The 115,343-nt window shown below is 41.9% G+C and carries 103 protein-coding genes (2 of these 103 running past the window's edge); 58 read left to right on the top strand and 45 right to left on the bottom strand.

The features are described 5' to 3' along the window. From FG28_RS19510 to FG28_RS19410, 20 genes are all read left to right on the top strand, one after another. Positions 1-3,242, top strand: partial view of a PVC-type heme-binding CxxCH protein gene (locus FG28_RS19510; protein ID WP_036385774.1) — the 3' portion only. The gene continues 280 nt to the left of window position 1, outside the view; the window shows 3,242 of its 3,522 coding nt (coding positions 281-3,522); its start codon lies off the left edge, out of view; its stop codon occupies positions 3,240-3,242. Between the two features lie 23 nt (positions 3,243-3,265). Continuing rightward, on the top strand, positions 3,266-4,786 hold the full coding sequence (locus FG28_RS19505; protein WP_036385771.1) for a sugar MFS transporter: 1,521 nt from the start codon (positions 3,266-3,268) through the stop codon (positions 4,784-4,786). Positions 4,787-4,799: 13 nt separating this feature from the next. Then, entirely contained in the window at positions 4,800-5,666 is an 867-nt protein-coding gene (locus tag FG28_RS19500; RefSeq protein WP_036385769.1) for a sugar phosphate isomerase/epimerase, read from the top strand. Between the two features lie 36 nt (positions 5,667-5,702). Further along, a complete protein-coding gene (locus FG28_RS19495) occupies positions 5,703-6,833 on the top strand; it encodes a Gfo/Idh/MocA family protein (RefSeq protein ID WP_036385767.1) in 1,131 nt (376 codons plus the stop codon). 326 nt (positions 6,834-7,159) lie between these two features. Further along, positions 7,160-7,534 (top strand): Dabb family protein, encoded by a 375-nt coding sequence (locus tag FG28_RS19490; RefSeq protein ID WP_036385766.1) that lies wholly within the window; start codon positions 7,160-7,162, stop codon positions 7,532-7,534. A 5-nt stretch (positions 7,535-7,539) separates the two neighbouring features. Continuing rightward, positions 7,540-8,667 carry an acyltransferase gene (locus tag FG28_RS19485; RefSeq protein WP_036385764.1) on the top strand — a complete coding sequence of 376 codons (1,128 nt, stop codon included), beginning with the start codon at positions 7,540-7,542 and terminating at the stop codon, positions 8,665-8,667. Between the two features lie 171 nt (positions 8,668-8,838). After that, complete coding sequence (locus tag FG28_RS19480) at positions 8,839-9,282, top strand: DUF3237 family protein (RefSeq protein WP_036385762.1); 444 nt, start codon at positions 8,839-8,841, stop codon at positions 9,280-9,282. Positions 9,283-9,293: 11 nt separating this feature from the next. Beyond that, positions 9,294-9,716: a cupin domain-containing protein gene (locus FG28_RS19475; RefSeq protein ID WP_051947508.1), complete on the top strand. Its 423-nt coding sequence runs from the start codon at positions 9,294-9,296 to the stop codon at positions 9,714-9,716. A 73-nt stretch (positions 9,717-9,789) separates the two neighbouring features. Next, positions 9,790-10,614, top strand: coding sequence for a helix-turn-helix domain-containing protein (locus FG28_RS19470; protein ID WP_036385760.1), 825 nt, complete (start codon positions 9,790-9,792; stop codon positions 10,612-10,614). Positions 10,615-10,671: 57 nt separating this feature from the next. Beyond that, the gene (locus tag FG28_RS19465; RefSeq protein ID WP_036385759.1) at positions 10,672-12,078 is read left to right on the top strand and encodes a pyridoxal-dependent decarboxylase; all 1,407 of its coding nucleotides are present in this window, start codon (positions 10,672-10,674) and stop codon (positions 12,076-12,078) included. Positions 12,079-12,302: 224 nt separating this feature from the next. Beyond that, complete coding sequence (locus FG28_RS19460) at positions 12,303-13,148, top strand: EboA domain-containing protein (protein ID WP_036385757.1); 846 nt, start codon at positions 12,303-12,305, stop codon at positions 13,146-13,148. 4 nt (positions 13,149-13,152) lie between these two features. Continuing rightward, positions 13,153-14,061: a TatD family hydrolase gene (locus FG28_RS19455; protein WP_036385755.1), complete on the top strand. Its 909-nt coding sequence runs from the start codon at positions 13,153-13,155 to the stop codon at positions 14,059-14,061. Then, positions 14,061-14,960 (top strand): UbiA-like protein EboC, encoded by a 900-nt coding sequence (eboC, locus tag FG28_RS19450; RefSeq protein WP_036385753.1) that lies wholly within the window; start codon positions 14,061-14,063, stop codon positions 14,958-14,960. The genes FG28_RS19455 and eboC overlap by 1 nt, the downstream gene beginning before the upstream one ends. Positions 14,961-14,963: 3 nt before the next feature. Further along, complete coding sequence (locus FG28_RS19445; RefSeq protein WP_036385752.1) at positions 14,964-16,133, top strand: 3-dehydroquinate synthase; 1,170 nt, start codon at positions 14,964-14,966, stop codon at positions 16,131-16,133. Further along, complete coding sequence (eboE, locus tag FG28_RS19440; protein WP_036385750.1) at positions 16,130-17,320, top strand: metabolite traffic protein EboE; 1,191 nt, start codon at positions 16,130-16,132, stop codon at positions 17,318-17,320. The genes FG28_RS19445 and eboE overlap by 4 nt, the downstream gene beginning before the upstream one ends. Further along, the gene (locus FG28_RS19435) at positions 17,317-18,690 is read left to right on the top strand and encodes an alkaline phosphatase family protein (protein ID WP_036385749.1); all 1,374 of its coding nucleotides are present in this window, start codon (positions 17,317-17,319) and stop codon (positions 18,688-18,690) included. The genes eboE and FG28_RS19435 overlap by 4 nt, the downstream gene beginning before the upstream one ends. Positions 18,691-18,692: 2 nt before the next feature. Further along, on the top strand, positions 18,693-19,055 hold the full coding sequence (locus tag FG28_RS19430; protein WP_036385748.1) for a transmembrane 220 family protein: 363 nt from the start codon (positions 18,693-18,695) through the stop codon (positions 19,053-19,055). Between the two features lie 124 nt (positions 19,056-19,179). Continuing rightward, positions 19,180-21,339, top strand: coding sequence for a TonB-dependent receptor (locus FG28_RS19425; protein WP_036385746.1), 2,160 nt, complete (start codon positions 19,180-19,182; stop codon positions 21,337-21,339). 116 nt (positions 21,340-21,455) lie between these two features. After that, positions 21,456-22,082 (top strand): hypothetical protein, encoded by a 627-nt coding sequence (locus FG28_RS19420; RefSeq protein ID WP_036385745.1) that lies wholly within the window; start codon positions 21,456-21,458, stop codon positions 22,080-22,082. Between the two features lie 409 nt (positions 22,083-22,491). Next, complete coding sequence (locus tag FG28_RS19410; RefSeq protein ID WP_051947507.1) at positions 22,492-24,900, top strand: 7TM diverse intracellular signaling domain-containing protein; 2,409 nt, start codon at positions 22,492-22,494, stop codon at positions 24,898-24,900. 17 nt (positions 24,901-24,917) lie between these two features. On the opposite strand, the gene FG28_RS19405 is transcribed toward FG28_RS19410, so the two are convergent. From FG28_RS19405 to FG28_RS19365, 9 genes are all read right to left on the bottom strand, one after another. Beyond that, positions 24,918-25,124, bottom strand: a complete 207-nt coding sequence (locus FG28_RS19405; RefSeq protein ID WP_036385743.1) for a hypothetical protein — start codon at positions 25,122-25,124, stop codon at positions 24,918-24,920. After that, a complete protein-coding gene (locus tag FG28_RS19400) occupies positions 25,117-25,473 on the bottom strand; it encodes a hypothetical protein (RefSeq protein WP_036385742.1) in 357 nt (118 codons plus the stop codon). Before FG28_RS19400 ends, FG28_RS19405 begins: the two co-directional genes overlap by 8 nt. Next, complete coding sequence (locus tag FG28_RS19395) at positions 25,474-25,809, bottom strand: YtxH domain-containing protein (protein WP_036385740.1); 336 nt, start codon at positions 25,807-25,809, stop codon at positions 25,474-25,476. It lies immediately after the preceding gene. Between the two features lie 133 nt (positions 25,810-25,942). Beyond that, on the bottom strand, positions 25,943-27,484 hold the full coding sequence (locus FG28_RS19390; protein WP_036385739.1) for a phosphatase PAP2 family protein: 1,542 nt from the start codon (positions 27,482-27,484) through the stop codon (positions 25,943-25,945). After that, positions 27,474-28,487 (bottom strand): transporter, encoded by a 1,014-nt coding sequence (locus FG28_RS19385; protein WP_197062637.1) that lies wholly within the window; start codon positions 28,485-28,487, stop codon positions 27,474-27,476. The genes FG28_RS19390 and FG28_RS19385 overlap by 11 nt, the downstream gene beginning before the upstream one ends. 225 nt (positions 28,488-28,712) lie before the next feature. Beyond that, entirely contained in the window at positions 28,713-29,324 is a 612-nt protein-coding gene (locus tag FG28_RS19380) for an alpha-ketoglutarate-dependent dioxygenase AlkB (RefSeq protein WP_036385738.1), read from the bottom strand. Beyond that, positions 29,308-29,556, bottom strand: coding sequence for an Ada metal-binding domain-containing protein (locus tag FG28_RS19375; protein ID WP_036385737.1), 249 nt, complete (start codon positions 29,554-29,556; stop codon positions 29,308-29,310). The genes FG28_RS19380 and FG28_RS19375 overlap by 17 nt, the downstream gene beginning before the upstream one ends. Before the next feature lies 1 nt (position 29,557). Continuing rightward, on the bottom strand, positions 29,558-30,280 hold the full coding sequence (locus tag FG28_RS19370) for a 2OG-Fe(II) oxygenase (protein ID WP_036385736.1): 723 nt from the start codon (positions 30,278-30,280) through the stop codon (positions 29,558-29,560). Positions 30,281-30,295: 15 nt separating this feature from the next. Further along, entirely contained in the window at positions 30,296-31,144 is an 849-nt protein-coding gene (locus FG28_RS19365) for a methylated-DNA--[protein]-cysteine S-methyltransferase (RefSeq protein WP_036385735.1), read from the bottom strand. Positions 31,145-31,347: 203 nt separating this feature from the next. Between FG28_RS19365 and FG28_RS19360 the strand changes: the two genes are divergently transcribed. After that, a complete protein-coding gene (locus FG28_RS19360) occupies positions 31,348-31,803 on the top strand; it encodes a (2Fe-2S)-binding protein (protein ID WP_036385733.1) in 456 nt (151 codons plus the stop codon). A 23-nt stretch (positions 31,804-31,826) separates the two neighbouring features. Further along, positions 31,827-34,031 carry a xanthine dehydrogenase family protein molybdopterin-binding subunit gene (locus FG28_RS19355; protein WP_036385731.1) on the top strand — a complete coding sequence of 735 codons (2,205 nt, stop codon included), beginning with the start codon at positions 31,827-31,829 and terminating at the stop codon, positions 34,029-34,031. Between the two features lie 35 nt (positions 34,032-34,066). Here the strand turns inward: FG28_RS19355 and FG28_RS19350 are convergent, their stop codons facing one another. Continuing rightward, on the bottom strand, positions 34,067-35,116 hold the full coding sequence (locus FG28_RS19350; protein WP_197062636.1) for a PQQ-dependent sugar dehydrogenase: 1,050 nt from the start codon (positions 35,114-35,116) through the stop codon (positions 34,067-34,069). Positions 35,117-35,821: 705 nt separating this feature from the next. On the opposite strand from FG28_RS19350, the gene FG28_RS19340 reads away from it, so the two are divergent. The 13 genes from FG28_RS19340 (at position 35,822) to FG28_RS19280 (ending at position 48,736) form a co-directional block, all read left to right on the top strand. Continuing rightward, positions 35,822-37,276 (top strand): arginine decarboxylase, encoded by a 1,455-nt coding sequence (locus FG28_RS19340; RefSeq protein WP_036385725.1) that lies wholly within the window; start codon positions 35,822-35,824, stop codon positions 37,274-37,276. Between the two features lie 19 nt (positions 37,277-37,295). After that, positions 37,296-38,234: an agmatinase gene (gene speB / locus FG28_RS19335; protein ID WP_036385723.1), complete on the top strand. Its 939-nt coding sequence runs from the start codon at positions 37,296-37,298 to the stop codon at positions 38,232-38,234. After that, positions 38,227-39,201 carry a deoxyhypusine synthase family protein gene (locus FG28_RS19330; RefSeq protein ID WP_036385721.1) on the top strand — a complete coding sequence of 325 codons (975 nt, stop codon included), beginning with the start codon at positions 38,227-38,229 and terminating at the stop codon, positions 39,199-39,201. The genes speB and FG28_RS19330 overlap by 8 nt, the downstream gene beginning before the upstream one ends. 2 nt (positions 39,202-39,203) lie before the next feature. Further along, positions 39,204-39,524 carry a hypothetical protein gene (locus tag FG28_RS19325; protein WP_036386912.1) on the top strand — a complete coding sequence of 107 codons (321 nt, stop codon included), beginning with the start codon at positions 39,204-39,206 and terminating at the stop codon, positions 39,522-39,524. A gap of 78 nt (positions 39,525-39,602) precedes the next feature. After that, positions 39,603-40,055, top strand: a complete 453-nt coding sequence (locus FG28_RS19320) for an NUDIX hydrolase (protein ID WP_036385719.1) — start codon at positions 39,603-39,605, stop codon at positions 40,053-40,055. Then, positions 40,021-40,437 (top strand): VOC family protein, encoded by a 417-nt coding sequence (locus FG28_RS19315; protein WP_036385716.1) that lies wholly within the window; start codon positions 40,021-40,023, stop codon positions 40,435-40,437. The genes FG28_RS19320 and FG28_RS19315 overlap by 35 nt, the downstream gene beginning before the upstream one ends. After that, on the top strand, positions 40,437-41,222 hold the full coding sequence (locus tag FG28_RS19310) for an RMD1 family protein (RefSeq protein WP_036385713.1): 786 nt from the start codon (positions 40,437-40,439) through the stop codon (positions 41,220-41,222). The genes FG28_RS19315 and FG28_RS19310 overlap by 1 nt, the downstream gene beginning before the upstream one ends. An 11-nt stretch (positions 41,223-41,233) precedes the next feature. Then, complete coding sequence (gene rimK / locus FG28_RS19305; RefSeq protein ID WP_197062671.1) at positions 41,234-42,607, top strand: 30S ribosomal protein S6--L-glutamate ligase; 1,374 nt, start codon at positions 41,234-41,236, stop codon at positions 42,605-42,607. Between the two features lie 66 nt (positions 42,608-42,673). After that, positions 42,674-43,048 (top strand): hypothetical protein, encoded by a 375-nt coding sequence (locus tag FG28_RS19300; protein WP_036385709.1) that lies wholly within the window; start codon positions 42,674-42,676, stop codon positions 43,046-43,048. 633 nt (positions 43,049-43,681) lie between these two features. Continuing rightward, a complete protein-coding gene (trxB, locus tag FG28_RS19295; protein ID WP_036386911.1) occupies positions 43,682-44,650 on the top strand; it encodes a thioredoxin-disulfide reductase in 969 nt (322 codons plus the stop codon). A 236-nt stretch (positions 44,651-44,886) separates the two neighbouring features. Beyond that, positions 44,887-46,218 carry a DUF1080 domain-containing protein gene (locus FG28_RS19290; protein WP_051947505.1) on the top strand — a complete coding sequence of 444 codons (1,332 nt, stop codon included), beginning with the start codon at positions 44,887-44,889 and terminating at the stop codon, positions 46,216-46,218. A gap of 12 nt (positions 46,219-46,230) precedes the next feature. Further along, positions 46,231-47,553: a Gfo/Idh/MocA family protein gene (locus tag FG28_RS19285; RefSeq protein ID WP_036385704.1), complete on the top strand. Its 1,323-nt coding sequence runs from the start codon at positions 46,231-46,233 to the stop codon at positions 47,551-47,553. A gap of 4 nt (positions 47,554-47,557) precedes the next feature. Next, positions 47,558-48,736, top strand: a complete 1,179-nt coding sequence (locus FG28_RS19280; RefSeq protein ID WP_036385702.1) for a Gfo/Idh/MocA family protein — start codon at positions 47,558-47,560, stop codon at positions 48,734-48,736. A gap of 58 nt (positions 48,737-48,794) precedes the next feature. On the opposite strand, the gene FG28_RS19275 is transcribed toward FG28_RS19280, so the two are convergent. The 5 genes from FG28_RS19275 to FG28_RS19255 form a co-directional block, all read right to left on the bottom strand. Continuing rightward, on the bottom strand, positions 48,795-49,244 hold the full coding sequence (locus tag FG28_RS19275; RefSeq protein WP_036385700.1) for a hypothetical protein: 450 nt from the start codon (positions 49,242-49,244) through the stop codon (positions 48,795-48,797). Positions 49,245-49,424: 180 nt separating this feature from the next. After that, positions 49,425-50,147, bottom strand: coding sequence for a head GIN domain-containing protein (locus tag FG28_RS19270; protein ID WP_036385698.1), 723 nt, complete (start codon positions 50,145-50,147; stop codon positions 49,425-49,427). A gap of 86 nt (positions 50,148-50,233) precedes the next feature. Further along, positions 50,234-51,967 carry a PspC domain-containing protein gene (locus tag FG28_RS19265; RefSeq protein WP_036385696.1) on the bottom strand — a complete coding sequence of 578 codons (1,734 nt, stop codon included), beginning with the start codon at positions 51,965-51,967 and terminating at the stop codon, positions 50,234-50,236. Between the two features lie 9 nt (positions 51,968-51,976). Next, positions 51,977-52,306, bottom strand: coding sequence for a PadR family transcriptional regulator (locus FG28_RS19260; RefSeq protein ID WP_036385693.1), 330 nt, complete (start codon positions 52,304-52,306; stop codon positions 51,977-51,979). Positions 52,307-52,477: 171 nt separating this feature from the next. After that, positions 52,478-52,960 (bottom strand): DUF4870 domain-containing protein, encoded by a 483-nt coding sequence (locus FG28_RS19255; RefSeq protein ID WP_036385691.1) that lies wholly within the window; start codon positions 52,958-52,960, stop codon positions 52,478-52,480. A gap of 167 nt (positions 52,961-53,127) precedes the next feature. Between FG28_RS19255 and FG28_RS19250 the strand changes: the two genes are divergently transcribed. The 5 genes from FG28_RS19250 to nudK all read left to right on the top strand — a co-directional run bounded on the left by FG28_RS19250 (position 53,128) and on the right by nudK (position 57,626). Beyond that, positions 53,128-53,583 (top strand): DUF4442 domain-containing protein, encoded by a 456-nt coding sequence (locus tag FG28_RS19250; protein WP_036385688.1) that lies wholly within the window; start codon positions 53,128-53,130, stop codon positions 53,581-53,583. Positions 53,584-53,720: 137 nt separating this feature from the next. Then, a complete protein-coding gene (locus FG28_RS19245; protein ID WP_036385686.1) occupies positions 53,721-54,521 on the top strand; it encodes a TIGR00266 family protein in 801 nt (266 codons plus the stop codon). Positions 54,522-54,655: 134 nt separating this feature from the next. Further along, positions 54,656-56,356 (top strand): GMC oxidoreductase, encoded by a 1,701-nt coding sequence (locus FG28_RS19240; RefSeq protein ID WP_036385684.1) that lies wholly within the window; start codon positions 54,656-54,658, stop codon positions 56,354-56,356. A 2-nt stretch (positions 56,357-56,358) separates the two neighbouring features. Continuing rightward, complete coding sequence (locus tag FG28_RS19235) at positions 56,359-56,952, top strand: gluconate 2-dehydrogenase subunit 3 family protein (RefSeq protein ID WP_036385682.1); 594 nt, start codon at positions 56,359-56,361, stop codon at positions 56,950-56,952. Between the two features lie 86 nt (positions 56,953-57,038). Further along, positions 57,039-57,626, top strand: coding sequence for a GDP-mannose pyrophosphatase NudK (nudK, locus tag FG28_RS19230; RefSeq protein ID WP_036385680.1), 588 nt, complete (start codon positions 57,039-57,041; stop codon positions 57,624-57,626). On the opposite strand, the gene FG28_RS19225 is transcribed toward nudK, so the two are convergent. Together FG28_RS19225 and FG28_RS19215 are read right to left on the bottom strand one after the other, a co-directional pair. Beyond that, positions 57,620-58,861, bottom strand: coding sequence for a D-alanyl-D-alanine carboxypeptidase/D-alanyl-D-alanine-endopeptidase (locus tag FG28_RS19225; protein WP_036385678.1), 1,242 nt, complete (start codon positions 58,859-58,861; stop codon positions 57,620-57,622). The genes nudK and FG28_RS19225 overlap by 7 nt on opposite strands. 388 nt (positions 58,862-59,249) lie before the next feature. Beyond that, complete coding sequence (locus FG28_RS19215) at positions 59,250-60,191, bottom strand: LysR substrate-binding domain-containing protein (protein WP_036385674.1); 942 nt, start codon at positions 60,189-60,191, stop codon at positions 59,250-59,252. A 127-nt stretch (positions 60,192-60,318) separates the two neighbouring features. Between FG28_RS19215 and FG28_RS20330 the strand changes: the two genes are divergently transcribed. The 3 genes from FG28_RS20330 to FG28_RS19200 all read left to right on the top strand — a co-directional run bounded on the left by FG28_RS20330 (position 60,319) and on the right by FG28_RS19200 (position 66,412). Then, positions 60,319-62,172, top strand: coding sequence for a sigma 54-interacting transcriptional regulator (locus tag FG28_RS20330; protein WP_051947501.1), 1,854 nt, complete (start codon positions 60,319-60,321; stop codon positions 62,170-62,172). A gap of 178 nt (positions 62,173-62,350) precedes the next feature. Further along, positions 62,351-62,902: an OsmC family protein gene (locus tag FG28_RS19205; RefSeq protein ID WP_036385672.1), complete on the top strand. Its 552-nt coding sequence runs from the start codon at positions 62,351-62,353 to the stop codon at positions 62,900-62,902. Between the two features lie 81 nt (positions 62,903-62,983). Next, complete coding sequence (locus FG28_RS19200) at positions 62,984-66,412, top strand: 4Fe-4S binding protein (RefSeq protein ID WP_051947499.1); 3,429 nt, start codon at positions 62,984-62,986, stop codon at positions 66,410-66,412. Positions 66,413-66,416: 4 nt separating this feature from the next. Here FG28_RS19200 and FG28_RS20325 read toward each other — a convergent pair whose 3' ends face one another. Together FG28_RS20325 and FG28_RS19190 are read right to left on the bottom strand one after the other, a co-directional pair. After that, positions 66,417-69,800: a tetratricopeptide repeat protein gene (locus FG28_RS20325; protein ID WP_197062635.1), complete on the bottom strand. Its 3,384-nt coding sequence runs from the start codon at positions 69,798-69,800 to the stop codon at positions 66,417-66,419. 179 nt (positions 69,801-69,979) lie between these two features. Then, the gene (locus FG28_RS19190; RefSeq protein ID WP_036385670.1) at positions 69,980-70,402 is read right to left on the bottom strand and encodes a DoxX family protein; all 423 of its coding nucleotides are present in this window, start codon (positions 70,400-70,402) and stop codon (positions 69,980-69,982) included. Between the two features lie 105 nt (positions 70,403-70,507). Between FG28_RS19190 and FG28_RS19185 the strand changes: the two genes are divergently transcribed. Next, entirely contained in the window at positions 70,508-71,629 is a 1,122-nt protein-coding gene (locus FG28_RS19185; protein ID WP_197062634.1) for an adenylate/guanylate cyclase domain-containing protein, read from the top strand. On the opposite strand, the gene FG28_RS19180 is transcribed toward FG28_RS19185, so the two are convergent. Further along, positions 71,608-72,078 carry a GNAT family N-acetyltransferase gene (locus FG28_RS19180; protein ID WP_036385668.1) on the bottom strand — a complete coding sequence of 157 codons (471 nt, stop codon included), beginning with the start codon at positions 72,076-72,078 and terminating at the stop codon, positions 71,608-71,610. The genes FG28_RS19185 and FG28_RS19180 overlap by 22 nt on opposite strands. Positions 72,079-72,373: 295 nt before the next feature. Between FG28_RS19180 and FG28_RS19175 the strand changes: the two genes are divergently transcribed. Beyond that, positions 72,374-74,146, top strand: coding sequence for a PorP/SprF family type IX secretion system membrane protein (locus tag FG28_RS19175; RefSeq protein WP_051947492.1), 1,773 nt, complete (start codon positions 72,374-72,376; stop codon positions 74,144-74,146). Between the two features lie 6 nt (positions 74,147-74,152). Here the strand turns inward: FG28_RS19175 and FG28_RS19170 are convergent, their stop codons facing one another. From FG28_RS19170 to FG28_RS19140, 7 genes are all read right to left on the bottom strand, one after another. Then, positions 74,153-74,761, bottom strand: coding sequence for an FMN-binding negative transcriptional regulator (locus tag FG28_RS19170; RefSeq protein WP_036385666.1), 609 nt, complete (start codon positions 74,759-74,761; stop codon positions 74,153-74,155). A 21-nt stretch (positions 74,762-74,782) separates the two neighbouring features. After that, entirely contained in the window at positions 74,783-75,784 is a 1,002-nt protein-coding gene (locus tag FG28_RS19165) for a DUF3500 domain-containing protein (RefSeq protein ID WP_051947490.1), read from the bottom strand. 156 nt (positions 75,785-75,940) lie between these two features. Beyond that, positions 75,941-76,834 (bottom strand): DUF4382 domain-containing protein, encoded by an 894-nt coding sequence (locus tag FG28_RS19160; protein WP_036385664.1) that lies wholly within the window; start codon positions 76,832-76,834, stop codon positions 75,941-75,943. A gap of 131 nt (positions 76,835-76,965) precedes the next feature. Next, positions 76,966-77,727 carry a hypothetical protein gene (locus FG28_RS19155; RefSeq protein ID WP_036385662.1) on the bottom strand — a complete coding sequence of 254 codons (762 nt, stop codon included), beginning with the start codon at positions 77,725-77,727 and terminating at the stop codon, positions 76,966-76,968. Between the two features lie 21 nt (positions 77,728-77,748). Then, entirely contained in the window at positions 77,749-78,276 is a 528-nt protein-coding gene (locus tag FG28_RS19150; RefSeq protein WP_197062633.1) for a nuclear transport factor 2 family protein, read from the bottom strand. Positions 78,277-78,761: 485 nt separating this feature from the next. Further along, positions 78,762-79,604: a DUF4249 domain-containing protein gene (locus tag FG28_RS19145; RefSeq protein ID WP_036385660.1), complete on the bottom strand. Its 843-nt coding sequence runs from the start codon at positions 79,602-79,604 to the stop codon at positions 78,762-78,764. Positions 79,605-79,608: 4 nt separating this feature from the next. After that, the gene (locus FG28_RS19140; protein WP_051947488.1) at positions 79,609-82,008 is read right to left on the bottom strand and encodes a TonB-dependent receptor; all 2,400 of its coding nucleotides are present in this window, start codon (positions 82,006-82,008) and stop codon (positions 79,609-79,611) included. 209 nt (positions 82,009-82,217) lie between these two features. Here FG28_RS19140 and FG28_RS19135 point away from each other — a divergent pair, with 209 nt between their 5' ends. From FG28_RS19135 to FG28_RS19105, 7 genes are all read left to right on the top strand, one after another. Further along, entirely contained in the window at positions 82,218-83,327 is a 1,110-nt protein-coding gene (locus FG28_RS19135; protein WP_036385658.1) for a hypothetical protein, read from the top strand. Between the two features lie 251 nt (positions 83,328-83,578). Beyond that, on the top strand, positions 83,579-84,922 hold the full coding sequence (locus FG28_RS19130) for a 2TM domain-containing protein (protein WP_081894456.1): 1,344 nt from the start codon (positions 83,579-83,581) through the stop codon (positions 84,920-84,922). Positions 84,923-85,186: 264 nt separating this feature from the next. Continuing rightward, a complete protein-coding gene (locus FG28_RS19125; RefSeq protein ID WP_036385656.1) occupies positions 85,187-85,465 on the top strand; it encodes a 2TM domain-containing protein in 279 nt (92 codons plus the stop codon). 38 nt (positions 85,466-85,503) lie between these two features. Next, on the top strand, positions 85,504-85,806 hold the full coding sequence (locus FG28_RS19120) for a 2TM domain-containing protein (protein ID WP_036385653.1): 303 nt from the start codon (positions 85,504-85,506) through the stop codon (positions 85,804-85,806). 2 nt (positions 85,807-85,808) lie between these two features. Beyond that, entirely contained in the window at positions 85,809-86,114 is a 306-nt protein-coding gene (locus tag FG28_RS19115) for a 2TM domain-containing protein (protein ID WP_036386896.1), read from the top strand. Positions 86,115-86,123: 9 nt separating this feature from the next. Then, on the top strand, positions 86,124-86,459 hold the full coding sequence (locus FG28_RS19110) for a 2TM domain-containing protein (protein ID WP_036385652.1): 336 nt from the start codon (positions 86,124-86,126) through the stop codon (positions 86,457-86,459). A gap of 12 nt (positions 86,460-86,471) precedes the next feature. Beyond that, entirely contained in the window at positions 86,472-87,227 is a 756-nt protein-coding gene (locus FG28_RS19105) for a LytTR family DNA-binding domain-containing protein (protein WP_036385650.1), read from the top strand. 90 nt (positions 87,228-87,317) lie between these two features. On the opposite strand, the gene FG28_RS19100 is transcribed toward FG28_RS19105, so the two are convergent. Continuing rightward, positions 87,318-88,508, bottom strand: coding sequence for an LETM1-related biofilm-associated protein (locus FG28_RS19100; RefSeq protein WP_036385648.1), 1,191 nt, complete (start codon positions 88,506-88,508; stop codon positions 87,318-87,320). A gap of 166 nt (positions 88,509-88,674) precedes the next feature. Between FG28_RS19100 and FG28_RS19095 the strand changes: the two genes are divergently transcribed. The 3 genes from FG28_RS19095 to FG28_RS19085 all read left to right on the top strand — a co-directional run bounded on the left by FG28_RS19095 (position 88,675) and on the right by FG28_RS19085 (position 91,478). After that, the gene (locus tag FG28_RS19095; protein ID WP_036385646.1) at positions 88,675-89,367 is read left to right on the top strand and encodes a DUF4331 family protein; all 693 of its coding nucleotides are present in this window, start codon (positions 88,675-88,677) and stop codon (positions 89,365-89,367) included. A 19-nt stretch (positions 89,368-89,386) separates the two neighbouring features. Next, a complete protein-coding gene (locus FG28_RS19090; RefSeq protein WP_036385644.1) occupies positions 89,387-90,130 on the top strand; it encodes a DUF4331 family protein in 744 nt (247 codons plus the stop codon). Between the two features lie 61 nt (positions 90,131-90,191). Beyond that, positions 90,192-91,478, top strand: coding sequence for a tetratricopeptide repeat protein (locus FG28_RS19085; protein WP_036385642.1), 1,287 nt, complete (start codon positions 90,192-90,194; stop codon positions 91,476-91,478). Between the two features lie 96 nt (positions 91,479-91,574). Here the strand turns inward: FG28_RS19085 and FG28_RS19080 are convergent, their stop codons facing one another. After that, on the bottom strand, positions 91,575-92,126 hold the full coding sequence (locus tag FG28_RS19080; protein ID WP_231562658.1) for a mechanosensitive ion channel family protein: 552 nt from the start codon (positions 92,124-92,126) through the stop codon (positions 91,575-91,577). A gap of 63 nt (positions 92,127-92,189) precedes the next feature. Between FG28_RS19080 and FG28_RS19075 the strand changes: the two genes are divergently transcribed. Both FG28_RS19075 and FG28_RS19070 read left to right on the top strand, forming a co-directional pair. Further along, positions 92,190-93,170 (top strand): CorA family divalent cation transporter, encoded by a 981-nt coding sequence (locus FG28_RS19075; RefSeq protein ID WP_036385638.1) that lies wholly within the window; start codon positions 92,190-92,192, stop codon positions 93,168-93,170. A 133-nt stretch (positions 93,171-93,303) separates the two neighbouring features. After that, a complete protein-coding gene (locus FG28_RS19070; RefSeq protein WP_036385637.1) occupies positions 93,304-93,954 on the top strand; it encodes an OmpW family protein in 651 nt (216 codons plus the stop codon). A gap of 91 nt (positions 93,955-94,045) precedes the next feature. Here the strand turns inward: FG28_RS19070 and FG28_RS20520 are convergent, their stop codons facing one another. The 11 genes from FG28_RS20520 to FG28_RS19010 form a co-directional block, all read right to left on the bottom strand. Then, the gene (locus FG28_RS20520; protein ID WP_197062632.1) at positions 94,046-95,005 is read right to left on the bottom strand and encodes a bifunctional helix-turn-helix transcriptional regulator/GNAT family N-acetyltransferase; all 960 of its coding nucleotides are present in this window, start codon (positions 95,003-95,005) and stop codon (positions 94,046-94,048) included. A 105-nt stretch (positions 95,006-95,110) separates the two neighbouring features. Further along, complete coding sequence (locus FG28_RS19055) at positions 95,111-95,905, bottom strand: anti-sigma factor domain-containing protein (protein WP_036385635.1); 795 nt, start codon at positions 95,903-95,905, stop codon at positions 95,111-95,113. Between the two features lie 3 nt (positions 95,906-95,908). Continuing rightward, positions 95,909-96,436, bottom strand: coding sequence for an RNA polymerase sigma factor (locus FG28_RS19050; RefSeq protein WP_036385634.1), 528 nt, complete (start codon positions 96,434-96,436; stop codon positions 95,909-95,911). A 93-nt stretch (positions 96,437-96,529) separates the two neighbouring features. Beyond that, the gene (locus tag FG28_RS19045; RefSeq protein WP_036385632.1) at positions 96,530-97,837 is read right to left on the bottom strand and encodes a nitrate/nitrite transporter; all 1,308 of its coding nucleotides are present in this window, start codon (positions 97,835-97,837) and stop codon (positions 96,530-96,532) included. Between the two features lie 62 nt (positions 97,838-97,899). Then, a complete protein-coding gene (locus tag FG28_RS19040) occupies positions 97,900-98,199 on the bottom strand; it encodes a GNAT family N-acetyltransferase (protein WP_036385630.1) in 300 nt (99 codons plus the stop codon). Between the two features lie 4 nt (positions 98,200-98,203). Beyond that, positions 98,204-98,419 (bottom strand): (4Fe-4S)-binding protein, encoded by a 216-nt coding sequence (locus tag FG28_RS19035; RefSeq protein ID WP_036385628.1) that lies wholly within the window; start codon positions 98,417-98,419, stop codon positions 98,204-98,206. Positions 98,420-98,489: 70 nt separating this feature from the next. Continuing rightward, positions 98,490-99,077 carry a superoxide dismutase family protein gene (locus FG28_RS19030; RefSeq protein WP_036385626.1) on the bottom strand — a complete coding sequence of 196 codons (588 nt, stop codon included), beginning with the start codon at positions 99,075-99,077 and terminating at the stop codon, positions 98,490-98,492. A gap of 375 nt (positions 99,078-99,452) precedes the next feature. After that, a complete protein-coding gene (locus FG28_RS19025) occupies positions 99,453-100,166 on the bottom strand; it encodes a DUF2490 domain-containing protein (RefSeq protein WP_036385625.1) in 714 nt (237 codons plus the stop codon). Then, positions 100,166-103,372, bottom strand: coding sequence for a hypothetical protein (locus tag FG28_RS19020; RefSeq protein WP_036385623.1), 3,207 nt, complete (start codon positions 103,370-103,372; stop codon positions 100,166-100,168). The genes FG28_RS19025 and FG28_RS19020 overlap by 1 nt, the downstream gene beginning before the upstream one ends. Positions 103,373-103,445: 73 nt before the next feature. After that, positions 103,446-104,732 (bottom strand): amidohydrolase family protein, encoded by a 1,287-nt coding sequence (locus FG28_RS19015; RefSeq protein WP_051947486.1) that lies wholly within the window; start codon positions 104,730-104,732, stop codon positions 103,446-103,448. 10 nt (positions 104,733-104,742) lie between these two features. After that, positions 104,743-106,164 carry an amidohydrolase family protein gene (locus FG28_RS19010; protein WP_036385622.1) on the bottom strand — a complete coding sequence of 474 codons (1,422 nt, stop codon included), beginning with the start codon at positions 106,162-106,164 and terminating at the stop codon, positions 104,743-104,745. Between the two features lie 261 nt (positions 106,165-106,425). Between FG28_RS19010 and FG28_RS19005 the strand changes: the two genes are divergently transcribed. Continuing rightward, the gene (locus tag FG28_RS19005; protein WP_036385621.1) at positions 106,426-109,815 is read left to right on the top strand and encodes a ThuA domain-containing protein; all 3,390 of its coding nucleotides are present in this window, start codon (positions 106,426-106,428) and stop codon (positions 109,813-109,815) included. Positions 109,816-110,071: 256 nt separating this feature from the next. Here the strand turns inward: FG28_RS19005 and FG28_RS19000 are convergent, their stop codons facing one another. The 5 genes from FG28_RS19000 to FG28_RS18980 all read right to left on the bottom strand — a co-directional run. After that, positions 110,072-110,647, bottom strand: coding sequence for a YdeI family protein (locus FG28_RS19000; RefSeq protein ID WP_036385620.1), 576 nt, complete (start codon positions 110,645-110,647; stop codon positions 110,072-110,074). Positions 110,648-110,650: 3 nt separating this feature from the next. Continuing rightward, complete coding sequence (locus FG28_RS18995) at positions 110,651-112,264, bottom strand: M1 family metallopeptidase (RefSeq protein WP_036385618.1); 1,614 nt, start codon at positions 112,262-112,264, stop codon at positions 110,651-110,653. Between the two features lie 42 nt (positions 112,265-112,306). Further along, positions 112,307-113,641 (bottom strand): M28 family metallopeptidase, encoded by a 1,335-nt coding sequence (locus FG28_RS18990; RefSeq protein WP_036385617.1) that lies wholly within the window; start codon positions 113,639-113,641, stop codon positions 112,307-112,309. Positions 113,642-113,650: 9 nt separating this feature from the next. Then, the gene (locus tag FG28_RS18985; RefSeq protein ID WP_036386889.1) at positions 113,651-114,154 is read right to left on the bottom strand and encodes a VOC family protein; all 504 of its coding nucleotides are present in this window, start codon (positions 114,152-114,154) and stop codon (positions 113,651-113,653) included. An 85-nt stretch (positions 114,155-114,239) separates the two neighbouring features. Then, positions 114,240-115,343: the 3' portion of a nuclear transport factor 2 family protein gene (locus FG28_RS18980; protein ID WP_036385615.1), read on the bottom strand. It continues 81 nt past the right edge of the window; only the last 1,104 of its 1,185 coding nucleotides appear in the window; the start codon falls outside the window, past its right edge; its stop codon occupies positions 114,240-114,242.

Below are 115,343 nucleotides of genomic sequence, written 5' to 3'. Positions count from 1 at the left end.
ATGCAAATCATGACTCAATTACCGATCCCCAGGCAGAAGCTTTGTTGGGTTATGTTAGGGGTGGCAAAGGTTTGATTGCACTGCATTGCGCCTCTTTTTGTTTTAGAAATAGCGATGAGGTCGTTGAGATGATAGGTGGTCAGTTCAAAAGTCATGAGTACGATACCATTCAAAACGTTGTCCTAAAGCCAGAGCATGAGGTGATGCAAGGAATTACAGACTTTAAAACGTATGATGAAACCTATGTTCACGATAAAATTTCACCCAATATTGAGGTGTTGACAGAACGTGTTGAAGGTGACCACCATGAACCTTATACTTGGATTAGGCCTTATGGAGAAGGTCGAGTGTTTTATACCGCTTATGGCCATGATGAGGTAACATTCAATACGCAAGGCTTTTTAGACTTGGTAAAAAATGGGATTATGTGGTCCGTTGGGGAGGAAGCCAAAGCAAACCTTGAAAAGGTAGCTATAGCTGATCCTGAATACACCGATGGACTTGTGCCGAACTACGAAAAAAGAGACCCTGCACCGCGGGTACAACAACCTTTGACTCCAGAAGAGTCGATGTCCTTGATGCAAGTTCCCGTTGGGTTTGAGCTCAAGCTATTTGCATCAGAACCTATGCTTTATAACCCAATGTATATGAATTGGGATGAGAAAGGAAGACTCTGGGTCATTGAAACGGTTGATTATCCCAACGAAGTAAAGGATGATGACCTAGGGGATGACCGTATTAAAATATTGGAAGATACCGATGGTGACGGTAAAGCAGATAAAGTGACCACCTTCGCCGAAAAATTGAACATTCCTACCAGTTTTGTATTCTCCAATGGCGGTATCATTGTTAGCCAGTCCCCATCATTTCTGTTTCTTAAGGACACAGATGGCGACGATGTGGCTGATGTACGGGAATATATTTTACCTGGGTGGGGAAAACATGATACCCATGCCCAATCTTCAAATTTACGATATGGTTTGGACAACGATATTTGGGGTATGGTAGGCTATTCCGGATTTGAAGGCGTGTCCCAGCAAGGTAGCGCGGATTCTTTGAAGTTTGACAATGCCATGTACAAATTTGACCCAAATACGAGGGACATTGAGCATTTAGGAGATGCTTCAAATAACACATGGGGACTAGGTTTCTCTGAAGAATTTGATGTCTTCATTTCCACAGCGAATAATACGCACACCGCATTTTTTGGGATTCCAAAAAGATATTTCGAAAAAGCGGACATCGACGAAAACGGTGTTACCAAATTAGACGCCCATTACGATATGCGCTATGCTATCAAGGCCCTTCGACAGGTAGATGTCATGGGAGGGTTTACCGCAGCAGCGGGTCATAGTTTATATACAGCAAGGGACTTTCCCAAATCGTATTGGAACAGTGTGGCATTCGTTACCGAACCGACAGGTAGATTGGTGCACAGAGTACGTTTAAAGCAAGAAGGAGCTGGCTTTATAGAAGATGGCGATGGTTGGAACTTATTGACAAGTGGTGATGAATGGGCAGGGCCCATTCAAGCTGAAGTAGGACCTGATGGAGCTGTTTGGATAGCCGATTGGTACAATTTTATTATTCAGCATAATCCAACACCTTCTCCTAGTTCTGCCGGGGTAGAGGCCATGAATGGGTACGGAAATGCGTATGTGAACCCCTTGAGAGACCGTTCTCGAGGACGAATTTATCGCGTAGTTTACAAAGGGCATGACAAGCATAATACCCTTGAATTGGACAAAGACGATAAACAAGGTCTTGTAAAAGCCTTGTCCAACAACAATATGCTTTGGAGAACGCATGCACAACGATTGTTGGTGGAAAATGGGGATACCTCTGTATTTCCAGAATTGTATACGTTGGTACAAGATGAATCCGTTGACGAAGTAGGAATCAATGCTCCAGCTATTCATGCCTTGTGGACACTCCATGGATTAGGGGCCTTTGATGGTTCTAACCAAGAGGCATTGGATGTGGCTACAAAAGCATTGTCTCATCCTACTGCGGGGGTTAGACGTGCAGCCATTCAGGTGTTGCCTAAAACCGTGGAAACCTTTGAAGCCATTGAGAAAGCTGGACTATTTGCAGATGAGGATTACCGGGTACGATTGGCAGCTGCACTATTCACAACCGAATTGCCTCCATCCGATTCTATTGGAAAGGTGCTTGTAGATATGGCCGAGAAGGAAGAAAACTTCAGCGATATGTGGCTGAAACATGCCTTGACCATTTCAGGCAAATTAAATGCAAACGGATTTAAAGCTGAGTTTGCCAAAAGGGGGTACAAGCAGAATCCTTCTCTAATGGAAGCCTCCCTAGCCCAGAAATTGGCCTATGGTTCCCAACTAAATATGGTGCAACTTCGTAGAACATGGAGACGTGCAGTGCCATTAACTCCGGAAGTAGCCAATAGAGAATGGATTGTTTCTGGTGACATAGAAAATAATTCAGACGAAGAGCATTCAGGGCTTATTATGGTGCAAGGAAACCGAAGAAATGGGTATGGACTGTTTTTTATGGATGGACAATTAAATTTTGTCATCAACCAAAATGGCAGAACGTACAAAGTGGTGAATTCCGAGCGCCTTCCCAAGAACTTCAAGTTTGTGGCAGGATTACAGGAAGACGGTGTAATGAAGTTGGTAATTGATGGAGAGGAAGTTGGTTCGACCCAGACGGCGGGTCTTTTCAAAAATGATTTAGAAAAAGAACGTGGTGTAAGGGTTGGTTTTGAAAGAAGTACCGGCGGCGATAAAGTGGCCGATTACCCTGATTTATTCTATTCCAGAACAACCTCATTCAGAAATGGAAAGCTGGAAATTTTAGATACTTCTGCAGTGACTGAAGTTGTTGAGGATGTGGATCAGGTAATTGTCCTGAACACCTTGAAGGACGTCATGAAATATGACAAAGAGTTAATTACCGCCAAGGCAGGCACAACCATTCAGATTGTGCTAAACAATCCAGATTTTATGCAGCACAATTTGGTGCTGGTTCAACCTGGAACCAAGGATAAAGTTGGGGCAGAGGCCGATAAATTGGCAATGGCCAGTAATGGGCAAGAATTGGAATATATACCCCAAATGCCAGAAGTCATCGCCGCAACGCCTTTAATTAATTCAGGAGGCAGTTATACATTGACCATAAAATTGCCGAATAAGGCAGGAGATTATCCTTATATATGCACATTCCCAGGTCACTGGCGAATTATGCAGGGAGTATTGCGTGTAAATTAATCAACCATTAAGTATTTAAAAGTATGAATAATCAAACTGCTTCCGCGCCAGATAGGCTGTTGTTTTTAACGTGTTTTGTTGCATTGGTAACCACAGCTTTTGGATTTATCCTTCGGGCTATCGTTTTACCGCAATGGGGTATAGATTTTAATTTGACCCAGACCCAATTAGGGGAAATTTCAGGAGTTGGTCTCTGGCCCTTTGCCATTAGTATTGTCCTTTTTAGTCTTGTGGTCGATAAGATAGGCTATAAAACTTCCTTAGGTTTTGCATTTGTATGCCATGTTGCCTCGGTAATTCTTACCGTTACCGCTACGGGCTATAGCTCGTTGTATCTGGCCACTTTTATAGGGGCCATAGGCAATGGCGTTGTAGAGGCTGTTGTAAATCCAGTGGTAGCAACCATGTTTGCCAAAGAAAAAACCAAGTGGTTAAATATGCTGCATGCCGGTTGGCCGGGAGGTTTGGTATTAGGAGGTGTTTTTGCCTTAATAATGGGTGCAGAAATGGATTGGGAGTATAAAATTGCCCTTACATTGATACCGACCTTGATCTATGGTGTGATGATGTTGCGTCGCAAGTTCCCTGTGAATGAACGTGTCCAGGCAGGTGTTTCCTATAAAGAAATGTTGCAGGAAGTTGGAGCCGCTGGTGCGCTTATTATTGTATCCATAGTGGTGTTTCAATTAGGGGAAGTATTTGGCTGGACCCTTTGGTTGAATGTGATCATTATCTTGCTGATTACCGTGTTATTTGGACTCTATACACGAAGTTTCGGCCAGCCATTGTTTGTGATACTTTTGTTGATCATGATACCGTTGGCGGTAACCGAACTCGGTACGGATAGCTGGATTACGGATTTAATGACGCCGGCAATGACCAAAATAGGGCTACAAGCTGGATGGGTGCTGGTGTATACCTCTGCAATTATGTTTGTGCTGCGTTTGTTTGCCGGGCCCATTATCCATAAGGTGTCACCACTCGGATTATTGGCCATTTGTTCATTGGTGGCTGCGGTAGGGCTATTTTTCCTTTCCCAATCAGTTGGTGTAATGATATTGGTTGCTGCTACCATTTACGGATTCGGTAAAGCCTTTTTCTGGCCCACCATGCTTGGTGTGGTCGCAGAACGTTTTCCAAAGGGTGGAGCTTTGACCCTCAATATTATTGGTGGATTGGGCATGATTGCCGCAGGCGTAATTGGAGCGGGAATTATTGGATTTATTCAAGATAGCTCTATTGAAAAAGGAATCAAAGAATATGACAATGTCCAAAATACCGAATTGAGCCAGAAATTTATTACCGATGAAAAAACTAGTGTTTTTGGTAATTATCGGGCCTTGGACAAACAAAAGTTGGAGAATGCATCCGATGCTGAAATTGAAACCATAACAGAGGTTCAGCATCAGTCTAAAAAGGAAGCGTTGCAGTACATTGTTATTTTCCCGATTTTAATGTTTATCAGCTATATGGCGCTTATCCTGTATTTCAAAAAGAAAGGGGGCTATGCTGCCGTAGCACTGACGACGCATGATGATAATTGACAAGTAAGAATACATGACTTTAAAAAATATAAAGTTTGGTGCAAGTACGTGGTTATGGGCCTCCCCTTTTACAACGGAAACCATCGAAGCACTTTTTCCAAAAATTTCCAAATTAGGATTTGATGTCGTAGAAATTGCAGTTGAAGATCCTACGTTGATAGATGTACAAAAAGTAAAGGAGGGTTTAGACAAATATGGACTTGATGTAACCATTTGCGGTGCCTTTGGAAGCTCCCGCGATTTGACCAATGAATCCGTGGAAGTTCAAAAAAATGGACTTTCTTATATTGAAGCGTGTCTGGATATCTGTGAGGAATTGGGTGTTTCCTTTTTTGCGGGACCTATGTACTCCGCTGTTGGAAAGGCAAGAATGTTGCCCCCTGAACAACGAAAGGCGGAATGGGATTTGGCTGTGAAAAACTTGCGAAACGTTTGTGAGATGGCTGAAAATAGAGGGTTAAAAATCGCTTTGGAGCCATTAAACAGGTTCGAATCAGATTTGGTGAACACCACGGATGATGCCCTTCGAATGGTAAAGGACATCAATCATTCGTCAGCTAAAGTAATGATTGACAGCTTTCACATGAGTATTGAAGAGCGCGATGTGGAAAGTGCCATCAAGGCAGCTGGCGATAAATTGATTCACGTTCAGGTATCCGAAAATTACAGAGGAGCTCCTGGAAGTGGTCAAACCCCATGGGATGCCTATAAAAGAGGACTTGAAGCCATTGGCTATGAAGGTGTGGTTTCCATTGAAAGTTTTACCACCCAAAATGTGGAGTTGGCGGGAGCGGTTTGTTTTTGGACTCCCAAGGCAGATACGCAGGACGATTTCGCCAAAGACGGACTTCAATTTTTAAAAAAATGGGCTTCAAACTAAGAAGCTCGTTTCATCAGAATTATTAAAATATAAAACATGAGTAAAAAAATTAATGTGGCCATTATAGGTCTTGGTTTCGGAGCAGAATTCATTCCAATCTATCAAAAGCACCCAAACGCGGAAATGTATGCCATTTGTCAGCGTAACGAGGAGAAAATGAACGCTATTGGTGACGAATTTGGAATTGAGGTACGTTACACAGATTATGATGAACTCTTAAAAGACCCAAATATTGATGCGGTTCATATCAACACCCCCATTCCCAATCACGGGGAACAATCCATTAAGGCTTTAAAAGCAGGGAAGCATGTAGCATGTACCGTACCTATGGCAACAACCGTAGAAGAATGCAAACAAATTGTGGAATTGGTCAAGGAAACGGGTTTGACCTATATGATGATGGAAACTGTGGTGTATGCACGGGAGTTTTTGTTCATGAAAGAGTTGTATGACAAAGGAGAACTGGGAAAAATTCAATATTTAAAAGCCAGTCACCAACAAGATATGGACGGATGGCCCAATTATTGGCCGGGACTGCCTCCAATGCATTATGCGACCCACTGCGTGGGACCCGTGTTGGCATTGACAAAAGGTGAGGCCGAATATGTATCTTGTTTTGGTTCGGGAACTATTCGAGAAGAACTTATCCCTATTTACAATTCTCCATTTGCGGTAGAAAGTACCCATATAAAATTCAGAAATTCAGATTTGAGCGCGCATGTGTACCGTTCACTTTTTGATGTGGCACGTCAGTACCGTGAAAGTTTTGAAGTATATGGCTCCAAAAAATCAGTGGAATGGCCCCTAATAGAAGGGCATCCTCTGGTGGTGCATACGGCTAAAAAGCCGGAACCCGAAATACCTGAAGAAGTGGAATCACCAGATTACGCCAGGTATTTGCCGGAAGAAATCCAACGTTTTACCACCAAAGGGGTTTACGATACGGACGATAATCAACACTTATCCTTTACGCAAGGTGCCGGTCATGGAGGTTCACATCCGCATTTGGTGCATGAGTTCGTTAATGCACTAATAAAAGGGGAAGAACCGTATCCAAACGCTAAACAATCTGCCAATATCACCTGTGTGGGTATTTTGGCGCACGAGTCGGCCCTGGAGGGGGGTAAGCAAATTAGTTTACCGGACTTCACCTTAAGTGACAAATAGTTTTAAAATATCTTCTTAAAAAGAGAAAAGCCCCAATTAAAACTGTTGGGGCTTTTTATTGAAGTCAAGCATCGTATACTCGTTATATTGTGGAGACACAATACGTGGGAAAGGTTTTCTGCATTACAAAACGAATTCTGGATGTATTTTTATAGCTCAAGCTGAACACTTCTGTTCGGCTTTTTTGTTTCTCCTAATGACTAAACAGAATGTATGGTTTGGCTCAAAAGTTAATATTCTGACCTTCCATTTAAGATGTCGTTTTTTCACAATTACCCGTTGAATCGACAATCTACTTTTGAACGCAAAATCACAATATTAAAATGATGAAAACAATTGTAAGAATTCTATTGACTGTGTTGATTCTTGTTAGCGCAAACCATGCAAAGGGACAAGGGCAAATTATAAATGAAAAGAACAAGCCTTTGACCAAGATGCTGCTCTTTAAATGGAACGAAGAAGCCACGGAAGGGCAAAAATCCGAAATGGTTGCCCTATTTACAGATTTGGTAAAAGAGGTGGATGGTTTTGACGCCTTTGAAATAACAAAGCTTGTTTATTCCTATAGATTTGAAGCTTCCTTTGTTTTGAAGTTCAACTCTGAAGAGGCGGAAAAACGGTATAGGGCGCATCCCAAGCACCAGCAATTGGCCAGTTTGGGCCCCAAGCTTGTCAAGGATTTTCAAGAAATACAGTATTAGGGGAGATGAAAGACTCGTCATATATAGATGCGTTGACCCCGTTAAGGGGAATTGCTGCCATTTGGGTGGTTGTTTATCACTATGATCAATTAACGACCTTTACGGGATTGGACTATCTAGTGTCCCCCAAAACAACACTATTGTTGTCCAAAGGGTATTTGTTTGTTGACTTCTTTTTTCTTTTGAGCGGTTTCATTTTGGCCCACGTATATGGTGAACGCTTTCAAAATGGAATCAATCTTAAAAATGCTTGGAAATATTTATGGGCTAGGTTTAGTCGTTTATATCCGCTTCATATTTTTTGCCTGCTCACCCATATTGTTGTGGCCATTGTGTTGGTAATTGGATTTCCCAATGTATGGGAAAAATTTGGACACATGTATGCCTTGGAGGGTATCCCGGTACACTTGGTCTTGGGTCAGGCTTGGGGCTCGGAGTATTGGCTAACGTGGAATGTGCCATCCTGGTCGGTTAGCGCGGAATGGGCCATCTATATGGTTTCTCCCATCCTCTTTCTGCTTTTTTACCGGGGCAATCGAATAGGTCAATGGATCATGGGGCTTTTTTCATTTGTAATACTAGAGGCCATTGTGCAATGGAACGTAAAGCACTCATTGGATGCAACCTTTGATTTGGGCATCTTTAGGTGCTTCGCAGAGTTTAGTCTTGGAATTATCCTATACAACCTCTTTCAATCGGGAATAGGGAAAAGATGGTTGGGCAACGACATCTCTTTTCTTGGCGCTGCCACAGGGGTTCTCCTGATGCTGCATCTAAAGGTTAATGATGTGTGGGTGATTCCCTGTTTTGCACTACTGATTTTGGCCGCTTCCCACAACAAAGGAAGAGTTAGAAAAGTAATGAAATTGTCAGTGGCCCAATATTTAGGGAAGATTTCGTATTCCATTTACATGATGCAAGGTCTTTGGCTGAGCTTATATTGGATGGGATTGGATAGCTGGTTGCAGGAAAGATCGGGCGTTGTTCCAGAAACCTGGATTCTTGTTCTTGTTGTAACTGCCCTTTTGTTCATTAATATAGTCACCGCAGCTTGGTCCTATCACAATATAGAGGTTCCTATCCAAGAAAAGCTTAGAAAGTTGAGTTTTAAAAGGTCTTTGCACCTACAATGATTACAGAATTAAAACTCAAGCCCAAGAATAAGGGTAAAGACCTTGAATGTTTCGATTCCAGGGGGCTATTCAGTAGTATTTTGCTGATATACGGAAGTATAAAACGGCGTTTTTTTACAATTTAACCTTTAACGCTCACCGTAGTTTTGCTTAAACTTTTAAATAGTAACAATGGAAGAAATACTAGAAAAAACTGATTTGGAACTTTTGTTTGAAGAACAGGTAACCCTTACCGATTTTGTGGAATACGGGTTCAGCTTACAGGACGTAATGGAAGGTAAGCCCATTCCAAAAAGTGGTGCACGTTTCGACATTTATTTTGAAGGGGATGTCCTTGGAGACAAGATCAATGGTAAAATCACTGGAGTCGATTATTTGGAGATAAGGGCCGATAGACGTTTTTTCCTTAATCTGTATGCCACCATCCTAACCAATGACGGAGCAAGTATTCAAGTGAAGGAAACAGGAATCAACGATCAAGGCACTCTAAAATTGAACATGGAATTCCGTACCAACGATGAAAGATATGAGTGGATGAACCATGCACAAGTGACGGGTCTAGGAGCGGTTGATTTTAATACGGGCAAGGCTGAAGTAAAAGGATATTTAATTTAAAAAGAAACAATATGACAACAGTAAATCTAACTGAGATTGAGCTGAACGAATTTGTTGGAAAAGAAGACAAGAACCAACATTGCAAAGCAACATTTCCATTGATTGGAGCCCATGGTTCAAAAAAATTGGCCACGGTGTATTTTGAACTGGAACCTGGAGACCATTTGGGAAGGCATACCGATAGTGCAGAGGAACTTTTGGTAATCCTGGATGGAACAGTGGAGGCTTTGGTAGGAACTGAAAAACAAAAAGCTGAAAAAGGGGCATTGGTGCTCGTACCGGAAATGGTTCCCCATGACTTTAAGAATATCGGAGCCACTACAGCCAAAATACTCGGTGTTTTTGGAGGCGCCAATAATATTGTGGCAACATTTGACAATGAAATGCTGCCCACTGAATCGAATGTAGTGGATACTTCATTGCTTTTTAGTTGATATATAATGGTTTATAATTATTTTAGCGCACTCAAAACAGCATAATTTAGATAGACGGAAGCAATTTCAAAAAATGAACGTCAAGTTTTCAGAATACAGACCTTCCCCAGCATTGGGTTCTTATATACAAGCGTATTATACAGGGGATTTTAACCTGTATTCTGAAAACAATTTTGTGCAATCCGTCGTTCCGAATGGTTGTATTGAATTGATCATTCACCTTACCCACGACCATTGCGAGCTGGTCAAGGAAGACACTTGGGGTAGATCTCCGGAGTTTACGTTGATTGGATTGCAGACCAAACCGTATGAGGTTAGGTTCCATGAGCCCGTGCAGATATTTGGAGTGCGGTTCAATCCAGAAGGGATTTACCATATTTTTGGGGTACCTCCAGCAGTTTTCACCGCTACCTTTGAAAATAGTACGGATGTATTGGGTAATGAATTCAAGGATTATTGTTCCCGTTTAAGGGAATCAACAAGTATCCAGCAAAAAATACAATTGACCGAAGCATTTCTGTTGAAGAACATGCTGGATAACTCCAAAGAATATGATTACGTTCGGATGGCATCCGAAACCATACGTAAGCATCATGGTTTGTTAAGTTTGGAAGAACTTATCCAAAAAGTCCATATCAGTCCAAGGCAGTTGCAACGCGAGTTCAAGAAAAGGTTTGGAATTACCGCAAAGGAATATATGCGACTTTCCCGCCTTAATGCCATTCAAAAGTACATGCAGGTACCCACCTCCTTAAACCTAACGGAGCTGTCTTATGAACATGGCTTTGCCGACCAATCCCATTTTATTAGGGAATTCAAAATGTTGGCCGGGACAAACCCCAGAGGATTTTTAAAAAAGAGAGCGGATTTTTTGACCTTGCCAGTGAACCTGGAATAAGAAACGAATGTAGTATCGCGGGTATTGGATGGACCCAATACCGGAAATCAAAAAAATATGAACGAAGTTTTAAAACGGGATCTCGATCAGATGGGGATTCTTTTGGAAGGTATTAAAAAAGAGGGCCTTTCATTTTTAAGGGATATCAATGAAATTCCAACCTCGACCCAACCCAAAGTACCAGCCGGAAATCCACTCAACCACAAGGGAAAAGGAGCTATTGCAGCTTTTGAAGAGTTCAGCGAACGATTCAAACCCATTATGGTGGGATCGCCCGGACCAAGATATTGGGGCTACGTTACAGGAGGTTCCACTCCCGCTGCCATCATGGGGGATTGGCTTACCAGTATTTATGATCAAAATCCCCAAGGAATAAAAGGGAATGGGGATATCTCCGCATTGTTGGAGTTGGAAGCCCTGGACTTGTTGCTGGAACTGTTTGATCTGCCAAAACAATATACTGGAGGATTTGTAACCGGGGCCATGATGTCCAATTTTACTTGTCTGGCCACGGCAAGGCAATGGTTGGGTAATGAACAAGGTATGGATGTTTCAAAGGAAGGTCTGTTCAACTGTCCTGAGATTAAGGTTTTGAGTGCCACCCCTCATTCATCTTCAATAAAAGCACTGGCATTACTTGGAATGGGAAGTACCAATATTATTCAGGTTGAGACCATGCAAGGAAACCGTGAAGCCATTGCTATGGACTCCTTGGAGCAACAAATCCAAGAACTAAATGGAGCCCCGTTTCTATTGATTTCTAGTGCAGGAACGGTAAATTCAGGAGATTTTGACGATTTTGAGGCTATTTCAGCACTTAAGTCCAAGTACAAATTTTGGTGGCACATTGATGCGGCTTTTGGAGCCTTTGTGAGTTGTTCACCCAAATACAAGCATTTGGTCAAAGGCTGGGAAGATGCGGACAGTATCACAGTTGATGGCCATAAATGGTTGAATGTGCCGTATGAAAACGCCGTCTTTTTTATTAAGGAGAAGCACAACAAGCTTCAGGTAGAGACTTTCCAAAACTCCAATGCGCCCTACTTGGGAGACATCGCTGAGAACTTCAGTTACCTTAATCTCTTGCCCGAAAATTCCCGTAGGCTAAAGGCACTTCCAGTATGGTTCACTTTAAAAGCGTATGGGAAGGAAGGTTACCAAAGCATTGTTGAAAACAATATACAACTGGCCAAGGATTTGGGGGAATGGATTCAAAACCACCATCAACTCGAACTTTTATCGGCGGTAAATCTCAATATTGTGTCCTTCACATGGAAGAACGCGGACCACGAAACCATAGATGAATTTTTAAACAGGTTGAATGCTAGAGGAAAGGTCTTTATGACGCCATCCATCTATAAAGGAAGAAAGGGGATACGGGCCGCACTTGTAAATTGGAGAACAAGCCCAATGGACATAGACATCGCCATAAATGAGATTGAAGCAACTTTGCAATCATTTTAAGATTGCATAAATGTCAATCAGAGCGTTTAGGCAAAAATCTGCAACGCTTTCAAAATAGTGGTAGTAAATTTTTAATAGTCCCATTACCACGGATATATTTTAGGGAAAATATTGGGAAGGGCTTTGGTATCTGAACTTTGGAGCAAAGATAAACGGAAGGGATTAAATAAAATCGTTGAACCCTCGTTATATTTGTAAAACCAAAAGATTCTAGTCTAAACCTTATGGCCAAAACCTCTAAAGATTATCTCTCCGATATTCTAAAAATAAATTTAAGCGATTCTGAATTCCAATGGTTGACAAGTGCTGTGGAGCAAATCTCGAAAACCAAAAGCAAAAAGGATCTATATATAACCTATAGTCTGTGCACATCCAAAGTCCAGGATAAGCCCATTACAGATTTTGGAACTCTTGAGTACGAATGGAAAAGTTATCTGGAAACACAAAAGGCATCAACCTTGGACATTGCAAGGATTTTTGTTCTTTCTTCGGTACTGTATGCTGGCGAAGAGTTTTTAAAGCCCGTACAGCAACTCATTCAAGTGGCGGACAAAACCGAACTGGAAACGTTCCTAAAATATTTGGTTTTGTTGCCAGAACCTAAGAACTTTAATTTTGCGGCTGTGGAGGCACTACGAACGAATATTGCCACGGTTTTCAATGCCATTTCCCAATATAATCCATACCCATCCCAATATTTTACCACCGCTGAGTGGAACCAAATGTATCTCAAAGCCGCATTTATGCAGCAAGATTTGAAAAAGATACCGGAAATCGAGAAAATGGCCAATAAGGATTTGGCACGAATCATCTCCGACTATGCCCACGAAAGATGGGCAGCTTCCAGAGCAATTGATCCGATGTTCTGGAGACCCGTATCCAATTTTTTGGAAGGTAATCTGATTGATGATATCGAACGTTTGTTCAAAAGTGAAGATGAAAGGGAACAGAAGGCAGCAACTTTGGTATGTTTCCATTCAAACGCAGATAAAGCAAAAACCTTGCTCAATACATACAACACCCATCTGCAAAAAGTAGAGGAGGGTAAACTAACCTGGAAAAATTTATAATACAATGGATGATAAAATGATGATCATAGACCCACACGTGCACATGACCTCAAGGACAACGGATGATTATGAGGCCATGGCAGCAGCTGGGGTCGTTGCGGTAATAGAACCTTCCTTTTGGTTGGGACAGCCTCGAACACAAGTGGGCTCATTTCAGGACTATTTCAGCAGTCTTGTAGGCTGGGAACCGTTTCGGGCTTCACAATTTGGAATAAAGCATTATTGCACTATTGGTCTTAACTCAAAGGAAGCCAACAATGTGCCCTTGGCTGAAGAGGTGATGGAATTGTTGCCACTCTACCTTCACAAAGAAAATGTTGTCGCCATTGGAGAGATTGGTTATGATGATCAGTCTGCGGCAGAAGACCGTTTCTTCAGGGAACAATTGGAGTTGGCCAAGGCCTTTAACATGATGGTACAGGTACACACCCCGCACAGGGACAAAAAAGCAGGTACCATTAAAAGTATGGAAGTTTGTTTGGAACATGGAATCGATCCTGGAATGGTGGTGATAGATCACAATAATGAAGAGACCGTACAAGAAGTGCTGGACCGTGGTTTTATTGCGGCTTTTACCATCTACCCCAAAACCAAAATGGGCAACCAACGTATGGTGGAAGTGGTAAAGAAGTTCGGTAGCACAAACATTATAGTGGATAGTTCTGCTGACTGGGGCGTAAGTGACCCATTGGCTGTTCCCAAGACGGCTAATTTGATGCTTCAAAATGGGGTGGCACGTGAAGATGTCGTAAAAACATGTTACCAAAATGCCCTGGACTTTTTCGGAAGATCAGGTAAAATGAAAGAGGAGCATTGGTTAAGCCCTGAGGCTATCGATCAACGAAAACTATTCAATGATAATAGCGTTCTTAGAGGTCAGGAGCCCAAGGTGGAGGATAACAAAATTGTTTGATGAGTCCAAAGTTAAAGGCATATCTTCAACTGTGTAGGCCTGCCAACTTACCTACCGCAGCAGCGGATATATTTGCAGGGATTTCCATAGCTGGATTATTTGCTGGTTTAGACGCCTTTGAAATACCGCACAGTAATTTCTTTCCAGCCTTCATTTTGATAATGGCTTCGGTGTTTTTATATGCCGGAGGTGTGGTGCTCAATGATGTCTTTGATATTGAAATTGATAAAGTAGAGCGTCCTGAAAGACCTATTCCCAGCGGTGTGGTACCTTTATGGAAAGCCAGGTTGTTTGGGTTTATCTTGCTTTTGGTTGGAATTAGCTTGGCGTTTCTGGTGAATAAAACGTGTGGTCTTATCTCCATTTTTTTGGCAGTGGCCATTTTGTCTTATGATAAATTTGCCAAGCACCATGCATTTTTAGGGCCTCTGAACATGGGAGTTTGCCGAGGTCTTAACCTTATTATGGGGATCTCTTTGCTGAATGCGATGGAGAATTGGCCCTATGTTTTGATTCCTGTGGTGTTTATCTTTGCGGTTACCATGGTGAGCAGGGATGAGGTCCATGGGAAGAACAAAGGCAATATTGTGCTTGCGGGACTGTTATATATACTGGTGCTGCTAGGTGTATATTATCTTCATTGTGTTTACACAGGTGGAGACCTTTGGTACCTTGTATTTTTAGCACTGTTCGCTTTTATGGTATTTAGGCCATTGATTAATGCATATAAGGAAAATAGCCCAGCAAATATCAAAAAAGCGGTAAAAGCTGGAGTATTGTCCATAATTCTATTGGATGCAGCCATAGCTGTGGCCCATTCCAACATAATTATTGGATTGATTATACTTTTATTATTGCCATTATCAATGTATTTGGCAAAACAATTTGCAGTTACGTAGTATATGGACAAAATTACATTGCCAACCATTCAACAAGAATTTCAAGTACGGTATACATATCAACTATTGTTTACCCAGCATTTATTTGCACTGGAAAATCCGTTGTTTAAAAATGTTTTGGCAGAATACCATCCCAATGAGCCCATAAAATGTCTATTTGTGGTAGATCAGGGAGTATTGGACCATCATTCCTATGTAAGGGGTGAAATAGAGGCATATTGCAAACACTTCGCGAACCAAATCCGGTTTACGGAATTGATTGCAGTGCCGGGTGGCGAGCAAAGCAAAAAAGACCAATCCAGTGTTGAAAAATGTTTGGCAGCTATCAATAGAAATGCTATCTGCAGGCATTCGTTTGTAGTAGCCATTGGTGGAGGAGCTGTGGTGGACATGGTTGGCTATGCCGCTACTATTGCACACAGAGGCGTACAGCTTATCCGGATTCCAACCACGGTATTGGCACAGAATGATGCTGCTGTTGGCGTAAAGAACAGCGTAAATGCCTTTGGCAAAAAGAATTTCTTGGGAACCTTCTCCATTCCGTTTGCCATTATAAACGATTTGGAATTTTTACAGACCCTGGAACAAAGGGATTGGATTGCTGGCGTGGCAGAAGCCATTAAAGTCGCTTTGCTGAAAGACAAGGTTTTCTTTGATTTTATTGAATCCAATGCCGAAGCACTGGCCAATAGGGAAATGGAACCCATGGCCTATCTCATTCATCGATGCGCAGAATTGCACATGGAACATATTGCCAAAGGAGGGGATCCTTTTGAAAATGGCTCTTCCAGACCTTTGGATTTCGGACATTGGTCGGCCCATAAATTGGAATACATGACCCAATATTCCCTAAGACATGGCGAAGCCGTGGCCATTGGAATGGCCATAGATATGGTCTATGCTAAGTTAACGGGCACATTGGGTGAAGATTTGAATAGGATATTCTCCGTAATGAAAAAAATAGGGTTCAACCTTGAGGTTCCTTTAGAAACTGATGCCGAAATCAAAGAGCTTTTAAAAGGAATTGAAGAGTTCCGGGAGCATTTGGGAGGCGAGCTTACCATTACATTTATTTCAGAAATAGGGAAACAGGTAGATGTACACAGCATTGATTATGAAGTAATGGAGCAGGCCGTCCGTAGCTTTATTCTCAAACCCCAAAATTCCTTATGAAAATTCAGGATAAATACCATTTAACCTATTGCACAAATATTCATGCCGGAGGAGATTGGGAGGAAACTTTAGCTAGTCTAAAACAAAATTTACCGGAAATTAAGAATACCGTTTCTCCAAACGATTCATTTGGTCTGGGCTTAAGGCTGGGCAATACAGCCAGTTTGGAATTGACCGATGAAGAACTCCAAAAATTCAAAGATTGGCTTGATGACAATGACTGCTATGTGTTCACGATGAACGGATTTCCCTACGGGAACTTCCATGGAGAACCCGTAAAAGATAAAGTTCACGTACCCGATTGGACTACAAAAGAACGATTGGAATATACGTTGCGATTATTCAAACAGTTGGATTTTTTGGCACCTGAAGGGATGGAATGTGGTATTTCCACTTCGCCGGTTTCCTATAAACATTGGTTTGACACTGAGTCAAAAAAAGAACAGGCTTTTGTTCGTGGTGCACAGCATATGGTCCAAGTGGCATTGCAATTGCATAAAATTGAAAAGGAATCTGGACGATATATGCACTTGGATGTGGAACCCGAGCCCGATGGTTTTTTGGAGAACACCCAAGAAGTACTGGATTTTTACAAGGACTATCTCATTCCCGAGGCAATCAAATCGTTTGAGTCGTTTCAATTGAGTATTGTTGAAGTAGAAGAGCTGCTCAAAAGACATATAACGGTCTGTTATGATGTATGTCATTTTGCATTGGCCTACGAAGCTCCAACTTTAACCTTTGAAAAGTTTAAAGCAACTCATATAAACGTAGGTAAAATCCAAGTGAGTGCTGCTCTCAAGATTTTATACCACAAGGAAAAGGAAGAGGAGTTGTGGAACACCTTGGCCCAATTCAATGAGCCTGTGTATTTGCATCAGGTTACGGAAATGGTGAATGGAAAAGTAAAAACGTACAATGATTTGCCCATTGTTTTGGAAAAAAAGGCACCGTTTGACGAATTGCGCTCCCATTTTCATGTCCCCATTTTCTTGGAAGATTATGGGTTGTTACAATCCACACAAGACCAGATTGTAAAAGTATTGGAGTATTTGGAAGGGCATTTTGTTAGCAATCATATTGAGGTGGAAACCTACACGTGGGATGTGTTGCCGGGCACATTAAAGGTTCCAATTACAGAATCCATTGCAAGGGAGTTGTCCTGGATGAAATCAAGATTAAAATGAAGAAGACCGTTGTCATCAACATTGTAGGACTAACCCATAGATTGATAGGAGAACATACCCCATTTATAAAATCATTTTTGGAAAAAGGAAAAGGTAGTGTGGTGAAACCTGTTTTGCCAGCTGTCACCTGTTCTGCACAAAGTACTTATCTTACAGGGAAGTGGCCCACAGAGCATGGCATTGTAGGTAATGGGTGGTTCTTTAAAGATGAACTGGAGGTCAAATTTTGGCGTCAGGGCAACCCTTTGGTACAATCCCAAAAAATTTGGGACGAGTTAAAAGCACAAGATCAAAAATTTACATGTGCCAACATGTTCTGGTGGTACAACATGTATAGCACCGTCGACTTTAGCGCTACCCCGCGACCCAATTATCTGGCAGATGGCAGAAAAATCCCTGATATTTACACCTATCCGGCCGAGTTGAGAGACAAACTGCAGGCCAAATTGGGCACATTTCCGTTGTTTAAATTCTGGGGACCCAAAACGTCCATAGCATCCAGCAGATGGATTGCCGATGCCACGATGGAAATGGACAAAGAAAACAACCCAACCTTGACTTTGGTGTATTTGCCCCATTTGGATTATAACATACAACGTCATGGGTTGAATTTCAATATCCTTAAAAAGGATTTGAAGGAAATTGATACCGTGGTCAAGGATTTGGTAACATATTACGAAGGACAATCGGCCAATATTGTATTGTTGTCGGAATATGGTATTACGGATGTGTCCAATCCCATTCACATTAATCGCTATTTAAGAAAAAAAGGGTATCTGGGTATCCGAATCGAGAGAGGACTGGAACTTTTGGATGCAGGCGCAAGCGAAGCCTTTGCCGTAGCGGACCACCAAATAGCCCATATCTATGTGAAAGAATCCACAGATTACGAGAAACTACATCAATACCTGAAAACCATCCCAGGCGTGGAAAAAGTCATTCCAAAAAATAAACTGGAGGCCCATCATTTGAACCACGAACGGGCAGGTGATTTTGTTCTTGTGGCTGATAAAGATAGCTGGTTCACCTATTATTTTTGGGAAGACGATGCCGTGGCACCCGATTATGCCCGTATGGTGGACATCCACAAAAAGCCTGGGTATGATCCCGTGGAAATGTTTACCGACCCTTCAGACAAACTTGTTGTGGCCAAGGTCATTTGGAAACTCATAAAAAAGAAATTGGGCTTTAGAACCGTTATGGATGTAATCCCCTTAAAGGCCGAGTTGGTGAAAGGATCCCATGGAAGAACCCCAGAAGACAAGGAGGATTGGCCCATTCTTGTGACCAACGACAAAACCAACTTGCCCAAGCAAGAATTACTTGCTACCGAGGTTTATGATGTGCTTAAAAATCATGTAATTCAATAAATATGGAGACGTTCTTCAAAATTTTCGCAATTGTTTTCACACTGTTGTTTGGCTATGCCATAGTGGTACAATTCAATGACCCAGATGCGCTAAAATGGATATTGATATATCTGGCGGCAGCCGTGGCATCCGTACTTTTTCTGCTTAAGAAGTTGAAATCAAGCATCTATTTTGCACTTACCGTATTCTTTTTGATACTTTTTGTTGTGTATTGGCCAGAAACTTACGAAGGGGTTCAACTGGACCATGGTATGAAAACCGTAAATATTGAAGAGGGAAGGGAATCTCTGGGCTCTTTGATTGCTGCCGTGGTAATGCTGGTATATGCATTAAGGACGCGTTTTTTGAACAAATCAAAAGGCTAATCAATTTTAGGAGAGAGTGTAGCATAATACGGTTCATAAACCGAAAATAACAGTTCGGTTATTCTTTTTATGGCTTTTTGACTAGCTGTATGATTTTTGGGCATCAACCAAAAAGCAAACAGCAATGAAATTTTTTGTACTTGTCCTATTTTCAGCCATAGTATGGACATCTTCAGCCCAAGAAACCATAAGCGGCAAGGTCGTTGACACATCGGGTAGTCCCATTATTGGAGCCAATGTTTATCTAGAAGGCACTTATGATGGGGCCTCAACAGATGAAGCGGGCAATTTTAATTTCCAAACCACTGAAACCGGTACACAAACACTTGTCATCTCAATGATGGCCTACGAGCCACATTATGAAATAGGGGAGGTTTCCTATTTAAAAAACCTTAACATCAAATTGATTGAGGCAGTAAACCAGTTGAGCGGCGTAACCCTATCTGCAGGGACTTTTGAGGCTGGTGATAATTCCAAAGTCTCAGTTCTAAAACCTTTGGATATTGTCACCACTGCGGGAGCTGCAGGTGATTTTGTAGCAGCCTTGCAAACCTTGCCCGGTACCACAACGGTCAATGAAGATGGCCGCTTGTTTGTTCGTGGGGGAAGTGCCGAAGAAACCCAAGTGTTTATTGACGGACTTAGGGTGTTCCAGCCTTTTAATGCCACAACCAACAATGTTCCTACCCGTGGACGATTTTCTCCATTCTTGTTCAAGGGCATTACCTTCAGTACCGGGGGATATTCCGCAGAATACGGTCAGGCTCTTTCCAGTGTTCTCTTATTGAACACCACGGATATACCCGATGAGGAAAAGACAGATATTCAAGTGATGTCCGTTGGAGGGGGGGTAGGCCATACCCAGATTTGGGGCAATACCTCTTTGAGTGTAAATACCAGTTATATCAACCTTTCACCCTATGAAGCCTTGATTCCCTCTACCCAGGGAATGGAATGGAACGATCCTTATGAATCCATTTCGGGAGAGGGTGTATTTCGAATAAAAGGAGATCGAAGTATATTTAAGTTTTACACCGGGTTTAACAGGGCCACCCTGGACATCGCCCAAGAGGACATCAATTTTGAGGATTTGGTCCGGTTTCAACTCAAGAATCGAAATCTATATTTCAATACCTCATACAAGCATTTTTTTGAAAATAATTGGAGCATCTTTGCTGGGGGCAGTATGGCAAGTGACATGAATGAGATTGCAGTGATGGAAGATGTCATTAATGCTGAAGAAATTAATTCCCACATAAAAATCGCAGCCAAAAAAGGATTTTCCAACCGATTTGAATTGAATACTGGGGTTGAACTGTTCAGCACAAAGTATGATGAAACTTATCAAGATTCTGATGGATTTACTTTTGATGGAGGCTATGATGATGTATTGGTAGCAGGTTTTTTGGAAGGAGATATCTTTTTCAGCCAAAATTTTGCTTTAAAATTGGGGGCTAGGGCAGAACACTCCAATGTATTGGACCAGTTTTCCATTTCTCCGCGATTGTCGTTGGCTTATAAGTCCAGTGAGAAAGGTCAATTTTCTTTGGCTTATGGTGATTTCTATCAAAAACCATTGGCTGAGTCCATCAAGTTTGACCAAAGCTTGGATTTGGAAAAAACCTCGCACTACATCCTAAATTACCAATACCTCGATAATGGCATGACCTTTAGGGCGGAGGCCTACTACAAGGATTATGATGATTTGGTAAAGTTTGATACCCCATTTCCTGAATTCAATTCCAATTACTCCAATTTAGGAAAGGGATATGCCGCAGGCATTGATGTATTTTGGCGGGATAACATGAGTATAGACAATCTGGACTATTGGGCATCGTACAGTTATTTGAACACAGAACGCGATTATCGCGATTTTGCAGAGGCTGCCACTCCGAATTTTGCCCCAGAGCACAATTTTTCATTGGTTACAAAATACTGGGTGAACGAACTTCGGTCACAGGTAGGGCTTTCGTATTCCTTTGGTTCAGGTAGGCCCTACGATAACCCAAATACCCAGGAGTTTATGGCCGAAAAAACCAAGACCTACAATAACCTTAGCCTTAATTGGGCGTATTTGATTGACCAGCAGAAGATACTTTACTTTTCAGTGAGCAATGTCCTAAGCTTTAATAACGTAAGCAATTACCAATACGCCAATGTTCCGGACAGTACTGGTTTTTACAATCGGAGGGCCATTACGCCTCCTGCGGACAGTTTCTTTTTTGTAGGGTTCTTCTGGACCATCAGCACCAACTCGAAAAGCAATCAACTGGATAATTTATAACAATTCATCCGTAAAACTTCACAACTCGGTAACCTAACATTTTAAAACCGACTTGGGTACTACATCTTTGAATCAGTAGAAAACCATTCATTAATCCATAAATAAAAACCAGAAAAATGAAAAAACTAGCAACCCTTATTTTAATCGCCGTATCAGTTACAGTTTCGGCCCAAGATCGTTATACTGAAGGTATGTCCAAAGCCATGCAACTTTGGGGAGAACAAAAGATAACCGAAGCCTCCAACCTTTTCGAACGTATTGCCATGGCAGAACCGGACAATTGGTTGCCCTATTATTATGCGGCCCTTGTAAATACCACAGCCTCTTTTGGCGAGAAAGATGAAACAAAATTGACCCAGCAACTGGAAAAGGCCAAGGAATTTGCAGATGTTGCCAAGAACATATCACCAGAAAATCCTGAAATACTTATTTTAGAAGCCATGATCAATACGGCTTGGATAGCATTTGATGGTGAAACTTACGGTATGACCTTGTCGGGTAAGAACACAAAATTGTACAACGAGGCAATGCAACTGGCCCCCAATAACCCTAGAGTAATATTTTCCAAAGCGGAATGGGATATGGGCTCGGCTCGCTATTTTGGAAAGGATACCACGCCATACTGCGAAGATGTGGAAAGGGCCATTGTACTTTTTACAACTACGGAATCCAAAGAAGTACCATTTTATCCCAATTGGGGTGAGGAAAGGGCAAAACAGGTATTGGCGCAATGCCAATCCTAAATAGAGTATTGGATATAGTCAAAACATGGCGCTTTTAATTCCATTGATTCCATTGTATTCAAAGCTTTGATAAAGATTTTCCATTCATAATAAGCTGACTTTTTGCAGGCACATTTGGAAAAAAGGAACGCAAATGACGCTAAGAAGAATAAAAAAGCATCCTCGTAGATTAATTGATTTTGATATTGGTAGAACACTTGAATTCTTTCAAAAAGTGAAGGGTTGAACTTGCAGTGTTAAATAAAAACTTGCCGTATATCGAAATATCATGCGAGACATCCCTTGATATTGCCCATTTTTAAAGGTTTCCCCAACTTTAAGTCATAAATTCAAATGAAAGTCGTTTTGAATTATAACAAACAAACATACTTCCACTTTCCCAAAGAGTGGTAGTAACGAAGCCTACTTTATGCATAACCTCACAAAGCTGTACTATGTGGCAGCCGGTATTGTTCTGCAAACGATTGCATGCCTATCACCGGTTACCTTAACTGCTCAACTGCAGGAAAATCATATATTTTCAAATCCTATTTCAATTCGTTCCAAGGCATCAGTTCTTTTGGCTGGGCAGAAGGACTATGAATTTAATGAGATTAGAAACAATCCGAAACTTTCCTTTGTTCCTCTTACTGGCATAAAGGAAAACACAGGTTTCTCAAATGACCATTTTTGGTTGACTTTTTCCTTGGAAAATACGACCTCTGAACCCGCATATTATTATCTGGAGACCGGAAGGCCCATTACAGATATTGTGGATTTGTATTTGGTCAAAGAAAATGGAAAAGTGGAGCGTCAATTTAGTGGTGATAAGATTCCCTTTGACCAAAAGACTATTCAACACAGAAAGTCCATTTTTGATATTCGATTGGCCCCAAATGAAAAAGCGGAGGCATACATACATATGAAAAGTGATGGAGAAGTGGTGATGCTGCCCTTGCAATTATATCAAAAGGACCAATTTTTCTATTTGACCTACAAGGAGCAGATTTTCTATGGCTTCTTTTACGGCATTTTGATTTTGGCGTGTGTCATTTATCTGTTCTTCTTCTTTGCGCTGAGGGATAGAGCCTTTATCTATTATGGTCTATATGTACTCTTTATAGCCTTGATGCAGTTTTCTTTGGATGGCTTTTTTCATCAATATTTTACACCCAAAGGTGGATGGCTTTCCGATAGAGCTGTGTTGCTTACCGCCTTTATTTCGCTATTTTTCTTTGGAAAATATGGAGATAAATTCCTGAATTTAAAGGAGAACAGCAGGTTTTTACATAGCTCTGGTAAGGTTTTGGGATTTAGTATTGCTTTGGGTACCCTGCTCTTGGTTGCAGTACCATCTATATTTCAGTATTGTTATCCGCTGGCCAATGCCATTGGTATTTTGGTACTGGTGCACATGATTGCATCGCTCGTGGTGATGAAAACAAAAAAGGTAAACGTTGACCCTTACTTCGTTATTGGTATCTCCTTTTTGGTCTTTGGATTTGTGGTTTTTATCCTGAATAATTTTAATACCATTGAAAATTCATTTTTTACTAACAATGGAGCTAAATTCGGAATCGGGTTTGAGATTATCTTCCTATCGATTTCCATGAGCAATAGAATTCGAAGTTTACGCATGGAAAATGAAAAGAACCAAATGTTGGCGCTTCAACGGGCAGAAGATATGAACCAGATCAAGTCATCTTTCCTTTCCAATATCAGTCATGAACTACGTACGCCATTGAACCTCATTATGGGTGTGGCCACCTCACTCCAACAAAATAAGGAAGAAGAAGATTTGGAAGAAAAGTGTAAGCTTATTTTAAGCTCATCCAAAAACTTGTTGGGGTATATTGAGGACATACTCGACTTTACGGTTATTGAAAAAGGAAATCAAGAGTTAAAAGAAACATCCTTTGACCTTCCATCAACTTTGGAAAAAGTCATAAAAATTCAAAGGGCCAAAGCCGAAGCCAAAAACTTGGATTTCAATTTAGCCATACCCAATGGGTTGCCTTCTAGAATAGTGGGTGACAAAGGAAAAATGGTTCAAATCTTAAACCATCTGCTCGATAATGCCATCAAATTTACCAATCACGGAAGTGTTGAGATTAAGGTTAATGCCAAACAAAAAGGGAAAGACGGCGTTCAGCTCGATTTTGAAATTAAGGATACGGGTATTGGGATTTCAAAGGAGAAAATGAGTACGATTTTTGAATCCTTCACCAAAAAATCCTTCATGGATAAGCGTGAATTCAGTGGTTTGGGACTGGGACTTTATATTGTTAAAACCTACGTGGATTTGCAGGGCGGGACTATCGACATCAAAAATAACGAACAACAGGGCACAACGTGTCACTTAGGTCTTAATTTTGAAGTGGATGAACATGAAACGGAGCTTGGCCAAGATGCACAACCGTTGACCCAATTGAACAGTAGTGCGGTTGGGGCAAGTCGCATTCTTTTGGTTGAGGACAACAAAATGAACCAGACTGTAGTGAAGTTGTTGCTTAAAAAGTGGGAAAATGTAAGCCTAACAATAGCCAATCATGGTAAGGAAGCGCTGGAAATTATGAATGAAGAGACTTTTGATCTCGTATTGATGGATCTTCAAATGCCAGAGATGGATGGTTTTGAAACTACTTCGATAATTCGTTCCGGTAGGGCCAATTGTGCCCCCGATATTCCTATCATTGTACTTACAGCAGATAATACCAGTGATACGCGGAAGGAAATTTTTAGACTGGGTGCCAATGATTTGGTGACCAAACCAGTAAATGGGGCGCTGCTGTTTTCGAAAATAAACAAGAACTTTCCCTTAAGCATCAAAGTTGCTTAAAGCGTATTTGCTTTTTTCTATCTAAACAACCGTTTGAGAATATAGGCAAATAGAAAACCTTTTATAGGGCTAAGAATTCGATTGGCCACGGTGAGGGGTTCAAAAAAGTGTTCAATAGCGTTCTTATTGGATTTAAGTGCCTCTAAGTTGATGTCTTTTTTGAGCCGTAAGATTTTCAACTCTTGTTTTATTTCCTTCATGGATTCAAAATCGGTCTTATTCATCCCTTAAAATGGTTTTTGAAAGTTTTTTGATGATTCTTTTTTCAATTTTCTCTTTGAAAAGGGCATATATCACAAGCATCAACACAATGTACAGCACTCCGGTGAGTACATAGCCCAACGCCAAATTTTCAAGCAGGTTTCCCAAATAAATGGAGAGGGCAATGGAGAAGAGTCCCATGGCCATCATTCCCAAGATGGAGAAAAAGGCCAGTTTTACTGTACCGATACTAAGCTCGGCTGTATGCATGAACAGCTTCAACTTGTAATACTCCCAAGAATGTTTCAGGTATTCTTGGGAGTTATCTATGGATTCAGTTGTAACTGTACCTATTTTTTTTAAGGAACTCATTTATTTTGAGGCGGTTTGAAGTTTCTTATTTTTGGCCTTAAGCTCCTTCAACTTCGCTTCCAATGTTGAGATTACATCGTCAGCCTTATAACTTGCTGAGGAGACCAAGGATTCCACTTCGTCCTCCAAAGAACTGGTTTTGGAACTGAACGTATCAACAACTTGGTTTTTCAGTTGTGTGGTGCTTTGTGCCACATCATCTACCAAGCTATTGGATTGTTCCACCAATTTTTTTCGAGTTGCTGTTCCTTTATCTGGAGCGAACAATATGCCTAAGGTTGCTCCTATGGCCGTACCGGCCAATATTCCTAAAATTGTATTACTACTATCGCTCATGTTTTATTGTTTTATTGATTCATTACAAAACTATGAGCTTTCCCTGCAATGTATTAGTGCAATGGAATTAAAGATTGACTCAATCCAATTTTAGATTTTTACGTGCCTATTTTTTTGAGTCAAAAAATGAAATTTAATTGTCCGCCCCATCGGCCCTTGCACGGTCAATGGTATATTGGGCAACCTCCCGACCTTGATCTGTGCCTACGGTTGCGTCAAAACTCCAATGGATCCCTCCATACACCCGCGATATTGCGGCTTCTTCGGCCCATGCTCTCATCGTTGAAGCTTCCTCGGGGAAAATATAGGCCAGCACTTCGGATGCAGCAGCTGAGAATACGCTGTGACCAGACGTATAGCTTGGGAAGTTTGGTGTTCCAGCTATGGTCTCAAATCCTTCAATGAGTTGAATGGGTCTTGGATAATGATAATAATATTTGGCATCCCAACAACTTATACCTGAATCCATAATGGCCATGTTCATATAGGCCAATGTGCGAGCAGTTTGCAAAGGATTTAATTTGTACTCCACAATAAGTTCATTGGCGATGCGGTTCCAGTGTCCGGGAGGAGTGTAGGTACCCAAGCCGTCTTGCCAAAAGTTGGCAATCCGTCTTTTTTCATCGGTCATGTTGCGGGCATGATCCTTCAATACCTCCACATCGTCCAAGTATTCCTGTGAATCCAATGCGGGCGGAGGGATAGGGCGAACACTCTCCACATCGTCAATGCTCCACATGGTTACTTTGCTAAAGAACGGAGTTAATCCTACAGGACGTTCGGGGATTTCAAGGTTATCCCACGCCCAACCAAATCGATCAAGGGCAGCTTGCTTGATGGAATCAGAGACTGCTTTTGGGGTTTGGGCATTCTTCATACCATCGGTACTGGCTCGGGACAGTCCCATGGCCGAAACGGCATCACCGATTGCCACACCAGCGGTAATGTCGCTCTGTACATTGCCGCCAGAATTGATAAGGCTCTCCAAATGTTCCTCTTCCAATTTTTGCAGGTATTCTGCTTCCAACGGAAACATGGCTGTTAAAATATTACGAGAAGCACGGGCTATTACCGCTCCATCAGAAGGATAGGAAGGAATGTTGTTTTCTTCATAGGCATACTTGATGCTTTCATTTACTTGATATGGGGCAGGCCTGTTGTATTGGTATTTATAATGCCAAGCACTGATGAGTCCATCAAACTGAGCAACAGACAAATAGGCCAATGCCCTGCAAGCATAGGGTGGATGTGCAAATGGAAATGCTGGCGGACCTTCCGGGTTTGCTGGATTGGGCAAGGTATAGGTGCCATCTTCATTAGGACCTGGAATAAGGTTGTATTTGGCAATGAGTTCCAGGGCAATCTCATTCCAGCGCACGGTAGGATTATTGGTCCAGTACTTTACGGCATTCTTTTGTTTTGAAGTCATGCTCACCGTGGCCGTTCTTACAGCATCAAGCTCATCTTGATAGGCTTGGGAATCTGTAGCATCAGGAGCATCGATGTCTATAACATTTCCTGCGTCTAGAAGAACCGGGGTCCATTCCCCTCCATTTTCATTCAGTTCTGTAAAGGTATACCCTTCATAAGGAAGGTACCTTGGTGTATCTTTTTCGCATGAAGCTAAAATGGTAAGCCCCAAGGCCAGTAACAGTGTGTATATTTTATTGTTCATTTTCTTCTACTTCAATTGTTTTCTTGAATGGGTTAAACTGATAGGTAACACCAAAACCAGTGTTACTTAATTTGGGCATGTTGCGTCCGTCAATAATTCTATTATGGTAAGCCACAACACCCAATCCTTTCAATGATTTAAAATAGTACTGGGCGGAAAAACCAATACGGTCAAATTTTACCCGGTTTGTGGGCTGTGCGGCATTATAGGCCCTAATATCGTCACCGCTGGTAGAGGCCAATCCGGTATAGTTGAACTCAAGTTTTAGGGAATAATCAAACAGCCATTTTCCAACAACACCATCATAGGTCCATGCATTGGGTACGTCCATCCAAGCGGTGTAATAACTACCATCGGCATAATAATAATCCCGTTCCGCTTCGGTATAGCCGCGCCATAAATGGGCAATGGAACCTCGAACATAGAATCCATTGTTCCATTGATACTGACTAATGGCCCGTAATGCAAATTCCGGGGCGCCAGCACCAATACTGTACGGTTTGTAATCAGATAGATAATTGGTGAAAGGGGTAGAAAAACTTGCTGTGGCAAAAGCGGTAAGCTCTCCATTGAGCACAGTTTCTTGAATTGCCCGATATTTAACGGCCAATCCTAAATCCTGAAAACCGCGGGCCCCTGTAAACTTTCCTCCATTGGGTTCCGATGATTCCGTTCGTATAAAAGGTAGCCCAACATAAAAGTTGAGGTCATCCAAAATACCAATGGCCGCCATGGGAAGCACTGTATTTCGATCAACTGTGGCTATGGTTTGGTTAGATCGCAAATAGTCGCCTTCCCAATACCGGTCAAAAGAGCCCATGTCATAGGCAAACAAGACACAAATGTTCTTGGATGGCATCATAAGGGCGTCACTGGGTGTCTGTGCTTCTAGTGTGGTTGTTGAACAAACACACAAAAGGACTTGCAGCACAATGGAGCAAGTACCGAAGAAGCTAATTTTATGCTTGAATGAAATTCTACAAGCACTCTTCGTTTGAATCATGTTTAAAGTTTGATTGAAATTGGTTTTTAATAGATTGATTTTCATCGCATTGAAAGAATATCTTGTGCAATGCTTAAGATGCGGGCTAAAATAGACGTAAGCCTAAAGCAAATGAATTAAGGAACGACTAAGAAATGCTAGGTAAAGAATAATGAAGCTAAGGAAAAACTAAAATAAGTTGCCCTTTGTTTAATGTTTTAAAGGTAAGGCGTTGGGGCATTTTGCTTAAAAGGATTCTATGGTCCTAAACGTAAGGTTTATCCGTGGCTTGTGAATGACCTTTGTTGGAGGAAGACGATGTAGCCAATGCGTCTGTGTTGCACCTTTCATCACCAACAAACTACCGTGTTCCAAAAGTAGGGTGACTTTTTCCTTGGTTTTTTTGTGCTTGAAGGAAAATCGTCGTTCGGCTCCAAAACTCAAAGAACCGATGGCACCATCTTTTTTGAGGTCTTTTTCGGCATCACTGTGCCAGGCCATGCCCTCTTCTCCAGAGTGGTACAGATTAAGCAAACACGAATTATAAGTTTCCCCGGTCAATTTTTCCACCAATTGTTTCAATTCCAAAAGTTCGTTGGTCCATGGCAGGGCCTTTTTGGTAGTTTTGGAATAGGTATATTCAAAAGGTTGGTCGCCATACCACGCGACTTTTCGTTTGGTTTCAATACGTTTTCCAAAGATAATGGCCACATCGTTTTTCCAAGCGATGGAATGAAGCAAGTGTTCATAAAACCCATTTGCTTTTTCATAGTCCATGATCATACCGTGGTAATTCACAATGCCATCAAAAGGCAACCAGTTTTTATTGGGGTCTATTTGACTACTGAACAAATCCATTCTTCCATTTTTGATATGCAATCTTCATACAATGTCCGCAGGGTCGATATCCTAAATTTAGGGCTTCCTTCTCAGAACTAAAAAAAACACGATTTTTACGTTTCATACGTTTGCCCGAAGCGCATTTCAAGGTACCATAAATCTTCAGATTTATATTTCCGGCAAAGAGGATTCCTCCATTTTTGATACCTTGTCTAAGGGCTGAATCACTTAATACGGAATGTTGTTTCATGTCAACTAACAGCATCGTGAAAAATAATGCCCAATGCATACCGGTTTCCATTGGTAACTTCACTTACCCCATGCTTCATGTTTACGCGGTAGTACCCTTTTTGCCCCTTCACAGGCCTAAAATTAGTGGTAAAGAATACAAGGTCACCTTGATTGGGCTTTAGTACGATGGCTTTGGATTGGGCCCTGGGGGTTTGTTGTGTCATTACAAATTCACCACCCGAAAAGTCAACCTCCCGATTGCTCAACACCAGTAGTGCCTGGATGGGAAAATAGACATCTCCATATAAGTCTTGGTGCAAGGTGTTGAAACCGCCTTCACCGTATTTGAGTATCAATGGGGTAGGTTTAAGCTGCCCTCTCTCTTTACATTGCTCCAATAACTCTTGATGGGTAGTAGGAAACATCTTGTCAATTTTCAATACTTTCATCCAAAGATTGGCCACAGGGGCAAGATGGGGATAAAGCTTGGTTCTCAATTCTTGGATTTTCTCCGGAAGCGGATAATCAAAATACTTATACTCGCCCAAACCAAAACGATAACGCTCCATGACTACCGTTTTTCGGTACCCATCAGGCTTTTGATAGCGTTGGATGAATTCTTGGCATTCCACTGAACTTAAAAAACCAGGCACGGAGGCATATCCTTTTTTGTGTAGTTCCCCATGCACTTGAGTCCAATCAATATGTTCCCATTGAGGAAGGGTATTTTCTGTTTTTTCCATAAGATTTTGGTGATATTATTGGGCTAAGTCCATTTGCGCAGCTTCCCATCCAATGATGGCATTCTTTCGGGTATTGCCCCACATATACCCACCAAGTTTTCCAGAAGATTGGATTACCCTATGGCAGGGAATCAAAAATGCAACAGGGTTGTTTCCAATGGCCGTGCCCACCGCCCTTGATGCTTTTGGACTATCAATTTTTTGGGCAATGGCTCCATAGGTGGTCAAGCTTCCTTGGGGGATTTTGAGTAAAGTTTCCCAGACCTTTAGTTGAAATGGGGTCCCGCTTAAATGCAATTTAATTTGGTCCAGTCGACTCCAATCGTGTTGAAAAATGAATAATCCATCCTGCTGGGTTTTATCCAATAGTTGATGATACTCAGCATGGGGAAAACGGAATTTTAAATCTTGAAATCCTTTCTGTTCTTCATCTATAAAGGACATGTGGCAGATGCCTTTTGGGGTAGAGGCCACAATTAAATTACCAAAGGGACTTTCGGCAAAACTGTAGTTGATGGTTAGATTTTCGCCTCCATTTTTATATTCCCCCGGGGTCATTCCCTCAATAGTGATAAAAAGATCGTGGAGTCGGCTCGTTCCCGAAAAACCGGTTTCTTGGGCAGTGTCGAACAATGTCGCCTGTCTTTCTTTCAGGAGCTGTTTGGCATATTCAATGCTGATGTATTGCATAAATTTTTTGGGACTAACCCCGGCCCAATCGGTAAACAGCCTTTGAAAATGAAATGGACTCAAATGGACTGATTCGGCAATCTCATTTAAGGAAGGCTGCTCTTTAAAGTTTGTGGTAATGAATTCAATGGCCTGTGCTATTCTGTTGTAATTGTATTCGGTTTGTGCTGTCATGGCGTACAAATTATTTCATAGCAAAAGTAAATGGCCCATTAGGGCAATAAAACCCGAATCTTGCTCATCTTTATTCTTAGCAAGGTATAAATTGCAGTATTTATGAAGAATTTAAGAACATAATGTTAATTTTTTTCAAGATGTCCTAATTTGGAATGGGTCTTTGCTAAAAAACCCATAAATTCAAGTGAATTTTAGACAATATGGCAACATTTACACTCAACATCAACGGAAAAACGCAGGAGGTGGACGTAGACCCCTCCACACCCATTCTTTGGGTTTTGCGAGACAATTTAAAACTAGTAGGAACCAAGTACGGTTGTGGTATTGCACAATGTGGCGCTTGTACCATCCATTTGAATGGAACGGCCACACGGTCCTGCATGTTACCGATATCGTCTGTGGGCAATCAAGAAATAACTACCATTGAGGGGTTATCTGAAGATGGAGACCATCCCGTGCAAAAGGCTTGGATTGAAGAAGATGTGCCCCAGTGCGGTTACTGTCAAGCAGGGCAAATTATGACTGCTTCGGCGCTTTTAAAACAAAATCCGAATCCTACGGACGAAGAAATTGAAATGGCAATGAACGGCAACATTTGCCGTTGCGGAACATACCTTAGAATACGAAAAGCTGTGAAAACGGCATCAAAATCATAACCACCCTTTAAAAAACATACACCATGACGCTTGTAAAGACAAAAATAGGACGACGTGCTTTCATACGAAATACAGGTTTGGCCGGAGGTGGGCTCGTTCTTGGATTCAACTGGTTGGCTTCCTGCAAAATGACCCCAGAGCAAGTCAACAGTATGCCCAAAGAGTGGTTTGAACTCAATGGATTTTTGAAAATTGGGGACAACGGTTTGGTGACCATCATGTCACCCAATCCGGAAATAGGACAAAACGTAAAAACGGCCATGCCCATGATTGTGGCCGAAGAGTTGGATGTGGCTTGGAAAGACGTCATTGTGGAACAAGCTCCCTTGAACACAGATATTTTTACACGACAATTGGCAGGGGGAAGTCAATCCATTCGCCAAGGGTGGGAAGGTCTTCGCATGGCTGGGGCCACGGCCCGTCAAATGTTGAAGGAGGCTGCTGCCAAAGCTTGGGAAGTTCCTGTTGGTGAAATTACTACTTCCGAAGGAATGCTCACCCATGAGGCTAGTGGCAAATCAGCCGGATATGGTGAAATTGCCTCCGCTGCTGCTGCAGTTGAGGTTCCAGAAGAAGTGGAACTTAAAGAACAAAAAGATTTTAAAATCATCGGTACCGACCGCAAGAATGTGGACGGTGAGAAAATTGTGACTGGAAAACCATTGTATGGATTAGATGTACAAAAAGATGGTATGCTCATTGCCATGATTGTGCATCCACCGGCCTTTGGCATGAAATTAAAAGATATGGATGCTGAATCCGTAAAATCCATGCCGGGAATAAAAGATGTGTTTCCTATTGTGGTGTACCCCGAAGATGTGGAAAAACAATGGTCCGATGGAGGAGCCATTGCTGAATTGGCGGTTGTTGTTGGAAACAGTACCTGGGAATGCATGCAAGCCAAAAAGGCACTGCAGGTTCAGTGGGAAGAGGATTCCAAAATGGAGAGCACCGCTTATCATGATGAGAGGCTTTCAGAACTGTTAAAAACCACCCCAAAAGAAGCTGCGCGTAAAGACGGTGATGTGGATGCCGCATTCAAAACCGCTGCCAAAATTGTGGAAAGTACCTATACCGCACCCTTCTTGGCCCACAATACCATGGAGCCTATGAATTTCTTTGCCGATGTTACAGCAGATAAAGCAGAATTATTGGGCCCCATTCAAACTCCAGAATTTTTAGAACTGACATTGGCTTCCAGATTGGGATTGCCCAAGGAGAAGATTGATATTATGATGACCCGAATGGGAGGTGGATTTGGTCGCCGTTTGTATGGAACTTTTGCTGTGGAAGCCGCTGTAATTTCCCAAAAAATGGGTGCTCCCATAAAGTTAGTGTATACCCGTGAAGATGATATGACCCAAGGAACCTACCGCCCTTCGTACAAGGTAAAGTACAAGGCTGGTTTGGATGAAAACGGCAATTTGATCGCATGGCATGTTCGCGGTGCGGGAACCAACGATGACCTCGTTTTTGAAAATCGTTTTCCAGCGGGTGCAGTGGACAATTACCTTGCTGAAAAGCATAGTTTGCAAACCAATGTGACCACTGGTGCATGGCGGGCCCCTCGTTCCAACTTTATTGCTGGTGCCGAGCAAGCCTTTATGGATGAGGTGGCAGAAGCCGCTGGTAAGGATCCTATTGAATTCCGTTTGGAGTTGTTTGATCGGGCCATTTCAAACCCAGTTGGAGATCCAGAACAAAATGATTACGACCCAGAACGTTATGCGGGCGTACTAAAATTGGTCAAGGAAAAATCCAATTGGACCAGTGGAGACAACGGAAAATCCAGAGGGGTTTCAGCGTACTATTGTCATAATTCGTATGTGGCTCAAGTACTGGATTTAACCATGAATGGAAATACGCCCAATGTGGACAAGGTTTGGTGTGCCGTGGATTGTGGAATTGTCATCAACCCACTGAGTGCCAAAAACCAGATTGAAGGTGGAATTGTGGATGGTATTGGACACGCTACCTATAGTGCGATGACCTTTAAGGATGGCCAACCGGAACAATCCAATTTTGACACATATCGCCTAATCCGAAATATGGAGGCACCAAAGGAAATAGAAACCTTTTTTGTTGACAATGGCATTGACCCAACAGGTTTGGGCGAACCATCATTGCCACCAATTGTGGGAGCTTTGTCCAATGCAATGTACAAGGCAACCGGAAGGCGTCATTACAATCAACCTTTGATCAATGACAAGCCCCCATTGGTAGGCTGATATTGAATCCAAGGAGAACAGATTAAGGGAGCAATTTAGTTGGGTATAAGCCTATAGATTGCTCCTCCATCTACTCCAATATATAGGTAACCATCTGGTCCTTGTCTTACTACCCGTATCCTTTTATTAAAGTCTTTTAGCAACCGTTCCTCATGGATTATCTTTCCCTCTTTCAACACCAATCTATTTAGATGGGTAAGTGCCATGGCTCCAATAAAGAGATTCCCTTTCCATTTTTTAAACTTATTACCTGAGTAGAATTCCATGCCGCTGGGGGCAATGGATGGCACATAGAGGTGGTTGGGTTGTTCCATACCTTCTTTATGAGTAATTCCTTCACCAATAGGAGTGTCGTCATAATCTATGCCATGACAGATAACGGGCCAGCCATAGTTGAGACCAGGGTCAATTCGATTAACCTCATCACCACCTTTGGGTCCGTGCTCATGCAACCATAATTCTTGGGTCTGGGGATGAATGGTCAAACCCTGTGGATTTCTATGTCCATAGCTCCAAATTTCAGGTTTGGCATTGGGTTTTCCAACGAATGGATTGTTATTTGGTATCCTGCCATCATCAAAAATGCGCATTACTTTTCCCAAATGATTGCTCAAGGTTTGGGCAGAATCCTTTAGATCATAACGGTCTCCCATGGTAAAAAATAGATATTCGTTATGAATGGCCATACGCGTTCCATAATGACTCGGGGAGCTGTAAAAGGGAAAAGCCGTAAAAATACGCTCAATTTGGGTTAAGGAGTCTCCCATTAGTTTTCCACGATCAATAGCCATGGTACTTGCAGTGGAATCCCCGATGGAATGGGCAAAATACAACCAGTTGTTTTTTTCAAATTCAGGGTGAAGAAGAATATCCAATGCCCCGCCATCACCTTGACAATAGGATTTAGGAACCCCTTTTAGTATTTCTTTTGTTCCAGAACCAGGGTTCACGCGGATGATCTCACCAGAAAATCTATTGGATACCAGTAGCTGTTTATCGGGTAAAAAGCACATCCCGAAAGGAACACGAATACTGTCGGCTACCAGTTCCAATTCAAAATTCTCCACCTCGCTTTCAAATGCCAATTTGGGATTTTTTCCCCTACAAGAAATGCACAGTAATAAAAGCCAAAGTATAGCTGCCCACAAGAAGTTATGTTTCATAGATCAGTAGAATAGGTTTGGAATATGCGATATAAATATGGTGAACTTGTCTGGGCTACTTTTTTTGATTTATAGTAAACTCATACGGATTTATAAATCTGTCAATGGAATGAGGTATTTATCCGGGTTTTTTATACCCCGTTGGATATTGCCGACGGTTCAATGAAAAATCACATGAAAAAGTGGATAAACTTCGGCGTTCCAACACGGAATCGTGAGACCTTTTGGATGGGTTGATAACTGGTTTTTATGTGGATTTATACGCGTAAAGAATTGTTTTTCAGAGTATTATGAATAATAAATATTTTATTGAAAAATGTTTGCAATATTCATTTTTTGTTTATGTTTGCTTCATGAATGAGTCCAAAAAAGGACGCATTGCCTATCGCTTTGAAAACTTTTTTCATGTTCGGGCTTTTGGGGATAAGGAAGTCTACCCAACAAGCCGTCTTAAAGTTAAGACACCGAATAGTAGGGCTGACTTCCGAAATGCACTCCGTCATCCGTGATTACTCACGGAGCCCTTTCTTTGTGGCCTATACCGTATTCGAATTTCGCATCTGAGAAATTTTGATTTTCAGACTTCTATTTTTCTCACTATCTTTTATTATAAACAGCGAAATTTAAATGAAAACAAAGTACATCGACTTGATCGAGCAGACTTACGATTTTCCCCAGGAGGAATTTCAATTAGAGGACAACAAACTACAGTTCCACGGTGTAGACCTATATAATTTGGTGCAACGCTATGGAACTCCTTTGAAGTTCACATACCTGCCCAAAATATCCAAAAACATACAGCGGGCAAAAGAGTGGTTTGGCGCGGCCATGGCCAAGCATGATTATAAAGGATCCTACCACTATTGCTATTGCACCAAAAGCTCCCATTTTGAGCATGTTTTGAATGAAGCCCTCAAAAATGACATTCACATTGAGACTTCGTCGGCCTTTGACATCAATATTGTGGAACACTTAAAAAAGAAAGGTAAAATTTCAAAGGATACCTATGTTATCTGTAATGGGTTTAAACGGGACCAGTATGTACAGAACATAGCACGGTTGATCAATGAGGGGCATAAAAACTGCATCCCTATTATTGATAATTATGAAGAAATTGAACTCTTAAGCGAAGCCATTGAAGGGAAGTTTAAGGTGGGTATCCGGATTGCTTCAGAAGAAGAACCAAAATTTGAGTTCTATACCTCACGATTGGGTATCGGGTATAAGAACATTGTACCCTTTTATAATCAGTCCATCAAAAATAATGACCAGGTTGAGTTGAAGATGTTGCACTTCTTCATCAATACAGGAATCAGGGATACGGCCTATTATTGGAACGAGCTTTTAAAGTGTCTAAAAGTCTATATAAGCCTTAAAAAAGTATGCCCAACTTTGGATAGCCTTAATATAGGCGGAGGGTTCCCCATTAAGAACTCCCTGGCTTTTGAATACGATTATGAGTATATGGTGGACGAGATCATCCATCAAATAAAGCAAGCGTGTGATGAGGCTGAGGTTGAAGTGCCCCACATCTTCACCGAATTTGGAAGTTTTACCGTAGGTGAAAGTGGTGGAACCATTTACGAGGTGCTTTATCAAAAACAACAGAACGATAGGGAAAAATGGAATATGATCAACTCGTCGTTCATCACTACCATGCCAGATTCGTGGGCCATTAGCAAAAGGTTCATCACTTTGGCCATAAACCGATGGAACGAGGAGTATGAGCGGGTTCTATTGGGAGGGTTGACCTGTGATAGTGACGATTATTACAATTCGGAACAGCACATGAACGCTATCTATATGCCCAAGTACAAAAAGGATAAACCCTTATATATCGGGTTTTTCAATACGGGAGCTTACCAAGAAACCATTGGAGGTTTTGGTGGATTGCAACATTGTCTCATTCCCCATCCCAAACATATATTGATTCAGAAAGATGATAAGGGCAATTTGAAAACCTCGGTGTTTGCCGAACAACAGACCGCCGAAGAATTTCTGTCCATTTTGGGCTATGGATCCAAGAAGGATGAAAATGGTCTTTTAGACCCAAAAAAAATGCTGGTTTCCAGCAAAAACTGATTACGAATTATTAATTAAAATGAAAACGAATAGAATGTATGCCGGTATTCCAAAGGAATACGGGTCGGCTGAAAAAGCCAAAGTTGTATTGTTGCCCGTTCCGTATGATGGTACCAGCACTTGGGGCAAAGGCGCTGACAAAGGCCCGGAAGCCTTTTTGGAAGCTTCAGAAAATATGGAGGTGTATGACATTGAGACAGATAGTGAAGTCTATAAAGTAGGGATTTACCTGGCTGACCCAATCGATGAGTTGGGTACGCCCGAAACCATGGTCAATGCAGTACATAAAACTGTAAAGGAGTATATTAAGCGAAACAAGGTGGTGACTATGATAGGTGGGGAGCATTCCATTTCCATAGGTGCCATTAGGGCCTTCAACGAATGTTTTGAGGACCTTACCGTGTTGCAGATTGATGCCCATGCCGATTTGCGAAAAGAATACAATGGCTCAAAATACAACCATGCCTGTGCCTTGTACGAAGCCAATGAGACCACAAATTTGGTGCAGGTGGGCATTCGCAGCATGGACCATTCAGAAACATTGGTCATGGACAAGGACAAGGTATTTTTTGCCCATGAGATGGTAACCGATGATTTTTGGATGGACAGTGCCATAGATTTGATGACGGAGAATGTGTACATTACTTTTGATTTGGACGGGTTGGACCCCTCCATTTTGCCCTCCACAGGAACCCCGGAACCGGGTGGTCTTTTCTGGTATGAAACCCTTGACTTTTTAAAGCGGGTATTCGAGGAAAGAAATGTGGTAGGCTTTGATATTGTTGAATTGTGCCCTAATACCAACGACCGGACGTCGGATTTTTTGGCGGCCAAATTATATTACAAAATGTTGAGCTACAGGTTCAACGAAAAAAATGAATATATAGAAGATGGATTTGTTGAAGGAGACGAAGATTTCAAGAAATCCAACACAATACTAGATGATTACGATGAGTAACAAAGGAGAAATATCACAATTTATTGAAAAATACTACCTTCATTTCAATGCAGCTTCCCTTGTGGATGCCGCAAAAGGGTACGAAGCACAATTGAACCAAGGTTCCAAAATGCTCGTTTCCTTGGCAGGGGCCATGAGCACTGCTGAATTGGGCAAGATTTTTTCTGAAATTATACGAACTGAAAAAGTACACATTGTTTCCTGTACCGGGGCCAACTTGGAAGAAGATTTGATGAACCTTGTGGCGCATTCCCATTACAAAAGAGTGCCCAATTACCGTGACCTTACCCCTCAAGATGAATGGGATTTATTGGAAAAAGGATTGAACCGCGTAACCGATACTTGCATTCCTGAAGAAGAAGCATTTAGACGGTTGCAAAAGCACATCTTCAAACTTTGGAAAAAGGCCGAGGAGGAAGGCAAACGCTATTTTCCGCATGAATATATGTACCAACTTTTATTGTCCGGTGTTCTGGAAGAGTACTATGAAATTGACATAAAAGATTCATGGATGTACGCCGCAGCTGAAAAAAATCTGCCCATTGTGGTTCCCGGATGGGAAGATAGTACCATGGGGAACATTTTCGCTAGCTATGTCATTAAAGGTGAATTAAAGGCCAGTACCGTAAAATCCGGAATCGAATACATGACCTTTTTGGCGGATTGGTACAGCAAGAATTCAGAAAACGGCATTGGCTTCTTTCAAATAGGGGGCGGTATTGCAGGTGATTTCCCGATTTGTGTAGTGCCAATGTTGTATCAAGATTTGGAGCAGACCGACATCCCTTTTTGGAGCTATTTCTGCCAGATCAGTGATTCCACAACAAGTTTTGGTTCCTATTCCGGTGCAGTGCCCAACGAAAAAATTACCTGGGGGAAATTGGACATCCACACCCCTAAATTCATAATAGAGTCAGACGCGACCATTGTGGCGCCATTGATTTTTGCTTACCTCTTAAACATGTAATGATGAAAAACAGACAATCATTGGCGTTAAAACGCGTTATTGTGGATTACAAGAAGTTGGATAACCACATGCTTAACCTTTTGGTGGAAAAATATCCCGATGGATATGATGATGACGATATTGTCACCTACCGAAATGCCAGCAATGAAGTAGTGGAGTGTATAGAGGTACGTACCGAAGATACTGCGTATCTGATAAAAGTGAGCAAACGCCTGGTCATGGCCATGGAGGATTTTGATGTGAACGATGATAATGAAGACAGTGATGAGGAAGCATCACTGGATACGGATGCGTTGGAAGAAAATCCCGATGATGAGGAATAGACATTTAGGTCAGTAGCATTGAGATATCAATTATGAAAGGGCAGGCCAGTCCCAACCCTTTCATAGAAATATAGCGATATGAAAAGAGTGGTCAAATCACGTCTGATCGCCTTGCATAAAAATAAGGTGCTGGTACTGCAAAAAGTGGGCAGACCGCTACGGTATACGTTGCCAGGCGGCGTAAAGAAAAAGAAAGAGACGGAGGAAGAGACCCTGATCAGGGAAGTGGGGGAGGAAATTAAATTAAGACTGTCGCCCGGTGAAGTACAGTTTTACCTGTCCCACATTAAAAAGGGCAATTCAGGTGCCATCATTAAGAATTATTTTTTGATTCAATTGAAACCGTCTTCCATCAAAGTAAAGGAAAAGCACAAGTTTGAGGCTGCCTTTTGGGTAGATTGGAAAGAAGCCTTGCCCTTCATGGACAAATCGGATAGGTTGGCGGTACGATCATACTTTAAAAGTTTTGGAAGAAAAGCAAAGAAAAACGGAAAAAATGGAGGTCAAGTTCCACCTCGCCTTGCCATGTAAGGACATAGCAGAGACCAAGGCCTTCTATCAAGAGGTCATCCAGGCCAATTTGGGTAGACATACCGAAAAATGGTTGGACGTCGACCTTTTCGGTCATCAATTGACCTTTACGCAATCGGGAAATTTCAACTTCGATTTTAAGAACTATCGTTTGGAAGATTATATCTTGCCATCGTTCCACTTCGGGATCATTGTTCCCGCGGCTATTTGGGGCGAACTGTACACAAGATTATTTCAAATGGACTTGGAAATTACCACAGAGGCCACTTTTATGCAGGACAAGGTAGGGGAGCACCTCTCCTTTTTTGTACAGGATCCCAACGGGTATATGGTGGAATTTAAAAGTTTTAAGGACGCCACCGAGATTTTTGCAACAGAATAATGGACTTTAAGGCCATAGCCCTTCATCTAGCCGGAAGCATTGATATTTTCGGCTGTAGACAGGCGTTTGACAAAAAACTATTGTTTGGAGATCGGGATGAACTTTTTTATGCCGATGAGGGTGGGTATGTTTATATTTTCAGATATGGTATTGTGTCCTTTTTTGGATTCGATGAAGCCTCCATTGCGGCCACTACGGAAGAAATCAAACCGTTCTGCGAAGGATGGCAACAATCGGAACTTACCGAAGAAATAGATATAGAACTTTTGTCGGGCGAGGCAAAGCCCAAAGTCACCAATAACAAGATCGTTTTGCCCGAATCGGACATTGAGGCCATGCGTTTGATTTTGATGCACCTGTCACAATCCGTGGCCTTGGATTATTTTTCTGGACTTTCGGACCAGATTATGAAAGAGACACGGCAGCATACCAACCATTTGGAAATCAAGGGAAAACTGGATCTCGGTGGCAAAAACCTCAAAAAGCACATTGGAAGGGTGTTGAACATTAACAACCAAATTTCAGAAAACCTGTATATTTTTGATTCCCATGAAGTGACTTGGGAAGATGAGGATTTGGACCGATTGGACAAAAACTTGAAGCAAATCTTTGATTTAAAGGAACGCTATCGTACCATTAAGGAGCAAGGATACATCATAAAAGAAAACCTGAGTCTTTTTAAGGACATCATGGATCACAGGGAAAGCAGCCGACTGGAGTGGATCATCATTATTTTGATCTTGGTCGAAGTTGTGGACCTGTTCATCATGCGATTGATCAACTAATTATAGATTTTATTTTGGACAGTACTAAAATATTGGGCAGTGAAGAATGGTGCCGTTTGGAGGATATGGGCATTCCCGCCATAAAGGCCCGGGTAGATTCCGGAGCAAAAACCTCTTCCATTCAAGCCAGTAAAGTAAAAATTTTCACCAAAGGATTGGAAGATTGGGTACGTTTTGAAGTCAACCCTATTCAAGATAACCGCAGTATTTCCATCCTTTGCCAAGCTAAATTGTTCGATGTAAGAAGCGTGAAGAGCTCTCAGGGAATATCCGAAGAACGTCCCGTGATCAAGACCTCGGTCACCATTGGCGGTAACACTTTTGAGATTGAACTTACGCTTGCCAATAGGGACACAATGGAATACCGTATGCTTTTGGGGCGCGAGGCCATCAACACCCGTTATTTGGTTGATCCTGCACAAAGTTTTTGTCAAGGCGATATAACATCGGAGGAAATCGCTAAAAAATACCGTCCCTACATGAGTGAAAAATCGGGGTTGACCCTGGGCCTTTTGGCCAGTAACCCTGAGCTGTATAGCAACAAGCGTATCATTGAGGCGGGAGAGATGCGCGGCCACAAAGTGGTCTTTTTGAACGTGGAGAACGCATATATGAAACTGGACGCCAGTTCACCCGAAATCCGTTATCGGGGAGGAAATGTTTTGGACAAGTTTGATGCAGTTATTCCTAGAATAAAACCATCGGTAACATTTTACGGCTGCGCCCTGTTGCGTCAATTTGATACCCTGGGCGTGTACTGTCTCAATTCAGCGGATGCCATCAGCAAGTCGCGGGACAAGCTTTTTGCATCGCAATTGTTCTCCAAGAACGACATCCATATTCCCATAACAGGATTTGCCAAATCACCCATGGACACCAAGGACCTGATACGTATGGTAAACGGCTCTCCTTTGATCATAAAGCTATTGGAAAGCACCCAAGGTAAGGGAGTGGTACTTGCCGAGACCAACAAAGCTGCGGAAAGTGTAATCAATGCCTTTAAAAGTGTTCAAACGAATATTTTGGTGCAGGAGTTCATAAAAGAAGCCAATGGGCAGGATATCCGTTGTTTTGTGGTGAACGGCAAAGTAGTGGCTTCCATGCAGCGTCAGGCACAGAAAGGGGAATTCAGGGCCAATATTCATCAAGGAGGTGCAGCATCCAAGATTAAAATAACACCTGAAGAACGCAAACTGGCCGTAAAATCGGCCAAAGTCCTTAATTTGGATGTGGCCGGGGTGGACATCATTCGCTCCAACAGGGGCCCCTTACTTTTGGAGGTAAATTCATCTCCGGGCTTGGAAGGTATTGAGAATACTACGGGTATGGATATTGCCAATGTTATGATAGAAACGATTGAACGAAAGTTAAAATATCATAATTGATTGCCACCTAGGGTATTTCTTGTTAAATAATTTGCTTTTCTCATCAATTCTTTTATCTTACAAGGTATGGTTGGAAAAGAAATAGATGAACATAAAGACTTTTTAGAACGGGCGATAAATTATCTTAAAGAGAGGGGTTTTACCAATATTAAAACAGATTTGCCCGGATATGAATCACCCAAAACCTTTGTACAAAAAAAGGGTGGGACCAATCTTTCGGCAGACATATCTGCACATAAGAATGGGAGAAAATATTTTTTTGACATTAGTCTAAAATCCTTTGATCCAAGTAAGTTAAAATCCAAATGGCTCCTCTTGGATACGGTGGCACGTTTACGGTCCAACCGATTTAAAATCATAACCACAAAAGGGCATTTTAAGTTTACTGATACGCTCCTCAAGGACGTAAATCTCACTAGTAAAGACCCTATCAGAATATAGCAGACCTCCCAACGAGGTCTTTTTTTTTGATTTTCAACCAGTTTAATTCTTTCCATTAAGCCTAAATATCTTCAAAGTATTTAGGTGGCCCTTCCTGTATTTTCCCACAGATAACTTATTGACTTCATGATCCAAAAACAAGGATTATTGGCATGCTCTTGAAAAAATATGAATTCAAAACGGGTATTCGTTAACAGATATGCCCCATTGATTAATTGGGAGGATGTTAGAGCATAAATCATGGTAAGTTTACTCCAGCAAAAGCAAAACTCTTTGAAGTTATAGTACAAACCTCCAGAAAATAGGATATGTTAATTGTAAGGTGTTTACCTGTTCTTAACCTATTATCTTGTTCCAAAGAGGTTTACGTTGCGCCAGGGGGTTTTGAGGTTGAGCCCCTTGGTTGTAACGGTTTTTATAATCAAGTATAAATTCCATAAACTTGACCTACTTATCCTAGAAAAGAGCCTTTCCCATGGGCTCTTTTTTCATTTCCCGCCAAATGTATTGGAGGTATCCTTTACATTGTTCACATCTTTTAAAAAAATAGGGATAAATCACACATTTCCATTTTGTAAGGTTCTATACAAAAAAGCTACTTTTGTAAGATATAATAATGAGGAAGATTTAGCTATGTCAGAACAATTGGAAAGAATAAAAACATTGATCATAGGATCGGGACCAGCCGGATATACCGCTGCTATATATGCGGCCAGGGCAGATTTAAAACCTGTTATGTACACTGGTATGGAGCCTGGAGGACAGTTGACCACAACCACCGAAGTGGACAATTTTCCAGGTTATCCCGAAGGGATAGACGGTCCCACAATGATGATTCAATTGCAGCAACAGGCGGAACGATTTGGCACGGAAGTCAGGGTTGGTATGGTCACTGCGGTAGACCTTAGCGATGAAGTTGGAGGCATCCATAAAGTAACTGTGGATGGTTCCAAAGTTATTGAAGCGGAAACCGTAATCATTTCAACAGGTGCATCTGCCAAATATTTGAATATCCCAAGCGAACAACGTTTGCGCGGAGGCGGTGTATCTGCCTGTGCCGTTTGTGATGGATTCTTCTACAAAGGACAGGAAGTAGCCATAGTTGGAGCGGGTGATACTGCTGCCGAAGAAGCTTCTTATTTGGCCAATATCTGTAAGAAAGTGACCATGTTGGTTCGCAAGGACTATATGAGAGCTTCCAAGGCCATGCAGCATCGTGTCAATAGCATTGATAACATTGAAATAAAGTACAATACTGAGGTAGATGAGGTTCTTGGTGATCAGGTGGTGGAAGGCCTTAGAATTGTGAACAATCAAACCGGTGAGAAAGAAGAGATAGCCATTACGGGGCTTTTTATTGCCATTGGGCACAAGCCGAACACCGACATATTCAAAGGGCAACTGGACATGGATGAGACAGGTTACATCATTACCCAACCCAAATCTACCAAGACCAATAGGCCCGGAGTGTTTGCCAGTGGCGATGCCCAAGATAAAATTTACAGACAAGCTGTTACGGCAGCAGGAACAGGCTGTATGGCCGCCCTTGATGCCGAACGGTATTTGGCTGCTGTTGAAAGCAAGGAAGCTCTGGTTTCCTAAAGATTTCGTTTATAAAATAATTACTTGAAAACGTGGTCCAAATAGGCCACGTTTTTTTGTTTGCAGATATTTAATCCAAGGAAATAAATCAAAAACCTTAAATTGTGGAGGGATTGTCCAAACCAAAAAACAGTGGTTAGGACGATTCCATAAACTTCATTACTTAAGAATTAGCTAAAAACAAAACCGTGAAAACAAACAAACAATTCAGTTGCATTGGAATGTGCACCCTTCTAATGTCCGCATTTATTTTGGGATGTAAGAACGAACCTAAGGACAATACCCCATGGCAACCCCTATTTGATGGAAAAACTTTGGAGGGATGGACCATTTTAGGGGGCAATGCAACATACGAAATAGAAAACGGAGAGATTGTAGGCAAGACCGTCCACAATACACCCAACACCTTTTTAACCACCGATAAAGACTACGGGGATTTTATTCTGGAATTGGACTATTTGGTGGATTCCACCATGAATTCCGGGATACAGATTAGAAGTGCCAGTATTCCTGGATATCAAAATGGTCGTGTGCATGGATACCAAGTGGAAATTGACCCTTCGGATAGAGCCTGGAGTGCCGGGATTTATGAAGAAGCCAGACGGGGATGGTTGGTTCCACTTATTAATAATGAAGCGGCCCAAGAGGCCTTCAAACAAAATCAATGGAACCATTATCGGATTGAGGCCATTGGCGACACATTAAAAACATGGATCAATGAAATTCCTGCATCCTACTTGATTGACGAAGGTGCTGATTCCGGCTTCATCGGGCTACAAGTGCACAGTATTGGCGATGATCAAAAAGCAGGTACGGAAATTCGATGGAAAAATGTTCAGATTCTTACGGATAGCCTTCAGAACTACACCAAAGAAATGCCGTTAAATCCGATAATCACAAAAAATAACCTTACCCACCATGAAAAAGAGGAAGGCTGGAAATTGTTATGGGACGGGGAAACAACTGCCGGATGGCGTGGTGCCAAGCTGGATCATTTTCCTGAAAAGGGATGGGCCATTGAAAACGGTGAGCTCACCGTACTGCCTTCGGGTGGAGGAGAGTCAGAAGCTGGTGGAGATATCGTTACGGAAAAACAATATGACAATTTTGAACTGAAGTTGGATTTCAAGCTGACCGAAGGCGCCAACAGTGGAATCAAATATTATGTAGATACCGATTTGAACAAAGGGGAAGGTTCTGCCATTGGATTGGAATACCAATTGTTGGATGATGCGGTTCATCCTGATGCCAAATTAGGGAATCACGAAGGGAGCCGAACGCTGGCTTCATTGTATGATCTTATCCGAGCTGATACCACAAAGTATGTAAAACCTATTGGCGAGTGGAATTCGGCGCATATTATTTCAAACAACAACCATGTGGAGCATTGGTTGAATGGGATAAAAGTATTGGAATACGAACGAAGCAGTGATGATTATAAAAAATTGGTATCGGAAAGCAAGTACAAGGTATGGCCAAATTTTGGCGAAGCCAAAAAGGGAAACATTCTGCTACAGGACCATGGAAACAAAGTGACGTTTAAGAATATCAAAATCAAACAACTTTAAAAAATCAATGTCATGAACACACGAAGGGATTTTATCAAAAAAACAACTGTAGGTGCCACAGGATTGACATTGATGGGAACACCCAGCTTTGGATTGGCGAATGTTTTAGGTGCCAATGATAAATTGCGTGTAGCGGTCATTGGTGTTCGAAGCCGGGCCAAGGCCCATGTCATCGCTATTTATCAAGACCCCAATGCGGAGATTCTATACAATTGCGATGTGGATGATGTCATTATCAACGAACATAATTCATGGTGTCAGCGGAACATTGGCTATGTTCCCAAGGTGGAAAAGGATTTTAGAAAAATTTTGGAAGATAAAGACGTGGATGCGGTCTTCATTGCCACACCCGAACATTGGCATGCACCTATGGCCATTATGGCCCTGCAAGCTGGAAAACATGTCTATGTTGAAAAACCCTGTAGTCACAATCCGTATGAAAATGACCTTTTGGTGGCCGCCCAAAACAAGTATGGGAAAAAAGTACAAATGGGTAACCAACAGCGTTCGGCCAAAACTTCCATTATGGCGATGACAGACATTAAAAATGGGGTTATAGGTGAGGTTTATAAAGCGGAAGCCTATTATTCCAACAATCGGGGTTCCATAGGAAAGGGAGCGGAAATTTCTGTGCCCAAGACTTTAGATTGGGAACTGTGGCAGGGTCCGGCCCCTCGTGAATCGTATCGAGATAATGTCCATCCCTATAACTGGCACTGGTTCCGTACGTGGGGTACGGGTGAAATCCATAACAATGGCACCCATGAGATTGACATAAGCCGTTGGGCCCTAGGTGTGGATCTTCCCGAAACAGTGACTTCTTTTGGTGGAAAATATACCTATGACGATGACTGGGAATTTGTGGATAACCAGCAGGTCACCTATACATTTCCAGGAAATAAATTCATCACGTGGACTGGACATAGTAGAGGTATGATGAAACCCGAGCGTCCGGGAAGAGGGGTGACCATTTACGGCAGCAAGGGAACTATAGAACTAAGCCGTAATTTTTACAAATTGTACGATTTAGGTGGGAACCCCATAAAGTTTGAGTTTGAAAATTCGGTGAGTGCCACCACCAACACCCAAGGCATAGGAGGATTGGATGTGGATCATGTGAAGAACTTTTTTAATGCCATTCGAAAGGACGAATCACTACATGCAGACATCAACGATGCCAGTATTTCAACTATGCTGTGCCATTTAGGGAATTTCGCCCAAGATGCCGGGCATAGCTTAAAAATTGATATAAAGACTGGAAAGGTGCTTAACAACGAAACGGTAATGAACAATTGGAAGCGGGAATATGAAAAAGGATGGGAACCAAAATTGTAATTGAATGAAACGGAGAGAATTTGCGAAAACTAGTGGAGTGGCCCTAGCCGGAGTATCTACCCTGGGAGCTGGAGTTTTAACACCATCTTTCTCCAACAAAATTACCATAGGAGTTATAGGCACCGGTGATAGAGGTGGAGGGCTTATTTCCTTGATGAATGAAATTCCCGGACTTGAGGTTATGGGTTGTTGTGATGTGCTCCCTTTCCGATTGGAGAGTGGAATGAAAAAAGCAAACACGAAGGTAAAGGGGTATTCAGATTATAGAAAATTACTGGACAATAAGGACATAGATGCCGTTATTGTTTCCACACCTTTCAGTACCCACGAACAGATTGCAATGGATGCTCTTGATGCTGGGAAACATGTTTACTGCGAAAAAACAATGGCCAAAGGGTTCAATGGGATTCAAAATCTGGTCCAAGCGGCCAAAAATGCAAATACGGTGTTTCAAACTGGGCACCAATACCACAGTTCAAGGCTTTATACCCATGTGGTGGACCTTATTAAGGATGGAAAAATAGGTAGGGTAGTGGACATTGTTTGTCAATGGAACCGGAATGCCGATTGGCGCCGACCTGTGCCTAATCCAAAGTATGAAAGAGCCATCAATTGGCGTATGTACAAAGAATTTTCAGGAGGTTTGTTAGCGGAACTCTGTTCGCACCAACTGGATTTGGCCAATTGGATTTTGGATGCTGTGCCCTTGAGGGTTATTGGAGAGGGGGGCATTGATTATTGGAAGGATGGCAGGGAAACTTATGACAATGTGCACATGATCTATACCTATCCCAATGGGGTCAGGGCCAAGTTTACCTGTTTGACCAGCAATGCCAAGGATGATTACCAAATTAAAATTTTGGGAGACAAGGGCACCATTACCCTAGGATATTCCAATGCTTGGTTCTATCCGGAAAAGTCAGAGGAAAACAAACAATTGGGTGAGGTTGATGGGGTCTCAGGCGCAACTCTTGAATGGGATGAACAAAAAGGGATTCCAATTAAAATGGATCATTTAGACCCAACAAAACAGGCCTTAATGGATTTTGAAAGCGCTGTGGTAAATAATCAGGAACCCATTTCAAGTGTGGAGACAGGAGCAAAAGCAGCAATTTGTGTACAGATGGGTTTGGATGCTTTGTACAATGGTACCGTAGTTCCTTGGAAAACAGGTATCATCTAAAAGAAAAAAGGCACTGAAAATTCCAGTACCTTTTTTGTACATACCAATTCAATTAACTTTAATCTATGCGCCTGTAATTTTCAGAGAAAGTTTTGTTTCCGTCCTCATCTAAGGTTATTTGACTGTAGGTGTCACTTTGCAGATCAAGTTCAAAAACAAATTCGGTTAATGTGTCCAAGGCCTTCATCATTTCGGCATCTCCATATATGATGGTCTCGTGGAGTTCGTTGTCTGTGATATAATACGAACCATAACCAAACCTTCCGTTGTTGTCGTTGGGTACATATCTAGACCACATGACCTTGCCGTTGTAGTACATTTTTACTTGGCGGTACCCATCTGCTTTGGGCATGGTATCCGAGACATTCACACCATCATCATAACTGTAAAAACTGATCAACTCCCATGTACCTTCAATGGAATGCATGTTGTCAGGTTTTGGAGCTGTAAATCTTGTGGCCGAGATTAAAATCAACATCAAAATGGCCAATCCCAATATTTTCTTCATAGTTGTTAGTTTAGAGTTAGACTACATTTCCCTTAATAAGGTACAAATAATTTTAACAAATATTTAGAAATAGGCCTATAAAATTAAGGATGTGTTAAATGAAAAAAGGCCCGGTAAATATCCGGACCTTTAATCCTAATTAACTGAAAAAAATATTTAAGAATACACGTGCTGTTTGAATCAATATTTGTGCACACTACCTGAAACCGATTTCTTTTTCTGAACGTTGGCTTCCCCGGTATAGGATATGTCAGCTCCACTGCTGGCATCGGCCACCAAAGACTCTGAAACATTCACGGAAATATCTGCTCCGCTACTGGCATCGGCATTGCACGTCTTGGCCATAAGATCTCGAGCCTTGATATCCGAACCGCTGCTGGCATCGGCATAGAGCATGTCTGTCTTTCCAGAAAGACGAATATCCGCACCGCTGCTGGCATCGGCGGAAATCTCACGGGCCACCACTTCAACCTGCAGGTCAGAACCACTGCTGGCATCCAACTCCAAGGTTTCGGACTCGATAACATTTTGTGCAATAAGGTCCGCGCCACTGGAACTCTTCAATGCAGTAATGTTAGGAAGGGAAACATAGACTTTTTTAGTGGCTCTTCCAATATTTTCAATAGCGTGGATTTTAAGCTTTCCGTCCCTGATATCAGTTCCGATCAAATCTATGATGTTTTCATCTGCCTCAACGGTTATCTTGTATTCCTGGTCCTGGGTCACAAATACATCAAGGCCTTCCGAAGCTGATACTTCGGTAAAATCCTCTGAAACGTTTCTACTTTCTTCTACTACTTCACCATTTCCTCTTTTGCCGTCACCAAAGTTCATATCGAACATACAGGACGAAGCAAAAAGTGAAAATAGTGCTGCGATTGCTAATCTTGCTAGTGTTGTCATGATTGTTGTTTTAATGATTGATTCGAAATTCGTTATTACTATTCTTTATATGAATTACTATTTGCCCAATTGTTGAATAAAGGGTCTCAATTGTTGTTTTTCTCTCCTGCCTTTACTTTAATCCCATCCTCATTAATCTTCATCTCAAAGGAATCCTCACGATCTTTAAGGTTGATGTCCACACCATCTTCATTAATGATGATTTTTCCACCCTCTTCTTCGTCAGTATCTTCAGGTTCATCGGGACAGTCTTGACATTTTAGTTCGCCGTCATCACCCATTATCCAAGTGTAGCCTATAATACCACTACGGTAATACCCCTTATCGTTAAGGATGCCGCTGGACACATGGCCCCTAGTGGATTCATCAAACCGAACCACACTCCCATTGGGAATGTGTATGGTTGTGGTCACTTCTTGATCTCTGGCTTTGTTGGAAATATCGGTAACGAGGTGTTCATCAACAATGATTTCATTCCCTGTAACCGAAACACCATAGGCAATGGCTTTGGCCCTTTCCCTTGCGGCAAGCAGGGTACTTCCGTGTGCATCTTTTCGGATATTGATCTGGACCAAGGAATCCATGGACCTTCTCAGTTTGATGTGGACATCGTCCGAAATCAATATTTTATTATCGTTTTCGTCATAGGTAAAGGACATTCTACCAAAGTGCATGTTTTCCATGTTGTGGTCGTATCCAGAATCCTTCATTTTAATGACCAGGGTATCTTTTGGGTTAACCATCACCATTTCTTCCCGCTCATTGACACTGCCTACATTGGCAAACTCAGCAGCCTGCCTTATACCAAGGGCAAAAAGAATACCAATGGATATCAACCAAAGTCCCAACAATGAAAACTTGGCAATGTTCCCAATGGATTTTAGGTTGTTCACTAATATCTTGAGGCCCAAATAGAGCAGAAAGAAGAAGGGAATACCAAAGGCAAAGAACAGGAGGACTGAAAGTACCCAAACAGGCACACCTGTGGTTCCCACAATCTCATAAAAATCCACTCCGGGAAAATGCACGGCATTCAGCATGCCCACAGAAAAGAGTGCTATGAACAACCCAATAAGCGTTGCTGCACCTATTATGATCAACAAGATGCCAATGAACTTGCCAAATACTTTGAACAGGAACATGATAATATCCCCTATGGCATCAAAAAAGGTCTTGGAGCTGCTTTTGACCTTGTTGCCCACTTTTTCGTAGTCAACGTTTTTTACTTTGTCGGCAACATCATCAAACCCCTCTTTAACCTTGCGTTCTATATTGCTGATGTTGACAGGCTCTCCCCGCATATCCAATTTTTGCGAGGTGGTGGCCGCTTCTGGGACCAAGATCCAAAGTAAAATGTAGGCAATCAGGCCAAATCCAGTGAAAACGGCCAAAAGTATAAAGATCAACCGAATCCAAAGGGCGTCAAAACCTAAATAATGTTCCAGACCGGCACAAACACCACCAATGTATTTTTCGTCAATGTCCCTATAGAGCTTTTTGGCTCTTGGCCTTGGTTCGGCATAGGTCTTTTTGGGTTCATCCTCAAAGATGTCCTCGTCCACCATATAGTCTTCAGGTTGTCCCATGACGTTGATGACCTCGTCCACCTGCTTTTGCGTGATGACCTGCCGTTCGTTTTCCATTTTCTCTAAAAAGAGTTCGGCTATGCGAGCCTCGATATCGGCGATGATCTCATCGCTTCCCGGTGTGCCGGAAAAAGACCTTTTTATGGACTCCAAATATCGTCTCAGCTTGTTATACGCATCATCATCGATGTGAAAGAGCGTATTGGCTAAATTTATATTTACTGTCTTGTTCATTTTTGATACTTATTTTGTGTTGGTTACCAGATTGACTGCGTTTCTAAGTTCATCCCAAGTACCGTTGAGTTCATTGAGAAACAATTGACCTGTTTCGGTAAGGGCGTAGTATTTTCGGGGAGGTCCCGAGGTGGATTCTTCCCAACGATAGTTGAGCAAACCTGCATTTTTCAACCTCGTCAACAAAGGGTATATGGTACCTTCCACTACTAACATCTTGGCGTCTTTAAGGGCCTCAAGAATCTCGGAGGCATACTTGTCGTCATCCTTTAGGATGGACAAGATGCAGTACTCCAGAACCCCTTTGCGCATCTGTGCTTTTGTGTTTTCTATGTTCATAACTTCATGGTTCTAATTTAGCCGAACCGGGTTCGGTATCTGTTTAACTGTTCGTTTTTGTTTCCACTCCAGTCCCCTGTGATGAGCAGGGGAGTGGAAACGTTTTTTGATTGATGATTTTTGATTGATGTTTTTTCTTTTTTTGATTGATGATTAAACTCCTATATATGCTTATTTGATGAATTTTATGGTCAAGGGATATCGAAATGTCTCTCCCTCGTTGGTCCGTATGGTTGCCAGAATGGTATACACAATATTAACTATGGCCAGCCCAACTTGAATCACGCCGCTTATGCCTGCAGGCCAAAAAAGACGACCAAACTTAAAATCGTCGCTACTGATACTAATGTTTATATCATTAAAATCACTCAACCTGTGGATTCCAAAAAGGTCCCAATCTAATGCATCGGGCCAAAAACCAATGAAGAAGGGTATGCTGATCAAACCAGCTACAATGGAGTAGAGAAGCATACTCATTTGAAAGTTCAGCACCTGCTTACCATTATAATCCACAAACTTGTGTTCCTTTTTATTGGCAGTCCACAGAATCAAGGGTAAAATAAAATTACCAAAAGGAATGAACCATTTTGAAAAGGTGGACGCGTGAATTATCGCGGATAAATTTCGTTCGTGTTTGGTTAATGTTGTAGCCATTTTTGATTGATGATTTGCGAATAAAATTAGTTTACCTATTAGCTTACGATGCAAATATATATCCAAAAGACAGTACTATGCAAAACAAAGTACTATAAATTAACAATTATTTAACATATTGAAGTCCTTGTTATTTTGACTATTTTTAGAACTCTTAAATTCATGATATGGCGCTTACACCCAGTAAAATCAATACATTTACCTTTTTTAACCTACCGTCGGCTTGGTGGAGCGGCGTTCGACTCAAGGCTATTGACCAAAATAGAGCAGTGACTACAGTAAAGTACAAATGGTTCAATCAAAATCCATTTAAATCTATGTTTTGGGCCGTGCAGGGTATGGCGGCCGAGTTAAGTACGGGTGCTTTGGTGATGAACGAAATCCAGAAAAGCGGTAAAAAAATCTCTATGTTGGTGGCTAATAACAAAGCCACTTTTACCAAAAAGGCCACGGCAAGAATAGTTTTCACTTGTGATGAGGGTCATTTGATAGCCAAAGCCATTCAGAAAACCATTGAAACGGGCGAAGGGCAAACCTGTTGGATGAAATCCGTTGGGGTTAATGAGGATGGGGCAGAGGTCTCTACTTTTCATTTTGAATGGACGGTGAAGGTGAAGGGGTGAGAGGGTAAAAGGCAAAGGGTTGAGATTTGAAGTCTCTTTTTCTGATATCGCTGTAACAAAACCCCAAACAAATCAACAGATAAATAGAGTAACAAAATATCCAGTCAAGCTGGGTATACATAAAAAACAATCAAAAAATGAACGCACACGAAATAGACTACCACATTTACGGCGAGGAAATGCAATATGTGGAGATAGAACTGGACCCGCAAGAGGCCGTTGTGGCCGAGGCCGGTAGTTTTATGATGATGGATACCGATATTAAAATGGATACCATCTTTGGAGATGGATCCAATCAAGATTCTGGGGTATTGGGGAAGCTCTTTTCGGCAGGTAAACGCTTGCTTACGGGAGAAAGCCTCTTTATGACCGCTTTCCTCAATGTTGGACACGGCAAAAAACAGGTAAGTTTTGCTTCACCCTATCCCGGTAAGATCATTCCTATTGACCTTTCTGAAAAAGGCGGAAAGTTCATCTGCCAAAAAGATGCCTTTTTATGTGCCGCAAAAGGTGTTTCCGTGGGTATTGAATTCTCCAAACGTTTGGGTCGAGGCTTTTTCGGTGGTGAGGGCTTTATTATGCAAAAACTGGAAGGCGATGGTATGGCCTTTGTCCATGCAGGTGGTACCATGGCCAAAAAGACATTGGCCGCCGGAGAGACCTTAAAAGTGGATACGGGATGTATTATTGGATTTTCACAAACCGTGGATTATGACATTGAGTTTGTAGGTGGAATTCGCAATACCGTTTTTGGTGGTGAAGGATTGTTCTTTGCGACGCTAAGAGGTCCCGGTACTGTGTATATCCAATCCCTGCCCTTTAGCCGATTGGCCAGTAGAGTATGGGCGGCTGCCCCAAAAGGTGGTGGAAAAGATAAGGGTGAAGGCAGTATTTTAGGCGGTATTGGCGATTTGTTGGATGGCGATAATAGATTTTAAGTCTCAAAACGCTCAACGTACAAAATCACTTTTTCGCTCAAAGAAGTTAAAAATGTATGCAATACACAATTCTTTTGTCCTAAAAGCTATTAATAGCTATATTGATTGAAAATTAACTTTCATCAAACATATTAATGGCAAATTTTAATATCGACGCCAAGAAGGACGTTACCTATGACGCCATTGTCATTGGATCGGGAATCAGTGGTGGATGGGCGGCAAAGGAATTGTGTGAAAAAGGGTTGAAGACCTTGGTGCTTGAACGCGGAAAGATTGTGGAACACGTGGTGGATTATCCCACGATGAACCTGGATCCATGGGACATGGAACTTCGCGGTGGACTCACCCCTGAACAAAAGGAAAAACACTACAAGGCCATCCGATCTGGATGGATTGGAACGGACACCGAGCATTTTTGGGCCGATGATGAAGCCAACCCCTATACCGAAGAAAAACCTTTTCTGTGGCTTCGCGGTCATCAAATGGGGGGTAAATCCCTTTTGTGGGGAAAACAGACCTACCGTTGGAGCGATTTGGATTTTGAGGCCAACGCCAAAGATGGTCACGGAGTGGATTGGCCCATTCGCTATAAAGATATTGAGCCGTGGTACACCTATGTGGAAAAGTTTGCGGGAATAAGTGGTGAGGCTTTGGGACTTCCCCAACTACCTGACAGCCATTTTCTTCCGCCCATGGAGCTCAACTGTGTTGAAAAGCACATTAAATCCAGAATAGAAAAGCAGTTTAAAGGTAGAAATATGACTATCGGCAGGGTGGCGCACCTTACCCAGCCCCACAACGGGAGAGGGCAATGTCAGTACAGAAACAGGTGTAGTAGGGGCTGTCCCTTTGGGGCGTATTTTAGCAGTAACTCTACCACTTTACCCGCAGCAAATGCCACTGGAAATTTGACGATTAGGCCGTTTTCCATTGTGCAATCCGTGATTTACGATGATCAAAAAGGAAAGGCCACCGGAGTTCGCATCATTGATGCGGAGACCAATGAGGACATTGAGTATTCTGCCAAGATAATTTTTGTAAATGCCTCGGCACTGAGCACAACACAAATCCTGATGAATTCCAAATCCAATCGATTTGAAAATGGTCTGGGGAATGACAGTGGGGAATTGGGACACAATCTTATGGACCATACCTATAGGGTGGGTGCTCTTGGAAAAGTTGAGGGTTTTGATGATAAATATTACAAAGGTCGAAGACCCAATGGTATTTATATCCCCCGGTATGTCAATATTGACGAAGCATCAAAATCGGATAAATTCGTGCGCGGATTTGGCTACCAAGGTGGAGCTCATCGCGGTGGAAACGCTGCCAATACAGAATCGTTTGGAGCTGAATACAAGGACAGCATTTTAAAACCGGGTCCATGGGAGTTTTTTATTACCGGATTTGCGGAGTGTTTGCCGTATCACGAAAACAAGATTACCCTAAATACCGATGTTTTGGACAAATGGGGGCAGCCCACCTTGACCATCGATGCTGAATTTAAGGAGAACGAAAAAGCCTTGAACAAACAGATCCAAGAAGATGCCGTTGAGATGCTTGAAGCGACAGGCGTTAAGGATGTTTTAGGTTTCGACAACGAACATCCACCAGGGTATGGCGTGCATGAGATGGGTACGGCTCGCATGGGCAGGGATCCTAAAACATCGGTGTTGAACGGATTCAACCAAGTGCATGCGGCCAAAAACGTATTTGTCACCGATGGAGCCTGTATGACGTCGTCATCCTGTGTAAACCCGTCACTGACCTATATGGCCCTTACGGCCAGAGCGGCAGACCATGCCGTTTCTGAACTCAAAAAACAAAATCTATAAAGATGGATAGGAGAAAAGCATTACAAAAAACCGGACTGTTGGCAGGGGCTACCCTTATGATGCCCACCATGCTGTCCATTTTGCAATCGTGTAAGGAGGAAAAACGTCTGGATTGGCAACCGGAGTTTTTCACTGAGGATGAGGCGAAAACCGTTTCACTTTTGGTGGACATGATTCTGCCCCGCACCGATACCCCAGGAGCGCTGGATGTAAAATCGGACATCTTCATGGACAAGGTCATTGCAAGAACCTACGATGCCGAAGGCCGGGAACACATGCGGTCTGAAATTGCAGCTTTTAATGCCGATTGTGAGGAGAAATACGGTGCTGTTTTCATCGATTTGAGCGAAAGTGATAGAATTGCTGTCTTGAAAAAAGCTGAGGCAGATTCAGGGAAATTCAATCCCGGGGTTTGGGGAACTGCAGTAGGTGAACAGGAACCTATTGGATTTTATAGAGGATTAAAATCCATGGCCATTTGGGCTTTTTTTACTTCCGAGGAAATAGGGGAAAACGTACTGAGCTATGACCCCATACCGGGAAATTATGAACCGTGCAAACCGGTTTCGGAAGTTGGAAATCGATGGAGTCTCTAGCCTTCAATAAATAAGAAAACTAATAATGGACCATGTTTCTATTCATAAATAAAGAGGCATGGTTTTTTTGATTAAAAAATCGACCATTGGAAAACCATCATATCAAAAACATTAAAAAGGAACTGCTTTCTGATAATTGGTATACGCTGAATAAGTTTACCTATGAGTATTTGCGTCCTGATGGCACCTGGGAAACCCAACATCGTGAAGCCTATGACCGCGGTAATGGTGCCGCCATTCTGCTATACAACGCAAAAAAGGGAACAGTAATATTAACCTGTCAGTTTCGGATGCCCACTTATGTTAATGGAAATGAAGATGGAATGATGATTGAAGTCTGTGCCGGACTTTTGGAGAAAGGCAATGCGGAGGAAACCATTAAAATGGAAGTGGAGGAAGAAACAGGCTATAAAATTGATGAGGTAAAAAAAGTCTTTGAAGCCTATATGTCACCAGGTTCAGTAACCGAAATCCTTTATTTTTTTACCGGGAAGTACGAAGATGCCATGAAGATAAGCGAAGGGGGCGGTGCCGAGGATGAAACAGAAAACATTGAGGTGCTGGAAGTGAAATTTCAGGAGGCTCTTAATATGATGAAAACTGGAGAAATCCGGGACGCCAAGACCATTATGCTGCTACAGTACGCCCAAATCAATAAGCTGTTGGGTCAATAGCTGTTGTAAAGCGTCTTGAGTGTACTGTAAATGGTATTTCGTATATCTGAACTGGGAACTTTAAAATGGTTGTTCATAAAACTAAAAATGAGCCATTTTCCCGATTTGGTTTTGAGATAGCCGCTTAGGTTGTAAGTATTCCCCAAAGAACCAGACTTTGCAAAAATGAAGGGTTCAATGGTTGGGTCAGACCAGGCTTTCACTGTTCCGGATGCATCCCACATGGGAAAAATGGCAAATAAGCGTTCTTCAGGCATTTCATCAAATAATTTTTGAAGGATTTGCACAAAAGACATTGGCGTAAAGAGATTATATCGGGATAAACCGGAACCATCCACCCATCGGGGAGGTTGTTCCAAATCACTTAAATCATTTTCGAGCATATAATCAATCGTTTTTTTGGTGCTTAAGGTATCAGATAGTGTTGAGGAAGCCACCATCAACAATTGCTCTGCCAAAAAATTATCACTTTCAAAAAGCATGTCCTTATAAATGGAATCCGTTTCCATGCCATAAAGCGTCCTTTTTTCCACATTTGGAAAATGGTCTGTTAGGACAACTTTAGTCCGTAACACATTTTCCAATAGGTCTTTTGTAAGGGAATCGTTGGTTATAAACGGTATTTCCAAAGTGTCCTGTTCTGTTGGGGAAATATAAAAATGGTTTTGCAGTTCATCCCTCCTTAAAGTGGTATCCTTTATTTCAACTTTGTCTGTAAAATACTGTGGAGAAACGCTTTTTCCATTAACATTGGACAGGGTTACTACATTGCCAAAGAGGGGAAGCGTACTTTTTTCTGGAGAGAAATAAGCATCATAATCCTCCCAGGCCCAACCGGGTCCAAACCTAGACTCTTTGGAATTTTTGGTAAACACTGCCAATGAGCCTTGTTTTTTAAGCCACTGAATAGCGGTACTGTCCGCCAAGCGGGGGTGGAACCATGATGGGTCTCCAGTACCTTCTATATATAAGGTATCATTATATACGCCATATTTTAATGTAGGTATGTTTTTGGGTAATAATCTGGCCGAGGTATAAAATGTGGCAATCTTGGTATTGCTGGCCGGCGTAAAATACCGATCACCATTGTGTTCAAAAACTGTTTTTTTTGCTTTGACATCCATGACAACCAACCCGTGAAAAGAATTTTTTAAAGCTTCATTCTGAATTTGGTTGTTTAAAGTTGTACGTACAGAGGAACATCCAAAAAGTAAGAAAAGTCCTGCTATAACCATGATTGTCAGGAATTTAAATTTCTGGAAGAGAGGCAGGTACATGGCGTGTTTTATCGAATTTAACACGAAATTATTTAATTTTTAACTGCCATCATGATCATCCAAACAAGTTTTTTGCTAAATTAGATGCACAACCACTTAATCAATTTAATCAAATTTCTATGCCCAGAGCAATGTTAGATTACACCAAGACAATCTTACAAAAGGTTAGTTTTGATGCTAGACTCTTCGCCAAAGAATTGAAAAAAGCTATTTCCTGGTTATTACCTAGTGAAATTGAAGAACTTAAGATCTGGTTACAATTTTATATAGTTGACAAGCCAGAATTACAACCCACATTATTACTATTAAAACCTTAAATAATCAAAGAGCCGCGAAAGCGGCTCTTTTAATTTTTGGCCAGCGGGCTGATGATTTTCACATCCTGAAAGGCGATGGCTCCACGGACAATGCTGGAAATCACTTCCCGTAATGCATCGGTAATCTGAATTTTTAATTCGCTCTTGTGATAGATCAAGCTAATTTCCCTTGCAGGAGAAGGACTTTTAAAAGGTTTAAGGTTTCTTTTTTTGCTGGGATCTAATTGCAAGGTGTTCAGATAAGGGAGCAAGGTCATGCCCATTCCTTCATCGGCAAGACTTACCAAGGTTTCAAAACTTCCACTCTCAATTTTAAACTGTTCGCCCTGAATGTTCTTAGTGGACTTGCATAGATTAATGACCCCATCCCTAAAACAATGCCCATCTTGAAGGAGTAATATGTCATTGACATCCAAATGTTCGGTTGTCAACAATTCTTCCTTCGCTAACCGGTGGTTTTGTGGTACATAGCCCACAAACGGTTCATAATAGAGCGGTCTTTCCTTAATGAATTCTATTTCCAAGGGTGTTGCGGCAATTGCCGCATCCAAATGCCCATCCAAAAGATTTCTGATCAAGGTATCCGTGGATTGCTCCTTAATAATAAGATTGACTTTGGGATACTTTTTAATAAAGGTATTTAAGAACATGGGCAACAATGTGGGCATTACCGTGGGGATGATGCCCAAAGTGTAATCCCCACCAATGAACCCTTTGTCCTGATCCACAATATCTTTTATGCGTTCCGCCTCGGCCACAATATTCTTGGCCTGGTCCACTATTTTTTTGCCCACTTCGGTGATGGTAATCGGTTTTTTGCCTCTGTCAAAAATCAAAACACCAAGCTCATCCTCCAATTTTTGTACTTGCATGCTCAAGGTAGGCTGGGTCACATAACTTTTTTCGGCAGCCAAAGTAAAGTTTTTATACTCCGCAACAGCCAGGACGTATTGTAGTTGGGTAATGGTCATGCACTATAAATTTGAACCATAAAAATATAAAAACCTATCGATTTTATTTATAGAAAAACAAGATAGATGTAAGGACTATTCCATAAATCTTTATATTTATTTTATGCAGAACCTTTGAGCATGTGCAATGACTTCAACCGAACGTAACGAATTGCTGGATTTTCTATCCGAAGTGCCCTTTTTTTCCGAAGTGGAAAAGAGCTCATTGTTGGAACTGAGCAAAACCTCTGAACTTGAGCGGTACATCAAGAACAACCGCATTATTGAAAAAGGTGATGTTGGCGATGCTATGTATGTAATTCTACAGGGGAAAGTAAAAGTACACGACAAGGACCATTCCTATGGCTTTTTGTCTAAGGGGGATTGCTTTGGGGAATATGCGCTAATCGATGAAGAGCCACGTTCAGTATCCGTGACCGCTTTGGAAAATACTACCGTATTAAAGATAACCACTTCCCATTTTTCCAATTTAATGGAGTCGGACAAAGGCTTTGTAAAAGGGATAATGTCTGTACTTATCAAAAGACATCGAGAACTGGATGTCATTCAAGAGCAATTGGCCTCATCCAAAAAGGAGGTGGAACTGGCCAATGCCAAGATGACCGGTCTTATTGATGGTGCTATGGATGCCATTATTATGTTCGATGGGAATTTTAGAATTCTTCTGGCCAATGATTCAGCCAAAGCCATCATGGAGAATGATGAAGTGCTCCAGCGAAATGTCCTGTTCTTTTTGGATGAAGCTGGAGCTGACCTATTGGAGAATTTGGTCAAATCGAAACAGTCCAGCCCGGAGCAAAATAAGAATGCGTACTTGCCCAAAATCATCAAGGTCATTGGCTCCGATGGAAAGGAAACGTTACATGAAGGTACACTGAGCAGTTACGGAGACGAAAATGAAGTGTTTTATACCTTGATTCTTCGCAATATTGATGACCGTTTGATGGCCGAACATAAAATCAGCTCGCTTGAAACACAAACGGAGTACTTGCAGGAAGAAATCAAGGAGCTGACCAACGATCACGGCATTATCGCCCAGCATAAATCCATGAAAAAAGTATTGGACCTGATTGCCCAGGTGGCCCAGACAGAAGCTACCGTACTGATTCACGGGGAAACGGGTACGGGTAAAGAACTGGTGGCACGCGCCATCCATGCCGCCAGCAATAGGAGCAAAGGCCCTTTGATTCGAATCAATTGTGGGGCAATTCCGGCCAATTTAATTGAAAGTGAACTCTTTGGTCATGAAAAAGGAGCCTTTACCGGAGCTACGAGCAGCAGAAAAGGGCGATTTTTATTGGCGGACAAAGGAACTATCTTTTTGGATGAAATTGGGGAATTGCCGTTGGACCTTCAACCCAAATTACTGCGGGTGATTCAGGAAGGGGAATTCGACCCCGTGGGAAGCTCCACCACCCAAAAAGTGGATGTACGGATTATAGCGGCTTCGCACCGAGACTTACTGCAATTCTCAAAAGAAGGAAAATTCCGGGAAGACCTTTATTATCGATTGAATGTATTTCCCATTGAAATTCCGGCCCTAAGAGATCGAGGAAATGATGTTTCCCTTATTGCCGATGCCATGGTGGAACACTTTTCCACCAAACTGAACCGCAAAATAAAAAAACTGACCCAAGAGCAAAAAAAGCTTTTTCAGGAATATGCCTGGCCCGGAAACGTTCGGGAACTCCAAAATTTAGTGGAGCGCGCGGTGATTGTTTCCCAAAATGGGGAGATTGATTGGTCATTCATCATTCCTAATTCCAATCCCAGAGTAGTGGAGGGACATGCCCTTGTTGAACCTGATCATATTTTCACTGCCCAAGAAATGATTCAATTGGAAAAAGAGAACATCCTGAAAGCCTTAAAGCAGACCCGTTGGAAAATTTCAGGAGAAAAAGGTGCCGCGGTACTTTTGGGCATGCCACCCACCACATTGACTTCCAAAATAAAGGCATTGGGCATTGTCCGTCCGGTGTAGTTTCACGAAATCTCGTAATTTTTATAACGAAATCTCGTAAATAAACGAAATCTCGTTATACTTTCCACGCCTTAAAATTATTGTAACTAGTTGATAAAGAATTAATTATGTTTTTTGGCACGCCAAATGCATCTACTATGGCAAATGTTAATCAATTAATCTTTAAAATCTAAAAACAATGATTACAACAGCAAACATTAAAAACGGAGTAAACGTAGATCAGTTGGTAGAAACTATCAACGCAGTACAAGAGAACCCAGCTTTGGCTAATTTCGAGTTCAGGGCAAAGAACAACTGGATTGACGGTGGCCACTGTGTGACCAGTATCCAAGATTACTACGGTGTAGGTCAAGAGCACCCCGTTAGAAAAGACAACTTTACTATGGAAGCTGACCACGTTGAGGTTCTTTTGGGCCAAGATCAAGCACCAAACCCTGCAGAGATCGTTTTGCACGCCCTTGGTTCTTGTTTGACCGGAGCAATGGCTTACCATGCTGCCGCAAACGGTATCGAAATTGAAGGAATGGAGTCCCGATTGAGCGGTGATGTTGACCTTCACGGATTCTTGGGTCTTGACCCAGAAGTTCGCAAAGGATACAACGGTATCACTGTAAAGTTCAAAGTGAAGTCTGATGCTTCTGAAGAGCAATTGAGAGCTTTATCGCAATTCTCTCCAGTATTCGACATGATCACCAACCCAACTCCTGTTACTATCGAGTTCGAAAAGTAAGAGACCTGAAATAAGCCGCTTCCAACTTTTGGGGCGGCTTATTCCTTTTTAGCTCAAACCAACTTTCACACACTTCCACCCATGAAAACACAACAACATATCATTACCAATGCCAATCAGGCCGTTGCGCATATTGCGTATCGTATCAATGATGTGTTTCCCATCTATCCCATTACACCATCTTCGGAAATGGCCGAGTTGGTAGAGGAGTGGAGTGCCCACCAACAAAAAAATATTTTTGGCAATGTTCCTTCCGCATTTGAGATGCAGAGTGAGGCAGGAGTGGCCGGTGCCATGCACGGAGCCCTTCAGACCGGATCATTGACCAGCACTTTTACGGCATCACAAGGCTTGCTACTGATGATGCCCAACATGTATAAAATAGCCGCGGAACTCAGCCCCAATGTCATTCATGTGGCCACCCGTTCCGTCGCCACCCACGCCCTTTCCGTTTTTGGAGACCATAGCGATGTTATGGCTGTACGTAGTACAGGATACGGGATGTTGGCCTCTGCCTCGGTGCAGGAAGCCATGGATTTTGCGTTGATTTCCCAAGCGGCTTCATTGGAATCCCGAATTCCTTTTGTGCACTTCTTCGATGGATTTAGAACTTCCCACGAAGTGTCCAAAATTGAAAACGTAAGCGATGCAACCATCAGTCGTATGCTAAATGCTGACTTGGTGGCAGCCCATCGTAATAGAGCTTTGAATCCCAATGCACCAGTGCTGCGCGGAACTTCGCAAGCCGCTGACGTTTTCTTTCAAAGCAGGGAAGCGGTGAACAGCCATTATGATGCATGCCCAGCCATCGTTCAGCAAAAAATGGACGATTTCGCCAAGCTCACCGGACGCCAATACAAGATTTATGAATATGTAGGTCATCCCGAAGCCCAGCAGGTCATCATCGCTATGGCATCTGCAACGGAGACCATTGAAGAAACCGTACACCATTTGAATGCCCAAGGTGAAAAAGCGGGACTTATAAAGGTTCGATTGTATCGACCTTTTAGTGCGAAGCACTTTATGAATGGTCTTCCAAAAACTTGCAAGGCGATTGCTGTATTGGATCGTACTAAAGAGCCCGGTTCCTCAGGCGAGCCTTTGTTTTTAGATGTGGTGCAAACTGTGGCGCAGAGCAATAGATTCTCCAAGCTTCCCAAAATGGTTGGGGGACGTTATGGTTTGAGTTCCAAAGAATTTACACCCAGCATGGTGAATTCCATTCTGGACAACTTGAAACAGCCAAAACCAAAGAACAATTTTACAGTAGGCATCACGGATGATGTGACTCATCTGAGTCTTTCGGAATCCAAATTGGAATTGCAGCAAAAGGGAACCCAGGCACTTTTTTACGAAATCAAAGGAGACGAAACTGCCGCACATTTCAACAACCTAATCAGGTTGATTGGTAAGAATGACAGCTTTGTACAGGGATACCAAGAATGTGATTATAAAAAATCCAACTCCCGAAGTGTGACCAACCTTCGCATTGCACCTAAACATATTAAGGCACCATACATTATCTCAAATGCTGATTTTATCGGCTGTACTGATGTTGCGTTTTTGGAAAAGGATACCGTTTTGCATCGGGTCAAACAAGAAGGCATTATTGTGGTTCAATCCAAAGAGAATCCAGCCCAATTATGGAACAATCTTTCTTCGGAAACCCAAAAATTGATTCAACAGAAGGATGTTTCCCTATATATAGAGGATGTGAAAAAGTTTAGTCTAGAAAACACCAAGGTCTCTCCACTGCACGCAAGCTTTTTGGCTTTTCACCCCGAAATAGCCGAAAATTCCATGTTCGAGGCGTTCAAAAATCAACTACAGAAAGTAGATACCACCATAAAACCAAATGAAGGTGTTTTATCTGATGATGCAGATTTCTCAAAAACGCTTTTAGGTCAGTTGTTGGTAGGAAAGGGAAATGAAGTGCCCGTAAGTGCCATACCCGTGGATGGAACATATCCCACAAATACATCACAATACAATCAGCGCCTGGTTGCCGAGGAAACTCCAGAATGGTTGCCCGATTTGTGCACCCAATGTGGTGCCTGTAGTATGGCTTGTCCGTCTGGGGCGTTACGCATGAAAGTGTACGATGACCAAACCCTTTTAGAAGCACCATCGACTTGGAAAGCTATAGAAATTGATACCATTCTAGCGGATGTGGATTTACTGAATTACACCATTCAAGTAAATCCTGATCAATGCACTTCGTGCAACGCTTGTATAGATGCATGTCCGGCAAAGGCCTTGGTGATGGGTAAAACCAAAATCGAAAAGGAGCGAAAAAACTGGAACTACTTCGAAACTATTCCAGAAGTGGACCGCCATAGAATTGATAACACCAAGGTAAGTCAGCAACAATTGCAGGAACCCTTGTTCAAATATCCGATGGGTGAGGATGGCTGTGGAGAAGCTCCCTATTTAAAATTGATGTCCCAATTGTTTGGAGATCGCGCATTGGTGGCCAATGCCACGGGAGCCAGTTCCATTTTTGGGGGAGCCCTGCCCACAACGCCATGGGCCCAAAATCAAGAGGGGAGAGGTCCTGCATGGTCCAACTCCCTGTTTGAGGACAATGCCGAATTTGGATTAGGATTTCGATTGTCATTGGACCAGCAGGAAGTTGAAGCCAAGCAATTGCTCCAAAGAGTATCCGCCTTCGTTGGTGACCGAATGATTCAGGATATTTTGAATGCGAAGCAAACCACGGAGCATGAAATCAACGAACAACGGAATCGCGTAGAAACATTAAAGTCTTTGTTGGAGAAAGTTAAAATGCCAGAGGCTCGCAAATTGGCTCGAATAGCCGATGGTCTAGTGAAGAAAAGCGTATGGATTGTTGGTGGTGATGGTTGGGCCTATGATATTGGTTACGGTGGATTGGACCACGTGTTGGCATCAGGGAAAAACGTCAATATTTTGGTATTGGACAATGAGGTCTACTCCAATACAGGGAACCAAATGTCCAAAGCTACACCTTATGGTGCTTCCGCAAAATTTGCCGCTACTGGAAAACGGAAACAGAAAAAAGACTTGGGTGCTTTGGCCATGCACTACAATGATGTGTATGTGGCTTCGGTGGCTATGGGTGCCGACCAGGAACAAACCTTAAAGGCATTTGTCGAGGCCGAATCGCATGACGGTCCTTCCTTGATCATTGGCTATTGTCATAGTCCGGCGCACGGTATCGATATGAAAAGCCCATCAAAGTATCATAAAATGGCGGTGGTATCGGGACAGTGGTTGTTGTATCGGAACGACCCTAAAAGGGCGATAAGTGGATTGCCAACTCTGCAGTTGGATTCTGAGGTGCCAAGCATTGGAATAGAACGGTATTTGCAGCTGGAAAATCGGTTTAAGCATGTTTTTGAAAATGGTGAGGAAAATTCGTGGGAAATGGTTCAGGATGCCCAAAAAAATGTGGACAAGCGTTTTGAAAAATATCAGGGTATGGCATCACCGATTAGCTTGGGAATGAGCTTGGAGGAACAGTTGAATTAACGAGTTACTTTTCGTGCATTACGGTACCCGATTTCCAATCTTCTGGAGGTCCTAAAACGGCATATTTACGTGCCATATCATGAAAATAGTGCGCTACGGAATCTCCGGGGTTTTTATATAAGACCCATTCAAAAGCAGTGGAAGCCTCATTGAACTGGCTATCAAAAAAGAGCTCTATTCCCTGGTCATAATGCGTTTTGGTTTCTAGCTTCAAAGAAATACTCTCAATGCTGTCACCATCAATGCATTCATAAATTTCCAAGGCCTTTTGCTTGCCTTTGACCCTTACTTTTCCAAGATATCTAAAATTGAAACCGGATGGGTCAGTCATCAATTCCAAACTATCCCCACTAATAATGATATTGGTACCAAAATGCTTGGTCATTCCTTCCACCCGGGCGGCGCTATTGACAGTGTCAGCGATGACCGCGGGATCATTTCTCTTGGTATCCCCAATAATTCCCATGATCAATGGGCCAGTATGCAATCCAATGCCCACCGATAAGGGTTTGTATCCTTTTTCTTCAACCCGTCTTTTGTTGTAAAGGGATAGGGTTCGTTGCATTTCTATGGCCGCATCCAAGGCATTTTCTGGATTTTTTGGAAACAGGGCCATGATGCCATCACCCATATACTGGTTCACAAACCCGTTATTTTCTTTGATGACGGGCCCCATACGACCTACGTATGCATTGACAAATTTAAAGTTTTGCTCGGGAGTCATGCCTTCCGCCAATGAGGTATAATCCCTGATATCGGAAAACAAGACTGTAACGTTTTTTTCGGTGTAATCTCCCAATTTGATGTCGGTTATGGACTCTTTTCCTACCGATTTTACAAATTCGGAAGGCACAAAACGGGAAGTAGCCTTATGAATGGTGTTGAGATTAAGGTGTGTTCTGATGCGACTCAACAGCTCTCCTTTAGAGAAAGGTTTGGTAAGGTAGTCGTTGGCACCAGAATTAAACCCAGTGACCAAATCGTTTACGGTGTTTTTGGCCGTCAAAAGTATAATGGGTAGATCACTTGTGGAATACTGCTCTCTGATTTTCTCGCAAACTTCATATCCAGACATTCCAGGCATCATAATATCCAGTAAGATCATACTCAAATCTGAATCCTCGCCTATCAATTTTAGTGCCTCTTTGCCATTATTGGCTTCCACAATGTGGTATCCGGCCATGCTCAAATGGTTTTCCAATACCCTACGGTTCACAGGTTCATCATCCACGATAAGGATTTTGGGAGCTTCTTCGGAAAGTTTGGGTTTTTCCTTGGGGATCACTTGAACAGGAGTGCTGCTACTTACAGCTTGAACAGAAGCCAAGGGTTGCGGCACTTTCATCTTTACGTCTTTTCGGGTTTTATCACTTAATGGAAGCGTGAAAGTGAAAATTGAACCTTTGTTTTTTTCTGATGAAACCGAAATGGTTCCCCCATGAAGCTCCACGAGTTGTTTGGTCACCGAAAGGCCAAGACCTGTTCCGCCATATTCCCGTTGCACAGAACCGTCACCTTGCTCAAATGAATTGAATATGTCATCAATTTTATCCACGGGAATTCCAATTCCAGTGTCAGAAATGGAAATGGAGAGCATATCCTCCTTAACTTCAGCAAACAGACTGATGTACCCTTTTTCGGTAAACTTGATGGCATTGCCCACCAGATTGTGCATGATTTGTTGCAGCCGGTTCTCGTCCGCTTCCACCAAAGGAACGTTTTTGGGAATGGAATTGATGAACTTGAGCTGTTTGTCCTTCAGCAAAGGTTGGGACAGGCGCAATACGATATTGGAAACAGCGTACATATCCAATGGCGCTTTGGAGAGCACAAGATCTCGATTCCTCAACTTTGAAAAATCGAGGATATCATTCACCAAATGGGAAAGGCGTTTGCCACTGTTGGCAATCATCTCCAAGTTTTCCAGTGCTTCTTTGGGCAGTTTTCCTGCTACGCCATCCTGCAAGGATTCCGTTAGCCCCACAATACCAACCAAAGGTGTACGCAGTTCGTGAGAGGTATTGGCGAGGAACTCATCTTTGAGTTTGTCAATTTTTTGGAGTTCGGCCACTCGTTGTTTTTCCAACTCCGTACGTTTTCTTTCCTCTAAAACAGCCCTTTTCTTTTCTTCTTCGGCCTGTTTGGCGCGTTGCACTTGTTTATATCGATTGAAGGCAAACCAAAGAAAGAGTAGAGCGGCGGCGGCGATACCAATGATTATATTTCGTAAGGTTTTTTGTTGGTTCAGCCTTAAGGTGTTGATTTCGGCGTCTTTTTGGAGGGAGGCTATGGCATCCTGCTTCTTTTCGGTATCAAAACGCACTTGGAGTTCTTCAATTTGTTTGGACTTTTCTACATTGAAAAGACTATCTTTTATGGAAATAAATTGGTTTTTGAAGGTCAGGGCTTTTTCAAAATCACCCGTTCCCTCATAAATTGAGGATAAGACTCTGTAATTTTCTTGAAGCTGTTCCCTAGCTCCAATATCCTCTGCAATGGCAATAGCTGAATTGATGTTTGCTTCGGCCTGGGCATAATTTTGCATTCCAAGATAAATAGTACCTATTTGGGTGTAGCTCATGGACAGTTCCAAACGTTGCCCTAATTTTTCCCGAAGTGCCAAGGCCCTTTTATGATAATCCAAAGCTTGTGGGTATTGTTTCAAATATCCATAGACCTTGCCCAATGCTTCATAATCGAATGCAATTCCCCAATCGCTTCGGGTCTCTTCATCTAATACAAGTGCTTCTTTGAAATATTGAACGGCAAGATTATAATCTTTTTGCAACATATAGGTATCGCCAATATTGAACAAACAATTGGCTATTTCGGTTTTATGGTCCAAAGTCTTGAAGATTTCCAGAGCCGTTTGATAGCTCTCCATGGCTTCGGATGTTTTCCCAGTCTTTTTTAAGATCTCTCCCAAAGCATTCAGGGTAGTGGCAATGCTGAAGGTGTCCTCATGCTCTTCGTAGATTTTAAGGATATCATAATAGATTTTTAGACTCTCGTCATAATTGCCCAAATTGTCCAGAATGATAGCTTTTTGGTACAATCCGTTGGCCACTGCGAAGGGTTCCTTTTTGGTTTGGTCAAAGTTCAGATAACTATCAATATAGGTCAATGCTTCACTATAGTTTCCTTTTTGTCGTTCAAGAACGGCATACTGATAATCTGCCATGGAAAGCCCCCAAGGCATATTAGCTTTTTTACTAATGGAAAGGAAGCTATCAATATGCTTTTTGGCCAATTCAGCATTGCTGCGATTATTTAGATATTCCCAGGCTATATCCTTTAGGATTCTAATTTTTAACGAATCTGATGTCAGGGTTGGATATACTTGTTGAAGGCTGTCTATGCGACCTGTTTGACCCTGCAATGTGTTCACAACAATGCATAGAAAAATCACTATGGAGGCTGACCGTTTGATGATTCTGGTTTTAGGTTGATGTACAGCAACTTAAATGTAGTGCATTAAAGTGTTATCCACAAAAAAAGAAACCCGCACAAGCGGGCTTTTTACTACGTTTTTTCTTCAATAAAAGATAAGCTTATCCGTACCTCGTCCTATTGTTGCATTTTCAGGTAATAGTCAACCGAATGTTTTCCAGAACCATAAAGTGCAAAGAAGATACACGCAAAAAACACAATTAAGGCCATAATAAGGTTGGGCACGTGCATTACCCCCAAAAAATTGGTTAAAATAGCTCCCAGTAAAATGGGTAATTGTGCAAAAACGGCCCATCGAGTAAGTAGGCCCACCACAATCAAAAATCCGCCCACAAAATGAGCAGGGGCAACATAGTGTAAAATAATCATGCCACCCGGCATTTCTTGAAAGGGTCTAGCTATCTCAGACATTTGTTCATAATTGGTCATGAACTCAATGCCTTTGATAAAAAGAAATACCCCCAAGGCAACACGTAAAAGGTCCAAAGGATAGTAGGTGTGGGTATTGGCCCATTTGTTCAAATTTTTAACTGTTCCCATGGTTTCTGAATTTTAAATTCACCTTATAAGATACTCATTTTAAGTGGCATATAAAAATCAAAGTACTGGGTTATGGCTGGAATACACTACATTTAAGCTCATATGATGCACCCAAAATACAAGCGATATCTTAAGCAGGCTTTTTTATTTGCCTGTATCTGGTTATTGTTTGGATTGATCTATGGCATTGTGGAACAGGGCTTATTGGGAAGGATTGATTTATATCCTGCCACCCATAATAAATATGATTTTGAAACCTCACTTACCTATGCTTGTATTGGAGGCTTCTTTATGGGGTTTTTGCATGGCTGGGTAGAGGTTACGTGGTTGAGCAAAAAGTTTACCAAGAGTCCGCTTTGGATTAAGATTGTCCTTAAAACATTGTTCTATCTTCTATTCATTATCATTTTTCTAACGGTATTGACCTTGAGCGTGAACTCCAATCGATTTGATTTGTCCTTATTTCATCCCACAGTGATCCAAAGCGTAAAAAAGTTTATGAACAGTTTCGCATTTTGGAGTGTGGTCATATATATTGGTTTTGGTATTACGATTGGGATGCTTTTGGTTGAAATTTCATCCTATTTGGGAAGTGGGGTGTTCTTGAATTTTGTATTTGGAAAATATCATACACCCAAAAGGGAAAGCCGGATTTTTATGTTCTTGGATATGAAATCCTCCACCTCCATTGCAGAACAACTAGGGCATTCCAAATATTTTAGATTGCTAAAAGAATATTATGGGGATATGGCCAATGCCATTTTGGAGACTTCTGGTGAAATTTACCAATATGTTGGAGATGAGATTGTGGTCACTTGGCCCGAAAAGAGTGGGTTGTATGCCAATAACTGCATTGAATGCTTTTTTAGAATTTCCAAGACGTTGGAAAAAAGAAAGTCGCACTACCTGAAGAGATTCAATTTTTTTCCATCCTTTAAAGCGGGCTACCACATTGGTCTGGTGACCACAGGTGAGATAGGGGTCCTTAAAAAAGAGATCATTTATACAGGGGACGTGCTCAATACCACGGCCCGGATTCAGGCAGAATGCAATAATTATGACGTTAGGATGCTGATTTCTGAACAACTCGTAAATCAGTTGGCAAAGAGCAAATCATATGAGTTTAAAAAGATGGACAACTTGCAGCTTCGGGGTAAAAGGCAATTGATCCAATTGTATACTTTGGAAACCTTCACGGAGGAAAATCAGAGTAAAAGCTCCATCTGAATATCGCTACGTTCATAGGGAGAACTGGCCCCCACAATTTCCCTAAACCCTAATTTTTGATAAAGGTTGAGTGCAGGTTGTAAAACCCGATTGCTCTCCAAATATATTTTTTTGGCTCCCAATGATTTGGCCTTTTCTACCATGTGTTGCCCCAAAAGTTTACCAATTCCCTTTCCTTGTGCTTTTGGGGATACCCCCATTTTCGCCAACTCAAAATCATAAGCATCACGTATACTAGGGATAAGGGCGCAAACACCCACGGCTTCTTCATCCAAAAGCGCAACCGCTATATAGCCGCCCTTGTCCAAGATATATTCCTTGGGGTGGTTTAATGAAATATGGTCCATTTCTTCCATTTTAAAATATTTGCTTATCCACTCCTCATTAAGCGACTTAAAGACAGTAGCATACACATCAGAATACGGAATAATGCGAATGAAGTTGCCCATGGCGTTCGTTTTAGAATTAAGGAAACACAAAAGTAGTCGGAATGATTAAAAAAAATGACAGCTAACAAGCTCTTTTCTAGGGGAACCACTCAATTTTTTTTGGTGATTTACGTTTAATTAACGAGTAAGGCTGTTTTTTAACGAAAAAATTAGCTGTTTACCGAGAAAATACCTAAGATTGTATATTATTTAAGTAGTAAAACTCTTACAAGTTCCCAAATCTTGCTAATGAGACCAAACAAAAAACATACACCTGACCCCATCAGGCCCATTAACCTACAAACCCCCATCGGCTATGGATATAAAACTACCTTTATTTTCCAAAGAAATAACCCTGTTCTCTTGTGAGCGGGTTTTTTATTTGATTTTATGCGGTTTTTTGCTGGGGCCTATTGTTCATTCCCAGGATAGTAACCCCTATGTTACCTACAATGTTCCGTTTCAGAATTTGCTGAAATTCAACCGGTTCTTGATTAATCCAACCTTTTCATCTGTTAGGGAAGACAAATCGTATGTAAACCTGTTCCATAGGAGTCAAAGTGCAGACTTTGAAAACAACACGCAAAATTACTTTTTGAGCTATAGCGGACAGGTGAGCGATAGGATAGGTATAGGGTTCAGTCTTTACAATCAGCAAGAAGGGGTTATCTCAAATCTGGGGGTAATGGCCAATTATGCGCATGGCATTCAATTGGGAAGGGAAAGTAGCTTAACCTTTGGAGTCAATATTCCCTACTATGTGAGTAGTATTGATCCCGATAGAGCGGTTACGGTAGAGGAAGACCCATTTCTCAATAATACCTCCAAAAATTCCATCATCTCCTTTCAACCTGGATTGAATCTTTCTGTTGGCAAGTTTGATTTTGGGGTGTTTGCCCATAATCTTTTGGATTATAACATGAGTTCGGGAAAATCATTGACGGATTTAAACCAAAAAACATTTTCTGGTCATATTCAATTTGCCCAAGAATTTAAGAACGGCTCGGGAATTTTTGAGGATGGCCGGTTGTTGCCTCTGGCGCGTATACGGCTGGAAGGTGAAGAAGACCCAATCTTTGGAGGTGGAATCATCCTTGACCTTCCTAAATTGGGATGGATCCAGGGAGGGTATGACCAGCTTTATGGTGCTTCTGCCGGTACAGGGTTTAACCTTAATCGGAGACTTTCCTTTGGATACAACTTTGAGAAAAACCTGAATAATGACTTTATAAACTTAGGAGTAACACATGAAATCTCAATTGCTTATTCATTTGTACCCATGATGGCCAGAAACATTGTGGTGGACAACGAAGATGACCCCAAGGCCCGAAAACCCATTGAAGGAGGTTTGGTGGCAGATGCCAAAAAAGAAAAGGAAGAGAAAAAGGGCAAGTTGGATGTTGAAACTACATTACGTCCCACAAACAAAGAAGATTTGGCGTTTTGGGAAGAACAAATAGCAATTTTGAAAGCCCAACAAGAAGATAGCTACGCCGTGATTGATGAATTGCTTTTTAAAATGGACTCCATGGAGCAGAGTCGCCAAAAGGACCTTGAAAAGCGATTTGAAATGGTCATGCGCATGGTAAAACGGCAAACGGATGATGGGCATCCAGATGTTGAGAACAAGGCAGAAAAGCTGTATTTTGCCAATAGTGAGGATTTGGATTCCATTTACAATTCTATGGAAAAAGAACGCTTAGCCGATAATTCAACCATTGCCAAAAAAGAAGCTCCAGAGAAAAAAGGATCATTCAATGGTGGCGCCTACAAACCCATTGAAAAATTTATCAGTCTGGATGGCGTGGGAAAGGGACACTACATTGTGGCCAATGTCTTTAAAAATGAAAATTACCTCAATAGTTTTATGGCTAAACTCAAGGCGCAGGGACTAAACCCAAAATATTTTAAGAACCCTGATAATGGTCTTAACTATGTGTATTTGGCCAAATATGACGAAAATACGGAGGCGTACGCAGCCTATCAGTCCAAAATGAAAGGGAAATACAACGATGAAATTTGGATCATGCATGTAGACAACCCCCGTTATTCCAACTGGGCGGATGCCATTTTCCAAGATATTGAATAGATTGCCCTACGGTTTTCTGTTCTTCATTTCCGAAGCGATTGACTTACTGCTGGCATCACGTTTTTCGAGTTCCGAAATGATTTTGGCATGGTCCTCAGTTCGAGTTTGGGAAAGCTTATAGGTAGCTTGAATATCGGTGATCTCAATTTGAAACCCGACCACTCCTTTTACTTGTCGCAATGTTTTGGGCGACATGTTTTTGAGCGAAATAGGATGCTTTGAATCCTGTTCGTATTTCTCCACCAATTTATGCATGGAAGCCATGGTTGCTTCTTCCGATAAAATTTTTAAAACCCCATAGACATGCACCGCGATGTAGTTCCATGTAGGTACCTCTTCTTCCTTGTACCACGACGAAGAAACATAGCTGTGTGGCCCATTGAAAATACAAAGCACTTCTTGATTTTCTGAAAAATGTTTCCATTGGGGGTTTGCTTTGGCAATGTGTCCCACTAGAATATCTTTTCCATCGTTGTTTGTACCCAATTCCAGAGGAATATGGGTGGCCCAAGGTTTATGGTCAATCGTATTTATTAAGATTCCAAAACTGTTTTTGGCCAAGAAATCCTTTATTTCATTAAGGTCCTCGTTCTTGTAGTGTTGGGGAATGTACATGGATCAAAAAAGTATTCTCAATTAGTTTTTGTGATGGGCGGCATAATGCTCTTGGATAAGATCCCTGCCAAAATCGCCATCAAAATCGCGCCAAACAGAATGGATATGATTGGCATTGTTCTGGGAATTATCAAACTCTATTAAGAAAGTCTTTCCTTGAATGCTGTAATAGTGGGGCTCGCCCAAAAAAGTCGCTCCCGCCCATGCAAAATGAATGTCTTGCACTTCTTCGGACTCCAGTTTTCCCATTCGGATTTTGGCGATGTCGTTAGGTACTGCAGAGATATACTCGTGAATCAGCTTCATTAAAGCTTCTTGCTGCGATTTGTCCAAAGCTGTTAAGGAAATGCCTTTGGGGCTATCGGCAGACACGCTCACTGAATTCTTGGTTAAGATATCCCAAGGCGCTTTGTCATCAAAAATGGCCTTTGTTTTTTGTTCACTTGAGAGTGAATTGATAAGCTGTAACCCCAAATTTTCTTCCATGGCCAATGTATGTTCTCCTTTTCTAGGTCCCGATTGAACAATTGCGGGGTTGGCGCCAAAAAAACGGGGTGTAAATGAAATTTTGTCGTCAACACTGGTGAAGCTTAACAAGATATGATGTCCCTCAAAAGTCCAGCTCCAAACCTCGTCTTTTGCAGGGTTGCCATATACGGAGATATGATATTTGTTAATGTCCCGCATGTGGGTATCACCGGTTTCCTCGGCAAGTACGTTTTCCAAACTCATAATGTCCATGGTCTTGTTATACCCAGATTGACTTAAATGCTGCTTCAACATTTTGTGGAACAATTCTTTTTGCTTGGCATTCAGTTCCCCCAATTGGATTCCTGATCTAGGCCACATGGTAGCCGGAAAATAATGCCAGGTTTCCCGTGATACATCATCAAATTGCAGTTGGGTCTTGCTCAGTTGGGCATCATCAAGGGAGTTCAAAAAATCCAAGACAGGGTCTGTGGCATATGACTGTAAGGAAAACAAGAACAGAAAGAAGAAGAGGTACGGAATGTTTTTTTTCATGAGTGTATGGCAATCAAACCTTTGAGGTTTGATTTTATGTCTATTAATTGATTAAAGATAGGATAAATTGACTTCAAAGATTGATGAATCAAAAAATATCACAATAAAAAAGCGGGACGTTTGTCCCGCTTCATTCTGTTGATATATGATAGAAGCTTAATTGCTCTCTTCTTCAACCACTTCGGCTTCCAATACAAAGTCTTGGACTGTTTTGTTCGCAGCCACAATATTTACCTCTAAAGTATCACTGTTTACATAGCCAGTCAAAGAAGCAAAAGCTTTATAAGTACCAGCTTCAAGACCCATAATGGCATAATTTCCATCAATATTGGTAGCACCGGAGGTGATAGGCTCATCATCGGCATCCAATATGGAAATTTGAGCATCTTCCAATACAACGGTTTCTTCACCTTCCATAGTTGTCACGGTTCCACTCAAAGTTCCTGCAGTGGAAAGGTTACTCGCTTTGATCACGGGCTTAAAATTAAATCCTGTGATACCATCCACGGAGTTCAAATTTCCTTTGGCAACGAAAGAACGGCTTACATCAAAGTCCAACAATAAATCGCTGGATAGACCTCCTGCGACAGTTAAGCCTGGATCAATGAATATTTTGATGCCGGTCTGTGCTCCACTGGGAACATCCAAATCAAAGGTTCGGTCATCAGTTAGAACAACGTTCACACCTCTTACGTGTACTCGCACCAAATCATAGGTTCCGGCAGGGACCTCTACATCGGCCAATTCTTCGGTAACACCATTGGTAAGGTCCAGAAGGTTCACGGATATTTCTTCTTCCATCAAAGCAACAAAAGAAGATTCGTCGTCGTCATCCATTTCTTCATCTTCGCTATCTTTTAATCGCGCATCAACTTTAAAGACAGTAACATTGGCTTCTGCGACCATGTCAAATGGAAAGGGAGCGTCTGTAAGTTGAACGGTCATTCTTCCGGTAGTATCACCGGGATTTCCGTTGTTTTCATCTTCAGAGCAGCCAATAAATGCCAAAAAAGCAAGGCTCAATGCATAAAAAAAGATTTTAGTTCTCATAAATCGGGGTTTTATTTATTAATAGTAACGTAACTAATTACGCAGAAAACCCCTATCAAAGATTGATTACTCCCTGGTTTTTCGATGAACTACATGGATTTTTAAGACTTTTGCATCTAAAATCTTACAGATTATTGACCTTCACGAGGACTGACTTCACCAGTAGAACCGCTTAGATCTTTTCGGTAAATCCACAGCTCACCCATGTCACCATTGGTAGCAGCCTCTACATCTTTAAGAAAGCCTGCAAAACTTCCGGCACCATGAACTTCTTCGTACCATTGTGCAAATTTGTCCTCTCGTCCCATCCATTCGGATTTGTCAAAAAAATCGACCCAAACAAAATCTTGACCACCCATGTTGGGTAACTCGTTGTAGTATGCTCCCCATTGTTGGTCCGGATCCTTGGTCTTGAAAACTTTGTATACACGGTCCAAGATCGAATTGAATTCCATCTGCTTGAACCTTTTAATGTCCACCATAAAAATGGAAAGGTTTTTAAGATTAAAATCTTTGGAAAAATTGGAATGTGCCAAATCATTTTTCCAGTAGTTGGTCTCCATTTCGGGCAGGGCATTCGCAGCCACATTGGTGTTCCAGTCCATCGTGTGGGCCTCATCATAGTTATTTACTTCGTCCATGGCGGCCCAACCTGTTGGTCCCATACTCCAAATGTATTTTCCGGAATTTTTGCCACTGGCCACCCAAAAAACACTCACAGTGCCTGCACCATCTGCATGGTATTTTTTGTTATGCGCAGCCAAACCGGCTTCAAATGCGTCAATTTTTTCAGGATGTGGGGTCATCATTACGTTCATAAAGATTGGACCTTGCATCTCCTGTGCCATTGCAATAAGAGGCACCATTGTTAGAATTACTAGTAGTCGTTTCATTTTGTAGTTGTTTAGTTTTAGTTATTCGGTTTGTTCTTCATCCATCATTTTGGCTTCAGCTTCTATCTTTTGAAGCTCCAAAACAATTGGAGTGGGATCCCAGTACCCATATTCCTGTACAATTTTTCCGTCCACAAATTGAAAGGTCAAATGCACGGGTACCTCAAATTCTTTTCCATTGGCGGCCAATTCGCCTTTCCAGGTCAACCAGCAGTTTACCCAAGTCTCACCCTCGTCTGTCACCACCATTTCATATTCTTGATGATTGTCTCCAAACCCACGGGAGGCGTACTCACTGTCCGCTTGCTTGTGATAGGCAATAGCCTCATTGGAAGACAAAGGATTGTCTTTGGTATTGTAATAGGTCTTTGAGGTGTCCGCAAACATGCTGGTGTCATAATTTTTAGTGTCGTAATTGGAAATTACCTTTTTGACAGTGTCAATTTCAGGGGAATTTTGGGTGTACCGAACCGGACCTTGCTGACAGGCATTAAGGCTCAGCGCCAAAATGGGACATAGAAAAAGAATTTTCATTGCTAGTGTTCTCATAATGTTGATATTTAGGTTGATGTGTTACAAATCTGCAATCAATGTGTTCGATTGGGAAAAACAACTTGCCTAATTTTCAACTTCGTGAATCAAGCCCAGCGCAAGTGGAAGGTCTATTTTAATTAAAGGGAACTAAAAATAAGGGACGGGTAACAGATAAGCTGCTATCACTACCTGAATATATTAAAAATATGTTAACAAAATTAAATAATATTAATTTTTTAAGTAAATGAATAGTATATTATTAATTATTGAGTCTTTTTCTTACAAATATTCAATATCATCCTTGCAAAATCTGCCTAAAGGATGTTGGAGGCCTACAAAACAAAAGAAAAGGCTGTCTAAGATGTAGATTTTCGTCAACCTGAACTTGATTCAGGTTCTCATACCGATTTGTTTATTAGTATGATATGATTCTGAAATGCCTTGCCTGCCGGAATTCAGAATGACGTTGTCCCATACAGTTAAGACAGCCTTGGTAGGGTTTATTCAATAGTGTAGGTCGTTTTTATGGCCTCGGTAACCCGAAAATATCCATAAGCAATATTTTCTGGGTTGTCTGTATTTACACAGTTGCCCACTAAAGGCACTGGAGTGGGGCTAAAGGGGTTTCCTGCATTTTCGTACTGTTCCACCAAAAGCCGGAGGTAATCGTGATATTGTTTTGATATGCCATAAAAAGCAATGGCAACGGTTTCCCCAGGTTGAAACTCCGTGATACCATCATCCTCATCGGCTAATTTTTCATAGTAGATAGTGAATTCATTCCCATCAATAAACTCATCTTTGATGTAATACAGCTCTGGAAAGAGATTTGCCTCACTTTTAAAACGTAGAAAGTAATAGTTTTCAATGCCCTCAGGATCCTGAAAAGTTACGTTCACCTCCAAGGCATCTTCATCCTCTCCATCTTCCGTGGATTGGTAGACGTCTACAATATCACTCACAGGAACCAAGGTCTCTTTGGCGGTATATCGCTCTTCGTTATAAATGACCTCCAATGCGTAGGTGTTTCCTATTACTGGAATAAAGCTAGAGGTTGTGTATTCTCCGTTATTCTGATCCTCAAAAACAAATTCGGCCCCAGAATCTTCATTGGTGACCCTTACCGATGCGCCAAGAACAGGAGCAATCTTTTGCTCGGCAAAATAAGGGGTTGAAGTGCTCAATAAAATGGTCTGGTCACTCCCTGAAGTGCCTCTTTCCCAATCCAAAGAAGCTTCAATGGTGAGTCTTGGAGGAGCTTCGGGAACATCAACTTCAATAACATCTGTACATGAAGCGCCAATAAGCAAAAAACAGAAATAAAGTATATGAAATGGTTTCATCAGTTTAGAATTTAAAATTATAGGTTACGGAAGGTACAATGCCAAAAATGGCGGTTCTGGTGGCTTCATTGGCCCCGGTCTCCAAATTTTGACCAAAAGAGATGGAGGCCGCATTTTTCCGATTGAAGACGTTGTAGATTCCAAAGACCCATTCGCCCTTCCATCTTTTATCAGGTCTTCGGTTGGGACGATAGGTAGCAGAAACATCCAAGCGGTAATACGCGGGCAATCGGTCTGCATTTCGTTGTGAATAACTGGCAATGGAGACACCCTCGTACTGATACTGTCCATTGGGGTAGGTGACGGGTCGCCCAGTTTGATAAATGGCATTGGCCCCAAAACTCCATTTGTCATTTAGTTGATAAGCTCCAGTGAGGGAGATGTCGTGAGTACGATCATAAGGCGTACTGTACCATTTGCCATTGTTGATTCCGGGGCCACCTGCATTGCCTCCAGGAGTGCGCTGTTCGGATTTGGCTAGTGTGTAGGCCACCCATCCGGTAAATGCACCTTCATTTTTGCGCAGCAATACTTCCAGACCATAGGCCCGGGATTCGCCGGATAATACTTCACGTTCAATGGTGTTGTTTCCGATAAGGTCAGAACCGTCAATGTAATCAATTCGGTTGTCTACCGTTTTGTAGAAGGTTTCCACTTCCATGGAATACATTTTGTCCTTGAAGTTTCTGAAATACCCTAAAGCAAACTGATCGGAAAGTTGTGGTTTGATGTATTTTCCACTGGGTGTCCACACGTCTATAGGAGTTACTGTTGAGGTGTTGGACAGTAAATGAATGTATTGGGCAGCTCTGGAATACCCCACTTTTACCGAAGAGACCTCGTTGAGTTGATAAGCTAATGACACCCTTGGTTCAAAATTGCTAAAGGTTTCAATGCTTTCACTTTTTGAATATATAGTCTCGCCAATGGGATCTTGCCGCTCGTAAATGCGCAGGGTACTGTTGTACACCAACGGGCGGTCATTCACATAGTCATTCAAAGGTTGTCCTCCCATTCGGTTAAAATGACTGAACCGAATCCCATATTGAGCCGTTAGGTCATCCGTGAGTTTATGCTCAGCATTTACATAGGCTGCACTTTCCAAAGCTCTTTTCTTGTCCAATTGCAATTCGTTGATGGCAGAGGTCGGACTTGTGGGCTTTATCTGTCCTGGATCAAACACATACTTTATGGTGCTTGCCCCAAAATCCAACTTAAAGGCATCATTGAAATAATACTTTAGATCATACTTAATATTATAGTTTTGGATGGAGGAAACCCAATCAAACTCAAAATCATTGATGTTGAGTTCGTAATCATAATTGCTGTAGATGAGTGATAAGTTGGAAAACAACCTGTCGTTAAAAATATGATTCCAACGAAGGTTTCCAGATGCGTTTCCATAACTGCTACTAAAGGAGCCTCCAATATCAAAAAGATCTCGCCCAAAATAGCCAGATAGGTACAGACGGTTATTTTTGTTGAGGTTGTAGTTGGTCTTCAGGTTGAGGTCATAAAAACTGGCACTGTTGTCCTCACCTGCAAGTTTTAAGAATAGATGTGCATAGGAGCCTCTTCCTGCCACCAAAAAGGAACCACGGTCATTGAACATAGGTCCTTCCACGGCCAATCGGCTGGAGATGGCACCAATGCCTCCGGTCATTTCAAAGTTTTTACTGTTACCGTCCTTTTGGCGAACATCCAATACAGAGGATACCCGTCCTCCAAATCTTGCAGGAATACCGCCTTTGTATAATTTTAGGTCCTTAACCGCATCAGCATTGAACACGGAAAAGAAACCCAATAGGTGGGAGGTGTTGTAAATAATGGCCTCATCCAGTAACACCAAGTTTTGGTCCACGGCGCCCCCACGCACATGAAAACCACTGGAGCCTTCCCCGTTGCTGGTAACCCCGGGAAGAATCTGCAACGACTTAATGATATCTACTTCACCTAAAACCACGGGCATTTGTTTCACCGTTTTAATGTTGAGTTTGGAAACACTCATCTCAGGTTTGCGGAGTACGGCGCGTTCTGGCTCTTCGGCAGTGACTTCAACCTCATCCAGTTGCGTTGAAAATTCCACCAGTTCCATATTCAAGGTGATATTTTTATCTAAAACCACTTGTTTGCTGACTTCGTTAAAGCCCATGTAAGAAAAAATGAGGGTATAAGAACCCGGAGGGGCACTGATTGAATAGAAGCCATACTCATTGGTAATAGCGCCAATATCTGTTCCTTTTAAAAAAATGGAAGTACCAAAAAGGGTTTCCCCATTGCTTTGGTCGGTTACTTTTCCACTGATGGTAAAATTGTTTTGGGCTTGCACTAACGATGAGCCCAATAGAAGGGACAGGACCAAGCACCAATAGGCTGGCCCGTTCCTTTTCTTGTTTTGTTTCATTTGATGGTTTGAATTTAGAATTACGATTCGTTTTTTGATTTCTTCGCTTTAATGACATTTCAAAAAAGCAAGGGTTGCATGTGGGGTGAAAAAAAGAAGTTAACATGGAACGGGAGGTGTTCGTTTGGGCAGAGACGTTGTTCGTCTAAGTTTCAAAGGGGAGACCAAAAAGATTGCCTAAATTCACTTCATTACATAATTACAAACCAATGAATAAATTCCTTTTAATGATGGCCGTGGTGCTATCCTTGACCGCATGTACGGAGAAAAATAAGATTCCTGTTTACGCTTGGATTGGAGGTCCCGGTGAAGCCACTGACCAAGAATTGGCGACCCAATTTTCTGATTTGAAAGAAAAGGGCGTGGATGGGCTGATGTACAACGGTGGACATGATCCCCAGACCTATAAACGCGTTGGGAAATTGGTAAAAGAGGCCGGAATGGAGTTTCACACTTGGATTCCGACCATGGTGCAAGGTGAAAACCCAAAACTGAAGAAAGAATGGTACGCCATCAATGGAAAAGGGGAATCTGCATTTGATAAACCCGCCTATGTTCCGCATTACACATTTTTGTGTCCTAGCAAGGAGGGGGTCTATAACTTTTTGGCCAATCTCTATGGAAGTGTTGCCGAATTGGAAGAAGTGGACGGTATTCATTTGGATTACATTCGTTTTCCCGATGTTATTCTGGCTCGCGGCCTTTGGGACAAATACGGACTGGTGATGGATAGGGAATACCCCCAATTTGATTATTGCTATTGTGATGATTGCACATCTGCCTTTAAAGAAAAAACAGGAATTAATATCAAAGAAGTGGAGGACCCTGCCCAAGTGACTGAGTGGAAACAATTCCGATATGATCTAATCACCAATATTGTAAACCGATTGGCAGATGAAGTTCATTCCAAAGGAAAAAAGATAAATGCGGCCGTTTTTCCAGGCCCTTCCATTGCCAAAAAATTGGTGCGACAGGATTGGGGCCAATGGAACTTGGATGCCATTTATCCTATGAACTATAACGATTTTTATTTGGAAGGCCCAGAATGGGTAGGAGAAATGGTAAATGAGGAAGTGGCAACAGCAAAAAACGGGGTTCCCGTGTACAGCGGACTGTTTATTTGTCCGAGACCCGAGAAAAAAGGAAGTGAAAAGGACCCGGAAAACCATGGGCTGCTTCCAGAAGAGATAGGAGAGGCCATTAAGGGCTCAATGGAGAACGGTGCTACGGGAATTTGCCTGTTTACCCCAGGAAGAATGACCGAGGCCCATTGGGAAGCCTTTGAGGAGGCCATCCATAAAGAGTACAGTGTTAAATAATAGTTGTTTAGTTATGAGGTGTATGCCCGGCGATCGATTGGTTGTTGGGCTTTTTTTTACAACAGTTCGTCCTTCCAACATAACAATTCGGTAATTCTTCCTTTCCAATAGCCATTTTTTGGGTGATTTTTGATGCATCAATCAGAGAATCATCAGTCGAGACTATAAAAAGGGCGTGGAAACTTTTTGCTACTTTTAGCGGGGATACGCCCCTTTTTACGTAAAAGAAAGCGCGGTAAACAAGACCAGAAATGGAGAAAGCGATTAAATATATTGGCAAACTACTATCAATAGCAATAGTGGTTGGTCTTGTTTTGGCTACGATTTTTATTGGCTTGAAGGCACTTTCCGGTGGAGATGTGGCTTTTGATGCCAAAATGATGCGCGAAGTGGGGTACTACATTTTTTATTCCATCGTACTGACTTTTCTCAACAGTTTCTACTATGATTATGTGAACCATAAAGTAACCTGGAAACGATATGCCAAATACCGTTTGGCCATAAGTGCCATAGGAGGCATCCTTGTCACCATGATGGGCATTTTGTGGATCAGGATGGTACTTGGTTTGGGTTTTGAAGGGAAGGACTGGGAATCTTTTATAGCAGGCGAAGAACCTGCATTTTATGTTGTGGCCCTTTTGATAACCATGGTGGTCTCGGTGTTTTTCCATGCGGTATATTTCTATAAAAATTGGCAGGAAAAGCGAGTAAAGGAACAAAAAATCATAGCAGGCACAGCTTCTGCGCGCTTTGATGCCCTCAAGAACCAATTGGACCCCCATTTTTTGTTCAATAGCCTAAATGTACTTACTAGTCTTATTGAGGAAGACCCGGACCAGGCACAACGTTTCACTACATCCTTGTCCAAAGTGTACCGGTATGTGTTGGAACAGAAAAACAAGGATTTGGTCACTGTGGATGAAGAACTCAATTTTGCGAGAACCTATGTCCGGCTCCTAAAAATGCGGTTTGAGGATAGTATTGTTTTTGAAATTCCGGAAAAATGTACCATTCCGGATGCCAAGATCGTCCCCCTTTCCTTACAATTACTACTGGAAAATGCGGTGAAACATAACGTTGTAACAAGCTCAAAACCATTGCATATCAAAGTTTTTGAACAAAACGGGATGTTGGTGGTAAGCAATAATCTTCAGGAAAAGCAGGTAGTTAAAAAAAGTAGTGGAGTAGGACTGCAGAACATAAAACAGCGCTACAATATGTTAACGGACCGTGAAGTAACCATAACAAAGAACACCTTGGATTTTAGTGTTGCCCTACCTATGCTTACCCAACAAGTATCGGTTTCAGAGACGCAGCAAAGTTATATTGAAGAAAAAAGATATGCCAAGGCCAAGGAACATGTAAAGGCCATTAAGGAGTTCTATAGTAATTTAATGGCCTATTGTGTTGTGATTCCGTTTTTGTGGTGGATCAATTTAAAGACCACGGATTTTCTTTGGGCTTTTTTCCCTACCATAGGTTGGGGTTTTGGGGTTTTGGCACATGGCATGGAGGCTTTTGGATATAACCCATTGTGGGGCAAACGCTGGCAGGAGCGAAAGATTCGGGAACTCATGGACAGTGAGGATTTTTAATTTCCTTATCGGACATCGGACATCGGACATCGGACATCGGACATCGGACATCGGACATCGGACATCGGACATCGGACATCGGACATCGGATATCAGATTCAACTTGTAACCATTTAGCACCCACCTTCCGCTCCTTTACGCATAATCCAACACCTCACCCACAATTCATCCCCAAAAAACAACAGTTCACGAAACTACTTTTTCAGATACCAGCAGGGATTGCGAATTTTGGTATGTAATAAAAAAACAACAAAACCATTCGTTATGAAAGACTTAGATGAATATAAATACCTTAGGGCAAAAGGAAAGGTTGAAAAAATCAAATCCTTTTATTCAAGCCTATTGGCCTATTGTGTTGTAATTCCAATTTTAGCCTATTTAAATTACAAGACCACTAGTTTCCCTTGGGTGGTTTTCCCTGCGGTTGGTTGGGGCATTGGACTTGTGCTTCTCTGGATGTGTGCCCAGGGCTACAATCCCATTTTAGGAAAAGATTGGGAGGAGCGTAAGATTCGTGAGCTTATGAAGGACAAAAATTTTTAACAATGCCTATATTTAGGTGAACATCTAAAGCAGGACAAATGGAAAATTTAGATAAAGAAAGCAAATACATGAGGGCAAAAGAACGGGTGGATGAACTTAAAAAGTTCTATGCCAACCTGTGGTCCTACATACTGGTCATTTCAATTTTGGCCTTGATCAATTACCTGACCAATGGGTTTAGCTATATGTGGTTTTTGTGGGCCGCATTCGGTTGGGGTATTGGAGTGTTCTTTCATGCTGTAGGTACTTTCAACTTGAATCCTTTCTTCGGGAAAGGTTGGGAAGAAAGAAAGATAAAGGAGTTTATGAAAGAAGACGAAAACACAAAAAAATGGAGATGATCATGAATGATTTAGAAAAAGATAAATACAAGAGGGCCAAAAAGCGCGTAGAGGATATGAAGGGGTTTTATATCCACATGTCCATCTATATCGTGATCAATACATTTATCCTTGTGAACATTTATATGCATTCGGATAATTTTTGGCAATGGCCGCATTTCATCACCTTGTTTGCCTGGGGCATTGGCTTGACCATGCACGGGGCCAAGGTATTTGGATTTAGTTTACTATTCGGAAAAAACTGGGAAGAGCGACAAATCCAAAAGTATATCGACAAAGACAAGAAAGACGCGGATAAGTACGTGTAGCGATGCAATATGGAAAACCTGGAAGACAACACATATAAGAAGGCTACCAAACGGGTCAAAGAGTTGAAAGATTTTTACCGACACCTAAAAGTTTTTGTGGTGATCAACGCCATTTTGTATCTATTTAAAAGCGGGGCGTTGCAGCAGTTTCTTCCGGAGGGGCTTTCTTTGGAGACCTACTACTTTAATTGGGTGGATGCCCATCTGGTCATCTGGATCTTGATATTGGCGGTTCATACCGCATATCTGTTTAGACATAAATTGACTTTCTTGAAGAAGTGGGAAGAGCGACAAATCCAGAAATACATAGAAAAGAATGAACATGAAAACAGAAGGTATAAATAATATCCAAATGAAATGAACGTAATCATCATTGAAGATGAAAAACCGGCCGCAAGACGTTTAAGTCGTTTGTTGGCGGAACAGGGAGTGGAGGTCTCCACTATGTTGCACTCCGTAGACGAATCCATTGAGTGGTTTCAGAACAACCCACAGCCCGACCTTATTTTTTTGGACATTCAATTATCGGATGGTCTTTCGTTTGAAATTTTTGATGCTGTCGATGTAAAAAGCGCCATCATTTTCACCACTGCTTTTGATGAATATGCCCTCCAAGCTTTCAAGCTAAATAGCATTGATTATTTGCTCAAACCCATCGATGATGAAGACCTGGAAAAGGCTGTTAAAAAGTACCGGGATTTTAAACCAGAAAATCAAAAAATTTCGGTGGATTTCAACGACATCAAAAAGCTATTGATAGACCCTTTGGATCGTGAATATAAAAAACGATTTACGGTTAAGGTGGGACAACATTTAAAAATTGTAAATGCCGATGATGTGGAATGTTTTTATTCCGAAAACAAGGGAACTTATGCGGCAACTTCCGATGGTAGAAATTATCTTTTGGATACCACTTTGGAACAGTTGGAAGAGGAGCTGTCCCCAAAAGACTTTTTTAGGGTAAGTAGAAAATTTTACGTGGGCATCACCCATATAAACGACATCATTTCATACACCAATTCCAGGCTTCAAATCAAGATGAACCGCTATAATGAGCAAGAAATTATTGTGAGTAGGGAGCGCGTAAAAGACTTTAAGCTTTGGTTGGAATAAAGTTACATAAAAAACTGAAAATCAAATTATTGAATTATTTAAAAATTTACTATAAATTTTTCTTATAGTGACTTTTTTGGCCCAAAAAGGCTAATCTTCATCAATACGGTTTTCATCAAAAGCGGATGGAAGCAACTTTGGGATCAACTTGATGAAAATAGGCAATAAAACTGCTCCGCCCGGAAGCATAAATATGGCCAAGGAAGGAATGCTTTTAAAAATATCCACCAACTGATTTTGAACTTTTTTCTTCTCCTCTGCACTCAAATCCTTAACGGTTGACTTGGATAAAAGAGTCAAAAGTTCCTTACTTTCCATGAGTTCTTTTTTGAGCCTTTTGCTATTTCTGAGAATTAATTTGCTCACATTTTTAGACATGCCGTCATAGAATTGAACCGCTAAATTTTTGTCGTTCAGGTAAGCGATTTTGTCCTTGTTGGCGTCAAAAAATTTCTTCACAAAATTCAGTTCAGATTGTACCTCATTTTGCGACTTTCCCAGGTCCTTTCCGAGACCAAAAATGTAGTCAGATTCTGTGTAGTCCAAAGACTTGTCTTCCCAGATGGTCAAGCAGGCTATATCCAAAAAATAATCCTTCTCAATTTTGGTGAAATTTTGGTTGAACAGGTCACGATAGGTGCCATCAAATTTTGCTTCATCCAAATTTACGTACGTAAGGGATGAGGCCAAAAGTTGTATTAATTTGGCATCATTTTCATGGGTCTCTTTGGAATTTAGAGCATGATAAGCAATGTTTATGGTCACATATTCCAACAATTGGGCATGCTCCATCATTGGAATTTTCCCCTGTAAATAGACCCTAAAAATCAATACATCCACATAAAGCAGGGAATTGGTCAGGCTGTTTCCAAAGGCACGATTGAAGGCATTTCCTCCTAAATAGATTCGGGAGTCAATTAATTTTTCCAATTGGGATTCCGTTTTGGACCCACTCAAAATTTTATTCAAAAAAGAAATTCGACTTACTTCCAAGGATTGGTAATACGCAAAGATGGTATCCACGAAGTCAGTGAAATTGGAAGTTTTCTTTTCAAATTTAAACGTAAAATAAAGTGCCGTGAGCAAATTTATTTTGGCAATCTCATCTTCACTGAGCTTGTGCTCCACTTCAATAAAGGAGGGGATATCCAAATGCACCCCATATACGAACCCATTTCTTTTAAGCTCTTGGTATAAGCTCTCAAAATCGGGAAAAATTTTGGTCTCCTTATCAACAAGGTGGCCAAACTTATTAATCCATCCAGAAGCAGAAGGGTTCATTGATTCAGGTTTGCGAGTCAAAGTAAAGCAAATTATAGGACTTTTTTGTGGGCAACCCTCAGTACACCTTTAAAAATACATTAAGATTTTTTTAACAAAACAAAACCAAACCACCCCTTCAAAGGTTCCGTAGGTAGGAGTGTATGAATCTTTAAAAACAGATAACATGAAAAAAACAACAAAGATTGCAATGGGCCTGGGAGTTTTGGCTTTATTGGCCATTGCACTGGTTTCAGCAGATCACATTGATGCACCCTCAGCGGCGGGTTCCACAGCGGATATTGCCGACTTTTATGCCTTTGAGCCCAGTGAGGGCTCCAATAATACGGTGTTTGTGGTGGATGTACAATCTGATGTTCTTCCCGAATTGGCCTATGGCTCTTTTGACGAGGATGTACTCACGGAGATCAATATTGATTTGAATGGAGATTTGGTGGAAGACCAAGTAATTCAAGCCATTGCGAGAGATGGTAGAATGTACTTTTTTGGACCGACCGCTCCGGACCAGACAGGATTGAGCAGTCAAGTACTTGTCGATTATCCCTTGGGGGATGTGGAGATTTCAGGTGCAACCCCAACCGTGGAGACCACATCAGATGGAGTGTCCCTGTTTGCAGGCCCCAGACAAGACCCTTTCTTTTTTGATTTCTTCCAGTTCAATGCGGTAATCTCTCCTGAAACGGATTCTGCTCCAGGCGGATTTCTCCCACCTGAAGAAGCAGCGGACACTTTTGATGGTGCAAACACTTTGTCCATCATTGTGGAAATCCCCAATAGTATGTTGGGAACTCCTACGGCCACAAATGCCTTGGGATTTACAGTATACAAGACTTGGGTAACAACGAATAGAAAACAATAATAACGCTAAAAGAAAAAACATGAGACTAAAACATATAACATATTTAATGGCCTTGATGCTAACGTTAGGTTTGGCAACAGCATGTAGTAATGACGATGAATCTCCAGACTATAGCGGGATGGATGATGATATGATGATGGACGATGACATGATGATGGATGATGATGATATGATGGGTACCGATTTTACGGGGACTTATGCCCAGGTTGATCATTTGGGCCGCCCTGGAATCAACACCACCCTTAGCTTTGACATGGAGGGTGAACCCAGCGTAAAAGATGCGCACAATACTACCATCCCATCTGAAATGGGAACTGCTTTCCAAGCAGGTTTTCAGGCAAGATTGGAACAATATCATGACGTGTACGCCCTTAAGTTGGGCCTTGACCCGGCAGACGTGGATTATGAGAATAATATCTTAGGACTGGATGCAGCTACACTCACCACGGTGTTGGCAGCAGATGTCTTGGAAGTAGCCCCGGATTTACCTACTACGTACTTTGACCCGGGAACGGATTTTGACAATGATGGCAGAATCTTGGTGCCGGATGGTGATGAAGTGGCTCTTACGGGCAGACACCCCAATGATGATATTATCGACGTTTCACTCATTTTATTCTTCGGTGGAGCTGAGGGTGATCGTTTCAGTGGTCAGGATTTGGATGATGACGGAATGGCGGACTTGCCAAGACTTACCTCAGATGGGGTAGGACTTACGGCAAACATATCAACAATGTTCCCTTATTTGGGGAATCCTGAGTAATTGCTATGAAAAGGAGCGGGGAGAGGCTCGTCCTCTCCCTTTTTTAAACAACAACACAATTATGGACACACTAAGATTAAAATATATTCTACTCTCTTTGGCAACAATCGTTTTGTTGTCATGTAAAAAGGAATCAGATTTTATAACCCAAAAAGATGATTATGACCGTTATCTGGCGGCAGAACCGGTAAAGACCACCTCAAAGTATTTTGAACTTTGGGACAACAAGATAAAATCGGATAGTTTGCAGTTGCTGAGCCTGGGCAATGTAGCAGGCGAGTATAACCGATTTTTTCAAAGTACTGGGGATATCAAATACCTAAAGATGGCAGAGCAATCGCTACAAAAAGCGGTTGATATTGCAGCCGTGGGAAAAGCAGGTTACTATAGGGCATTGGCCCGTAATTACATTTCCCAGCATCGGTTTAGGGAAGCATTGGAATTGGCAGAAAAAGCCAGAAGCATGGGAAGCGGTGTAAATGTTACCCAAGGACTGCTCTTTGATGTGCATATGGAGCTTGGCAACTTTGAAAAAGCCAATGCATATTTGGACAGTATCGGCAACATGTCTGATTTTGGATATTTAATCCGATTGGCTAAATGGAACGACCACAAAGGTGATTTGGATACAGCCATTCGCTTTATGGAAAAAGCTGTACAAAAAGCGGAATCTTCAAAAAACAAGAGCATGCTCCTGTGGTCCTATACCAATTTGGCAGATTTCTATGGTCATGCCGAACGTATTGAAGATTCGTACCAATTGTATATAAAAGCCTTGCAGTTGGATCCCCAAAATGCCTATGCCAAGAAAGGAATAGCATGGATTGTGTACTCCCATGAGCGCAATGGGAGGGAGGCCCTCCGAATTTTGGATTCCATCTTGATGAAGCACCAATCTCCCGAATACTATTTGTTGAAGGCCGAAATAACAGAATTTATGGGTAATGAAGCGCTTAAACTTGAGGCTTTGGACAACTACTATAAAAAAGTTCAGAATAATAACTATGGAGATATGTACAATGCTCACAATGTGGATTTTTACTTAGATATGGAGGTGCAGGAAAAAGCAATGAAACTGGCCAAAAAGGAAGTTGAAAATAGGCCAACACCAGAATCATACGGACTTTTGGCCTACAGCTACTACAAAAAAGGAGAAAAAGAAAAGGCATTGGAGCTCTTGGAAAGGCATATTGCCGGAAAAACTTTTGAACCCACAGTGCTTACCCAAGCCGCCGAAATTTATAAAGCCAATGGTAATCTTGACAAGGTAAGGGAACTAAAACAAGAATTAAAAGGGGCCGCTTATGAACTTGGCCCTGTAAAGGAATCCCAAATCTTAAATTTATAAATACCAATAGTTTTGATATTGAAAACAAAGCGGTGGTTCATGCTATTGCTTGGTTGTTGTTTTGGATACGCCATGGTTTTCCATGGCGTATTTCATTTAGTCCTCAAAGCTTTCTTCCAGCATTTCTTTTTCCTCATCTTCTTTCTTAAGAATTTCAATGCCTTTTTGAATGACCAAATTGGTGGGAATGGTAATCCTACGGCCATCATCTGTCCGCATAAAAAGATAAAAACCGCTAATATCCTCTACTTTACCGGTCCAATCGAAATCCTTGTCTAAAACCCTGATTCGGTCTCCTAATCGCAGTGGATGACTGAAAAAGAGAATTACACTTGCCGTTAAGTTGGAAAGTATGGACCATTGAGCCACAAAACCAATGCCCACAATGGCCAAGACTGAGGAAAGAAAAAGGGAAAAGTCTTTTAAATTAACGCCCCAAATCAGTGAAATCCCCACAAAGCCAAGCAAATAGAATAAAAGGTTGCTCAGATAAAAAATAATCTTCCTGCTGTTCATGTCAATGGAGCTGGTCCTTCCATACCTTCTAATGGCCCTTTTACTTAAAGAGTTCAGCGTAATGATGATCACCAATAGAATTACGGTGACCAAAATTTCGGTTTTAAAGGACATTGGATCTAACATTGACATTACTTGGTAAATTTGAATTAACTTATACTCTAAACTACAAAGAACGTATTTACTTTTACTATAATGACAACAGATTTTGAAAATAATACATGGGTCATCAACTACGCTATAGATGACTATTACAATAAAAGGTTTTCTTTGGCGGAAGACATGCAACTTTCCAAAAAGGATAAGTCCATTACATGGGTCAATACATATGGCTTAAATTATAGTGAAGAGTTCAGGTCCATGGTGCTTGGCAACGAGTTGGATGACTTTCTTCTTCGACTGTTTGCCAATCAGAATCTGGGTAACAAGGTCATCGAATTGGAAGAACAGCTCTTTATTGCTGTTCGGATTTTGAAAACAGAGAACCATAATTTAGAATCTGAACAAATGTTCTTTGTGGCAGGCAAAGATTTTATATGGTGCATCCAAGAGAAGTGGGGCGACCATTTTGACTGGATCCGCAATCGAATTTTTGATAATAAGGGTATCATCCGAAAAAAGCGAGCTGATTATTTGCTCTACTTTATTTTGGAAACCATAATTTCCAATTACAAGGAAAAATATGATGAAATCATTGTGATGGAAAATATGTTGGATAGGGCCACGAAATTGGAACCTACCCCTGAGTTTATGTTTGAAGTGGAACAGAACAAGGCCATGATCCATCAATTTAAGAAGGCCTCACATGGACTTCGGGACATTGCGGTGCGTTTGGAGCGAGTTGAGGTAAAAGGGTTTCATACCAAATATTTCAGTGAAATTAGGGAACAAGTAAACGGACTGACCAACGACATTGATTCAGATATCCAAGAGCTGGAAAGTCAGATCAACCTCTTTTTCAGTATCCAGGGGCATCGCTTGAACGAAGTGATGAAGACCCTCACCATCTTCTCCGTGATTTTTATCCCCCTTACTTTTATGGCGGGGATTTATGGGATGAATTTTGAAAATATTCCCGAACTAAATTGGCACTATGGCTACTTTATTCTTTTGGGGCTGATGTTGGTTGTCACCTTAATTTCCATCATTATTTTCAAACGGAAAAAATGGTTTTAGCACCTTCTTTTTTTGCTTAAAAAGCACACCAAATCATCGGAACTATAGTGCCAAAAGCTATTTTCCAATGATAAACATCATATTCTTGGATACCACTGCAAGCTAGTTTTGTTCAATCTTAAAACACAAAACAATGAGAAAAACAGCGCTTTTAGCAGTGGTAGCATTAATGGGAATCATGAATACCGTAATGGCCCAAGACACCTCGTCGGGAAATAATGGAAGTAAATGGCAGTTCCGCCTTAGGGGAATTGTGGTAACCCCAGATGAGAGCGCGGATATTGAGGCGATTGGAGGGGATGCATCCATTTCAACGGCATTTGTGCCTGAGTTTGACATCTCCTATTTTTTTGATGAAAATTGGTCATTGGAATTGATATTGGCAACAACAAAACATGATGTTGAAGCTGTTGGAACTGATGTGGGCGATATAGATTTGGGCCATGTGTGGTTACTCCCTCCAACCTTGACAGGTCAATACCATTTTACTGGAGGAGATTTTGTGCCATATTTGGGTGCCGGGCTGAACCTTACCTTGTTTTATGGAGTTGATGAGGGCCCTGTGGCAGATGATGTGGATTATGACACCGCTGTGGGCTATGCCTTGCAGGGTGGCTTTGACTTTATGCTGAATGATAAGTGGTTTTTAAACCTTGATGTTAAAAAATTGTTCTTGAATACGGACGCCACTGTGAATGCAACTACTGCGTTGGGAGCTACTGTGGTTGCTGATGTAGATATAAACCCATGGATTTTTGGGTTTGGAGTAGGCGTAAAACTTTAGGTTGACGGTTTTTAGTACGTTAATTGATTCGGGGAAAACAGCTTGGCAATGCCAAGCTGTTTTCATTTAAGTCTAATTTGAAAAAGTTGAATCATTCCAGTTGTAGTCTAAACCCATACACTTGGAGGTCTTCTTGTTTAAAATCCAAATCCTCTGACCGTTCAAAACCCAGCTTTTCATACATTTTCCAGGCAACTTTCATGTAAGCTGTACTATGAATAATTACCTGGCCGTGATTTTTTCCCCTGGCCTTTTCAATGCAAGCCACGGTCAATGCCCGCCCTATTCCCAACCCTCGCGCAGATGGGTCAACCGCCAACAACCGAAAGCCCGAAGCATTTTTCTCTTGGGTAACCGTTCCTCCTGCACCATAATGTTGTATATCGCCAAAATAAAGAACAGCACCAAGAATTTCATCTTCTGGAGAAATGGCCGCTAGTAACTCCACTCCTGGTTTCCGGGTAAAATCCCCAATGTTGGCCAAGGTTTTATAGTATTGGGGCTGCTCATCAGCTTTTGGGAAGCCTTCAAGTCCTGAGTACACATCTACCATGAGTTTTCCAATAGCCTTAAAATCAGATGGTTTTGCATTGCGAATGGTATAGGGTTTTGGACCAAAACGTTTTTGGTAACGTTCCTTAAATCCCAAAGCTTCAAAATCTTGCTCTAACTGTTTTAGACTTTCTAGAAAAGAATCACAGACAAACTCCCTTAAAACGTCTTGAATTCGGCTCCACTCTTTCTCAAAAGCAGGAAGTGCTTCTTTTCCTTTTTTGGAAAGCAAAATAAAGGTTTTTCGTCCGTCATTGGGGTCTTTCAGACTCTCAAGGTAGCCTTGGGCGTTCATTTTTTTGGTAATCTTTATCATGGCTGGATGCGAAAACCCCAAGGTGTTGGCAATTTCGGTTACGGTAAGCTTTCCTTTTTCCTTCAGCAATAAAAAAATAACGTGCCAATTGGGCTCAATGCCTAAATTCAAGTTTGAATAATGCTCCAAAGTACTTGCAACTATCTTTTCATTGAGTCTTTTAATACGGGCGGTAAAACCCAAGTGTTGTATTTTTTGTAAAAAGTCGGTTTGCATAAATTACGTAACTGGTTACACAAATATATTAAAAATATGTAATGGGTTACATAAATTTATATGTAGAATGGATTATGCGCCTACAGCCCCAAGGGTGTACAATTGTTCCAGGGTTGGAGTCTCGCTTCCACCTTCGGGCTCCAAGGTGATACCAAATGCTTCGGATGGGTTTGGATTTTCTAGCGTGAACAGTTTGGAGTCATTTGATGTTAAATCATCCAACAAACCAATACTGGTTGGGGTCAAAGGATCCAATTTCAACGACCAAACCTGATAGGTGAATCCCGGTGGAGGGTCTGGAAGTCCTTTTGCATCAATAATGACTTTTTGCTCTTCTTGGTTCCAATAGGCCTTGGCATAGGAGTTTGGTGAAACGGCTTGGCCACCCAAGGCAATGACCGTTACGTTCTTATCGCGAAGTTCATCCAATAGACTCTCTTTGTTGGCAATTTCTTCACGGGTTGTGGAGATGATTTCCTCAAGATTTTCTTTTTCTTGATTACTGATTTCAATTTCAGATTTTAAACTGGTGTTCTGTAAATACATCCAAAGTGTACCCGCAGCAAAAAGTATGGCTGCCGCCCAACCCAGATAGCTGCCCCAAGGTGTTTTCTTTTCAGAGGATGCAGGCGTAAACGGAATCACATCATCCAACTCAGCCTTTATTTTGGTAAAGCCATCTTCCGGCATTTTTGGGGAAGTTGTGCGGGTAAGTTCCAGCATAGCAGCCTCAATCGCCTCTATTTCCTTCTTTATTTCAGGATATTGAATGGCATAATGCTGCACCTCCAAGTTTTGCTCAGGGGTCAACGCTCCTGCAACGTAGAGTTCCAAAATTCCGGATGCTATGTATTTTTCAACTTCCATGTGCTATGCCATATTTTTCCGAATTTCGGAAATACAGCTTCGTATTCGTGTTTTAATGGTGCCAATGGGTGTTTTAAGTTCCTTGGCAGCTTCTTTTTGTGTGTATCCCTTAAAATAAAGCAAATCAATCAAAAGAATGCACTTTTCCTTCAACCCTTTCAATAGGGATTGCAGTCCAATAGTATCAATTTTTCCGTTTAAGTCCTCATCACTTTCATAGATACCTACGAGAGAATCAACGGGGAGGTTTTTCTTTTGATTTTTATGGGATTTTGAGCGCATTTCATCGATGGCAGCATTCCGCGCAATATTCAATATCCAAGTAAAAAATCGGCCTTTGGAGGTGTCGTACTGGTCGGATTTGTTCCAAATCTTCACAAATACATCCTGGCAAAGTTCTTGGGAACGCTCTGGGTCCTTGAGAATGACATTGATGACCCCACAAATATTATCCGCATACATATTGTACAACGTCTCAAACGCGACTTTATCTTTTTGTTGGAATTGTTGTATGAGGTTATCTAGATGCATAGCAAGTCTCCGCTAAAGATATGAAAAATAGCGTTGGTTCTTGGTTTAATGTGCCTCACCCGAACAGAAAATATAGGGTTCTAGGTACAATGGCTACTGGGGATTTTTTGCCTTTATGCTGGCAATCGCCATAAAGGTTAGGAAGGCCAAACCCAAATATCCTACCAATCGATAAGAACCGAATGTGGAAAAGAAAAAACTGAAAATTGGAGGAGCCAATGCACTGGCCAAGACCAAAAAACTCATCACCTTACCGGTTATGGCACCCAAATGGTCCCGCCCGTAGAAACGTGGCCAAGCAATGGCATTCAATACGGCGAAAAAGCCGGCCATGGTGCCAAACCCAGCCACTAAAAAGGGTACTCCAAAAGGGTATGCCAAGAACAAAAAGCCCGAAGCAGCCAAAATACCACCGGCTAACATTAAATAGAGATACAATTTTAAAGGAAGGCTGTCACTCAACCAATTGAATACGGTGGAGACGGTTACCGCCACAACGGAACCTGGCAAGAAAATGGAAATGGCATCTTCCTTTGGGAACCCTTCACTCGCAAAAATAGAGATTACGTGAAAGGTCAATCCAGTGATAAAAAAACTGTTGAACGCCAACGTAAAGGCATACATCCAAAAGGCGCGAGTGGCCATCGCTTCCTTGAGGTTAAATTGTTTATAGCCAATTTGAGGGGTATTGCCATCAGTTTTTGTACCATTTTTATACCCGTCGGGAACAAGTCCATGTTCCTCGGGTTTGTTTTTATAAAAAAGAAATACCAGAATGCTGAAAATGAATAAGCCCAAAGCTAAATACCGCCAGGCATTTTGCCAGCCATTTCCATCAATCAATGCGCTTACCCAAAGTGGTGAAGAAGAAAAACCAAAGGAGAGGGCAACGCTACTGAACATATTTACCTTTCCACGGTTTTTATCGAACCAAATCATGATCATGTTTCTTGAGGCCATCGTTAAGATTCCCTGTCCAGTAAAACGAAGTAGAAAGAATAGTCCCGTTATCAACACAAATGGAATGATCCATGTCTCTTGATTCAAGACTTGTTTAATGAACTCGCTCATTTGAACCGACCATGAACAGAGTAGGAGAGTAATGCCCAGTACCAAGGTGGCAAAAAAGGCCACATAACGGGCACCGTAACGATCGAACCAAACCCCACCACGGCTTATGAACAGGGAACTCATAATGGTTCCGATCATATAGGCATTACTGAATTGGTTGCGGCTTAGTCCCAATGCATCTTTTACGGGATCCGTAAAGACCGAAACCCCTATGGTTTGCCCGGGAATACTGCAGTATACCCCCAGGGTGCCCATGAACAGGATGACATACCCATAAAAAAAGGGACTCTTGGCTGGATTGATGGTGAAAGTGTGCTGGAGTTTGGACATGGTTGGTTGTCAGCTGACAAAAGTAGTGGTTTTGTCAACAAGAAAAACCTCGGGAAACTGGATTATCCGATGTTGATTCCCTTCAACACCAATTCTTTCCATTCTGGGTGTCTTTTTAGATAGAGCGCCACGAAAGGGCAGAGGGGAATAAGGGTCCAATCTTGGGATTTGATGTGCTCCAAGGCCTGTTTTATCAGTGCTGAACCAATACCCTTGCCTTCATACGAGCTGGGAACTTCGGTATGGGTGAGGTAGATTTTTTCCTTGGCCTTTATATATTCAATCTTTGCGATGGCATCGCCCAAATTAAATTGAAATTGTTTGGCCTCAATATTATCAACAAGTTTATATTCCTGTTCCATCGGACTAGGTATGGTTTTCAATATAGCTCAATGCCCCTGAGGGACATTTGGATATTTGATTCTTTAATTCTTGGGTTGTTGCATTTTCTGGCTTGATCCAAGGTCTTTCTTTTGGATTGTACACCTGTGGCAGCATTTTTACGCAGACTCCCGCATGTTGGCAAAGCTCTGCTTTCCAAACCACGGTAATCTCTCCGTTGGAATAGGTTTTTTCACTCATGGCAGTTTCTTTTGAGGTAATTAAAATGAGAAAAAAAAGCTGCCCAGTTGGGCAGCTTTTTAATATTCGTTTATTGAATAATTCCAGTGCAAGAAATCCGTGCACCAGCTGCTCCACTGGGTTGTGAAGTAAAATCATCCACACCTTGGTGGACAATTACGGCCTTGCCCAGAATATTCATGGTTTCATCATCGCATCCAATGCACCACTCATCAGTTTCAAACTCCACGGTAGCGTTACCATCGGCATCGGCTGTAAAATTACCGATATCCCCTTTGTGGTACCCTTCCTCTGCGCCCCATTGGCCATGCGGTTGAAATGTTGGGTTCCAGTGTCCACCGGTTGAGGTTCCATCATCCGCGGAACAATCCGCTTTTTCGTGGAGGTGGATGGCGTGTTCACCCTCGGAAAGACCAGAAAAAACAGCTTTCATCATAACTTTGTCGCCATCCTCGGTAAAAGTGACATCTCCACTCACACCACTATCGCTTTTGGGTTCCATTTTAAACGTAATGACTGTTGGCTCCATTTTTTCAGCCATTTGATCAACGGTTTCCTCTATTTCTTCGGAAGTTTCTTCCGCTTCTTTTTTTGTTTGCTTGCAGCTAAAGGTCGTTATTAATATCAACCCCAGCGCAAGTGCTTGTAATTTTTTCATCATAAGTATTTTTAGGTTTAAATCTAAGGTACTTAATATTTGGAGTGATGTCAACAATTTAGCCTGTCAATCCATTTTTTTGATTTTAATTTAAGATAATACGAATTTTCCAGTTGAATCGTTAGTAATATATATTGAATAACTATATCGCTAAACCATAATAAATTGACCCATTTAGCTTCCAACTATATCAACTTTATGATTTATTGCAAAAAGAGAAAATCTTTTTGTAAAGGCTATCAACGTTTAAAGCAAAATAAGCTAAAAGGTTATATTGATCAGAAGGATTACGTAAAATCTTTACGTAAAATCTATAATGCCACCATTGAACTGGAGCTGGACTATTTTGATATCCGGCACATGCGGCTTTAAGGGTTAATCCCCATCTTCACCCTGCTTTTTAAAAAGTCCCCTTAAATCTGGATTGTAGAAGAACCCAATTTGTAAACGGTCATAGACTGCATTGGTGAATTGATTCCTTAAGTAGCCAACTTGAACACTACTGTTTTCAGTGATATGTGCACCTACAGCGCCATACAATCGATTTTGCCCGAACAAATCATCTTGCAGGTTGATGAACAGCTCATCGTAAAAGTTCAAGAAAAATGTATCACTCAGGGGCAAGGTCATTTGAATACGATAACGCGCTCTGTGTTGCGTATCGGTAACATCCCCAAAATCAAGAAAACGCTGCTCCAACCGATACCGATGTTCAAAGAGAAACTCCCAGACTTTATTCTTTAGAATAAATTGCTCAAAGATTCGGTGTTCCTTACTGTTGGTTTCGTTGGGAAACTCTTCAAACGTACCGTCGGTAGAAATAAAACCATAACCCCCAGTGGCTATGGCATTGGGGTTGATGTGATAGTTGAGTCCAGTTCGCAATAAAAGCTGATTGAAATTACTGGTGGTTTCGTAAAAACGGAACTGCGCTTCGGTATGAAGACTGAATCGCTCTGCAATTTTATTGGTTCCAAAATACATATACCACGCACCCAATTTGTCCTCTCCGGTTTCTTGGGCATTCACAATACTCATAGTAATAAGGGCGACCAATAAAGTCGATATTCTTCGCAAATTTTTTGTCATTAATCTAAGCTAAAGGTTTTGGTTTCTTTAAAGGGCGACAAATCCAATAATTCTATGGATTCACGGTAGGGTTTCCATTTTTCGTTGAAGAATACATTGGTCTTGTCCAAAGCAATTCTTAACTCCTCTTCTGCAAATTCCACTAGTCTGGTTTCCGTACTGGTAATTCCTGTTTTCCTTGAATTCACGTAGGATTCGGCCGTATTCAAACGCAACATAACTGAAGGTTCCGGATTTCGGGTAATCCCTTGGCGCTTGTCTTCTTTTCCAAGATAGAGGGCAATTACGGAATCGATTTGTTTGGTAATGGTTTTGGAAGCCTCAATTTGGTCCTTGTACTTTTCTTTGTCCAAGTTTTTGAGCTCTTTTTGATACTTTTCGGCCAAATTCTTGCTTTCCACCAATTGTTTTACCGCATCCGCAGCAGTCTGGGTGTGTTTTTCCAATCGTTTGCCCAATTCGTATACCTCATTGATGGATGCCATGGAAGTATTCAATCTGGGGTCAGTTTTTACCGTTACCGAAGTGGAATCGAATGTTTCGCCATAGTTGACTTTTACTTTGTAAGTCCCCGGTTTTACATTGATTCCACCGGATTCTGTTTTGCTTTTTGAGATGGTTCGCGACGGTGAGTCAGGCCCCTTTTCATCCAAGTTCCAGTAAATTCTGTGAAAACCTGCCTTTTTAGGAGTCTTGTATTTTAAGGTTCGAATCAATCTGTCGCCATCGTAAAATTCAAAGAAGATGGAATCTTTGGTTTTTTCCATGGATTTCTCTTCAGATTTGGATGCGTCATCACCTTCCTCTTTTTGCTTAGGTTCTTTGTCTTTTTTATTTCCTTCTTTCAAATAGTAGGTAATCATGGCACCAGAATCCCTGTTTTCTCCATTGTAGAGAGCGTCACCCCCAAACCGACTTCCGGTAGGTTGTTGGTAGGCGGCCAAATAGGCATCTGGACTTTTAAAAAGGGCAACCTCCTTTTGCAGGATGGATGTATTTCCAGCCAACGTGCGAAGCGGACGAATGTCATCCAACACCCAAGCGGCCCTTCCAAAGGTGCCAATGACCAAATCCTGTTCTCTTGGATGGATGGCCAAATCTTTTGTGGATACCGTTGGGAAGCTCTTATTCCATTTTTTCCAATTATTTCCAGCATCCAAAGAAATATAGAGACCATCATCGGTGCCCAAGAACATCAGGTTCGGGTTTTCTGGGTCTTCAACGATGGAAAGGGTATAGCTTTCCACATCGTTTTGGTCCACGATGCGGGTCCACGTTTTCCCATAATCCTTGGTTCTATAAGCGTAGGGCGTATAATTAAACCTTCGATAATCGTTGGCAATCAATAGTGCTTCCCCTTTATTGTTGTGTGAAGCTTTTATCTGCGGAATCCAACTGCCTTTTGGCAAACCTTTGATGTTGTTGGTAACCTCCGTCCATGAAGTGCCACCATTTTGGGTAAAATGAACCCGACCATCATCGGTACCTACCCATAGCATATCCTTTTCAACAGGGGAAGGTTCAATGACAATGATGGTGCAATGGTTTTCTGCTCCGGTGGCATCCATGGTAAGACCACCACTTTCACTTTGTTTCTGTTTTTCAGGATCATTGGTAGTTAAATCTGGAGATATCACTTCCCAAGTCAGCCCCTTATCAGATGATTTATGCACAAACTGACTTCCAAAATAGACCGTACTGTTATCAAACGGGTCTTGACCAATGGCCGCATTCCAATTGAATCGGAGCATGGTTTCCGGGTCGGGTGGGGTAGGGCGGACGGTATAGTTGTTTCCGGTGATCCAATCGTAACGCCGTACATGACCTTGTTGACTCATAGCGTAACCAAATTGACTATTGTCTTTATCTGGGACGACATCAAAACCATCACCAAATGCAATTTCCTGCCAATAGCTATTGCGTATGCCCTGCTCTTTCCAAACATAGGCAGGTCCTCGCCAAGAACCATTGTCTTGCATCCCTCCGTACACATTGTACGGGAACTCATTGTCCGTACTGATGTGATAAAATTGGGCCACTGGCAAGTTTCCGATAAAACGCCAGGTTTTACCACCATTTTTGGTGATGTTCAATCCACCATCATTACCATCCAACATAAATTGACCATTTTCGGGGTGAATCCACCAGGCATGGTGGTCTGGGTGGACCCCATTGCTCACACCGTAGGCAGGCATCAATTGGGTGAAGTTTTTACCACCATCCTCTGAAACATTGATGTAGGTGAAAACGGAGTACACCCTATTCTCATTTTGAGGATCCACATAAATTTCCGAATAATAGAAAGGACGGTTGCCTATATCGTTTTTATCATTGATTTTTTCCCATTTGAATCCACCGTCTGTTGATTTGTAAAGGGCATTCTTCTTTGCTTCCACCAAAGCGTAGACAATATTGGGTTTGTTTCGGGCAATCGCAATGCCAATTCGTCCCAATTCGCCTTTGGGCAATCCATCTTCATCTGTAATTTCTTTCCAAGTAGCGCCTCCGTCATGAGTCATGTATAATCCACTTCCTTCCCCACCTGATTTAAAGAACCAAGGCTCGCGTTTGTGTTCCCATATGGCCGCAATCAATTTATTGGGGTTTGTGGGGTCCATGACCAAATCGGCCACCCCGGTTTTGTTGTTGACGAACAATACCTTTTCCCAGGTTTTACCACCATCGGTGGTTTTAAAGACACCACGTTCTGGGTGCTCGCCCCAAGGGGAACCAATAGCCCCTACGTAAACAATATCAGGGTTGGTTGGGTCAATAATGACGCGATGAATGTGCCGGGTTTTTTCCAATCCCATGGATTTCCATGTTTTACCGCCATCCAAGGATTTGTAGACGCCGTAGCCTCCGTTAAGACTGTTTCTGGGATTCCCTTCACCCGTACCCACCCATATAACAGAGGGGTTCGACTGTTGGATGGCCACGGCACCAATAGATGCGGTGACTTGATCATCAAAAACAGGTTCCCATTTGATGCCACCAGAGCTAGATTTCCATAAACCACCAGAAGCGGTGCCGACGTACATCACATCAGGATTGGAATGCAGCACGTCAATGGTGGTAACCCTACCGCTCATTCCAGCGGGGCCAATGTTTCTGGGTTTGATGTCTTGGAGCAAGTCCATTGAAAATTCTTGGGAAAATAGAGATACAGATGCGAGAAGCATCAAGAGGTAAAGAGGCTTTTTCATTGTTGAGTCAATTAGTCGGCTAAAGATACCAAAAACCAAAAGTGGTTTTCTTAAAAGGATGTTAATGGACTTGTTATTCGTCTTTGTAGATAACCCCATCCTTCATCACAAATTTCACCTCTCGCATTAGTGCAATGTTCTCGATAGGATTTCCTTCCACAGCAATGATGTCGGCCAAATATTCTGGTTGAATTCTTCCCAAATCATCCAGATGAAATATTTGAGCATTTACCGAAGTCGCAGATTGTAAAACATTTAGCGGTTGCATGCCATAATACACCATAAGTTCTATCTCCCTATAGTTTTCACCGTGTGGAAACACGCCCACATCCCCTCCAAAGACAATATCCACTCCAGATTCCAAGGCAAGTGCAAAAGATTTTTTCTTCTGAACGATTCTATCGGTGTCGGGTTCCCTGTCCTTTTGCCACCCTTTATATTGCTCAGTGGCATCACCGGCAGCAAGTGTGGCACAAAGGGCCACATTATGCTCTTTCATAAGTTTGAAAATTTCGGATGTGCCGCCATCACCATGCTCAATAGTTTCCACTCCGCCTAAAATGGCACGTTTCATTCCTTCAGGAGTGCTGGCGTGCGCCACCACGTAGCGACCCGCGGTGGTAGCCGTAGCAACCATGGCGTCTATTTCTTCTTGTAAAAAGGTAGCTTGGGAAGGTTCATCCTTGGCCCAACGGTAGTCGGCATAAATTTTTATGAGATTGGCCCCGCCACCCATTTGATTTCGAACTTCTTTAATGGCTTCAGCTTTGCCGCTCACAGGGACAGCGCCCAATGGAACAGTAACTCCTTCGTGAAAGCCTTTTGGGCCGTAGGCTCCCGTTGCCACAATAGCAGGGCCGGCCACCAGTAATCGGGGACCGGGAATAATCCCCTCATCAATGGTTTTCTTGAGATATACATCTGTGTAGCCAGCGCCTTCAGAACCAAGGTCGCGCATAGTAGTTACGCCGGCCATAAGGGACTTTTTGGCATGCACGGTTGCACGAACGGCCCTTTCTGCCGAGGATTCTTTGAGGACCTGGTCGTTCCATTCCGTTTCATTGTAGGGATGCAAAAGGATATGGGAATGTCCTTCAATGATACCCGGCATCAAAGTTTTACCTTTTAATTCTTTTCGTTGATAGGAGTTGGCGCGTTGTAATCCTGTTTCGGGACCCGCATAAACAATTTTGTTTTCATTTACGGCTACTACCCACCCTGAATGCATTTCCTCCCCGTCAAATACACGGTCAGGGAGCAATAGGTACTGTGCACGAATGGGAATGGCAAAGAAGAGTAATAGGATAAAACCCCAATAGTTGGTGTGATTCAGTTTTTTAGAAATGACTTGGTCTAACATAGTTTGATTTTTAATCCATTACTGCACTTTCAAGAAGTGCATTAAGTTGTTCTTTGCTAAATACTTGGTTTCCCTTGAGCACAGCATAGATGTTTTGGGTTTGTTCGATGTCTTCCAACGGATTACCTTCTAAAATGACCAAATCGGAAACTTTTCCTTCTGAAATAGTTCCATAATCGTTGGATTTTTTCAAAAATAATGCGCCGTTATAAGCTGAAGTTCGTAAAGCATCCAATGGAGAAATCCCTGCTTCTACCATAGCTTTCAGTTCATCGTGCAAAGAAATTCCTGGATACACGTAGGAGTTGAAAGCACCACTATCTGAGCCGGCCAAAAGACCTACATCGGCAATATCCAACGATTTTACCAACTGACCAAAAAAGGTATCCAGGTCCTTTCTGTTTTTTCGGGCTTCTTCAGATGACCGGAGCGCACTTTGAATTCTCCTTTGATAAGTCGCTATAATTCCTTTGCCCATATATTTTAGATAAGGGTCGTTAGTATGGTCCACTTCGTCCAAATAACTTAGGGTATTCCCCACATGAAGGGTAGTAACCACAAAAACATTATTTTGCTTCAATTTTTGAAACGTGCGTTGGGCGGTACTGTCGGCATACCCATTCATCAGTAAAGGCAGGGCATCCCAAAACCCCATTTCTCCTCTTTTCATATTTTCGGTAATCTCCACTTCATTACTGGCGCACCCTTTCATCACATAATATAAATGTTCGATGGCATCCATTCCAGCATCCACCGTTTCATCAAACGTCACAGTAAAAGGCATGTGGCCGGAAACAATTAACCCTCTTTTTTCAGTTTGTTCGATAGTTTTGAGGTAAAGCTCACCGGAAAATTGGCTGTCGTACAACTTCACAAAATCAACATTCAGTGCTTGGAGCGAATCCAAAGCCATTGAAATATCCGCTTCATTATCTACAACAAGCGACCCGGCCCAGGTTGAGTTTGGCCCATCAATCTTTGGGCCTGAGGTGAATATGGTGGGGCCTACCAAGTCTTCATTGGCAATCTGCTTTTTCCATTCCATGACCGAGGTGGTCAAATCCCCTCCTGCATCCCTGACTGTGGTGATGCCATTGGCTATAAAGAGTTTTAAGAAGTTTTTGTTGTTTGAAATCAAAGTGTCACCTCCCCGTAAATGAATGTGATTATCCCAAAAACCGGGCAATACATATTTTCCAGTAGCGTCAATCAATGAATCAGCTTTGTATGCACTATTGGCACCCACATCCTCCAAGGATTTAATTTTACCATCGGCGATATACATATTTTTAACCACGATATTGCTAGATTCCAAATCAATTACATTGGCATTTAGAATGGCCAAATCCACAGGTTGTATATTCTTGTCTTGGCAAGCAGCCAGAAGAAGTAAGATGATAAGCAATTGCAATTTGTTGAGGGGGTTTTTCATATTTGGTTTGGTTTTTTAGGTTTATGTATATAAAACTACGATTTCCTGAAGTCTTTTTGTTGTACCTCTTTTCATTTGTTAGGGTTGGACCTTGCTGGTCTCACTTCAATAAACCCAATAGATCCTAAAGTTTTCTTAAAATTCTGTTCGGGATATATCATCTATTGGTGTAAATGTGAAATACTGGGGTAAGATTTAAAATTTGAATTTGGCACGGTACTTCAGATATATGTATTTTTAGCTGCACTTAAATTAACTTTAATGAGAAATTTATTGGTATTGACCACTGTGATGCTTGTATTGGGTCTGACAAGCTGTAGTAAAAAAAGAAGTGGGGCCCCAAAAGTGTTGGTCTTTTCAAAAACAGAGGGCTATGTCCACGCCTCTATTCCTACTGGGATAGAAGCCATTCAAAAGTTAGGTTCCGCAAACGGTTTTGAAGTTGATACCACAACCAATGCCGATCTTTTTAACGATGACCAACTTAAAGAGTATTCCGCGATTGTTTTTTTGAGTACTACCGGAAATGTATTGGACTACAGGCAAGAAGCTGCTTTTGAGCGGTATATTCAATCTGGTGGAGGATATGTTGGAATTCATGCGGCCACGGATACCGAATATGATTGGGGTTGGTACAATAAATTAGTGGGTGCACAATTTTTGAGCCATCCGAGAGGTACGCCGGAGGCGGACTTCATTATAAAAGATAAGAATCATCCATCCACCGAATTTTTTACGGATAGCGTTTGGCATCGTACCGATGAACTGTACAATTTTAAAAATCTGAACAACGATGTAAATGTTCTGGTTACCGTAGATGAGTCTACCTATGAAGGAGGTGAAAATGGAGAATATCACCCTATGGCCTGGTACCATGAGTTTGATGGTGGCCGAGCCTTTTACACGGCAGGTGGGCATACGGATGAGAGTTTTTCTGAGGAATTGTTTTTAAAACATCTTTTGGGAGGCATCAATTACGCCATTGGCAGGAATTTGGAATTGGATTATACCAAGACAAAATCGCAAATACCGCCAGAGGCTGATCGCTTTAGCAAGGTTGTATTGTCTACCGGGCAGTTTTTTGAGCCTACAGAAATGACAGTTCTCCCAAACAATGATGTGCTTATTGCCCAGCGTAGGGGAGAAATTCTCTTGTTTTCCGATGAAACCCAAGAACTTTCCCAAGTAGCCTTTCTGGATGTATATTATAAAACCTTGGAGACCCCCGGGGTAAATGCTGAAGAAGGCGTAATGGGATTGCAAAAAGACCCTAATTATGCTGAGAACCATTGGATTTATGTGTACTATTCACCAACGGGGGATAAGTGGATAAACAGACTTTCAAGATTTAAGTTTGAGGATGGCGTTTTTGATATGGATTCTGAGCAAATCATCCTTGAGGTGGACAGCCAACGTGAGATATGCTGCCATACTGGAGGTTCCATTGCTTTTGGCCCCGATAATCTTCTGTATTTATCAACAGGGGATAATTCAACTCCCTTTAATGAGCGAGATGTAAAATATGTGAACAACGGATATGCTCCTCTAAATGATTTACCGGGAAAACAACAATACGATGCCAGACGCTCTTCTGGAAACACCAATGACCTTCGTGGCAAAATCCTTAGAATTAAGGTCAACGAAGATGGTAGCTATGATATTCCTGAAGGAAACCTTTTCCCAGTGGGTACCGAAAAAACACGACCCGAAATATATACCATGGGGCACCGAAATCCTTACAGAATCTCTGTGGATGTAAAACGGGGCTACGTCTATTGGGGTGATGTTGGGCCAGATGCTCGAGCCGACAGTCTTAAAACCCGGGGTCCTCGCGGATATGATGAAATGAACCAGGCTCGTGAACCCGGAAATTATGGATGGCCCATGTTCATCGGAAACAACTTTGCCTACAAAAAATATGACTATGCAACGGGTGAGTCTGGCAGGGTTTTTAATCCAGAAAAACCCATAAACGATTCCAAGAACAACACGGGATTAAGGGAATTACCACCCGCCCAGCCTGCGTATGCGTACTATCACTATGGCGATACCCAGGAGTTTCCAGAATTTGGTTCTGGAGGTAGAAATGCAATGGCAGGCCCTACATATTGGTCTGATTTGTACCCCAATGGTGGTGGGTTACCAGCCTATTACGATGGAAAAGTAATCATCTATGATTGGATGCGGAATTGGATGAAAGCCGTACATCTTTTTGAAGATGGCTCCATAAACAAAATGGAACCTTTTGCTTCGGAGATTGAGCTGAGCAATTTGATTGATATGGAAATGGGCCCAGATGGACGGGTCTATCTATTGGAATATGGTAGCGGTTGGTTCTCTGCCAACCCAGATAGTGGATTGGGTTACATTGAATTTAATGGTGGAAACCGTCCGCCAGTCATTGATAGTTTTGTTGTGAACACCGACTCTGGGTCCATTCCCCTTTCGGTTACGGCAACTGTTGAGGCTCACGATCGGGAAGGTGATGCTATGAGCTATATTTGGGATTTGGGCGATGGAACAACGCAAGAAACCACAGAACCCACATTGACCCATACCTATAGCGTGGCAGGTTCGTACAAATTGAATGTTACAGCTAAGGATTCTCAAGGTGAAGAAGTTTCGAGTATAGATCAAACCATCGTTGCAGGTAACGAACGCCCGGTTGTAACTATAGACTTGGAACAAGCTAATACATCATTTTATGTGCCAGGACAACCCATAAACTATACCGTTTCGGTTTCAGATGCCGATGGTGAAGTAGTTGAGGACAACGTCTATGTTTCGGTTGAATACCGTTCTGGAATGGATGAAGTGAATATGAATTTGGGGCATCAACAAGTATCAGGTGCCGTGATGGGGAAAGCATTGACACAAGGTTTGGATTGCAAATCCTGCCACAAGGAAAAAGAAGCATCCATTGGGCCAAATTACCTAGAGGTTTCCGAAAAATATAAGTCACAACGTGGTGCCACCAATTACTTAATGGCAAAAATCATTGGAGGCGGTTCAGGTGTTTGGGGAGAGGTTGTAATGCCTGCCCATCCCAATGTGACCCAATTGGAGGCCAGACAGATTGCACAATACATTCAGTCGTTGACCGGAGGTGGGAATAAAAAACCATCGCTTCCATTAGTGGGAACGGTTAGACCGGAAGCCAAGGAGAATGGAGAAGTATTCCTATTGACCGCAAGTTATACGGACCAAGGAACCGAAGTGGCTTTGCCCTTGACCGGTTCAAAAACCGTTGTTTTGGCAAGCAATACCATGACTTTTCCAGAAGGTACACCAACGGAAGGAATGCAAGCCCTATCTTTTGGTGGAAGAAACATGCAATTATTGAATTCGGCCAGCGGATGGTTGAAAATGGAGGATGTGGATTTATCTCAGGTGAGCAATGTAACAGCAATTATTGGTTGGCGAACCCCCCCTAATATACCGTACACTTTGGAACTTCGTTTAGGAGCTCCCGATGGGAAAGTGTTGGGAACTGGAAAATTGGAACCGAGCGACCTTTCTGGTCAGAGTGGCGCTATTTCCATACCGATAGAAAAAACTGCAGGTGTTCAAGAAGCGCTGTATCTAACCTATAAGGCGGATGGAGAAAAGCCAAGTATTTTTACCGTGACACAACTGTTGTTCAACTTTTAGTTAAACAACAAATAAGCACTATAAAAAAGGTCTCCACTTTTAGCGGGGGCCTTTTTTATAAAGCAAGGATTACATCTGTTCGATTTCTTTAATGGTCTACAAATGAAAATCTCCTGAAAATCGACTGTCGTTTTATTTTACAAAATCAACATTCAATGCTTGGAGTGAACCCAAGGTAATGGGAATGGTTTCTTTATTTTGACATGCAGTCAGGATGACAAGGAAAGCAGGGAACTTTACTTTGTTAAGGAGTTTCTTATCTTTGGTTTCGGTATTTTATGTTTTTGGACGCTAAGGTCACGATTTCGTGAATTCGTTTTTGTCGGGTTTCTTCCCGTTTGGCCTGATTGAGCCAATAGAGATAGCTTTTTCGTTGACTATGGGTGAAATTCTCAAAATTCTCAAAAGCGTTTTTATCCGCTTTCAATGCTTTTTGAAGCTCTTTTGGGACAACTCCGTTTTCCACATCGTCCAAAGCCTCCCATGAACCGTTCTTTTTGGCGACATTTATGGCCTCTAGGCCGCTTTTATGCATTAATCCATTGGATTTCAAATCTTTGATGTGGTCTTTATTGACCTTGCTCCAAACACTTTTAGATTTTCTGGGGCAAAAATATTGTCGTCGTTTGCCATTGCCCAAGCTTTTTACCGTACTATCTATCCAGCCGAAACAAAGAGCCACACGAACAGCTTCTTCCCATCGCATACTTTCTTTGTGATGCTCCACTTTATAAAAAATAAGATGTATCCCGGTGGAAGTATCGTGGTTTTCATGGAGCCATGTGCGCCATTCGGCATCATTTTTAAAGTAATGTTCGGGAAGATGGTCCACAAATCAGATTTTTTCGGTTTCTATCAAAAAGTTTTTATCAAACTTGAGCTTGTCATTTGCTAATTTTTCGGTCTTCCATTCCGAGCTGGGAAAAAGCCAATGTTCCTTTTCATCAAGAAAGACCCTAATAGGCATATCAAAATCCTCCACAATATCCACATAACGATACGTTATGGAATTCCCTTCAAATTTGTACTCCAATTTAGGAATCATGGTAGTCCGCAAATATTGGTTAAAGAAAGCTGAGAGGTCCTTTCCGGTTTTTTCACTGAGATAATCCTCAATCTGTTTTGTGGTTACGGTTTGGTGGTAGAAATCGGCATTCAACCCTCTAAGGGTTTTTCGCCAAAGGTCATCATCTTCGATAAGTTGGCGTAAGGTGTGCAACACATTGGCACCTTTGTAGTACATATCTCCAGAACCACTGGTGTTGACATCATAAGGACCGATTATGGGAACATCATTCTGGATATTGGATTTGGTGCCGACCACGTACTCGGAAGAAGCTTTGGTTCCAAAGTGGTAGTCCAAATACAGATTTTCGGAATAGGCCGTAAATCCTTCATGAATCCACATATCGGCAATGTCTTTATAGGTAATGTTGTTGGCAAACCACTCATGGCCCGCTTCATGGATGATGATAAAATCAAACTGTAGTCCCCAACCCGAGGCGGATAAATCCCTGCCCAAATACCCATTGGCATATTGGTTTCCATAGGTGACCGAACTTTGGTGCTCCATTCCCAAATAGGGAACTTCCACAAGTTTAAACCCATCTTCGTAAAAGGGGTAGGGGCCAAACCAGTACTCAAAGGCTTGGAGCATCATGGGTACTTGTACAAACTGTTCCTTGGCTTTTTCCAAATTTTCGGGAAGGACATAATAATCCAAATCAAATGTCCCTTTTTCACCTTCATAGGTTTCACCAAAGTGTACATAATTGCCAATGTTCACATTAACGCCATAGTTGTTGATAGGGTTGGCAACAAACCAATGATAGGTCTTGTAATCTCCATTTTCATCCACACCCTCCAATTTTCCGTTGGAAACATCCATCAAATCTTTGGGAACGGTAACATGAATACGCATACTGTCCACCTCATCGTACATGTGATCTTTGTTGGGCCACCAAACACTGGCACCAAGTCCTTGGCAGGACGTTGCCACAAATGGATTGCCTTCCGAATCGGTTTTCCAAGAGAAACCACCGTCCCATGGTGCCCGTACTGCTTTTCTGGGATTTCCAGAATATTGAATCTTGATTTCGTTGTACTCCCCTGGCACCTGTTTTTTCTGTAGTTTGATAAAATGGGCTGCACCTTCGGAGGTAAACTTCAGTTTTTTTCCGTCTTGGCTCACTGATGCAATTTGCATGGGTTCTTGTAAGTCAATCTGGAGCACATCCGATGCTTCCAAAACCTTATACCGGACCACATTATGCCCCGAAATAAATTCTTTTTCGGGTTCTACTTTAACATGTAGGTCGTAATAATTCAAATCCCACCATTCGCGTTCCGGGGTGATACTGCCCCTTAAACTGTCTTGACGGGTAAAGTTTTGGGCGGACATGGAACATAAGCTAAGCACCAGCGTAACTAGGGTAAATTGTTTTTTCATATTTAATCAAAAAGACTTCTCGACTGCGCTCGAAGTGACAAATTATCTAAAAACTTTGTTTGGGAAAACCACAGGGCTTTCATGGCCATCCTTGCCAACAGCCGCTACCCCAAAGAAATAGTTATCTATGACGATGCCTTTTAAGGTATGCTCGGTTATGTCACCCACGTATCTGAAGTTGTCCCAAGTGGGGGAGGTGGTATCTCTCCAATAGATTTTATAACCAACAGCACCATCCACCTTGCTCCATCTAAGTTTGGCATTGGGTTCAACAACCCCACCTATTTCCACAGTTTCGGGGGCAGGGGGAGCCCATGCTATGGAAGCTAGATTAATGGCGTTTACGGAGGTCAGTTTTTTGGCATATTCAAAATTGACGTGCTCCAAAACATCGCCATAGGCAATACCATCTTCCACTCGGATATCTTGATGCTGTTGGGTGTAGTTCTCATGGGCTTCCATAATTCGGATGCCGGCAAACCCTGCATCGTTGAACGGTCTGTGATGACCACCACGACCAAACCGGTCCAAACGGTAAATGAGCATAGGGTTCATTTCAGGCATATAGGTCTTGGTAGTTTTGTAAACATACCGTGCCAATTGACGGGAAATGCCATCCACTTCACCACCATAAAAACGACGGGCATTACGTTCTTCTTCGGTTTCGGTTGGTGGAACAGGTTCTGAGAAAATTCGGAAATCGCGATTACTTACAACCCCATCAACCCCAGTAATGTTTCCAATCATATCGTTGTTCAGAATCCCAACAATGTCCCAATTGTTTTCTTTGGCATAGGCCGCCAACCCTTTGCCTCCATAAAGTCCTTGTTCCTCACCAGAAAGCCCAACAAAGATGATGCTGCTCTCAAAATTGTATTTAGAGAGTACACGGGCAGCTTCCAGGGTTCCGGCCATGCCACTGGCATTGTCATTGGCCCCAGGAGAATCTGATGTGAAGTTTGTGGGGTCACTTACCCTTGAATCAATATCCCCGCTCATAATGATAAACCGATTTGGATATTTGGTACCACGTTTAATGGCTACCACGTTTACTACCCAAACATCCTTTACAATACGGGCGTTGTCTCCTTTTTTGATTAAATCTTTCTGGTAGAAAACCTCCAAACAATCATTGCAGTCGTTAGAAATGGTTTCAAATTCCGATTTTATCCAACGCCGCGCCGCACCAATACCCCGTGTCTGGGAAACCGTATCGCTTAAAGTGTGCCTAGTTCCAAAACTGACCAGTTTGGTCACGTCTTTTTCAATACGCTCCGCAGAAACGGAATTGATGATATCGTACAAACGTGTATCAGTTTGAGCATGCAGTACGGGAATGCTTAAAAGTGCAAATAGCAGTATGTAAAGTTTCTTCATGAGTACAATTTAGTTTCCAATAAGTTCAATAAACAACCCATCGGGATCTTGAATTAGAATAAAAGTTTTCCCATTGGGCAATTGCAAGGGCGTATCTCCCAAAGTTTTAATGTTGTTTTCTTGGATGCGCTGCAGTACAGCTTCGGTTGATTTAAGGTAGATGGTAATGTATCGAAGACCATTTTTATCTTGAATGACCTCACCCGCTTCCTCCTTGGGATTTCCAAAGGATGCCAATTTGAATTCTGTGGAGTGGGGGTCATCGATGAGTTTTAGAATTTTTACATCATAAGCACTACCTCCAGTGAGGCCAGATTTTTTACCAAAAGATTCATCAACGGTGAAACCTCCGGTTTCAACCATGCCAATAATGTTGGTATAAAAATCGTAGGAGGTATCCATATCCGATGCGATCATGGCCATGGAAATAGAAGGGTTTTCAACTTCGTTTTGCGCCTGACAAAGACTTAGTGTCAGAATTAGAAATAGTGGAGTGAACAGAAGACGTTTCATTTTTATACGTTGAATTGTTAAATCGCATGAAAGTAGGAAAAAAGGGCCAAAGTAAAAACCCGATGGGTTTAAATGGGAATTGAATTCAATCCACAAAGGTTACCTTCACAATTTTGCCGTTTTCCACTTCGTAAATGGCCACGGCACTGATTTTTGAGCCATTGACCGTCACGTATTCTTCATCAATTACCTTGTTCCCAATGACAATTCTATTTTTGATTTCACAATACAAATCCGGAGTACTTTTAAAAAAGGTACTGTAATGTTCCCTCATTTTGGCTTTACCCTCCATAGTAACCTTGTTGGGGAAGTCGTATAATTTGATGTTATCCGCGTAGGTGTCCATAAAAGCATCAATATCGCGGGCATTGTAGGCCTCAAGCTGTTTTTGTACAATAACCCTTGGTGATTCTTCGGCCACAAAGGCCAACCGCGTTCTAGATTTGTTGACGGCAATTCGGGTAATGTTATTGATTTCTTCTTGTTCAAAACGGATAATTGGATCCCAAGCCACCTCGGTCTGTGTGTCATACGTTAGCATAGATTTTCCAGAGCCAGTTACGAGCGTATTTTTGTCTAACCAACAAACATCTTCCTCGTTTTTATACGTGTTCGTTATTTTTTTTATAGCCCCAGTTATAGGATTCAAGGAATTTATTGTCCAAGTGTTGTTTTTCTTGCTGATATAGCTTATCAAGTCTGTTCCTGGAATTTTATGCAAAGATCGCCCAACATTGGTTTGGTGGGTGTAATTTGTTTTGTCCTTTAGATTGTGCACTACCAAGTTCATTTGGTTTCCCACTAAAACTGTACAAACCAAAATGTCCTTGTTGTACCAAAGGTGATAGCCAATTTTAAGATAGGAAATTCCAGTTGACTTTCCTGTTTTCAGGTCGTACTCATATAAACGCTGAAGTCCATCTAAATCCAACCGAATAGCGGAAATGGCATTCTTTCCCGGAATTTTAAGGGGTGAATACTCGCTTCCAGTGGGCGTATTGGTCACCCATGTGGCGGTGAGTCCTTCATTGATGTTGAGCTGCAAAATGTCTGTCTGATCCTCTCTTGTTGATGAAAACAGTACGGTGTCATCATCCAAAAAAGAAGGCTGGTTGTCATACCCTTCATTGTTGGAGATGTTCTTTGGGTTGGATAAAATTGGATTTCCATTCTCAAATGACAGGTCAAA

The sequence above is a fragment of the Muricauda sp. MAR_2010_75 genome, from assembly GCF_000745185.1.
In the GTDB taxonomy this organism is placed as follows: Bacteria; Bacteroidota; Bacteroidia; order Flavobacteriales; family Flavobacteriaceae; genus Flagellimonas.
The sequence above is the reverse complement of the archived record's forward strand: the minus strand, read 5'-3'. Positions and strand labels throughout refer to the sequence as shown.

Bases quoted from the DNA above. Each gene is read 5' to 3' on its own strand.
- FG28_RS19505 (WP_036385771.1), top strand. From the start codon at position 3,266: ATGAATAATCAAACTGCTTCCGCGCCAGATAGGCTGTTGTTTTTAACG.
- FG28_RS19500 (WP_036385769.1), top strand. From the start codon at position 4,800: ATGACTTTAAAAAATATAAAGTTTGGTGCAAGTACGTGGTTATGGGCC.
- FG28_RS19495 (WP_036385767.1), top strand. From the start codon at position 5,703: ATGAGTAAAAAAATTAATGTGGCCATTATAGGTCTTGGTTTCGGAGCA.
- FG28_RS19490 (WP_036385766.1), top strand. From the start codon at position 7,160: ATGAAAACAATTGTAAGAATTCTATTGACTGTGTTGATTCTTGTTAGC.
- FG28_RS19485 (WP_036385764.1), top strand. From the start codon at position 7,540: ATGAAAGACTCGTCATATATAGATGCGTTGACCCCGTTAAGGGGAATT.
- FG28_RS19480 (WP_036385762.1), top strand. From the start codon at position 8,839: ATGGAAGAAATACTAGAAAAAACTGATTTGGAACTTTTGTTTGAAGAA.
- FG28_RS19475 (WP_051947508.1), top strand. From the start codon at position 9,294: ATGACAACAGTAAATCTAACTGAGATTGAGCTGAACGAATTTGTTGGA.
- FG28_RS19470 (WP_036385760.1), top strand. From the start codon at position 9,790: ATGAACGTCAAGTTTTCAGAATACAGACCTTCCCCAGCATTGGGTTCT.
- FG28_RS19465 (WP_036385759.1), top strand. From the start codon at position 10,672: ATGAACGAAGTTTTAAAACGGGATCTCGATCAGATGGGGATTCTTTTG.
- FG28_RS19460 (WP_036385757.1), top strand. From the start codon at position 12,303: ATGGCCAAAACCTCTAAAGATTATCTCTCCGATATTCTAAAAATAAAT.
- FG28_RS19455 (WP_036385755.1), top strand. From the start codon at position 13,153: ATGGATGATAAAATGATGATCATAGACCCACACGTGCACATGACCTCA.
- eboC (WP_036385753.1), top strand. From the start codon at position 14,061: ATGAGTCCAAAGTTAAAGGCATATCTTCAACTGTGTAGGCCTGCCAAC.
- FG28_RS19445 (WP_036385752.1), top strand. From the start codon at position 14,964: ATGGACAAAATTACATTGCCAACCATTCAACAAGAATTTCAAGTACGG.
- eboE (WP_036385750.1), top strand. From the start codon at position 16,130: ATGAAAATTCAGGATAAATACCATTTAACCTATTGCACAAATATTCAT.
- FG28_RS19435 (WP_036385749.1), top strand. From the start codon at position 17,317: ATGAAGAAGACCGTTGTCATCAACATTGTAGGACTAACCCATAGATTG.
- FG28_RS19430 (WP_036385748.1), top strand. From the start codon at position 18,693: ATGGAGACGTTCTTCAAAATTTTCGCAATTGTTTTCACACTGTTGTTT.
- FG28_RS19425 (WP_036385746.1), top strand. From the start codon at position 19,180: ATGAAATTTTTTGTACTTGTCCTATTTTCAGCCATAGTATGGACATCT.
- FG28_RS19420 (WP_036385745.1), top strand. From the start codon at position 21,456: ATGAAAAAACTAGCAACCCTTATTTTAATCGCCGTATCAGTTACAGTT.
- FG28_RS19410 (WP_051947507.1), top strand. From the start codon at position 22,492: ATGCATAACCTCACAAAGCTGTACTATGTGGCAGCCGGTATTGTTCTG.
- FG28_RS19405 (WP_036385743.1), bottom strand. From the start codon at position 25,124: ATGAATAAGACCGATTTTGAATCCATGAAGGAAATAAAACAAGAGTTG.
- FG28_RS19400 (WP_036385742.1), bottom strand. From the start codon at position 25,473: ATGAGTTCCTTAAAAAAAATAGGTACAGTTACAACTGAATCCATAGAT.
- FG28_RS19395 (WP_036385740.1), bottom strand. From the start codon at position 25,809: ATGAGCGATAGTAGTAATACAATTTTAGGAATATTGGCCGGTACGGCC.
- FG28_RS19390 (WP_036385739.1), bottom strand. From the start codon at position 27,484: ATGAACAATAAAATATACACACTGTTACTGGCCTTGGGGCTTACCATT.
- FG28_RS19385 (WP_197062637.1), bottom strand. From the start codon at position 28,487: ATGATTCAAACGAAGAGTGCTTGTAGAATTTCATTCAAGCATAAAATT.
- FG28_RS19380 (WP_036385738.1), bottom strand. From the start codon at position 29,324: ATGGATTTGTTCAGTAGTCAAATAGACCCCAATAAAAACTGGTTGCCT.
- FG28_RS19375 (WP_036385737.1), bottom strand. From the start codon at position 29,556: ATGAAACAACATTCCGTATTAAGTGATTCAGCCCTTAGACAAGGTATC.
- FG28_RS19370 (WP_036385736.1), bottom strand. From the start codon at position 30,280: ATGGAAAAAACAGAAAATACCCTTCCTCAATGGGAACATATTGATTGG.
- FG28_RS19365 (WP_036385735.1), bottom strand. From the start codon at position 31,144: ATGACAGCACAAACCGAATACAATTACAACAGAATAGCACAGGCCATT.
- FG28_RS19360 (WP_036385733.1), top strand. From the start codon at position 31,348: ATGGCAACATTTACACTCAACATCAACGGAAAAACGCAGGAGGTGGAC.
- FG28_RS19355 (WP_036385731.1), top strand. From the start codon at position 31,827: ATGACGCTTGTAAAGACAAAAATAGGACGACGTGCTTTCATACGAAAT.
- FG28_RS19340 (WP_036385725.1), top strand. From the start codon at position 35,822: ATGAAAACAAAGTACATCGACTTGATCGAGCAGACTTACGATTTTCCC.
- speB (WP_036385723.1), top strand. From the start codon at position 37,296: ATGAAAACGAATAGAATGTATGCCGGTATTCCAAAGGAATACGGGTCG.
- FG28_RS19330 (WP_036385721.1), top strand. From the start codon at position 38,227: ATGAGTAACAAAGGAGAAATATCACAATTTATTGAAAAATACTACCTT.
- FG28_RS19325 (WP_036386912.1), top strand. From the start codon at position 39,204: ATGAAAAACAGACAATCATTGGCGTTAAAACGCGTTATTGTGGATTAC.
- FG28_RS19320 (WP_036385719.1), top strand. From the start codon at position 39,603: ATGAAAAGAGTGGTCAAATCACGTCTGATCGCCTTGCATAAAAATAAG.
- FG28_RS19315 (WP_036385716.1), top strand. From the start codon at position 40,021: ATGGAGGTCAAGTTCCACCTCGCCTTGCCATGTAAGGACATAGCAGAG.
- FG28_RS19310 (WP_036385713.1), top strand. From the start codon at position 40,437: ATGGACTTTAAGGCCATAGCCCTTCATCTAGCCGGAAGCATTGATATT.
- FG28_RS19300 (WP_036385709.1), top strand. From the start codon at position 42,674: ATGGTTGGAAAAGAAATAGATGAACATAAAGACTTTTTAGAACGGGCG.
- trxB (WP_036386911.1), top strand. From the start codon at position 43,682: ATGTCAGAACAATTGGAAAGAATAAAAACATTGATCATAGGATCGGGA.
- FG28_RS19290 (WP_051947505.1), top strand. From the start codon at position 44,887: ATGTCCGCATTTATTTTGGGATGTAAGAACGAACCTAAGGACAATACC.
- FG28_RS19285 (WP_036385704.1), top strand. From the start codon at position 46,231: ATGAACACACGAAGGGATTTTATCAAAAAAACAACTGTAGGTGCCACA.
- FG28_RS19280 (WP_036385702.1), top strand. From the start codon at position 47,558: ATGAAACGGAGAGAATTTGCGAAAACTAGTGGAGTGGCCCTAGCCGGA.
- FG28_RS19275 (WP_036385700.1), bottom strand. From the start codon at position 49,244: ATGAAGAAAATATTGGGATTGGCCATTTTGATGTTGATTTTAATCTCG.
- FG28_RS19270 (WP_036385698.1), bottom strand. From the start codon at position 50,147: ATGACAACACTAGCAAGATTAGCAATCGCAGCACTATTTTCACTTTTT.
- FG28_RS19265 (WP_036385696.1), bottom strand. From the start codon at position 51,967: ATGAACAAGACAGTAAATATAAATTTAGCCAATACGCTCTTTCACATC.
- FG28_RS19260 (WP_036385693.1), bottom strand. From the start codon at position 52,306: ATGAACATAGAAAACACAAAAGCACAGATGCGCAAAGGGGTTCTGGAG.
- FG28_RS19255 (WP_036385691.1), bottom strand. From the start codon at position 52,960: ATGGCTACAACATTAACCAAACACGAACGAAATTTATCCGCGATAATT.
- FG28_RS19250 (WP_036385688.1), top strand. From the start codon at position 53,128: ATGGCGCTTACACCCAGTAAAATCAATACATTTACCTTTTTTAACCTA.
- FG28_RS19245 (WP_036385686.1), top strand. From the start codon at position 53,721: ATGAACGCACACGAAATAGACTACCACATTTACGGCGAGGAAATGCAA.
- FG28_RS19240 (WP_036385684.1), top strand. From the start codon at position 54,656: ATGGCAAATTTTAATATCGACGCCAAGAAGGACGTTACCTATGACGCC.
- FG28_RS19235 (WP_036385682.1), top strand. From the start codon at position 56,359: ATGGATAGGAGAAAAGCATTACAAAAAACCGGACTGTTGGCAGGGGCT.
- FG28_RS19225 (WP_036385678.1), bottom strand. From the start codon at position 58,861: ATGGTTATAGCAGGACTTTTCTTACTTTTTGGATGTTCCTCTGTACGT.
- FG28_RS19215 (WP_036385674.1), bottom strand. From the start codon at position 60,191: ATGACCATTACCCAACTACAATACGTCCTGGCTGTTGCGGAGTATAAA.
- FG28_RS20330 (WP_051947501.1), top strand. From the start codon at position 60,319: ATGACTTCAACCGAACGTAACGAATTGCTGGATTTTCTATCCGAAGTG.
- FG28_RS19205 (WP_036385672.1), top strand. From the start codon at position 62,351: ATGATTACAACAGCAAACATTAAAAACGGAGTAAACGTAGATCAGTTG.
- FG28_RS19200 (WP_051947499.1), top strand. From the start codon at position 62,984: ATGAAAACACAACAACATATCATTACCAATGCCAATCAGGCCGTTGCG.
- FG28_RS19190 (WP_036385670.1), bottom strand. From the start codon at position 70,402: ATGGGAACAGTTAAAAATTTGAACAAATGGGCCAATACCCACACCTAC.
- FG28_RS19185 (WP_197062634.1), top strand. From the start codon at position 70,508: ATGCACCCAAAATACAAGCGATATCTTAAGCAGGCTTTTTTATTTGCC.
- FG28_RS19180 (WP_036385668.1), bottom strand. From the start codon at position 72,078: ATGGGCAACTTCATTCGCATTATTCCGTATTCTGATGTGTATGCTACT.
- FG28_RS19175 (WP_051947492.1), top strand. From the start codon at position 72,374: ATGGATATAAAACTACCTTTATTTTCCAAAGAAATAACCCTGTTCTCT.
- FG28_RS19170 (WP_036385666.1), bottom strand. From the start codon at position 74,761: ATGTACATTCCCCAACACTACAAGAACGAGGACCTTAATGAAATAAAG.
- FG28_RS19165 (WP_051947490.1), bottom strand. From the start codon at position 75,784: ATGAAAAAAAACATTCCGTACCTCTTCTTCTTTCTGTTCTTGTTTTCC.
- FG28_RS19160 (WP_036385664.1), bottom strand. From the start codon at position 76,834: ATGAGAACTAAAATCTTTTTTTATGCATTGAGCCTTGCTTTTTTGGCA.
- FG28_RS19155 (WP_036385662.1), bottom strand. From the start codon at position 77,727: ATGAAACGACTACTAGTAATTCTAACAATGGTGCCTCTTATTGCAATG.
- FG28_RS19150 (WP_197062633.1), bottom strand. From the start codon at position 78,276: ATGAGAACACTAGCAATGAAAATTCTTTTTCTATGTCCCATTTTGGCG.
- FG28_RS19145 (WP_036385660.1), bottom strand. From the start codon at position 79,604: ATGAAACCATTTCATATACTTTATTTCTGTTTTTTGCTTATTGGCGCT.
- FG28_RS19140 (WP_051947488.1), bottom strand. From the start codon at position 82,008: ATGAAACAAAACAAGAAAAGGAACGGGCCAGCCTATTGGTGCTTGGTC.
- FG28_RS19135 (WP_036385658.1), top strand. From the start codon at position 82,218: ATGAATAAATTCCTTTTAATGATGGCCGTGGTGCTATCCTTGACCGCA.
- FG28_RS19130 (WP_081894456.1), top strand. From the start codon at position 83,579: ATGGAGAAAGCGATTAAATATATTGGCAAACTACTATCAATAGCAATA.
- FG28_RS19125 (WP_036385656.1), top strand. From the start codon at position 85,187: ATGAAAGACTTAGATGAATATAAATACCTTAGGGCAAAAGGAAAGGTT.
- FG28_RS19120 (WP_036385653.1), top strand. From the start codon at position 85,504: ATGGAAAATTTAGATAAAGAAAGCAAATACATGAGGGCAAAAGAACGG.
- FG28_RS19115 (WP_036386896.1), top strand. From the start codon at position 85,809: ATGAATGATTTAGAAAAAGATAAATACAAGAGGGCCAAAAAGCGCGTA.
- FG28_RS19110 (WP_036385652.1), top strand. From the start codon at position 86,124: ATGGAAAACCTGGAAGACAACACATATAAGAAGGCTACCAAACGGGTC.
- FG28_RS19105 (WP_036385650.1), top strand. From the start codon at position 86,472: ATGAACGTAATCATCATTGAAGATGAAAAACCGGCCGCAAGACGTTTA.
- FG28_RS19100 (WP_036385648.1), bottom strand. From the start codon at position 88,508: ATGAACCCTTCTGCTTCTGGATGGATTAATAAGTTTGGCCACCTTGTT.
- FG28_RS19095 (WP_036385646.1), top strand. From the start codon at position 88,675: ATGAAAAAAACAACAAAGATTGCAATGGGCCTGGGAGTTTTGGCTTTA.
- FG28_RS19090 (WP_036385644.1), top strand. From the start codon at position 89,387: ATGAGACTAAAACATATAACATATTTAATGGCCTTGATGCTAACGTTA.
- FG28_RS19085 (WP_036385642.1), top strand. From the start codon at position 90,192: ATGGACACACTAAGATTAAAATATATTCTACTCTCTTTGGCAACAATC.
- FG28_RS19080 (WP_231562658.1), bottom strand. From the start codon at position 92,126: ATGTCAATGTTAGATCCAATGTCCTTTAAAACCGAAATTTTGGTCACC.
- FG28_RS19075 (WP_036385638.1), top strand. From the start codon at position 92,190: ATGACAACAGATTTTGAAAATAATACATGGGTCATCAACTACGCTATA.
- FG28_RS19070 (WP_036385637.1), top strand. From the start codon at position 93,304: ATGAGAAAAACAGCGCTTTTAGCAGTGGTAGCATTAATGGGAATCATG.
- FG28_RS19055 (WP_036385635.1), bottom strand. From the start codon at position 95,905: ATGGAAGTTGAAAAATACATAGCATCCGGAATTTTGGAACTCTACGTT.
- FG28_RS19050 (WP_036385634.1), bottom strand. From the start codon at position 96,436: ATGCATCTAGATAACCTCATACAACAATTCCAACAAAAAGATAAAGTC.
- FG28_RS19045 (WP_036385632.1), bottom strand. From the start codon at position 97,837: ATGTCCAAACTCCAGCACACTTTCACCATCAATCCAGCCAAGAGTCCC.
- FG28_RS19040 (WP_036385630.1), bottom strand. From the start codon at position 98,199: ATGGAACAGGAATATAAACTTGTTGATAATATTGAGGCCAAACAATTT.
- FG28_RS19035 (WP_036385628.1), bottom strand. From the start codon at position 98,419: ATGAGTGAAAAAACCTATTCCAACGGAGAGATTACCGTGGTTTGGAAA.
- FG28_RS19030 (WP_036385626.1), bottom strand. From the start codon at position 99,077: ATGAAAAAATTACAAGCACTTGCGCTGGGGTTGATATTAATAACGACC.
- FG28_RS19025 (WP_036385625.1), bottom strand. From the start codon at position 100,166: ATGACAAAAAATTTGCGAAGAATATCGACTTTATTGGTCGCCCTTATT.
- FG28_RS19020 (WP_036385623.1), bottom strand. From the start codon at position 103,372: ATGAAAAAGCCTCTTTACCTCTTGATGCTTCTCGCATCTGTATCTCTA.
- FG28_RS19015 (WP_051947486.1), bottom strand. From the start codon at position 104,732: ATGTTAGACCAAGTCATTTCTAAAAAACTGAATCACACCAACTATTGG.
- FG28_RS19010 (WP_036385622.1), bottom strand. From the start codon at position 106,164: ATGAAAAACCCCCTCAACAAATTGCAATTGCTTATCATCTTACTTCTT.
- FG28_RS19005 (WP_036385621.1), top strand. From the start codon at position 106,426: ATGAGAAATTTATTGGTATTGACCACTGTGATGCTTGTATTGGGTCTG.
- FG28_RS18995 (WP_036385618.1), bottom strand. From the start codon at position 112,264: ATGAAAAAACAATTTACCCTAGTTACGCTGGTGCTTAGCTTATGTTCC.
- FG28_RS18990 (WP_036385617.1), bottom strand. From the start codon at position 113,641: ATGAAGAAACTTTACATACTGCTATTTGCACTTTTAAGCATTCCCGTA.
- FG28_RS18985 (WP_036386889.1), bottom strand. From the start codon at position 114,154: ATGAAACGTCTTCTGTTCACTCCACTATTTCTAATTCTGACACTAAGT.